The sequence below is a fragment of the Mycobacterium sp. E3305 genome (assembly GCF_001666785.1).
Taxonomy (GTDB): domain Bacteria; phylum Actinomycetota; class Actinomycetes; order Mycobacteriales; family Mycobacteriaceae; genus Mycobacterium.
This window is the reverse complement of record NZ_LZJA01000127.1, coordinates 1-111,303: the sequence shown is the minus strand read 5'-3', so window position 1 is coordinate 111,303 and position 111,303 is coordinate 1. Positions and strand designations below refer to the sequence as shown.

106 protein-coding genes and 1 pseudogene are annotated in these 111,303 nt (G+C 69.8%); 34 read left to right on the top strand and 73 right to left on the bottom strand.

The features are described from left to right. Positions 1–782: pseudogene (locus A5701_RS28150) on the bottom strand (Fe-S cluster assembly protein SufB); the annotation flags it as partial. Beyond that, the gene (locus tag A5701_RS11970) at positions 779–1,519 is read right to left on the bottom strand and encodes a metalloregulator ArsR/SmtB family transcription factor (protein WP_067753079.1); all 741 of its coding nucleotides are present in this window, start codon (positions 1,517–1,519) and stop codon (positions 779–781) included. The gene A5701_RS11970 and the pseudogene A5701_RS28150, both read right to left, overlap by 4 nt. A gap of 164 nt (positions 1,520–1,683) precedes the next feature. Between A5701_RS11970 and mptB the strand changes: the two genes are divergently transcribed. From mptB to A5701_RS11950, 4 genes are all read left to right on the top strand, one after another. Next, the gene (mptB, locus tag A5701_RS11965; protein ID WP_067753076.1) at positions 1,684–3,384 is read left to right on the top strand and encodes a polyprenol phosphomannose-dependent alpha 1,6 mannosyltransferase MptB; all 1,701 of its coding nucleotides are present in this window, start codon (positions 1,684–1,686) and stop codon (positions 3,382–3,384) included. Positions 3,385–3,442: 58 nt separating this feature from the next. Beyond that, entirely contained in the window at positions 3,443–4,378 is a 936-nt protein-coding gene (locus A5701_RS11960) for an ABC transporter ATP-binding protein (protein WP_156670053.1), read from the top strand. Between the two features lie 77 nt (positions 4,379–4,455). Beyond that, the gene (locus A5701_RS11955; protein ID WP_231968974.1) at positions 4,456–5,166 is read left to right on the top strand and encodes an ABC transporter permease; all 711 of its coding nucleotides are present in this window, start codon (positions 4,456–4,458) and stop codon (positions 5,164–5,166) included. Positions 5,167–5,337: 171 nt separating this feature from the next. Beyond that, complete coding sequence (locus A5701_RS11950; protein WP_197504967.1) at positions 5,338–6,273, top strand: heme A synthase; 936 nt, start codon at positions 5,338–5,340, stop codon at positions 6,271–6,273. Here the strand turns inward: A5701_RS11950 and A5701_RS11945 are convergent. Next, positions 6,223–6,864: a hypothetical protein gene (locus tag A5701_RS11945; RefSeq protein WP_067753067.1), complete on the bottom strand. Its 642-nt coding sequence runs from the start codon at positions 6,862–6,864 to the stop codon at positions 6,223–6,225. The genes A5701_RS11950 and A5701_RS11945 overlap by 51 nt on opposite strands. 19 nt (positions 6,865–6,883) lie before the next feature. On the opposite strand from A5701_RS11945, the gene A5701_RS11940 reads away from it, so the two are divergent. Continuing rightward, positions 6,884–7,858 carry a quinone oxidoreductase gene (locus A5701_RS11940; protein ID WP_067753057.1) on the top strand — a complete coding sequence of 325 codons (975 nt, stop codon included), beginning with the start codon at positions 6,884–6,886 and terminating at the stop codon, positions 7,856–7,858. 118 nt (positions 7,859–7,976) lie between these two features. On the opposite strand, the gene A5701_RS11935 is transcribed toward A5701_RS11940, so the two are convergent. Then, on the bottom strand, positions 7,977–8,903 hold the full coding sequence (locus A5701_RS11935; protein ID WP_067753054.1) for a heme o synthase: 927 nt from the start codon (positions 8,901–8,903) through the stop codon (positions 7,977–7,979). A 258-nt stretch (positions 8,904–9,161) separates the two neighbouring features. Between A5701_RS11935 and tkt the strand changes: the two genes are divergently transcribed. Genes tkt through A5701_RS11905 form a run of 6 tightly spaced genes read left to right on the top strand, consistent with a single transcriptional unit; the run spans position 9,162 to position 16,063 of the window. Further along, on the top strand, positions 9,162–11,252 hold the full coding sequence (gene tkt / locus A5701_RS11930) for a transketolase (protein ID WP_067753051.1): 2,091 nt from the start codon (positions 9,162–9,164) through the stop codon (positions 11,250–11,252). Positions 11,253–11,267: 15 nt separating this feature from the next. After that, positions 11,268–12,386: a transaldolase gene (gene tal, locus A5701_RS11925; RefSeq protein WP_067753048.1), complete on the top strand. Its 1,119-nt coding sequence runs from the start codon at positions 11,268–11,270 to the stop codon at positions 12,384–12,386. Continuing rightward, the gene (zwf, locus tag A5701_RS11920; protein WP_067753045.1) at positions 12,383–13,927 is read left to right on the top strand and encodes a glucose-6-phosphate dehydrogenase; all 1,545 of its coding nucleotides are present in this window, start codon (positions 12,383–12,385) and stop codon (positions 13,925–13,927) included. Before tal ends, zwf begins: the two co-directional genes overlap by 4 nt. Positions 13,928–13,972: 45 nt before the next feature. After that, positions 13,973–14,884, top strand: coding sequence for a glucose-6-phosphate dehydrogenase assembly protein OpcA (gene opcA, locus A5701_RS11915; protein WP_067753042.1), 912 nt, complete (start codon positions 13,973–13,975; stop codon positions 14,882–14,884). Next, positions 14,881–15,636: a 6-phosphogluconolactonase gene (pgl, locus tag A5701_RS11910; RefSeq protein ID WP_067753039.1), complete on the top strand. Its 756-nt coding sequence runs from the start codon at positions 14,881–14,883 to the stop codon at positions 15,634–15,636. Before opcA ends, pgl begins: the two co-directional genes overlap by 4 nt. Before the next feature lie 28 nt (positions 15,637–15,664). Then, positions 15,665–16,063, top strand: a complete 399-nt coding sequence (locus A5701_RS11905) for an ATPase (RefSeq protein ID WP_067275764.1) — start codon at positions 15,665–15,667, stop codon at positions 16,061–16,063. An 11-nt stretch (positions 16,064–16,074) separates the two neighbouring features. Here A5701_RS11905 and A5701_RS11900 read toward each other — a convergent pair whose 3' ends face one another. The 11 genes from A5701_RS11900 to A5701_RS11850 form a co-directional block, all read right to left on the bottom strand. Beyond that, complete coding sequence (locus A5701_RS11900; protein ID WP_067753036.1) at positions 16,075–16,887, bottom strand: DUF1206 domain-containing protein; 813 nt, start codon at positions 16,885–16,887, stop codon at positions 16,075–16,077. Between the two features lie 16 nt (positions 16,888–16,903). Continuing rightward, positions 16,904–19,711 (bottom strand): phosphoenolpyruvate carboxylase, encoded by a 2,808-nt coding sequence (gene ppc, locus A5701_RS11895; protein ID WP_067753034.1) that lies wholly within the window; start codon positions 19,709–19,711, stop codon positions 16,904–16,906. A gap of 45 nt (positions 19,712–19,756) precedes the next feature. Further along, positions 19,757–19,990: a preprotein translocase subunit SecG gene (secG, locus tag A5701_RS11890; RefSeq protein ID WP_040624202.1), complete on the bottom strand. Its 234-nt coding sequence runs from the start codon at positions 19,988–19,990 to the stop codon at positions 19,757–19,759. Between the two features lie 50 nt (positions 19,991–20,040). Continuing rightward, positions 20,041–21,489 carry an MFS transporter gene (locus A5701_RS11885; protein ID WP_067753031.1) on the bottom strand — a complete coding sequence of 483 codons (1,449 nt, stop codon included), beginning with the start codon at positions 21,487–21,489 and terminating at the stop codon, positions 20,041–20,043. Next, on the bottom strand, positions 21,486–22,052 hold the full coding sequence (locus A5701_RS11880) for a PadR family transcriptional regulator (protein WP_067753020.1): 567 nt from the start codon (positions 22,050–22,052) through the stop codon (positions 21,486–21,488). The genes A5701_RS11885 and A5701_RS11880 overlap by 4 nt, the downstream gene beginning before the upstream one ends. 103 nt (positions 22,053–22,155) lie before the next feature. Then, complete coding sequence (gene tpiA, locus A5701_RS11875) at positions 22,156–22,941, bottom strand: triose-phosphate isomerase (protein WP_067753018.1); 786 nt, start codon at positions 22,939–22,941, stop codon at positions 22,156–22,158. After that, on the bottom strand, positions 22,938–24,176 hold the full coding sequence (pgk, locus tag A5701_RS11870) for a phosphoglycerate kinase (RefSeq protein WP_067753015.1): 1,239 nt from the start codon (positions 24,174–24,176) through the stop codon (positions 22,938–22,940). The genes tpiA and pgk overlap by 4 nt, the downstream gene beginning before the upstream one ends. Positions 24,177–24,181: 5 nt before the next feature. Then, a complete protein-coding gene (gene gap, locus A5701_RS11865) occupies positions 24,182–25,201 on the bottom strand; it encodes a type I glyceraldehyde-3-phosphate dehydrogenase (protein WP_067753012.1) in 1,020 nt (339 codons plus the stop codon). A gap of 110 nt (positions 25,202–25,311) precedes the next feature. Continuing rightward, positions 25,312–26,739, bottom strand: coding sequence for an NAD(P)/FAD-dependent oxidoreductase (locus tag A5701_RS11860; RefSeq protein ID WP_067753009.1), 1,428 nt, complete (start codon positions 26,737–26,739; stop codon positions 25,312–25,314). Next, a complete protein-coding gene (locus tag A5701_RS11855) occupies positions 26,736–28,499 on the bottom strand; it encodes a DUF3556 domain-containing protein (protein WP_067753006.1) in 1,764 nt (587 codons plus the stop codon). Before A5701_RS11855 ends, A5701_RS11860 begins: the two co-directional genes overlap by 4 nt. Before the next feature lie 141 nt (positions 28,500–28,640). Continuing rightward, a complete protein-coding gene (locus A5701_RS11850; protein ID WP_231969371.1) occupies positions 28,641–28,967 on the bottom strand; it encodes a hypothetical protein in 327 nt (108 codons plus the stop codon). 380 nt (positions 28,968–29,347) lie between these two features. On the opposite strand from A5701_RS11850, the gene A5701_RS11845 reads away from it, so the two are divergent. From A5701_RS11845 to A5701_RS11830, 4 genes are all read left to right on the top strand, one after another. Further along, the gene (locus tag A5701_RS11845; protein ID WP_156670056.1) at positions 29,348–30,088 is read left to right on the top strand and encodes a lysophospholipid acyltransferase family protein; all 741 of its coding nucleotides are present in this window, start codon (positions 29,348–29,350) and stop codon (positions 30,086–30,088) included. 24 nt (positions 30,089–30,112) lie between these two features. Continuing rightward, complete coding sequence (fadD12, locus tag A5701_RS11840; protein WP_082954979.1) at positions 30,113–31,720, top strand: acyl-CoA ligase FadD12; 1,608 nt, start codon at positions 30,113–30,115, stop codon at positions 31,718–31,720. Beyond that, the gene (locus A5701_RS11835; RefSeq protein WP_067752996.1) at positions 31,720–32,982 is read left to right on the top strand and encodes an alpha/beta hydrolase; all 1,263 of its coding nucleotides are present in this window, start codon (positions 31,720–31,722) and stop codon (positions 32,980–32,982) included. The genes fadD12 and A5701_RS11835 overlap by 1 nt, the downstream gene beginning before the upstream one ends. Before the next feature lie 151 nt (positions 32,983–33,133). After that, positions 33,134–33,985 (top strand): hypothetical protein, encoded by an 852-nt coding sequence (locus A5701_RS11830; RefSeq protein WP_067752994.1) that lies wholly within the window; start codon positions 33,134–33,136, stop codon positions 33,983–33,985. A 64-nt stretch (positions 33,986–34,049) separates the two neighbouring features. Here A5701_RS11830 and A5701_RS11825 read toward each other — a convergent pair whose 3' ends face one another. From A5701_RS11825 to uvrC, 9 genes are all read right to left on the bottom strand, one after another. Continuing rightward, positions 34,050–35,438, bottom strand: coding sequence for a wax ester/triacylglycerol synthase family O-acyltransferase (locus A5701_RS11825; RefSeq protein WP_067752991.1), 1,389 nt, complete (start codon positions 35,436–35,438; stop codon positions 34,050–34,052). A 274-nt stretch (positions 35,439–35,712) separates the two neighbouring features. After that, positions 35,713–36,720 carry a PPE family protein gene (locus tag A5701_RS11820; protein WP_156670052.1) on the bottom strand — a complete coding sequence of 336 codons (1,008 nt, stop codon included), beginning with the start codon at positions 36,718–36,720 and terminating at the stop codon, positions 35,713–35,715. A gap of 88 nt (positions 36,721–36,808) precedes the next feature. Further along, positions 36,809–37,150 (bottom strand): DUF732 domain-containing protein, encoded by a 342-nt coding sequence (locus A5701_RS11815; protein ID WP_067752988.1) that lies wholly within the window; start codon positions 37,148–37,150, stop codon positions 36,809–36,811. 77 nt (positions 37,151–37,227) lie between these two features. Next, positions 37,228–38,616, bottom strand: a complete 1,389-nt coding sequence (locus A5701_RS11810; RefSeq protein WP_067752985.1) for a PPE family protein — start codon at positions 38,614–38,616, stop codon at positions 37,228–37,230. A 14-nt stretch (positions 38,617–38,630) separates the two neighbouring features. Then, positions 38,631–39,896 carry a PPE family protein gene (locus A5701_RS11805; protein ID WP_067753100.1) on the bottom strand — a complete coding sequence of 422 codons (1,266 nt, stop codon included), beginning with the start codon at positions 39,894–39,896 and terminating at the stop codon, positions 38,631–38,633. Positions 39,897–40,753: 857 nt separating this feature from the next. Next, positions 40,754–41,731 carry a DNA-binding protein WhiA gene (whiA, locus tag A5701_RS11800; protein ID WP_139272911.1) on the bottom strand — a complete coding sequence of 326 codons (978 nt, stop codon included), beginning with the start codon at positions 41,729–41,731 and terminating at the stop codon, positions 40,754–40,756. Then, the gene (gene yvcK / locus A5701_RS11795) at positions 41,728–42,804 is read right to left on the bottom strand and encodes a uridine diphosphate-N-acetylglucosamine-binding protein YvcK (protein WP_067752982.1); all 1,077 of its coding nucleotides are present in this window, start codon (positions 42,802–42,804) and stop codon (positions 41,728–41,730) included. The genes whiA and yvcK overlap by 4 nt, the downstream gene beginning before the upstream one ends. Continuing rightward, complete coding sequence (gene rapZ, locus A5701_RS11790) at positions 42,801–43,718, bottom strand: RNase adapter RapZ (RefSeq protein WP_067752979.1); 918 nt, start codon at positions 43,716–43,718, stop codon at positions 42,801–42,803. The genes yvcK and rapZ overlap by 4 nt, the downstream gene beginning before the upstream one ends. After that, positions 43,715–45,670 (bottom strand): excinuclease ABC subunit UvrC, encoded by a 1,956-nt coding sequence (gene uvrC / locus A5701_RS11785; RefSeq protein WP_067752976.1) that lies wholly within the window; start codon positions 45,668–45,670, stop codon positions 43,715–43,717. Before uvrC ends, rapZ begins: the two co-directional genes overlap by 4 nt. A 272-nt stretch (positions 45,671–45,942) precedes the next feature. Between uvrC and A5701_RS11780 the strand changes: the two genes are divergently transcribed. Then, entirely contained in the window at positions 45,943–46,281 is a 339-nt protein-coding gene (locus A5701_RS11780; RefSeq protein ID WP_067275840.1) for a hemophore-related protein, read from the top strand. A 47-nt stretch (positions 46,282–46,328) separates the two neighbouring features. On the opposite strand, the gene A5701_RS11775 is transcribed toward A5701_RS11780, so the two are convergent. The 3 genes from A5701_RS11775 to A5701_RS11765 are packed head-to-tail and all read right to left on the bottom strand — an operon-like array spanning position 46,329 to position 48,596. Further along, a complete protein-coding gene (locus A5701_RS11775; protein ID WP_067752973.1) occupies positions 46,329–46,790 on the bottom strand; it encodes a PH domain-containing protein in 462 nt (153 codons plus the stop codon). Then, complete coding sequence (gene ribH / locus A5701_RS11770) at positions 46,787–47,266, bottom strand: 6,7-dimethyl-8-ribityllumazine synthase (RefSeq protein ID WP_067275845.1); 480 nt, start codon at positions 47,264–47,266, stop codon at positions 46,787–46,789. Before ribH ends, A5701_RS11775 begins: the two co-directional genes overlap by 4 nt. A 52-nt stretch (positions 47,267–47,318) precedes the next feature. After that, on the bottom strand, positions 47,319–48,596 hold the full coding sequence (locus tag A5701_RS11765; RefSeq protein WP_067752970.1) for a bifunctional 3,4-dihydroxy-2-butanone-4-phosphate synthase/GTP cyclohydrolase II: 1,278 nt from the start codon (positions 48,594–48,596) through the stop codon (positions 47,319–47,321). Positions 48,597–48,888: 292 nt separating this feature from the next. Here A5701_RS11765 and A5701_RS11760 point away from each other — a divergent pair, with 292 nt between their 5' ends. Beyond that, on the top strand, positions 48,889–49,164 hold the full coding sequence (locus A5701_RS11760; RefSeq protein ID WP_067752967.1) for a hypothetical protein: 276 nt from the start codon (positions 48,889–48,891) through the stop codon (positions 49,162–49,164). Between the two features lie 15 nt (positions 49,165–49,179). Here the strand turns inward: A5701_RS11760 and A5701_RS11755 are convergent, their stop codons facing one another. Continuing rightward, the gene (locus A5701_RS11755; protein ID WP_067752964.1) at positions 49,180–49,773 is read right to left on the bottom strand and encodes a riboflavin synthase; all 594 of its coding nucleotides are present in this window, start codon (positions 49,771–49,773) and stop codon (positions 49,180–49,182) included. Between the two features lie 130 nt (positions 49,774–49,903). Between A5701_RS11755 and A5701_RS11750 the strand changes: the two genes are divergently transcribed. The 3 genes from A5701_RS11750 (at position 49,904) to A5701_RS11740 (ending at position 53,260) form a co-directional block, all read left to right on the top strand. After that, positions 49,904–50,611, top strand: a complete 708-nt coding sequence (locus A5701_RS11750; protein WP_067752961.1) for an LppX_LprAFG lipoprotein — start codon at positions 49,904–49,906, stop codon at positions 50,609–50,611. Continuing rightward, positions 50,608–52,164 carry an MFS transporter gene (locus tag A5701_RS11745; RefSeq protein WP_067752949.1) on the top strand — a complete coding sequence of 519 codons (1,557 nt, stop codon included), beginning with the start codon at positions 50,608–50,610 and terminating at the stop codon, positions 52,162–52,164. Before A5701_RS11750 ends, A5701_RS11745 begins: the two co-directional genes overlap by 4 nt. 268 nt (positions 52,165–52,432) lie before the next feature. Further along, positions 52,433–53,260, top strand: coding sequence for a GGDEF domain-containing protein (locus A5701_RS11740; RefSeq protein WP_231969201.1), 828 nt, complete (start codon positions 52,433–52,435; stop codon positions 53,258–53,260). Here the strand turns inward: A5701_RS11740 and ribD are convergent. From ribD to fmt, 4 genes are all read right to left on the bottom strand, one after another. Beyond that, complete coding sequence (gene ribD, locus A5701_RS11735) at positions 53,257–54,279, bottom strand: bifunctional diaminohydroxyphosphoribosylaminopyrimidine deaminase/5-amino-6-(5-phosphoribosylamino)uracil reductase RibD (protein WP_067752943.1); 1,023 nt, start codon at positions 54,277–54,279, stop codon at positions 53,257–53,259. The genes A5701_RS11740 and ribD overlap by 4 nt on opposite strands. Beyond that, positions 54,276–54,965 (bottom strand): ribulose-phosphate 3-epimerase, encoded by a 690-nt coding sequence (gene rpe / locus A5701_RS11730; protein WP_067753097.1) that lies wholly within the window; start codon positions 54,963–54,965, stop codon positions 54,276–54,278. Before rpe ends, ribD begins: the two co-directional genes overlap by 4 nt. A gap of 94 nt (positions 54,966–55,059) precedes the next feature. Then, a complete protein-coding gene (locus A5701_RS11725; RefSeq protein WP_067752940.1) occupies positions 55,060–56,448 on the bottom strand; it encodes an RsmB/NOP family class I SAM-dependent RNA methyltransferase in 1,389 nt (462 codons plus the stop codon). Next, positions 56,445–57,377 (bottom strand): methionyl-tRNA formyltransferase, encoded by a 933-nt coding sequence (fmt, locus tag A5701_RS11720; protein WP_067753094.1) that lies wholly within the window; start codon positions 57,375–57,377, stop codon positions 56,445–56,447. Before fmt ends, A5701_RS11725 begins: the two co-directional genes overlap by 4 nt. 170 nt (positions 57,378–57,547) lie before the next feature. On the opposite strand from fmt, the gene A5701_RS11715 reads away from it, so the two are divergent. Then, complete coding sequence (locus A5701_RS11715) at positions 57,548–58,360, top strand: class I SAM-dependent methyltransferase (RefSeq protein WP_067752937.1); 813 nt, start codon at positions 57,548–57,550, stop codon at positions 58,358–58,360. Between the two features lie 3 nt (positions 58,361–58,363). On the opposite strand, the gene A5701_RS11710 is transcribed toward A5701_RS11715, so the two are convergent. From A5701_RS11710 to A5701_RS11700, 3 genes are all read right to left on the bottom strand, one after another. Further along, complete coding sequence (locus A5701_RS11710; protein ID WP_067752933.1) at positions 58,364–58,852, bottom strand: MarR family winged helix-turn-helix transcriptional regulator; 489 nt, start codon at positions 58,850–58,852, stop codon at positions 58,364–58,366. Between the two features lie 129 nt (positions 58,853–58,981). Next, on the bottom strand, positions 58,982–60,994 hold the full coding sequence (locus A5701_RS11705; RefSeq protein ID WP_231972811.1) for a primosomal protein N': 2,013 nt from the start codon (positions 60,992–60,994) through the stop codon (positions 58,982–58,984). 45 nt (positions 60,995–61,039) lie between these two features. Beyond that, a complete protein-coding gene (locus A5701_RS11700) occupies positions 61,040–61,774 on the bottom strand; it encodes a lysoplasmalogenase (RefSeq protein ID WP_067753088.1) in 735 nt (244 codons plus the stop codon). Between A5701_RS11700 and A5701_RS11695 the strand changes: the two genes are divergently transcribed. From A5701_RS11695 to A5701_RS11680, 4 genes are read left to right on the top strand one after another with little or no spacing between them, the layout of a single operon-like run. Further along, positions 61,773–62,735, top strand: coding sequence for an alpha/beta hydrolase (locus tag A5701_RS11695; RefSeq protein ID WP_067752930.1), 963 nt, complete (start codon positions 61,773–61,775; stop codon positions 62,733–62,735). The two genes, A5701_RS11700 and A5701_RS11695, sit on opposite strands and share 2 nt — an antisense overlap. 22 nt (positions 62,736–62,757) lie before the next feature. Beyond that, positions 62,758–63,723 carry an alpha/beta hydrolase gene (locus tag A5701_RS11690; protein ID WP_067752927.1) on the top strand — a complete coding sequence of 322 codons (966 nt, stop codon included), beginning with the start codon at positions 62,758–62,760 and terminating at the stop codon, positions 63,721–63,723. 9 nt (positions 63,724–63,732) lie between these two features. Next, positions 63,733–65,226: an NAD(P)/FAD-dependent oxidoreductase gene (locus A5701_RS11685; RefSeq protein ID WP_067752923.1), complete on the top strand. Its 1,494-nt coding sequence runs from the start codon at positions 63,733–63,735 to the stop codon at positions 65,224–65,226. Between the two features lie 55 nt (positions 65,227–65,281). After that, positions 65,282–65,845 carry a pyridoxamine 5'-phosphate oxidase family protein gene (locus A5701_RS11680; RefSeq protein ID WP_067752920.1) on the top strand — a complete coding sequence of 188 codons (564 nt, stop codon included), beginning with the start codon at positions 65,282–65,284 and terminating at the stop codon, positions 65,843–65,845. Here the strand turns inward: A5701_RS11680 and metK are convergent. The 5 genes from metK to mihF all read right to left on the bottom strand — a co-directional run bounded on the left by metK (position 65,838) and on the right by mihF (position 69,840). Further along, the gene (gene metK, locus A5701_RS11675) at positions 65,838–67,049 is read right to left on the bottom strand and encodes a methionine adenosyltransferase (protein ID WP_067752917.1); all 1,212 of its coding nucleotides are present in this window, start codon (positions 67,047–67,049) and stop codon (positions 65,838–65,840) included. The genes A5701_RS11680 and metK overlap by 8 nt on opposite strands. Positions 67,050–67,145: 96 nt before the next feature. After that, positions 67,146–68,393 carry a bifunctional phosphopantothenoylcysteine decarboxylase/phosphopantothenate--cysteine ligase CoaBC gene (coaBC, locus tag A5701_RS11670; RefSeq protein WP_067752914.1) on the bottom strand — a complete coding sequence of 416 codons (1,248 nt, stop codon included), beginning with the start codon at positions 68,391–68,393 and terminating at the stop codon, positions 67,146–67,148. Positions 68,394–68,413: 20 nt separating this feature from the next. Continuing rightward, a complete protein-coding gene (gene rpoZ, locus A5701_RS11665) occupies positions 68,414–68,740 on the bottom strand; it encodes a DNA-directed RNA polymerase subunit omega (protein ID WP_067752911.1) in 327 nt (108 codons plus the stop codon). Between the two features lie 65 nt (positions 68,741–68,805). Beyond that, entirely contained in the window at positions 68,806–69,477 is a 672-nt protein-coding gene (gene gmk / locus A5701_RS11660; RefSeq protein WP_156670051.1) for a guanylate kinase, read from the bottom strand. 48 nt (positions 69,478–69,525) lie between these two features. After that, positions 69,526–69,840: an integration host factor, actinobacterial type gene (gene mihF / locus A5701_RS11655; RefSeq protein ID WP_007171927.1), complete on the bottom strand. Its 315-nt coding sequence runs from the start codon at positions 69,838–69,840 to the stop codon at positions 69,526–69,528. 464 nt (positions 69,841–70,304) lie between these two features. Here mihF and A5701_RS11650 point away from each other — a divergent pair, with 464 nt between their 5' ends. Then, on the top strand, positions 70,305–70,727 hold the full coding sequence (locus A5701_RS11650; RefSeq protein WP_067752906.1) for a molybdopterin-binding protein: 423 nt from the start codon (positions 70,305–70,307) through the stop codon (positions 70,725–70,727). Between the two features lie 14 nt (positions 70,728–70,741). Here A5701_RS11650 and pyrF read toward each other — a convergent pair whose 3' ends face one another. The 8 genes from pyrF to A5701_RS11610 form a co-directional block, all read right to left on the bottom strand. Continuing rightward, on the bottom strand, positions 70,742–71,569 hold the full coding sequence (gene pyrF / locus A5701_RS11645) for an orotidine-5'-phosphate decarboxylase (RefSeq protein ID WP_067752904.1): 828 nt from the start codon (positions 71,567–71,569) through the stop codon (positions 70,742–70,744). After that, positions 71,566–74,931 carry a carbamoyl-phosphate synthase large subunit gene (carB, locus tag A5701_RS11640; protein WP_067753085.1) on the bottom strand — a complete coding sequence of 1,122 codons (3,366 nt, stop codon included), beginning with the start codon at positions 74,929–74,931 and terminating at the stop codon, positions 71,566–71,568. Before carB ends, pyrF begins: the two co-directional genes overlap by 4 nt. Positions 74,932–75,022: 91 nt before the next feature. Further along, positions 75,023–76,153, bottom strand: coding sequence for a glutamine-hydrolyzing carbamoyl-phosphate synthase small subunit (carA, locus tag A5701_RS11635; protein ID WP_067752901.1), 1,131 nt, complete (start codon positions 76,151–76,153; stop codon positions 75,023–75,025). Next, positions 76,150–76,659 carry a transporter gene (locus A5701_RS11630; RefSeq protein WP_067753082.1) on the bottom strand — a complete coding sequence of 170 codons (510 nt, stop codon included), beginning with the start codon at positions 76,657–76,659 and terminating at the stop codon, positions 76,150–76,152. Before A5701_RS11630 ends, carA begins: the two co-directional genes overlap by 4 nt. Then, positions 76,656–77,948 (bottom strand): dihydroorotase, encoded by a 1,293-nt coding sequence (locus A5701_RS11625; RefSeq protein ID WP_067752898.1) that lies wholly within the window; start codon positions 77,946–77,948, stop codon positions 76,656–76,658. Before A5701_RS11625 ends, A5701_RS11630 begins: the two co-directional genes overlap by 4 nt. Continuing rightward, a complete protein-coding gene (locus tag A5701_RS11620; protein WP_067752895.1) occupies positions 77,945–78,901 on the bottom strand; it encodes an aspartate carbamoyltransferase catalytic subunit in 957 nt (318 codons plus the stop codon). The genes A5701_RS11625 and A5701_RS11620 overlap by 4 nt, the downstream gene beginning before the upstream one ends. Further along, positions 78,898–79,470 (bottom strand): bifunctional pyr operon transcriptional regulator/uracil phosphoribosyltransferase PyrR, encoded by a 573-nt coding sequence (gene pyrR, locus A5701_RS11615; RefSeq protein ID WP_067752892.1) that lies wholly within the window; start codon positions 79,468–79,470, stop codon positions 78,898–78,900. Before pyrR ends, A5701_RS11620 begins: the two co-directional genes overlap by 4 nt. A 297-nt stretch (positions 79,471–79,767) precedes the next feature. After that, positions 79,768–80,199 (bottom strand): cellulose-binding domain-containing protein, encoded by a 432-nt coding sequence (locus tag A5701_RS11610; RefSeq protein ID WP_067752889.1) that lies wholly within the window; start codon positions 80,197–80,199, stop codon positions 79,768–79,770. 203 nt (positions 80,200–80,402) lie between these two features. Between A5701_RS11610 and A5701_RS11605 the strand changes: the two genes are divergently transcribed. The 4 genes from A5701_RS11605 to A5701_RS11590 all read left to right on the top strand — a co-directional run bounded on the left by A5701_RS11605 (position 80,403) and on the right by A5701_RS11590 (position 83,231). Continuing rightward, entirely contained in the window at positions 80,403–81,035 is a 633-nt protein-coding gene (locus A5701_RS11605) for a class I SAM-dependent methyltransferase (RefSeq protein WP_082969727.1), read from the top strand. Positions 81,036–81,114: 79 nt separating this feature from the next. After that, positions 81,115–81,480 carry an STAS domain-containing protein gene (locus tag A5701_RS11600; protein WP_067752883.1) on the top strand — a complete coding sequence of 122 codons (366 nt, stop codon included), beginning with the start codon at positions 81,115–81,117 and terminating at the stop codon, positions 81,478–81,480. A 4-nt stretch (positions 81,481–81,484) separates the two neighbouring features. Then, the gene (locus A5701_RS11595) at positions 81,485–82,690 is read left to right on the top strand and encodes a serine hydrolase (protein WP_067752880.1); all 1,206 of its coding nucleotides are present in this window, start codon (positions 81,485–81,487) and stop codon (positions 82,688–82,690) included. 1 nt (position 82,691) lies between these two features. After that, positions 82,692–83,231 (top strand): GNAT family N-acetyltransferase, encoded by a 540-nt coding sequence (locus A5701_RS11590; protein ID WP_067752877.1) that lies wholly within the window; start codon positions 82,692–82,694, stop codon positions 83,229–83,231. A gap of 64 nt (positions 83,232–83,295) precedes the next feature. On the opposite strand, the gene A5701_RS11585 is transcribed toward A5701_RS11590, so the two are convergent. The 7 genes from A5701_RS11585 to A5701_RS11555 form a co-directional block, all read right to left on the bottom strand. Then, positions 83,296–85,995: a fumarate reductase/succinate dehydrogenase flavoprotein subunit gene (locus tag A5701_RS11585; RefSeq protein WP_067752874.1), complete on the bottom strand. Its 2,700-nt coding sequence runs from the start codon at positions 85,993–85,995 to the stop codon at positions 83,296–83,298. Continuing rightward, complete coding sequence (locus A5701_RS11580) at positions 85,992–86,744, bottom strand: ABC transporter ATP-binding protein (RefSeq protein WP_067752871.1); 753 nt, start codon at positions 86,742–86,744, stop codon at positions 85,992–85,994. The genes A5701_RS11585 and A5701_RS11580 overlap by 4 nt, the downstream gene beginning before the upstream one ends. Next, positions 86,741–87,598 carry an ABC transporter permease gene (locus tag A5701_RS11575; protein WP_067752868.1) on the bottom strand — a complete coding sequence of 286 codons (858 nt, stop codon included), beginning with the start codon at positions 87,596–87,598 and terminating at the stop codon, positions 86,741–86,743. Before A5701_RS11575 ends, A5701_RS11580 begins: the two co-directional genes overlap by 4 nt. After that, entirely contained in the window at positions 87,595–88,983 is a 1,389-nt protein-coding gene (locus tag A5701_RS11570) for an ABC transporter substrate-binding protein (RefSeq protein ID WP_067752865.1), read from the bottom strand. The genes A5701_RS11575 and A5701_RS11570 overlap by 4 nt, the downstream gene beginning before the upstream one ends. Before the next feature lie 14 nt (positions 88,984–88,997). After that, on the bottom strand, positions 88,998–89,228 hold the full coding sequence (locus A5701_RS11565) for a ferredoxin family protein (RefSeq protein ID WP_067752861.1): 231 nt from the start codon (positions 89,226–89,228) through the stop codon (positions 88,998–89,000). Further along, on the bottom strand, positions 89,225–89,959 hold the full coding sequence (locus tag A5701_RS11560; RefSeq protein WP_067752858.1) for a GntR family transcriptional regulator: 735 nt from the start codon (positions 89,957–89,959) through the stop codon (positions 89,225–89,227). The genes A5701_RS11565 and A5701_RS11560 overlap by 4 nt, the downstream gene beginning before the upstream one ends. A gap of 191 nt (positions 89,960–90,150) precedes the next feature. Beyond that, complete coding sequence (locus A5701_RS11555; RefSeq protein WP_068263982.1) at positions 90,151–91,407, bottom strand: MFS transporter; 1,257 nt, start codon at positions 91,405–91,407, stop codon at positions 90,151–90,153. A 296-nt stretch (positions 91,408–91,703) separates the two neighbouring features. On the opposite strand from A5701_RS11555, the gene A5701_RS11550 reads away from it, so the two are divergent. Both A5701_RS11550 and A5701_RS11545 read left to right on the top strand, forming a co-directional pair. Beyond that, on the top strand, positions 91,704–92,480 hold the full coding sequence (locus A5701_RS11550; protein ID WP_067752855.1) for a hypothetical protein: 777 nt from the start codon (positions 91,704–91,706) through the stop codon (positions 92,478–92,480). 46 nt (positions 92,481–92,526) lie between these two features. Next, positions 92,527–92,796 carry a hypothetical protein gene (locus A5701_RS11545; protein ID WP_067752845.1) on the top strand — a complete coding sequence of 90 codons (270 nt, stop codon included), beginning with the start codon at positions 92,527–92,529 and terminating at the stop codon, positions 92,794–92,796. A gap of 1 nt (position 92,797) precedes the next feature. On the opposite strand, the gene A5701_RS11540 is transcribed toward A5701_RS11545, so the two are convergent. The 6 genes from A5701_RS11540 to A5701_RS11515 all read right to left on the bottom strand — a co-directional run bounded on the left by A5701_RS11540 (position 92,798) and on the right by A5701_RS11515 (position 98,707). Beyond that, on the bottom strand, positions 92,798–95,650 hold the full coding sequence (locus tag A5701_RS11540) for an aminotransferase class I/II-fold pyridoxal phosphate-dependent enzyme (RefSeq protein WP_067752842.1): 2,853 nt from the start codon (positions 95,648–95,650) through the stop codon (positions 92,798–92,800). Between the two features lie 68 nt (positions 95,651–95,718). Further along, on the bottom strand, positions 95,719–96,123 hold the full coding sequence (locus A5701_RS11535) for an antitermination protein NusB (protein WP_067752838.1): 405 nt from the start codon (positions 96,121–96,123) through the stop codon (positions 95,719–95,721). Then, positions 96,120–96,617, bottom strand: a complete 498-nt coding sequence (gene nusB, locus A5701_RS11530; protein ID WP_067752834.1) for a transcription antitermination factor NusB — start codon at positions 96,615–96,617, stop codon at positions 96,120–96,122. Before nusB ends, A5701_RS11535 begins: the two co-directional genes overlap by 4 nt. Further along, positions 96,614–97,177, bottom strand: a complete 564-nt coding sequence (gene efp / locus A5701_RS11525) for an elongation factor P (RefSeq protein ID WP_067282552.1) — start codon at positions 97,175–97,177, stop codon at positions 96,614–96,616. Before efp ends, nusB begins: the two co-directional genes overlap by 4 nt. 139 nt (positions 97,178–97,316) lie before the next feature. Beyond that, complete coding sequence (locus A5701_RS11520; RefSeq protein WP_067752831.1) at positions 97,317–97,538, bottom strand: hypothetical protein; 222 nt, start codon at positions 97,536–97,538, stop codon at positions 97,317–97,319. Between the two features lie 50 nt (positions 97,539–97,588). Next, positions 97,589–98,707: a Xaa-Pro peptidase family protein gene (locus A5701_RS11515; protein ID WP_067752828.1), complete on the bottom strand. Its 1,119-nt coding sequence runs from the start codon at positions 98,705–98,707 to the stop codon at positions 97,589–97,591. A 33-nt stretch (positions 98,708–98,740) separates the two neighbouring features. On the opposite strand from A5701_RS11515, the gene A5701_RS11510 reads away from it, so the two are divergent. Then, positions 98,741–99,424 (top strand): B-4DMT family transporter, encoded by a 684-nt coding sequence (locus A5701_RS11510; RefSeq protein ID WP_067752825.1) that lies wholly within the window; start codon positions 98,741–98,743, stop codon positions 99,422–99,424. Here the strand turns inward: A5701_RS11510 and aroQ are convergent. The 10 genes from aroQ to A5701_RS11460 form a co-directional block, all read right to left on the bottom strand. Next, positions 99,421–99,861, bottom strand: a complete 441-nt coding sequence (aroQ, locus tag A5701_RS11505) for a type II 3-dehydroquinate dehydratase (RefSeq protein ID WP_067752822.1) — start codon at positions 99,859–99,861, stop codon at positions 99,421–99,423. The genes A5701_RS11510 and aroQ overlap by 4 nt on opposite strands. After that, positions 99,858–100,949, bottom strand: coding sequence for a 3-dehydroquinate synthase (gene aroB, locus A5701_RS11500; protein ID WP_067752819.1), 1,092 nt, complete (start codon positions 100,947–100,949; stop codon positions 99,858–99,860). The genes aroQ and aroB overlap by 4 nt, the downstream gene beginning before the upstream one ends. Beyond that, entirely contained in the window at positions 100,946–101,482 is a 537-nt protein-coding gene (locus A5701_RS11495; protein ID WP_067752809.1) for a shikimate kinase, read from the bottom strand. Before A5701_RS11495 ends, aroB begins: the two co-directional genes overlap by 4 nt. Then, positions 101,482–102,687: a chorismate synthase gene (aroC, locus tag A5701_RS11490; RefSeq protein ID WP_067752806.1), complete on the bottom strand. Its 1,206-nt coding sequence runs from the start codon at positions 102,685–102,687 to the stop codon at positions 101,482–101,484. Before aroC ends, A5701_RS11495 begins: the two co-directional genes overlap by 1 nt. Before the next feature lie 32 nt (positions 102,688–102,719). Next, a complete protein-coding gene (locus A5701_RS11485; RefSeq protein ID WP_067752803.1) occupies positions 102,720–103,139 on the bottom strand; it encodes an A24 family peptidase in 420 nt (139 codons plus the stop codon). A gap of 110 nt (positions 103,140–103,249) precedes the next feature. Then, positions 103,250–104,059 (bottom strand): shikimate dehydrogenase, encoded by an 810-nt coding sequence (locus A5701_RS11480; RefSeq protein WP_369807410.1) that lies wholly within the window; start codon positions 104,057–104,059, stop codon positions 103,250–103,252. Next, a complete protein-coding gene (gene mltG, locus A5701_RS11475) occupies positions 104,046–105,287 on the bottom strand; it encodes an endolytic transglycosylase MltG (protein ID WP_067752790.1) in 1,242 nt (413 codons plus the stop codon). Before mltG ends, A5701_RS11480 begins: the two co-directional genes overlap by 14 nt. Beyond that, positions 105,280–105,789 carry a Holliday junction resolvase RuvX gene (gene ruvX, locus A5701_RS11470; protein WP_067752787.1) on the bottom strand — a complete coding sequence of 170 codons (510 nt, stop codon included), beginning with the start codon at positions 105,787–105,789 and terminating at the stop codon, positions 105,280–105,282. The genes mltG and ruvX overlap by 8 nt, the downstream gene beginning before the upstream one ends. Continuing rightward, positions 105,790–108,483, bottom strand: coding sequence for an alanine--tRNA ligase (gene alaS / locus A5701_RS11465; protein WP_067752784.1), 2,694 nt, complete (start codon positions 108,481–108,483; stop codon positions 105,790–105,792). Between the two features lie 96 nt (positions 108,484–108,579). Further along, positions 108,580–108,969 (bottom strand): secondary thiamine-phosphate synthase enzyme YjbQ, encoded by a 390-nt coding sequence (locus A5701_RS11460; RefSeq protein WP_197499176.1) that lies wholly within the window; start codon positions 108,967–108,969, stop codon positions 108,580–108,582. Positions 108,970–109,139: 170 nt separating this feature from the next. Here A5701_RS11460 and A5701_RS11455 point away from each other — a divergent pair, with 170 nt between their 5' ends. After that, positions 109,140–109,763, top strand: coding sequence for a hypothetical protein (locus A5701_RS11455; protein WP_067752779.1), 624 nt, complete (start codon positions 109,140–109,142; stop codon positions 109,761–109,763). A gap of 82 nt (positions 109,764–109,845) precedes the next feature. Here A5701_RS11455 and A5701_RS11450 read toward each other — a convergent pair whose 3' ends face one another. Both A5701_RS11450 and A5701_RS11445 read right to left on the bottom strand, forming a co-directional pair. Then, positions 109,846–110,181, bottom strand: a complete 336-nt coding sequence (locus A5701_RS11450) for a hypothetical protein (RefSeq protein ID WP_067752775.1) — start codon at positions 110,179–110,181, stop codon at positions 109,846–109,848. Next, a partial coding sequence (locus tag A5701_RS11445) for a replication-associated recombination protein A (protein WP_067752772.1) occupies positions 110,178–111,303 on the bottom strand: 1,126 nt, incomplete at its 5' end. The genes A5701_RS11445 and A5701_RS11450, both read right to left, overlap by 4 nt.

The following is a 111,303-nucleotide window of genomic DNA, read 5'->3' as shown; positions in this document are numbered from 1 at the left end:
ACAAGTTCTCCGCGTTGAACACCGCGGTGTGGAGCGGTGGGTCCTTCATCTACGTTCCGCCGGGCGTGCACGTCGACATCCCGCTGCAGGCCTACTTCCGGATCAATACGGAGAACATGGGCCAGTTCGAGCGGACCCTGATCATCGTCGACGTGCACGCCCGGCGGAACGTAGATGAAGGACCCACCGCTCCACACCGCGGTGTTCAACGCGGAGAACTTGTTGTCCCCGGCCGGGATCACGGTGCCGAAGTACTGCTGGAAGAGCTCGGGGTGTTCCCGCAGGCCGGTGTCGGTGTCGAGGAAGATGACGCCCTGGGACTCCAGGTCCTCGCGGATCTGGTGGTACACCACCTCGGACTCGTACTGGGCGGCCACCCCGGCGACCAGCCGCTGCTTCTCGGCCTCGGGAATTCCCAAGCGGTCGTACGTATTCCGGATGTCCTCCGGCAAGTCATCCCATGAGGCCGCCTGCTTCTCGGTCGACCGCACGAAGTACTTGATGTTGTCGAAGTCGATGCCGCTCAGGTCCGAGCCCCAGTTGGGCATCGGCTTGCGGTCGAAGATGCGCAGCGCCTTCAGCCGGGTCTGCAGCATCCATTCCGGCTCGTTCTTCTTCGCCGAGATGTCGCGAACCACCGCCTCGGACAGCCCACGCTGGGCGCTCGCTCCGGCGACGTCGGAGTCCGCCCAGCCATAACCGTAGCGGCCCAGCGAGGCGATCGCCTGCTCCTGGGTCAGCGGCTCTGTTATGGCCTTCTGGGCCTCTGGCGTGAGGGTCATAACGACGCTCCTTCGATGCTCGTGGTGTCGCGACGCGGGCTGGGCGCCGGGGTAAGAGGTACGTGGGTGGTGCAGGCGCAGTTGCCGTTGACGATGGTCGCCAACCGCTGCACGTGGGTTCCGAGCACCTCGGCCATGGCCTGCTGCTCGGCTTCACACAGTTCCGGGAACTCCTCGGCGACGTGCGACACCGGGCAGTGGTGCTGGCAGATCTGCACGCCGTGGATCGGGCCGCCGACCCGCGTCGTGGTGGCGACGTAACCGGCCTTGGTCAGCGCGCCGGCCACCCGCTCCGCGGCCGCCTCGACTTCGGCGTCGTCGTCGCCCTCGGCCGACGGTACGCCGGCCAGGATCGAATCGATCCGTTGCCGGGCGAACGTGCGGACGGCGTCCTCACCGCCGATTTCCCGCAACTGCCGCATGGCGGCCGCCGCCAGGTCGTCGTAGGCGTGCTCGAGCTTGGCGCGGCCCCCCGCGGTGAGCCGGAACCGCTTGGCGGGACGCCCGCGACCGACCTGCTGCCAGGACGCGGCGGGCACCGACTCGGCGTCCCCCGCTTCGATCAGGGCGTCGAGGTGGCGTCGCACTCCGGCGGCCGCCAGCCCGAGCCGGTCACCGATCTCGCCGGCGGTGATCGATCCGGACTCCACCAGCAGGCGCACGATCGCGCGGCGGGTGTGGCCATCCGGCATCGCCGCGCCGACGGCGGCGTCATCGAGGCCGGTTCGGATTTTCACAACACCAGTGTGACGCAATTCCGGGGATCGGTCTACCAAGGGTCCCCTGCGCGGGCGTTGCACTGGTCACATTCGGTACAACGCGGCGACCCGTTGCAACCGCGCTCGCGATCGCCGCCGGGTTGGCAGGCGAGCCCGGTGACCCCGACGGTTACGCTGCTCTGATGGCAGCCCGCCACTACGTGCTGAGCTCGTCGATCGCCAGCCTGCATGGCGACGAGCAGGCGGTGGGCACGCCGCTGAACGATACCGAGCTCACCGCGCTGCAGCGCACCCGCCTCTTCGGTGCGACCGGCACCATCCTGATGGCCATCGGCGCGCTGGGCGCAGGCGCCCGGCCCGTGGTCCAGGACCCGACCTTCGGGGTGCGGTTGCTCAACCTGCCGTCCCGGATCCAGACCGTGTCCCTGACGATGACGACCACCGGCGCGGTCATGATGGCGCTGGCCTGGCTGATGCTCGGACGGTTCGCCCTGGGCAGCAGGCGGATGTCCCGCGGCGACCTGGACCGCACCCTGCTGCTGTGGACGCTGCCGCTGCTGATCGCCCCGCCGATGTACAGCAAAGACGTCTACTCCTACCTGGCCCAGAGCCAGATCTCCCTCGAGGGGCTCGACCCGTATCGGGTGGGGCCGGCGTCCGGGCTCGGCCTGTCCCACGTCTTCACGCTGTCGGTCCCGACACTGTGGCGGGAGACACCGGCGCCCTACGGCCCGCTCTTCTTGTGGATCGGGCGCGGCATCTCGGCCATCACCGGGGAGAACATCGTCGCCGCCGTGCTGTGCCACCGGCTGGTCGAGCTGGTCGGCGTGGGCCTGATCGTGTGGGCGACCCCGCGGCTGGCGCGGCGCTGCGGCGTCGCGGAGGTCAGCGCGCTGTGGCTGGGCGCGGCCAATCCGCTGCTCATCATGCATCTGGTCGCCGGCGTTCACAACGAGGCACTGATGCTCGGGCTGATGCTGGCCGGCGCCGAGTTCGCGCTGCGCGGCATCGACTCGCCGCGGCTGTTCCCGGCCTCCTGGCGGCCCGGTCCCGACTGGGAACCGCTCGGCATGCTGCTGGCCGGGGCGGTCCTGATCGTGCTGTCGTCACAGGTCAAGCTGCCGTCGCTGCTGGCGCTCGGCTTCGTCACGATGGCGCTGGCGTACCGATGCGGGGGCAACCTGCGGGCGCTGCTGCTGGCGGGCGGCGCGATGAGCGCGCTGTCGCTGGCGGTGATGGCGCTCGTCGGCTGGGCCAGCGGCCTCGGTTTCGGCTGGATCTACACGCTGGGCACCGCCAACGTCGTGCGCAGCTGGATGTCGCCGCCGACCCTGCTCGCCCTGGGCACCGGGCAGGTGGGCATCCTGCTGGGGCTGGGCGACCACACCACCGCGGTGCTGGGGCTCACGCGCGCCATCGGCGTGCTGATCATCACGGTGATGGTCGGCTGGTTGTTGGTGGCCGTCTTCCGCGGCCGGTTGCATCCGATCGGCGGCCTGGGCGTGGCGCTCGGCGTCACGGTGCTGCTGTTCCCCGTCGTGCAGCCCTGGTATCTGCTCTGGGCGATCATCCCGCTCGCCGCCTGGGCCACCCGCAGCGGTTTCCGCATCGCGGTCATCGTCATCACCCTGGTCGTCGGCATCTTCGGCCCGACCGCCAACGGCGACCGCTTCGCGCTGTTCCAGATCGTGGACGCGACCCTGGCCAGCACCGTGATCGTGGCGGTCCTCATCGCGGTGACCTACACCCGGCTGCCGTGGCGGCGACTCCCGGGCGACAGCGCCGAACCGCAAGGGACGACGGCCGAAACGGCGCCGGCGCCCACGACCGCTGAGACCCCGCGCCCGGCCGCGGTGCCTGACGCCTACGCTGATTCCACGTGAGCCGCGCCGACGACGATGCAGTGGGGACCCCACCCGCTTGCGGGGGAGAGCGGCGCTCGTGAGCTCGGACGTTCCTGAAACGGTCGTGCGGCTGCGCGGGGTGAGCAAGCGCTACGGATCCACCACGGCGGTCGCCGATCTCGACCTCGAGGTGCATGCCGCCGAAGTGCTGGCCCTGCTGGGTCCCAACGGCGCGGGAAAGACCACGACAGTCGAGATGTGCGAGGGCTTCGTGCGCCCGGACGCCGGCACCATCGAGGTGCTCGGCCTGGACCCGATCGCCGACAACGCCCGCCTGCGCACCCGCATCGGCGTGATGCTGCAGGGCGGCGGCGGGTACCCGTCCGCGCGGGCCAGCGAAATGCTGAACCTGGTCGCCTCGTACGCCGCCGACCCGCTGGACCCGGCGTGGCTGCTGGACACCCTGGGCCTCACCGACGCCGCCCGTACCACCTACCGGCGGCTCTCCGGCGGCCAGCAGCAGCGGCTCGCGCTGGCCTGCGCTCTGGTCGGCCGGCCCGAGCTGGTCTTCCTCGACGAACCGACGGCGGGCATGGACGCACACGCCCGGCTGCTGGTCTGGGAGCTGATCGACGCGCTGCGCCGCGACGGCGTGACGGTGCTGCTGACGACACACCAGCTCAAGGAGGCCGAGGAACTCGCCGATCGGCTGGTCATCATCGACCACGGCGCGACCGTCGCCGCCGGCACGCCGACCGAGCTGATGCGCGCGGGCGCCAAGGACGAGCTCCGGTTCACCGCGCCGCCACGGCTCGACCTGTCGCTGCTGACCGCCGCGCTGCCGGAGGACTACAAGGCCTCGGAGGTGACGCCCGGCGAGTACCTGGTCGAGGGTCCGGTCGATCCGCAGGTGCTGGCCACCGTCACCGCGTGGTGCGCGCGGATCGACGTGCTGGCCACCGACATGCGCGTCGAGCAGCGCAGCCTCGAGGACGTGTTCCTCGACCTCACCGGCAGGAAGTTGCGGCCTTGAAACTGGACAAGACCCAATCGAACGTCTTCCCGGCTGGAACCTTCACCCCCGACCCCAGGCCGAACGCCGTCCCGCGGATGCTGGCCGCGCAATTCGGGCTGGAGCTCAAGCTGCTGTTGCGCAACGGCGAGCAGCTGCTGCTGACCATGTTCATCCCGATCACGCTGCTGGTCGGGTTGACGCTCTTGCCGTTCGGCTCCTTCGGCCACAACCGCGCCGCCACCTTCGTCCCGGCCATCATGGCCCTCGCGGTGATCTCGACCGCGTTCACCGGACAGGCCATCGCGGTCGCCTTCGACCGCCGCTACGGCGCGCTCAAGCGGTTGGGCGCGACCCCGCTGCCGGTCTGGGGCATCATCGCCGGCAAGTCGCTGGCCGTGGTCACTGTCGTGTTCCTGCAGGCAATCCTGTTGGGCGCCATCGGGTTTGCGCTGGGCTGGCGTCCAGCGTTGGCCGCGTTGGCGTTGGGCGCGGCGGTCATCGCGCTGGGCACGGCCGGGTTCGCCGCGCTCGGGCTGTTGCTCGGCGGCACGCTGCGGGCCGAAATCGTGCTGGCGGTGGCCAACCTGTTGTGGTTCGTTTTCGCCGGGCTCGGGGCACTGACCGTCGAGAGCGGGATGATCCCGACCGGGGTCAAGTGGGCGGCCCGGCTCACCCCCTCGGGTGCGCTCACCGAGGCCCTGTCGCGGGCGATGGTCCTGTCGGTGGACTGGTTCGGCATCGCCGTCCTGGCGGCGTGGGGCGCGGTCGCGGCGCTGGCGGCGCTGCGCTGGTTCCGCTTCACCTGACGCAATCACCTGACGCGGGTGAGATCGCCGCGGGGCGCTCGCGACACGTAAACCACGCACACGACACGCCGCGCCGGGTGTGCGTCGTTTACGTCTCGCGACGCCAGGGCTTACTACAGGACGTAGTTTTGCTTGGCCTACCATCGGGCCATGCCCGTGGGACGAACGCTGATGCGGCTGGTGGACCTGCTCCCCAATCCCAGCGTGCGCGTCCAGCGCCTCCTCGCCGCGGCCGTCATCCTCACCCAGGGCGGTATCGCCGTCACCGGGGCGATCGTCCGCGTCACGGCGTCGGGCCTGGGCTGCCCCACCTGGCCGCAGTGCTTCCCGGGCAGCTTCACCCCTGTCGCCCATGCCGAGGTGCCGCGCATCCACCAGGCGGTCGAATTCGGCAATCGCATGATCACCTTCGCGGTGGTCGTCGCCGCGGCGCTGGCGGTGCTGGCCGTGATCCGGGCCCGGCGCCGGACCGAGGTCCTCGTCTACGCGTGGCTGATGCCGGTGTCGACGGTGGTGCAGGCGGTCATCGGCGGCATCACCGTTCGCACCGGCCTGCTGTGGTGGACGGTCGCGATCCACCTGCTCACCTCGATGACGATGGTGTGGCTGTCGGTGCTGCTCTACGTCAAGATCAGCGAGCCCGACGACGGCGTGCTGCGCCGGCGGGTCCCCCGGCCGCTGCGCGCCCTGACGGCACTGATCGGGTTGGACCTGGCCGCGGTGCTCGTCACGGGCACGTTGGTGACGGCCGCCGGGCCGCACGCGGGTGACCGCAGCCCCACCCGGACCGTCCCCCGGCTGAAGGTCGCGGTCGACACCCTGGTCCATGCCCACTCCTCGCTGCTGGTCGCCTACCTCGCGCTGCTGGTCGGGCTGGGGTTCGGGCTGCTGGCGGTGCGCGCCGCCCGGCCGATCCTGCGGCGGCTGATCGTGCTGCTCGCCCTGGTGTGCGCGCAGGCCGCCGTCGGCACCGCGCAGTACTTCACCGGCGTACCCGCCGCGCTGGTCGCCCTGCACGTGGCCGGGGCCGCCGCCTGCACGGCCGCCACCGCCGCGCTATGGGCGTCGATGCGAGAGCGGGCCGAGGCCGAGCCGCTCGCAGGCTGACTCCACGGCCACCGCGAAGTCGCGCTGGGCGCGCTCGCGGTCGTCGGCGCCCAGCTGCCGCCAGCCCAGCGACGGCGCGACGAGGTCGAGTCCCACCAGCCGCCCCTCGGCGACGTCGGCGCGCGCGTACAGGAGGTCGCGGACGGCGGTTCCGGTGCGCTCGGCGGCGGCCGCCAGCGCGGCGTACCCGAGGTCCCACGGCTCGTCGTCCGGCTCGACCGGCCAGGCGTGTGATTGCTTGCCGCCGAGAAAGATCAACGCCGCCCGCGCCGTTCCGCCCGCGAGCGTCGGCACCCCGCCGGCCTCCAGGTCGCGCAGATACCGCTCATCGAGGTTCCAAGCGACCGCGTCCGGCGGGTTGAGCAGGTGGCGCACCCGCCGCGTCCAGCCGAGGAACTCGTCACGCCGGTCCGCGGGGGCGCGCAAAATCACCAGGTCGGCGTCGAGGGTCTCGGGATCGTCCCAGGACAGCCAGCGGGCGTGCAGCCCGCGGGTGCGCAGCGCGGGCACCAAGCCGGCGTCGTCGGGATGGCGCGGACCGCCCGCAAGCACGATGCGGGGATGGAAGATGTCCGGACGGGCGAGTTTCATGCCCGGGCATGATAAGCACATGCACGCAATCGAAGTCAGCGAAACCGGCGGCCCCGAGGTGCTGCGCTACGTCGACGCACTCCAGCCCACGCCCGGGCCCGGCGAGGTGCTCATCAAGGCCGAGGCGATCGGCGTCAACTACATCGACACCTACTTCCGCTCGGGGCAGTACCCGCGCGAGCTGCCGTTCATCCTCGGTTCCGAATTGTGCGGCACCGTCGAGGCGACCGGTGACGGCGTCGACGGCTTCCGCGCCGGCGAGCGGGTGGTCAGCGCATCGGCGGCCGGCGGCTACGCCGAGTACGCCACGGCCCCAGCGTTTTTGACGGCGCACGTGCCGGACGGCGTCACCTCGGACGTGGCCGCGTCGGTGCTGCTGAAGGGCCTGACCGCGCACTACCTGTTGAAGTCGGTGTATCCGGTACAGGCGGGCGACACCGTGCTGGTGCATGCCGGAGCGGGCGGGGTCGGGCTGATCCTGACGCAATGGGCGCATCTGCTCGGCGCGCGGGTCATCACCACGGTCTCCACGCCGGAGAAGGCCCGGCTGTCCCGGCAGGCCGGCGCCGACGAGGTGCTGTCCTATCCCGACGACGCGGACGACTTCGGCCGGCAGATCCGCGGGCTCACCGACGGCGCCGGCGTCGAGGCCGTGTACGACGGCGTCGGCGCCACCACCTTCGACGCCAGCCTGGCCAGCCTGGCGGTGCGGGGCACGCTGGCGCTGTTCGGCGCGGCCAGCGGGCCCGTTCCGCCGTTCGATCCGCAGCGCCTCAACGCCGCGGGCTCGGTGTTCCTGACCCGGCCGTCGCTGGCCCACTTCATTCGCACCGGCCAGGAATTCAGCTGGCGCGCAGAGGAATTGTTCGACGCGATCGCCGGCGGGGGGATCACCATCGAAGTCGGCGGCCGCTACCCGCTGGCCGAAGCCACCCGCGCCCACCAGGATCTGCAGGGCCGCAAGACGACCGGCTCGATCGTGCTGCTGCCCTGATCGCTGTCACAGCGGCCACAGCCGCCCCGCCGCCGTAGGCATGCGGCACTGTGCCACTCGAAGGCCACTCTTCGGGGGCGACGGGTGGGGCTGGTGTGGTGTGGCGGGATCGCGAGCGTCAGAACAGGTGCGGCAGCGCGATCACCGAGTCGACCGCCAACGCGCAGAACACCACCGCCAGATAGTTGTTCGATTGCAGGAACAACCGCAGCGGCTTGACCGGCTCGCCGGCGCGCACCCCGGCGTGCAGCTGGTGGGCCATCGCCAGGAACCACACCCCGGCGACCAAGGCGACGGCCGCGTACAGCCAGCCGGTGGCCAGCGCCAGCGCCAGCGTCGCCGCCACCGTCAGCCAGGTATAGATCAGGATCTGCTTGGTGACCTGGCGCTCGGTGGCCACGGCGGGCAGCATCGGCACACCGGCCGCCTTGTAGTCCTCCTTGTAGCGCATGGCCAGCGCCCAGGTGTGCGGCGGCGTCCAGAAGAAGATGATCGCGAACATCACCAGTGCCGGCCAGCCGATGGTGCCGGTTACCGCCGACCAGCCGATCATCACGGGCATGCAGCCGGCCGCGCCGCCCCACACGACGTTCTGCGACGTGCGGCGCTTGAGCAGCAGCGTGTAGACCAGCACGTAGAAGGCGATGGTGGCGCTGGCCAGGTGCGCCGACAACATGTTCGTCGTCCACCACAGCCAGAAGAATGACCCCACCGACAGCGCCAACCCGAACACCAGCGCATGGCTGCGCGGGACCGCGGCCCGGGCCAACGGCCGGCGTGCCGTGCGCTTCATCACCTTGTCGATGTCGGCGTCGGCCACGCAGTTGAGTGTGTTGGCGCCCGCGGCGGCCAGCATCCCGCCGACCAGCGTGTTGAGGATCAGCAGCGGGTTCACGGTGCCGCGGTCGGCGAGCAACATGGCCGGAATGGTGGTGACGAGCAGCAGCTCGATGACCCTCGGCTTGGTCAGCGCCAAGTACGCCAGTACCGTGCCCTGCACTCGGCTCGGCATCTGGCTCGGGGCGACGCGCCCGCGAACGCTCACGCAATAACTCCTTGGGGTCGCAGCTGCGCGCAGCATCTACTACGCACGATGGTAGACCGCGGGCCGGTGACGGTCTGCCCGCAGGGTCCAATCACGGGAGACTCCTCCCAGATTTCCGAACTGAATGTTACGGGTCGACGCCCACCGCGTAATTTTCACATCAGCCGGCGGCGGGTACCCGAAATCCAGCACTGCAAGAGCCGGCCCTCCCGCACTAGGGTGGGATTGATCAGCTCGATGACCCCAAGGACTGAGTCTGTGACCACACTCGAAGAGATCTCTACGCTGACCCAACCGCACCTCCCCGACGACTGGTCCGAGATCGACTCGGCCGCCGTCGACACGATTCGGGTGCTGGCCGCAGACGCGGTGCAAAAGGTCGGCAACGGACATCCCGGAACGGCGATGAGCCTGGCTCCGCTGGCGTACACGCTCTTCCAGCGAACGATGCGCCACGATCCGAGCGACACCTACTGGCTGGGGCGCGACCGCTTCGTGCTGTCCTGCGGACACAGCAGCCTGACGCTGTACATCCAGCTCTACCTCGGTGGGTTCGGCCTGGAGCTGTCCGACATCGAGTCGCTGCGCACGTGGGGATCCAAGACGCCCGGACACCCGGAGTTCCGGCACACCAAGGGCGTTGAGATCACCACGGGTCCGCTCGGCCAGGGTCTGGCCTCGGCGGTGGGCATGGCGATGGCCTCGCGCTACGAACGCGGGCTGTTCGACCCGGACGCCGCCCCGGGCACCAGCCCGTTCGACCACTTCATCTACGTGATCGCCTCCGACGGCGACATCGAGGAGGGTGTCACCTCGGAAGCCTCGTCGCTGGCCGCCGTCCAGCAGCTGGGCAACCTGATCGTCTTCTACGACCACAACCAGATCTCGATCGAGGACGACACCAACATCGCGCTGTGCGAGGACACCGCCGCGCGCTACGAGGCCTATGGCTGGCACGTGCAGAGGGTCGAGGGCGGCGAGAATGTGGTCGGCATCGAGGAGGCCATCGCCAACGCCAAGGCCGTCACCGACCGGCCGTCGTTCATCGAGCTGCGCACCATCATCGGCTTCCCGGCGCCGAAGTTGATGAACACGGGCAAGGCGCACGGAGCGGCGCTGGGCGACGAGGAGGTCGCTGCCGTCAAGGAGATCCTGGGCTTCGACCCGGGCAAGAACTTCGAGGTGCGCGACGAAGTCATCGCCCACACCCGGAAGCTGGTGGACCGGGGCAAGGAAGCGCACGAGAAGTGGCAGGCGGACTTCGACGCCTGGGCGCAGCGCGAACCCGACCGCAAGGCGCTGCTGGACCGGTTGACCGCCGAGGAATTGCCCGACGGCTGGGACGCCGACATTCCGCGCTGGGAACCGGGCGACAAGGCGTTGGCCACCCGGGCCGCGTCCGGTGAGGTGCTGTCCGCGCTGGGCCCGAAACTGCCGGAGTTGTGGGGCGGCTCGGCCGACCTCGCGGGCAGCAACAACACCACCATGAAGGGCGTGGATTCGTTTGGCCCGCCGTCGATTTCGACGAAGGACTACACCGCGCACTGGTACGGCCGAACGCTGCACTTCGGCGTGCGCGAGCACGCGATGGCCGCCATCCTATCCGGCATCGTGCTGCACGGACCGACCCGCGCCTACGGCGGCACGTTCCTGCAGTTCTCCGACTACATGCGTCCGGCGGTGCGACTGGCCGCGCTGATGGACATCGACACCATCTACGTGTGGACGCACGATTCGATCGGCCTCGGCGAGGACGGCCCGACCCACCAGCCAATCGAACACCTCGCGGCGCTGCGAGCCATCCCCAAGCTGTCGGTGGTGCGGCCCGCCGACGCCAACGAGACCGCGTACGCCTGGCGCACCATCCTGGCCCGCGGCAACGGCAGCGGTCCCGTCGGGCTGATCCTGACCCGCCAGGGCGTGCCGATCCTCGAGGGCACCAACATCGAGGGCGTGGCCCGGGGTGGCTACATCCTGGGCGACGAGGGGGCCGAGGATCCCGACGTCGTGCTGATCGCCACCGGCTCTGAGGTCCAGCTCGCAGTGGACGCCCAGAAGTTGTTGGCCGACAAGGACATTGTCGCGCGGGTGGTGTCGATGCCGTGCGTGGAATGGTTCGAGTCGCAGCCCGAGGACTACCGCGACAGCGTGCTCCCCCCGTCGGTGTCGGCCCGGGTGGCCGTCGAGGCGGGCGTCGCGCAGTCCTGGCACAAGCTCGTCGGCGACACCGGCCGCATCGTCTCGATCGAGCACTATGGCGAATCCGCCGACTACAAGACTTTGTTCCGTGAATTCGGTTTCACCGCAGAAGCCGTCGCGGCCGCCGCGGAACAGGTAGTGGACAACTGAGAAAGGGTGATTCACATGACTCAGAACCCTAACCTCGCGGCGCTGTCCGCCGCGGGCGTATCCGTGTGGCTGGACGACCTGTCGCGCGAGAGGTTGCAGTCGGGCAACCTGAAGGAGCTCATCGACACCAAAAGCGTTGTGGGCGTGACGACCAACCCGTCGATCTTCCAGAAGGCGCTCGCCGACAGCGACACCTACAACGACCAGATCTCCGAATTGGCGGAGCGCGGCGCCGACGTGGACGCCACGATCCGCACGGTCACGACCGACGATGTCCGCAACGCCTGCGATGTGCTGCGGCCGCAGTGGGAAGCCTCCGACGGCGTCGACGGCCGGGTCTCCATCGAGGTCGATCCGCGCCTGGCCGCCGAGACCGACAAGACCACCGCACAGGCCGTCGAGCTGTGGAAGATCGTCGACCGCCCCAACCTGTTCATCAAGATCCCGGCGACCAAGGCCGGAATTCCGGCGATCACCGCCGTTCTCGCCGAAGGGATCTCGGTCAACGTCACCCTCATCTTCTCCGTCGAGCGGCACCGCCAGGTGATGGACGCCTACCTGGCCGGCCTGGAGAAGGCGCGCGAGGCGGGACACGACCTGTCCAAGATCCATTCCGTCGCATCGTTTTTCGTGTCGCGCGTGGACACCGAGGTGGACAAGCGCTTGGAGAAGATCGGCTCGGAGGAGGCGCTCGCTCTGCGCGGGCAGGCCGGGGTGGCCAACGCCCGGCTGGCCTACGCGGCCTACCAGGAAATCTTCGAGGGCGGCGACCGCTACGAGGCGCTCAAGGGCAGCGGGGCCCGCGTGCAGCGTCCGCTGTGGGCGTCGACCGGGGTCAAGAACCCCGACTACTCCGACACCCTGTACGTCACCGAGCTGGTCGCGCCGAACACGGTGAACACCATGCCGGAGAAGACGATTGACGCCGTGGCCGACCACGGCGAGATCAAGGGTGACACCGTCACCGGCACCGCTTCCTCGGCCCAGGAACTGTTCGACAAGCTGGCCGGAGTCGGGGTCGACCTGACCGACGTGTTCGTCGTGCTGGAGAACGAGGGCGTGGAGAAGTTCGTGGAGTCGTGGACCGAGCTGCTGGAGGAGACACAGAAGCAGCTGGGTTCCGCCTCGAAATGAGTCCGGCTCGCACCGCTGAACAATGGCATAACCCGTTACGGGACAAGCGCGACAAACGGCTGCCGAGGATCGCCGGCCCCTGCGGCATGGTGATCTTCGGCGTCACCGGGGATCTCGCCCGCAAGAAGGTGATGCCGGCCATCTACGACCTGGCCAACCGCGGGCTGCTGCCGCCGAGCTTCTCGCTGGTGGGATTCGCGCGCCGGGACTGGGAAACCCAGGACTTCCGCAAGGTCGTCTACCAGGCCGTCAAGGACCACTGCCGCACCCCCTTCCGGGAGGAGAACTGGGAACGGCTGGCCGAGGGATTCCGCTTCGTCCCAGGATCTTTCGACGACGATGCGTCGTTCGGCCGGCTGGCCGAAACCCTGGACAAGCTGGACGCCGAGCGGGGCACCGGCGGCAACCACGCGTTCTACCTGGCGATCCCGCCGAAGTCCTTCCCGGTGGTGTGCGATCAGCTGCACAAGTCCGGGTTGGCGCGCCCGCAGGGCGACCGCTGGAGCCGGGTGGTCATCGAGAAACCCTTCGGACACGACCTGCAGAGCGCACAGGCCCTCAACCACGCGGTCAACGCCGTCTTCCCGGAGGAGGCGGTGTTCCGCATCGACCACTACCTCGGCAAGGAGACCGTGCGCAACATCCTGGCGTTGCGCTTCGCCAACCAGTTGTTCGACCCGATCTGGAACGCGCACTATGTGGACCACGTGCAGATCACGATGGCCGAGGACATCGGATTGGGCGGGCGCGCGGGATATTACGACGGCATCGGGGCCGCCCGCGACGTCATCCAGAACCACCTGATGCAGCTGCTGGCGCTCACCGCCATGGAAGAGCCGGTCAGCTTCAACCCGTCGGCGTTGCAGACCGAGAAGATCAAGGTGCTCTCGGCGACCCAACTGGCCCAGCCGCTGGACGAGACCACCAGCCGCGGCCAGTACACCGGTGGCTGGCAGGGCGGCGAGAAGGTCGTCGGGCTGCTCGACGAGGAGGGGTTCGCCAAGGACTCCACCACCGAGACGTTCGCGGCCATCACGCTGGAGGTGGACACCCGCCGCTGGGCCGGCGTCCCGTTCTATCTGCGGACCGGAAAACGGCTGGGCCGCAGGGTCACCGAGATCGCCCTGGTCTTCAAGCGTGCCCCGCACCTGCCGTTCGATGCCACCATGACCGACGAGCTGGGCGCCAACGCGATGGTCATCCGGGTGCAGCCAGACGAGGGCATCACGCTGCGGTTCGGTTCCAAGGTGCCGGGAACCGCGATGGAGGTCCGCGACGTCAACATGGACTTCTCCTACGGCTCGGCGTTCGCCGAGGAGTCACCGGAGGCCTACGAACAGCTGATCCTCGACGTACTGCTGGGCGAGCCCTCCCTGTTCCCGGTCAACGAAGAGGTCGAATTGGCTTGGGAGATATTGGATCCCGTGCTGGATAACTGGGCTTCCGACGGCAAACCCGAGCCGTACGAGGCCGGCACCTGGGGCCCGGAGTCGGCGTTCGAGATGCTGCGACGGACCGGGCGCGAATGGCGGCGGCCCTAAATGATCCGCGCCGACGACGATGCAGAACGCTGAGGAGGGGCGCCCTTGATCATCGACATGCCGGACACCACCACCACCGCGGTCAACAAGAAGCTCGACGAACTGCGGGAAAAGGTCGGCGCCGTGACGATGGGCCGGGTGCTGACGCTGATCATCGCGCCGGACAGCGATGCCATCCTCGAAGAGTCGCTCGAGGCGGCCAACAATGCCAGCCACGAGCATCCCAGCCGGGTGATCGTGACGATGCGGGGCGATCCGTACGCCGATGAGCCGCGCCTGGACGCGCAGTTGCGGGCGGGCGGCGACACCGGCGCCACCGAGGTCGTGATCCTCAACCTGTCCGGGGCGCTGGCCGGCCACGCCGCCAGTGTGGTGACCCCGTTTCTGCTTCCCGACATCCCGGTGGTGGCGTGGTGGCCGGACGTGGCGCCGGCCATCCCCGCCCAGGATCCGTTGGGCAAGTTGGCGATTCGGCGCATCACCGACGCGACCAACGGAACCGATCCGCTGGCGGCGATCAAGGGCCGGCTGCCCGGCTATACCGCCGGCGACACCGACCTGGCCTGGGCCCGCATCACCTACTGGCGGGCGCTGCTCACCTCCGCGGTCGACCTGCCGCCCCACGAGCCGATCGAGTCGGCCCTGGTGTCCGGTTTGAAAACCGAACCGGCGCTTGACATCCTCGCCGGCTGGCTGGCCAGCCGCATCGACGGCCCGGTGCGCCGGGCGGTTGGCGAGCTCAAGGTGGAACTCACGCGCAAGAGCGAGACCATCGTCTTGAGCCGGCCTCAGGAGGGCAGGACGGCAACACTGAGCCGCACCGCCAAGCCCGATGCCCTGCTTCCCTTGGCGCGCAGGGAAACCGGCGAGTGCCTCGCCGAAGACCTGCGGCGGCTCGATCCCGATGAGATTTACCAGACAGCGTTAGAAGGCATTGAGAAAGTGCAGTACGTGTGAGCACCATCGTCGAAGTTTTCCCGCAGAGCAAGGCGCTGGTCGAGGCCGCGGCCAACCGATTGGCGGAGAGCATCCGCAACGCCGTGGCGGCCCGGGACCGGGCACTGGTGGTGCTGACCGGCGGCGGCAACGGCATCGGGTTGCTCGAGTCGCTGGCGGGCCTCGAGATCGCCTGGCCCAAGGTGCACCTGTTCTGGGGCGACGAACGCTACGTCCCCGAGGACGACGACGAGCGCAACGACAAGCAGGCGCGGGCGGCGCTGCTGGACCGGATCGACATCCCGTCCAGCCACGTGCACGCGATGCCGGCCAGCGACGGCGAATTCGGCACCGATCTCGCCGCCGCGGCGCTGGCCTACGAACAGCTGTTGGCGGCCAACGCCGAACCCGGCCAACCGGTGCCGAACTTCGACGTGCACCTGCTGGGCATGGGCCCCGAGGGTCACATCAACTCGCTGTTCCCGGACACCCCCGCCGTGCTGGAAACCAGCCGCATGGTGGTACCGGTCGAGGACTCCCCCAAGCCGCCTCCCCAGCGAATCACCCTGACATTGCCCGCGGTTCAACGTTCGCGTGAGGTCTGGCTGATGGTGTCCGGGGCTTCGAAGGCGGATGCCGTGGCGGCGGCCATCGGTGGTGCCGCGCCGGTCTCGGTGCCGGCCGCGGGCGCGATCGGCCGGGAAACCACGCTGTGGCTGCTCGACGAGGAGGCCGCCTCCAAACTCCCCGCACGCCCGGGTCAGTCAAGCTAGTCCCGCACCCGGTGGGATCCGGGTCATAATGACGGGCATGGCAGACAGAACCGTGCGCGGTGGGCAAGAGCGAAGCCGGATCAAGACCCTCACCCAGGCTGCGTTGAACGCCGACAAGACGGTGGAGCAGGTCGAAGACGTACTCGACGGCCTGAGCACGACGATGAAAGAGCTGAACACGTCCCTGTCCGCCCTGAACGCCACGGTCGAGCGCATGGAGAGCGGCCTGGACCACCTGGACGGCACCCTGTCGCGGCTGGACGATCTGGCGCGGCGCCTGATCGTCCTGGTCGAGCCTGTCGAGGCGATCGTCGGGCGGATCGACGACATGGTCAAAGTCGGCGAGGTGATGATGACGCCGCTGTCCATGACCGAGCACGCGGTGCGCGGCGTGGTGGACCGGCTGCGCAACCGCGCGGTGGAATAGCGGCGGACGCGTCACATCTTGGTCGACCGGGCCATCACGAAGCTGTACAGCCCGTAGATGATGAGCCCCACCCCGGCGGCGATCAACAGTGCCGCCCCGAAGTGCTGAGCCCCGAGCGTCTTCAGCGCGCCGTCGAGTCCGGTGGCCTTCTTCGGCTCCGAGCGGCACGCGGCGACGATCACCAGCGCGCCTGTCAGGGTGATCACGATTCCCTTGCCGATATACCCCGCCACGCCGAGGCGGCGCACCAAGTCGCCGGACTCGCCCCGCAGGTCGTCGACGAAGTTGCGGCTGGCGCCCTTGTAGATGTGGTAGCCGCCGACCGCGACGATGATCGCGCCGCAGCCGATCAGCGCGACGGTGCCGCCGGTCGTCGCCATCAGCCGCGCGCTGATGCCCGAATTCTGTTGGTCCGCCTGCCTGCCCGCGCCGCGGGCGAACCCGAACGCGGAATAGGCGAAGGCCAGGTAGACCGCCGCCAGACCCAACGCCTTGAGCCGTGTCGACGCATCCGACGACGGCCCCTCCGACTCACGGTCGCACGATCGTCCGAGGGCGGTTTCGACGAGCCGCCACAGGCCCATCGCCAGCAGGGCGGCGGTGGCGATCCAGAGCGCGAACGGGCCGCCCGGCTTGGCCGCCAGCGTCGCCAGGGCACCGGTTTGGTCGGCGGTGCCGCCTTCTCCGCACGCGACCCGGATCGCGAGGTAGCCGACGATCAGGTGCAGTATCCCGTTGACCACGTACCCGACCCGGGCGAGACGTTCGAAGACGCCGTTCTGGGCCACTTCAGCCGCGCTGACGGGCGACGCGATGTCCGACATGGCTTACGAATGCCCGTCACCCGCTGTTCCGTAACGCGCTGGCCAATCCGTTCATCGTCAGCAGGATGCCGCGCTGCACCAGTTCGTCGTCGTCGCCGGAGCGGTAGCGGCGCAGCAACTCGACCTGCAGGTGGTTCAGCGGCTCCAGATAGGGGAACCGGTTGAACACCGAACGCGCCAGCGCGGGATTGTCGGCGAGCAGGTCGTCCTGACCGGTGATCAGCTTGTGCATCGCGATGGTTCGCCGGTGCTCGTCCACGATCTTGTCGAACACCCGGTGCCGCAGCTCCTCGTCGTCGACCAGCTCCGCGTACCGCGCCGCCAGGCCGAGGTCGCTCTTGGCCAGCACCTGGGCCATGTTGGACAGCACGCCGCGGAAGAAGGGCCAGCGCTCGTAGAGCTCGTGCAGGATCGCCACCCGTTCGTCTTCGCTTTCCGGGCCCGCCGCGATCCACTGCTCGAACGCCGACCCGGTGCCGTACCAACCGGGGAGCATGACCCGCGACTGGGCCCACGCGAGCACCCAGGGGATGGCGCGCAGATCCGAGATCGACGAGGTGGGTTTGCGTGACGTCGGCCGGCTGCCGATGTTCAGCGAACCGATCTCGCTGACCGGCGTGGAGGCCATGAAGTACTCGACGAAACCCGGTGTGTCGTGCACCAATTCGGCGTAGGCGCGTTGCGCGAGGGTGGCCACTTCGTCGAGCACCGCGTAGGCCGGCTCCGCGGCATCACCCAGACCCTCGACGTCGAGCAGCGTCGACTCCAGCGTGGCGGCCACCAGGCTCTCCAGGTTGCGCCGCGCCGCCTGCGGTTCGGCGTACTTGGCGGCGATCACCTCCCCCTGCTCGGTGAGCCGCAGCGAGCCGTTCACCGCGCCGGGGGGCTGCGCCAGGATGGCCTGATAGCTCGGGCCGCCGCCGCGGCCGACGGTGCCGCCGCGACCGTGGAAGAGCCGCAATCGGATTCCCGCCTTGCGGGCCACCTCGACCAAGGCCAGCTCGGCGCGGTAGACCGCCCAGCTGGAGGCCAGGTAACCGCCGTCCTTGTTCGAGTCGGAATAGCCGAGCATCACCTCTTGGCAACCGCCCTGGGCGTCGACGACCGCGCGGTACAGCGGCAGGTCCAGCATCGCGTGCAGGATGTCCGCGCCGTTGTGCAGATCCTCGATCGTCTCGAAGAGCGGCGAGATGGACACCGGACAGTACGGTTCCGGCCCGGAAGCGTCCAGCAGCCCAGCCTCTTTCAGCAGGATCGCCACTTCCAAGACGTCGGACACCGAGCGGCACATCGAGATCACGTAGTTCGGGACGGCGGCCGGCCCGTAGCGCCCGACGGCGTGCGTCGCGGCGCCGATGACCTCGAGCTCCTTGCGGGCCAGGTCGGACAGTTGCGTGCGGTCACCGACCAGTGGACGGCGCGTGCCCAGTTCGCCCGCCAGCAGCGCGACCCGCTCGTCCTCGGGCAGCGAAACGTAGTCCGGGTGCACCCCGGCCCACCCCAGCAGCTCGGCCACCACCTCTTCGTGGACGTCGGAGTTCTGCCGCAGATCGAGGCCGCTCAAGTGAAACCCGAAGACGCTCACGCCTTCTCGCAGCAGCGCCAGGCGGTCCTCGGCGAGCAACGCGCTGCCGTGCGTGCGCAGCGACTCGTCGATGGTGTCGAGGTCCGCTTGAAGTTCGGCCGGCGCGGAATACGGCGCCAGGCCGAGATCCAGTTCGTGCTGAGGTTGACGGTCCAGGATCTGGGCGCCCGTCGCGGTGAGCCGGGCCCGGATCACCCGCACCGCCCGCCGGTACGGCTCGTCGGCGCGGGCCTGCTCGGCGCAGCTCTCGGCCAGTTCGGCCAGCCCGGGCGTGACGGGGACGAGTCGCGCCGACATCGACAGGTCCTGCTCGAGGGCGATGAGCTCTTCGAGGTAATGCGACAGCGCGGTGAACGCGGCGCTGCCCGTGGCCTGGCGGACCACGTCGCCCGTCACGTTCGGGTTGCCGTCGCGGTCGCCGCCGATCCAGGAGCCGGGGCGCAGGATCGGAGCCGCGAGCAGATCGGTGTCGGGCCAGCGCTTCCGCAAAGCGTCCCGGACCTCCGCGTTGACCTGGGGAATGACCTGGAAGAACGCGGCGGCGTAATACCGCAACCCGACCTCGATCTCGTCGGTGATCTGCAGCCGGGACAGCCGGATCAGTGCGGTCTGCCACAGGGTCAGCACCTGACGGCGCAACTCGCGCTCGATATTGCTGCCGTCGTCGGTTTCGGTGTGCCCCTCCGCGTGCAACCGCATCAACTGGGTGATCCGGTGCTGGGTGACGAAGACGGTGCGCCGCCGGGTTTCGGTGGGGTGGGCGGTGATCACCGGGGATATCAGGGCGCCGCGCAGCGCGTCGGCGACCGTGGCCGAATCGAGTTCGGCGCCATCGAGTTTCGCGTAGGTGGCGGCTAGGCTGCTGTCCTGCGGCGGCTCGCCGGCGGCGACGTGGATCGCGCGGCGTCGCTCCCGGTGGATGTCCTCGGCCACGTTGGCCAGCAGCGCGAAGTGACTGAACGCGCGGATGACCGGGATCGCCTGGTGAATGTCGATGCCGTCGAACATCCGGGCCAGCTCGGCCCGGTCGATCTCGGAGCGGCGCACCCGAAACGACTCGACCCGGGCGCGTTCCACGAGGTCGAAAACCTCGTCCCCGTTCTGCTCGCGCACGGTGTCGCCGAGGATGGCGCCCAGCAGCCTGATGTCGGCGCGCATCGGCTCGGTCGCCTCGCGACCGACCAGCGTCCTTTGCACGGCGCCGATCGGTTCGAGCGCGATGTCGGAAACGTCAACCATGTGTCCCAGTATCGGTGCGGATCACGTGGTCCGCCCGCCGACGGGTCACCGGTATTTGATCAGCAGGGCGACCCCGATGATGGACACCAGCCAGATGCCGGTGATGAACAGCGTCAACCGGTCCAGGTTCTTCTCCACCACCGTCGAGCCGGAAAGGCTGGACTGCACGCCGCCGCCGAACAGTGTCGACAGGCCGCCACCCTTGGCGCGGTGCAGCAGCACCAGCAACACCACCAGCACGCTGGTGACCACCAGGGTGATCTGCAGGGCCAACTCCATGACGCAAAAGCCTACCGGTTGGCGCGCCGTCGGCCGTAACCGACGCCCGGCTACCCGTCCCAGGCGCGCCGCGGCAGCGCGAACACCAGCGCGAAGGCCGTGACGCTGAGGGCCGCGCTGGCGGCCATGGCCAGCGTCGCGCTGTGCCCGAACGCCGCCGCCAGGGCCTCGGGTCCGCCCCGGCCGACGTGCAGCGTGCCGAACAGGACGGTGCCGATGATCGCGATCCCGATCGCGCTGCCGACCCGCTGCGCGGTGCCGATCACGCCACTGGCCGCCCCGGCGTCTGCCGCGTCGACGGTGGCGACGATGAAGTCGACGTTCGGGGCGATGAACAATCCACTGCCCAGGCCGGCGATCAAGAGCGGGGCGGCGAGTTGCCAGCCGCCGTACGCGGTGCCCGGCGTCAGGGCGAGCACCAGCCAGATCGCGGTGATACCGACGGCCACCATCCCCAGCCCGACCACCAGCACGGTCCGGCCGAAGCGCGCCGCAAGGGTGTCGCTCTGGGAGGCGCCGCCGACCAGCCCGATCGCAAACGGTGTCACCACCAGGCCGGATTGCAGCGCGGTGTGTCCCAGCCCCGCCTGCCACAACAGCGCGATGGTGAAGAAGATGCTCGTGAACGCCGCGAAGTACACCAGGGCGAGCAGCACGCCGCCGGTGAAGGACGCATGCGAGAACAGCCGCGGCGGCACCAGCGGGTTGCCCCCGTTCGTCTCGACGTGGCGCTCCCACTGGGCGAAGACCACCAGCAGCGCGACGGCGCCGGCCATCGAGGCGTACGTCCACAGTGGCCAGCCGTCTTGCTGACCCTGGATCAACGGGACCAGCAACGCGACCAGCGCCGCGGACAGCAGGATCAGGCCGGCCCAGTCGGCCGACGCCGCCGCACGTTCGGTTCCCGCCGGAAGCAGGATGGCCGCGGCGACGACGGCGAGCACGCCCAACGGCACGTTGACGTCGAACACCAACCGCCACCCGGGGTCCGCGCCGAACGCCTGAATGATCAGCCCGCCGATCAGCGGCCCGAGCGCAACGGAGAAGCCGATGGTCGATCCCATGATCGCCAGGGCCCGCGCCCGCTTGCGCCGGGCGAACATCAGCTGGATCAACGCGGTGATCGGGGTGAAGAAGATGCCACCGCCGAGCCCCTGCACCGCGCGGGCGCAGACGAGCCCGCTCTCGCCCTGCGCGAGCCCGCACGCCAGGCTCGCCATGGTGAACAAGGACAGGCCCGCGATGAAGACCCATTTGTGCCCGAACCGGTCCCCCACGCGGCCGGCGGGTATGAGGGCCAAACCGAATGCCAGGGCATAGCCCGAGACGATCCACGACAGTGTGGCGTTCGAGGCCGAAAGGCTGGTGCGGATGGCAGGCAGGGCAACGTTGACGATCGTGCTGTCCAGCAATGCCATGAAAGCCCCGACCAGCAGCACCGCCAGGGCAAACCAGTTACGGCGTTCGGTGCCAATGGTTTTCGGTATCGACGCCGTCACGCTTCGTCACCTCCCGCGCGCCGGCCGGCGACGATGGCGGGGAGCGCCGCGGAAAGCTCCTCATGCCAACCGATTTCGGCGCGCAGCCGGTCGGCCCTGTGCTTCATGACCAGCTTCTCGGCGAGGGTGAGGTAGCGGTCGATGGCGGCGGCATGGGCTTCCCACTCGGCGAGCATGGCACTCAGCGATGTGATCCGGGCCGCGATGGTCACCGGCAGGTCACCGAGATGGTCGGGCTGCAACCGGGTGATCGCCAGGTCGAATGGGTCGGGTTTGATGACGATCTCGCGGAGCGCGCGCAGCCGCAGACCGCCCAGCGCCTCGCGACCGGCATCGGTGATGGCCCAGATCTGCCGTTGCGGATACGCACCGGACCGCTCGACGCGCACCTCCTCGATGAGGTCCTCGGCGGCCAGTCGTTTGATCGCCCCGTACAGGGCGCCGACGGTGATGTCCGTCCACAGGGCCACGTGCTCTTCCTCGGCGAGCAGCCGGAGCTGGTGTCCATGCATCGGGCCACGCTCCTCGAGCCCCGCCAGGATGAAGATCCGTATCGACGACACGCAACTACTCTCGCACGAGTACTCGCCCACGTCTAGAGGGCAATGCTCCTCGAGTAACTCAGCCCCGGTTCGGGTCCCCCGTGCCGGTTCGCGCCGGCCGGGGCTACGGCAGCGGCCCGCCGGCGGCGATGGCCGCCAGCGTGGCGAACTGCTCGCCGTCCAGCGAGGCGCCCCCGACCAGGCCGCCGTCGACGTCCTCCTGAGCGACGAGATCGCCGACGTTCTTGGCGTTCATCGAACCGCCGTAGAGCACCCGGACGCTTTCGGCGATCTTTGGCGAGGCGAGGGACGCCAACCCTTTGCGGATCGCCGCACACACCTCCTGGGCGTCGGCGGAGCTGGCCACCCGGCCGGTGCCGATCGCCCAGACCGGCTCGTAGGCGATCACCACATTGGCGATCTGCTCGGCCGATAGCCCGGCCAGCGAGCCGCGCAGCTGGTTTTCGCAGTAACTGACGTGCTCGCCCGCCTCCCGAGTCTCGAGGTGCTCGCCGATGCACACGATCGGGGTCAGCTCGTGCTTGAGCGCCGCGGCGGCCTTCGCGGCCACCAGCGCGTCGTCCTCGTTGTGATAGGTGCGCCGCTCGGAGTGGCCGACCACGACGAAGCTGCAACCGAGCTTGGCCAGGAAGGCCCCGCTGATGTCACCGGTGTAGGCGCCCGAGTCGTGCGGGGACAGGTCCTGGCCGCCATAGGTCAGCCGCAACTTGTCGCCGTCGACCAGGGTCTGCACGCTGCGCAGGTCGGTGAACGGCGGCAAGACGGTGACGTCGACCTTGTCGTAGTACTTGTCGGGCAGCGCGAACGCGATCTTCTGCACCAGCGCGATCGCCTCGAAGTGATTGAGATTCATCTTCCAGTTGCCGGCGATCAGCGGCTTGCGGCTCACGCGTCTCCTCCACTTGGTTGCGGCTCCCCGAGCACCTCGATGCCCGGCAGCGTCTTGCCCTCAAGGTATTCCAGCGACGCGCCTCCGCCGGTGGAGATGTGCGAGAAGTCGGCCTCGGGGATGCCCAGGGCACGCACCGCGGCGGCGGAGTCACCGCCGCCCACCACACTGAACGCACCCTTGCCGGTGGCCGCGGCGATGGCCTCGGCGACGCCCCTGGTGCCCGTGGCGAACGCCGGGAACTCGAACACGCCCATGGGGCCGTTCCAGAAGACGGTGCGGGCGTTGGACAGCAGGGCCGCGAACCGCTTCACCGATTCGGGCCCGATGTCCAGCCCGATCACGTCGTCTCCGATGGCGTCGGCGGCCACCGTCTGCGGCGGCGAGTCGGCGGCGAATTGCTCGGCCACCACGACGTCCCTCGGCAGCCGCAGCACGTCGACGTAGGTGTCCAGCAGCCGGCGGCAGGTGTCCACCATCTCTTCTTCGAGCAGCGACTTACCCACCGAAAAGCCTTGTGCGGCAAGGAATGTGAAGCACATACCGCCGCCGATCACGATGCTGTCGGCCTTGGTCGCCAGCGATTCGATGACGCCGAGCTTGTCGGACACCTTCGACCCGCCGAGCACGACGGCGTAGGGCCGCTCGGTGGAGCTGGTCAGCTGCTCCAGGACCGCGATCTCCTCGGCCACCAGCTTGCCCGCGTAATGCGGCAGCAGCGTGGCCACGTCGTACACCGAGGCCTGCTTGCGGTGCACCACGCCGAAACCGTCGGAGACGAAAGCGCCTCCGGGCGAGACCAATTCGGCGAGTTCGCGGGCGAGCGCGAGTCGCTCCCCGTCGTCCTTGCTGGTTTCGCGCGGATCGAAGCGGATGTTCTCCAGCAGCAGGACGTCACCGTCCGTGAGCCCCTCGGCCCGGGCCAGCGCGTCACCGCCGACGACATCGCCGGCGAGCTGCACGTGCCGGCCGAGCTGCTCGCCGAGCGCCGCGGCGACCGGCGCCAGCGACAACTTCGGGTCCGGCCCGTTCTTCGGCCGACCGAGGTGCGCGGCGATCACCACCTTGGCCCCGGCGTCGACGAGCGCCTGCAACGTCGGCACCGATGCGGTGATCCGGCCGGGGTCGGTGATCGCGCCCTCTTCGTCGAGCGGGACGTTCAGGTCGGAGCGCACCAGCACGCCTCGACCCGAAACCCCTTCGGCCAGGAGGTCTTCGAGTGTAGGAACGGCCACGACGACTACAGCGACTTGCCGACCAGCGCGACGAGGTCGATGAGGCGGTTGGAGTAGCCCCACTCGTTGTCGTACCAGGACACCACCTTGGCCTGGTTGTCGATCACCTTGGTCAGCCCGGAGTCGAAGATCGAGCTGTGCGGGTCGGTGACGATGTCACTGGAGACAATCGGGGCGTCGTAGTACTTCAGGATGCCCTTCAGCCGGCCCTCGGCGGCGGCCTTGAAGACCGCGTTGATCTCGTCGGCTCCAGCCGGCTTGGCCAGCTCGACGGTCAGGTCGGTCACCGAGCCGGTGGGGATCGGCACCCGCAGCGCGTAGCCGTCCAACTTGCCCTTCAGCTCGGGCATCACCAGGCCGATGGCCTTGGCCGCACCGGTCGAGGTCGGCACGATGTTCAGCGCCGCGGCGCGCGCCCGGCGCAGGTCTTTGTGCGGACCGTCCTGCAGGTTCTGGTCCTGCGTGTAGGCGTGGATGGTGGTCATCAGGCCCTTGACGATGCCGAACTCGTCCTGCAGCACCTTGGTGACCGGCGCCAGACAGTTGGTGGTGCACGAGGCGTTGGAGATGATGTTCTGGCTGCCGTCGTACTTGTCGTCGTTGACGCCCAGGACGATCGTGATGTCCTCGTCGGTGGCGGGCGCCGAGATGATCACCTTCTTGGCGCCGGCGTCCAGGTGGCCCTTGGCCTTGGCCGCGTTGGTGAAGATGCCGGTGGACTCCACCACTACGTCGACGCCCAGGTCGCCCCAGGGCAGCGCCGCCGGGCCTTCCTTGACCTCCAACGCCTTGATCTTGGCGCTGCCAACGACGATCGTGTCCTCACCTTCGAGGCTGACGTCGTAGGGCAGCCGGCCCAGGATGGAGTCGAACTTGAGCAGATGCGCCAGGCTGGCGTTGTCGGTGAGGTCGTTGACCGCCACCACCTCGATGTCGGCGCCGCCCTGCTCCTGTTGAGCCAGCAGGGCCCGGTAGAAGTTGCGTCCGATTCGACCGAAGCCGTTGATACCTACTCGGACCGTCACTGATCTCTCCCTGTCTTCTGATGTCTCTAGAGCCGCTGAATACGCGCTCGTGGTCAGCCTAGATGAGCAACACGCGCGGTCGCCCCCCGGTTCCCGCGGACTCTGTGACGTCAGTCGCGGCGCGTCTTGCGCAGCCACCTCAGGGCCGACTCGGCGGCGTGATAGCCGCAGAGGCCGTGGACGCCGGCGCCCGGCGGAGCGGACTGCGAACACAGGTAGACGCCGGGCACCCCGATCGCGTAGGGGTCGACGGCGATGCGCGGGCGGAAGATGACCTGCAGCCCGTCGTTGGCGCCGCCGATGATGTCGCCGCCGATGAAGTTGGCGTTGTAGGCCTGCAGTTCGGCGGGCCCCTTACTGACCGTCGCCAGGACGCGGTCGCGAAAGCCGGGGGCGAACCGCTCGATCTGGGCGACCACGCCGGCGGTGGCGTCGCCGTCATAGCCGAACGGCACGTGCGCGTACGCCCAGATGGGGTTGACGTTGCCGGCCGAGCGCGACGGGTCGGCCCGGTATTGCTGCCCGAGCAGCACGAAGGGGCGGTCCACCATCTTGCCCTGTGCGCGTTGGCGTTCGGTGTCCGCCGTCTCGGCGAACGTGCCGCCGAGGTGCACCGTGCCGGCGCGGGCGCAGTCCGGGTTCGTCCACGGGATGTCGCCCTCGATGGCGAAGTCGACCTTGAACGCCGACGAGCCCTCGCGGTAGCGCCGGTACGACCGCCGGATCCGGCCCGGCATGGCATCGCCGTAGAGCGCGAGGGCCGCCGCCGGGCTGAGGTCGAGCATCACGATGTCGGCGTCCGGGATGTCCTTGCGGCTCGCGACGGTCACGCCGGTGGCCACCGCGCCGCCGTGCTCCTCCAGCGCGGCCGAGAGCGCTCGGCTGATCGACCCGGACCCGCCTTCGGCGACGGGCCAGCCGTAGCGGTGGCCGCTGGCCAGGATCATCAGCCCGAGCGACGCGGTCAGCGGGCGGTCCAGCCGGGTGTAGACATGGGCGGCGGCGCCGCCGAACAGCGCGCGCACCTGCTCGGTGCGAAACCAGCGGGCCATGGTGGTGGCCGGTAGCAGCGCCCGCGGCCCGAAGCCGGCCAGGCGAAGCGGGTGACGCGGGATCCCCAGCACCGGGCCCATGAGATCCTCGGCCAGCTCGTCGAATCCCGCCGCCAGGTCGCCGATCGCCCGCCTCCAGCGGGTGCCGTCGGGTCCCATGCGGGCCACCGTCTCGTCGATCGAGTGGTGCAGCACGCCGGCGCTGCCGTCGTCGAGTGGGTGCGCGCAGTCGATCTCCGGCCACTTCCACCGCAGCCCGTAGCGCTGCAGGTCGATCTCCTTCCACAGCGGCGAACCGACGCCCAGCGGGTGAAACGCCGAGCAGTGGTCGTGGATCACGCCGGGTCTCGTCAGTTCGCCCGAGCGGGCTCCCCCGCCGACGGTGTCGCGCGCCTCGAGCACCTGGACGTCGATGCCGTGCCGAGCGAGGTGGATCGCCGCGGCCAGGCCGTTGGGGCCGGCTCCGACCACCACCGCTCTGGTCATCGAGCGCTGCGCCGCGAGCGGTCGCCGCGGCCGATCACATGCACGGGCAACTCGTCACCGGGCTCGGGCCACGGCTGGCGGGTGAGCATGTCCTCGACGTTGACATAGCCTTCCTCGATCAGTCCAGCCTTGGCGTCGAAGATGCGGTACCACTGCTTCTGGATGTGGATGGGCTGACCCTCGAGGACGATCACCCGGACGTCGCCCTCGGAGAAGTGGCAACGGCGCTGCACGGCTTCGAGCAGCTGCTCGTTGTGCAGGTGGCCCTCTCCGAAGTTCCAGCCGACGAGCGGCCCGGCGACGATTTCGCCCTCGCGGATCTTGTAATCGGCTTCGTCGTCGATCGCGCGAGGCACCAGGGCGTTGAGCGCGCGGCCGTGCAGGTGCATGGCCCGGAAGGCGGCGGTCTTGTCCGCCATGATCTCCGCGGTCTCCGGGTCGTAAAGCCGGGCCAGCTGGTTGACGACGAGGGCGGAGCTCTTGACGATCTCGGCGTCGATCTTTTCCTCCGCGCCGGTGCGGAAGCACCACACGCTGGACGCCCAGTTGCCGGCGTAGTACCTCATCGCGGGCAGGAACGAAATCTTTTTGGGGAACATGTTTCCCGCGATCACGAATGCCAGCGCGGCGATGACGAGGGCCCACAGCAGCGGCGAACGCAAATCGGTGGCCCGGATCGAGGCGTAGTGCCCGAACAGATAGAAGAGCGAGAAGATGAAGAAGACGTTCCACTCCAACGGAACTCCCATCGGGAGGTTGGAAATGATGTTGAGGTGAAAGATCACCATGAATCCGATCAGGAACCACCGCCACGGGTGATCGCCGGCGAAGAAGACCAGCACCGTCGGAACCACGAATTCGGCTGTGGTGCCGCCGACGTGGGCCATCATCTTCGGCAACCAGGTGGGACGCAGATCGTTGATGTGGTCGCGGTACAGCATGTGCTTGACCGGGTTGAACAATGTGGGCCGCAGCAGCGCGTTGTTGCTCGTCATCACCGACACCACGTACGGGAAGTGGTGGTTGAGCTTGGATGTTGCGGCGCCCCACCACAACAGCAGCATGATGAGCTTGTATGCCGCGATCTGATCGGTGAACGGAAAGAAGAACACGAACAGCTTGAGCCAGTAGTGCTCGCCACGCGCGGCCAGGAAGATGGTCTTGTCGCGCAGGCCCAGTACCGCCAGCGCGACGATCGTCGGGATGACGCGGACGGGGTCGATCAGGCCGACGTCCCCGGCCGCGGTGACCGGCCCGCCGTGGCCGGGCGACAGCAGCGCCCACACTCCGCCGGCCAAAACGATTGCGTACAGCGCAACGTCGACGGCGGTGCGGCTGTCACCGGCGGTGAACGGCACCTTTCCGGGCCACGCCGGCAGCCGAATCGTGTTGGGCCGCAACCAGTACAAGATTCCGCCGATGGGCGGCATGAACCGTCCGGTCAGCGGACCGGACCCACAACCCAGGCCCATCACCTCGAACAGCAGCGTGAAGACGATGACCTTCTGGTAGACGATCGGCTGCGTCCACCAGTCGGCGATGCGGCCGAGCCCGCCGAGGCCCGGGGTCAGCGAGATGACCGCGGCGGGGACGGCGATGTACAGGGCGATCTTGAGCAGGTAAAGCAGATACACGGCATACGGTGTCCCGAAGCCGTGTTCCGCCCAGTGCCGCGTCACCACCTGCAGCCGGGTGGCCCGGGGCAGTGTGGGCCAGGTCTTGCGATCGACGTCGGGAAGGTCAGGGGTCATGAATCCCATGGCGGCCTCGTTCGGTGTCGGAGGAAACCAGTTGGCCCGTCAAATGTATCGGCACCGCGGTGCGGGCGTGGCCGATTCGGCCGGCCTCAGCCCGCCCACGCTCGCTTGAGGGACGTAAAACGCTGCGCGGTAAGCGAATTGCTAGCGGACAGCGGATCGCGGGCGAGGGGATTGAACGGGCGGGTCGGCTGGGGCCCGGCGGGCGAAGCGGCTTCGCAATCGCTCGAGCATGCCGTCGAGATTGTCCCGATCCTGTTCCTCGATGCGCGCCATGCGCCGGAGGTTGCAGACGGCATCCACGTCGCCGCCGGCTTGCGCGGTCGCGATCGCCTTCTGGTAGTCGTCGAGCCGCTGTTCGATGAGCCTGCGATTCTGGGAGAGCAACCGCACGAAGTAGTCGGCCTGGCGCTGGTCGGCCGCGTCGGGGGCGTCTGCGGCAGCCCGGTCGGCGCTCGGCGCCGACGGCACGGATCCCCTCGATTCGGGACGGGCCAGCCCGGCGTGCGCACGACGTACCCGATGCTCACGGGAGCCGACCCTGCGGCTGCCCCGGGCGCTGCGCTCTGCGGACAAACCGGCAACGTCCATCGGGTTCCGTTTCTCGAAATTTCACTGAGGGCGTCGTAACAATAACGCCCGCACCCCGCCGGCACCATATCCCCGGAAAGGGAAAGAGATAAACACCATGACGGCCGGCCCGCACCGGTCGCTACCATCGAGGAACTCGACGCGGCTCGTTCAGATCCGAGGCAGCCTCGCGGGAGCGTCAAGGGAGGAACGTGACCGACGACGATCACCCCGATGTCGGCGACATCGGCAAATTCGACCCCGTGTTGACCCAGCGCCTGATGGGCGTGATGCGCCCGGCCATGAAGACCTACTTCCGGTCGGAGGTGCACGGGCTCGGCGCCTTCCCGCCCGGCGGTGCGCTGGTCGTCGGGAACCATTCCGGCGGCATGTTCCCGATGGACGTCCCGATCTTCACCGTCCACTTCTACGAGAAGTTCGGGTACGACCGGCCGGTCTACACGCTGAGCCACGACATCCTGATGACCGGCCCCACCGGGGAGTTCTTCCGGCGCACCGGATACATCCGGGCCAACCGGGAGAACGCGGCCCAAGCCCTGCGGTCAGGCGGGGTCGTGATCGTCTTCCCGGGCGGAGACTACGACGCATACCGGCCCACGCTCGCGGAGAACGTCATCGACTTCAACGGCCGCAAGGGATACGTCAGGACGGCGATCGACGCCGGCGTCCCCATCGTCCCCGCGGTGTCCATCGGAGGACAGGAGACCCAGCTCTACCTGTCGCGCGGCACCTGGCTGGCCGAGCGGCTCGGCATCAAGCGCCTCCTGCGCAGCGCCATCCTGCCGCTGTCGTTCGGCTTCCCGTTCGGCTTCAGCGCGGTGATCCCGCCGAACCTGCCCCTGCCCACCAAAATCGTCACGCAGGTGCTCGAGCCGATCGACATCGCCGCGCAATTCGGTGAGGACCCGGACGTCGACGAGGTCGACGAGCACGTGCGGTCGGTCATGCAGCAGGCCCTCAAGGACCTGGCCGCCAAGCGACGCTTCCCGATCCTGGGCTGACCTGTGGCTTCTCCGTTGAGTCCTATCAGCGACGCCCTCGGCGTCATCTCCACGCTGCGCCGCGCCGGCATGATCGCGCCGATGCGGCCCGACCGCTACCTGAAGATCGCCTCGGCCATGCGCCGCGAGGGGCTGGGGATGACCGTCGGCTTCGCCAGCGCGGCGCAACGCTGCCCGGACCGGCCGGGCCTGATCGACGAACTCGGCACGCTGACCTGGCGCCAGCTCGACGAGCGCATCAATGCCCTCGCCGCGGCGCTGCAGCAGCTGCCCACGGGCCAACCCAAGGTCGTCGGGATCATGTGCCGCAACCACCGCGGCTTCGTCGAGTCGGTGGTGGCCGTCAACCGGCTCGGCTCCGACGTGGTGCTGCTGAACACGTCCTTCGCCGGCCCCGCGCTCGCCGAGGTGGTCAACCGCGAGGGCGTCGACGCCGTCATCTACGACGAGGAGTTCACCGAGACGGTGGACCGGGCGCTGGCCGACAAGCCGGACGCCACCCGCATCGTGGCCTGGACCGACGGCGACCACGACCTGACCGTCGAGAAGCTCATCACCGATCACGCAGGCCAGCGGCCGGAACGCTCCGGCCGCAAGGGCAGGATGATCTTGCTGACCTCCGGCACGACCGGAACGCCCAAGGGGGCCAACCAAACCGGTGGCAATGCCGGCATCGGCACCCTCAAGGCCATTCTGGACCGCACGCCGTGGCGGGCCGAGGAGACGATCGTGGTCGTGGCGCCGATGTTCCACGCCTGGGGTTTTTCGCAGTTGATCTTCGCGGCGTCGATGGCGTGCACGGTGGTGACCCGGCGCAAGTTCGACCCGGAGGCGACGCTGGACCTGATCGACCGGCACCACGCGACCGGCCTGGCGGTGGTTCCGGTGATGTTCGACCGCATCATGGAGCTGCCGCCCGAGGTTCGAAAGCGCTACAGCTGCAAGTCATTGCGCTTCGCCGCGGCGTCCGGCTCACGGATGCGTCCGGACGTCGTCACCGCGTTCATGGACGAGTTCGGTGACGTGATCTACAACAATTACAACGCCACCGAGGCCGGCATGATCGCCACCGCCACCCCGGCGGACCTGCGCGCGGCGCCCGACACCGCGGGGCGGGCCGCCGGCGGGACCGAAATCCGCATCCTGGACAGCGAATTCAACGAGCTGCCCACCGGCGAGGTCGGCACGATCTACGTCCGCAACGACACCCAGTTCGAGGGCTACACCTCGGGGGCCACCAAGGATTTTCACGCCGGGTTCATGTCGTCGGGCGACGTCGGCTATCTGGACGAGGCCGGCCGCTTGTTCGTGGTCGGCCGCGACGACGAGATGATCGTCTCCGGCGGTGAGAACGTCTACCCGATCGAGGTGGAGAAGATCCTGGCGGCGCACGACGACGTGGCCGAGGCCGCGGTGATCGGCGTCGACGACGAGCAGTACGGGCAGCGCCTGGCGGCATTCGTCGTGCTGGGCGACGGCGCCCAGGCGACGCCCGAGACCCTCAAGCAACACGTCCGGGACAACCTGGCCAACTACAAGGTCCCCCGCGAAATCGCCGTCGTCGACGAACTGCCGCGCAGCAGCACCGGCAAGATTTTGCGCAACGAACTGCAGTCGCGGGTCAACGGCTGATGCGCCGATTGGTACGCCCCCGGCCGCTGGCCCGCGCCGCGCTGGAATTGGCCAACGCCGCCAACGGATTACGGCCGCTCGCCCGCAAGGGGTACAGCACCGTGCTGGTCTTCTGGTTCGGCTGGCCGACCTCGGAGGTGCCGGGCGTCTACTTCACCATCTCGCTGGTGGATGCGCTGCGGCGCGCGCGGCGCGGCCATTTCGAGGGGCGGCGCGGCAAGGCGGCGCTGGCCATGACCGCCGCGTCGTGGGCCATCCTCGGGGTGATCCGCTACCGCGCCGTCACCACCCCGGGCCGGGTGCTCGAGGCGGGCCTACGCGAGCAGCTGGGTCACGACTACGAGGAGGCGCTGGGCAAGCTGCCACACGCCAAGCCCACGCGCAGCGGGCGGCGCAGCCTGCCGCTGGGCAACACCGTGGCGCGCCGGCGGTACGTCGAGAAGACGAACGTGGTGTCCTACGGCCCCAACGGCCGCGCCAACCTCGCCGACATCTGGCGCCGCCGCGACCTGCCGCGCGACGCGAAGGCGCCTGTGCTGCTGCAAGTTCCGGGCGGCGCCTGGATGATCGGGATGCGCCGGCCGCAGGCCTACCCGCTGATGAGCCACCTCGCCGCGCGCGGCTGGGTGTGCGTGTCCATCGGCTACCGCGTCTCCCCCCGCCACACCTGGCCCGACCACATCGTCGACGTCAAACGGGCGCTGGCCTGGGTCAAGGAGAACATCGCGGACTACGGCGGTGATCCCGACTTCGTCGCGGTCACCGGCGGCTCGGCGGGCGGGCACCTGTGCGCGCTGGCGGCGCTGACCCCCAACGACCCGCAATTCCAGCCGGGCTTCGAGGACGCCGACACGTCGGTGGCGGCCGCCGTCCCGATCTACGGCCGCTACGACTGGTTCTCCACCGAGGGCGAGGGCCGACCCGAATTCGTCTCGCTGCTCGAAAAGTTCGTGGTGAAGCGGGAATACGACGCGCACCGCGACGTCTACGTCGACGCCTCGCCGATCCGGCGGCTGCGGGCCGACGCGCCACCGTTCTTCGTCCTGCACGGCTGCGACGATTCGCTGATTCCCGTCGGGGAGGCCCAGGAGTTCATCGAGGAGCTGCGGGCGGTGTCGAAGTCGCCGGTCGCCTACGCCGAATTGCCCAACGCGCAACACGCTTTCGACATTTTCAGTTCCCCGCGGGCGCATCGGTCCGCGGAGGCTGTCGCCCGGTTCCTGTCCTGGGTGTACGCGACGAACCCGCCCGAGCGCGACTAGGCCGGGGCTGGCGCCCCCAGCGTCACGCCCCCTCCGCCCAGCGTCACGCCAGCGTGGCTCAGGGGCGCGAGGGTCACGCTGGCGTGGCCGATTGTGGATAGCCGGGCCCTACTGACCTGACGTTCGTTGCGGTTTGTGCGACGCTGCCGCGATGGCGGAGCCTTTCATCGGCAGTGAGGCAGTCTCGAATGGAGATGTCGTCAAGAGCGCTTTGCGCACTCACTACCGGAAGTTGTTTCGCGACGTCTATGTCGACCCTCGCGCCGAACTCACCCCTCTGATCCGAGCCCGCGCGGCATGGCTGTGGTCGCGTCGGCGGGGCGTTGTCGCGGGCCTGTCGGCTGCCGCCGTTCATGGTGCCCAGTGGGTCGACGCCACGGCACCGATTGAGATCCTCCATAGCAACAGAAACCCATTGCCCGGACTACGGGTTCACGGTGGTCCCCTAGAAGACGACGAAATCACGCTGTTCGACGGTGTTCCCGTGACCACGCCGGCCCGTACCGCCGTCGATCTGGGATGCTGGCATCCGACGAACGACGCTGTGGCCGCGATCGACGACCTGCTTCGCGCAACGAACTGCAAGGAGGCTGAGATCGAGTTGCTCGCTGAGCGATACGCGGGGCGACCCGGCATTCGGTCGGCGCGCAATGCGATCAGTCTCGCTGACGCCGGCGCGCAGTCCCCGAAGGAAACGTGGGTGCGACTGTTGCTGATCCAAGCGGGGCTGCCCCGACCGCAAACCCAGATCCCGGTCAGTGACGAGTTCGGCGACCTAACGTACTACCTCGATATGGGGTGGGAGGATTTCAAAGTCGCAGCCGAGTACGACGGTGAGCAACATCGTCGGGATCGCTGGCAATACACGTGGGACATCAGGCGGCGCGAAACGCTCGAGCGCCTGGGCTGGATCGTCGTTCGAGTGGTGGTCGGTGATCGTCCCACGGACATCGTCGGGCGGGTACGAGCCGCGTTGGCCAGGCGCGCGGTCACGCTAGCGTGATAGTCGCTTGCGGCGGACACGCTAGCGTGACGCTCGGCGAAAGGCACGTTCGATGGTTTCCGGCTCACTCCCGGGTGGCGGCCTTCTCCAGTTCGGTGAGCGCCGGCTCGATGCGGTCGGCCATGTCGTCGATGTCGTTGGCGACCTCGGGCGTCGTCACGAAGCCGAAGTCCAGGTAGTCGGTGTAGGAGAAGCAGGTGATGTTCAGGGCGACGTCCATGACGGGCGGCCCCAGCGGCACCAGCGAATCCAGTTTGGCGCCGGCCATGTACAGCGGGAACGGTGGGCCCGGCACGTTGGACACAACCAGGTTGATGGGGGCCAGGTTTCGCGACAGCCCGCTAGCCGTGTAGGCGCGGGCGGCCAACTGCAGCAGCCCCGGCGGGGTGGTCTCGGTCAGCCCCATGATCTGGTGCGCCGACAACGCCTTGGCCATCAGCTTGGCGTTCTGGGTGCTCTCGTGGATGGCCCGGAGCCGCTCGGCGGGGTCCTCGACGTCGGTGGCCAGCGACACGGTCATCGAGCTCACCTGGTTGCCGACGTCGTCCTTGTTCTCGTCGGTCCGGGTGGAGACGGGGATCTGGGCGATCAGCGGTTTGGCGGGCAGCTCGCCCCGCTTCTGCAGGTACTCGCGGGCGGCACCGGCCACCAGCGCCAGCACGACGTCGTTGAGCTTGACGCCATAGGCATCCTTGACGGCCTTGGCCCGGGCCAGCTCCACGCGGCAGCCGGTGATCCGGCGGTGCGGCGACACGGGCGCGTTGAACCGGGTCTTGGGCGCTTCGAAATAGCGCGGGGGCCTGCCGCTCACACCGAGCGCGGCGATCTGCTGGCGCACCGTCTGCTCCACCAGTCGGGCGATGCGGAAGGGCGTCTTGACGCCGACGTTGATGAGCGCGCCCACCGCCCGCCGCTCTATGCCCGGAATCCGGTTGCCGACCAGGGATCCCACCGTTTCCTGTTGCGGTGGTCGAGGTTCCGGGGTGATGTCCAAGAGAATTTCGCCCAGCCCGGCTCCCGAGACGCCATCGACGATGGCGTGGTGCATCTTGGTCAGCGAAGCGATCCGGCCACCCTCGACCCCCTCGATCACCCACATCTCCCACAGCGGCCGCGCACGATCCAGCTTGTAGGACATCAACCGGCCGACCAGCTCCTCGAGCTCGCGCCGGCCGCCGGGCGCTGGGACGGCGATGCGGCGGATGTGGAAGTCGGGGTCCAGGTCCTCGTCCTCGACGAACCACGGCCGGTCCAGCCCGAGCGGCGCCCCGGTGACCCGCCACCGCAGCTGCGGCAGCTCCGGCAGCCGTTCGATGATCAGTTCGCGCAGCCGCTGGAAGTTGTACTCCGGTGCGTCCTTCGGGTCGCAGATCGCGAGCGCGCCCACATGCATGTGCCAGCCCGCAGTCTCGGCTGACCAGAACGCCGCATCAACACTCGAGAGCCGTTTCATCCCCCGACCGTAGCCCCCCGACCCCCGTCGCGACCAGCAATGGCAAACAAACTACCCGCAGGCTGAGCCGGGCGCGCATCCGCCCGGTCGCCAGGTCGTTGCGACCGCCTGCGCCGTTCGGGACCGGTCCCGAGGAGCCCGCCGCGCAAAGGTGCCGACGGACGCCGGCGGGCACCGCCGGCACGCGAGGTCCGCGGTTGACGTCATGCGTCGCGCGCACAGCGGCGGCGAATGACGGGAACCCTTGCGCCGCAACTCGTCGGCCGCGGATGGCTCACTGGCTTCGATCGACGGGACTCGCTTGCGGACTCGGCCATGGGGGGCTTGGCATCGACCGAGTCCACGCCCTGGGGACCGACAAGGCCCCCACCGCTGCGCGGTTACCGACGCTCACACGCGTCGCGGCGTCGTCCGCGCCGGACGCGGTAACCCACCGGGACCGCACGGCCGAGGCCCTATCCAGCGCGGCGGCCTTGTTGAGGGAACTCAGGTGGTTGAGCGCGACGTCCAGCGGCGCCGACAGTGAACTCAACCTGGACAGGGCCGCCGTTTTCGGCAGCAGGGCCACGTCGAAGGAGGCCAGCGGCGAGGAGGCCAGCGCATCGAGCGCTTCGGAGATGGTCGAGATCACCTGCGCCCCAGTCGATATGACCTCCGGCGCCACCGTCAGGCGCCATCGACGGGACGGCTCGGTGACCGCCGCAGCGTGGCGCGTCGTCTCGCTCAGACGAGCGCAAGGCGAACTGAATGGTGTAAGCGTGATGGCCGCCGAGGCGCGGGCGTAGGCAACCAGAGCGGCGGTGTCTTGGGCCCACATCCGGTCGTAGTCGGCGTCGGCGTCGGCGATGGCCGGACTCAGCTGGCCTAGGCAGTTCGCCGCGGCCAGCCAGATCCGCCGCAGCCGGTTGGCGATGATCGCACCAGGCGCCGCTGCCGCCGCACGGGTCAGACCGTAAGCGCTTGCGGCCGCCCCGGCCTGGGTGGCCGTCTGCCGGGCCTGGGCAGCGGTGGCGTCGAGCCACGCCGCGTGGGCGGCGAGGGCTTGAGTTATCGCCCTCACCGAAGCGTTCTGTTCCGCCACACCCAGCTCGGAGATCACCGCCCGGTATTTCTCTGCCATCTCACCGAGTTGAGCAGCGAGCACTTCCCACGCCCTGGCGGCTTCCATCATCGATTCGGCGCCGGGCCCCGAATGCATTCGACCGGAAATGGCTTCCGGCGGCAGGGCACCGGAATCCAGCACCGGCTCCAGCTGAATGGCTGGCGACTTGTGTTGCGACATCGGGTTTTTCTCTGCGACGGGGGAACGTGAGTGCTTATCGACCGCGACTCATACCGCGGCGTTGGCTACTTGGCGTTTCAGGCACCGCCTAGCTCTTCGCGGAAGCGTCGAGTTGTCGCGGGCAGAACGACTTCGCTGATATCGTCGCGAACTGGGCGGCACCGTTGGTCGTCAGCGCGGGATTGTTGTCCCGCAGGTCATTGAGCAGCTGAAGGCCGGACACGCCACGAGAGATCAGGCCGCACACCGCCTTTCCGGCGGCGACGGCTTGATCGGGGTCCGCGAAACTGATCCCCACCCTGTGCAGGTCGGCGATGAAGACCTCGTTGTTCTCGTCGGTCGCCGCTTCGTCCTCCCCGGGGATGGCGTGCGCGGGCGCCGCGGCAACGATGCCCAGCGACACACCGAGAAGCGCTAACAACAGTCTCATCAGTCCTCCTTCGTGCGGATTGCCCGCTATGGCCCGGCCCGGCCCGCGATCACGACGCGAAACCCGTTGCGCCCCAACTATCCCGACTTGGCTTCGGCGCCGCCGACCGCGACCTCCGCGCCGTCCGTCACGTGCACGGCGTGCACGCCCGGCGTCGTTCTGAGTTTGGCGACCAGGTCATCGAGCCCGGCCTCGTCGACGTTCCAGTGCTGCACCTGGTCGGGCATCTCCTGGAGCTGGGCGATGATGCGGTCGAGCTTGACCGGTGGGGTGCGCCGCTCGCCGGTGCCGACGCGGGGCTGCTGGATGCCGGTTGAACTGACCACGCGCGCCGCCGGGCCGCCCAGCGCGCCACCGGCCAGGCTGCCCAGCGTCGCCTCGTTGACCAGGCCGGGGACATCCGCCGCCGCGGCCGCGGCGGGGACATCCGCCGCCGCGGCCGCGGCCACGCTGGTGCCGGGCAGAGCCGCCAGCCGGACCGCCGGGGCGGCGGTCGCCCAGCCGGGCGGCACCGAAAGCTTCCCCACCGTCGGCGCGTTGCCCAGCACCGCCGACACCGGTTTGGCCGCGACCCCGGCGGCGACGTGGCCCGGCGACGCCAGACCGGCGCCCAGCGAGGTTTTCGACATCGCGGCGCTCCACGGCGCGTAGATGAAGAAGTTCTTCCACTGCGACACGCCCAGGCCGATGCTGGCGTTGGTGACGTTGGTCCACGTTGCCTGGGTGCCGATCTGGGAAATGCTGGAATACAACGTTTCCCACAGGGGTGCGACGTCCGGGCTCCCCGTGACTCCCCCGATCAGCTGCTGCCAGAACTTGGTGTATTGGCCGGTGAGCGAGGTGAGGTAGTCCTCTATCTGCTTCAGCCAGGACGACAACGACGTGGGCTCTGACGCGGCCGTGGCGGCCGCCTGGGCCGCCGGCCCGCCGTCGTTGGTGGTGGCCGGCGCCCCCTCGAAAGCGGTCAGCTCACCGGCCGATTCCGACGCGCCGGCGTAGCTGAACATGGCGGCGACATCCTGGGCCCACATCTGGCCGTACTCGTCTTCGATCGCCGCGATCGCCGCGTCGTTCTGCCCCAGTAGGTTCGTCTGCAACAGTTCGGCCAACGCGATGCGGTTCGCCGCGACGAGCTGCGGCGGCACGGTCGCGGCCAAGGCGGCTTCGTAGGCGGCGGCCGCGGCGCGGGCCTGGGCGCCGGTCTGCTCGGCTTGGCCCGCGGTGGTCGAGATCCACGCGAGATACGGTGCTACCGCCGCGGCCATCGACTCCGACGACGGACCCTGCCAGGCCTCGCCGACGAGGTCCGAGATCACCGTGCCGTAAGAGGCGGCGGTGGAGTGCAACTCGGCGGCCAGCGTGTCCCAGGCCGCGGCGGCGGCCAGCAGCGGCCCGGCGCCCGGGCCCGCATAGATCTGGGTGGAGATCACCTCCGGTGGCAGCGTTGCGAAATCGCTGAAGACCATTGCCGCACCCTTTCTTATTTGGCGTTCGGCGGGATCACGATGACGGTGGACGTGGTCGCGATGTCGTCGACGGCGACGGCACCCGGCACGCGAACGGTCGACCCGGCGACCGCGCGAGTCGCGGTGTCCCCCATGGCACGTCCGGCCAGACTTGACAGGGCAGCCGGGCCGAACATCCCTTGTTGGCCGTTCACGGCCATCGCGGGAGCAGCTTCCACGATCGTCTCCGGCAGCTCGGCCGCCACCGCGCGGATCGCGGGAACGGCAGACGCCCAATTAGCCGGCACCGACAACGACCCGACCAGCCCGGCCTGACCCGTCGCGGCCGAAACCGGACTCGCACTCGACAACGCGGCCGCGCCGGTCAGCAGGTCGCTGCGCAGCAGCGGCGCAAGGACCCCGGTGAGCGCTTTGGGGTGCAATAGCGGCCCGATACCTTGGATGCCCGTCCCCACGCTCGGGATGCTGAGGGCGATCTGGTACCAGTTCTTCGCGAGGTTGGCCACCCCGAGCGGGGTGTACGGGCCGGAGATCGTGCCCATGATGCTGTTGAAGGTCTTCAGGATCCCGGTGATGTCCGCCAGGCCCAACGGCAGGGCGGCCGCCGGCGTCGTCACCGCGTCCGCGCTCACCGCGAGGCTTTGCAGCCCGGCCGGCGCCTGCGAAACCGCCTCCGAGAGCGCAGATTCCACCCTCGAGGCGCTCGACGACCCGAGCGCGGAGGCCACCGCGGCCGACTGGTCGGCCTCCGCGCTGCCGTCGGTGGTCGGCGCCGGCGCCGCGAACGGTGTCAGTTGCGCCGCCGCCGCCGACGAGGCGGCATAGGCATACATGGCGCCCGCGTCCTGCGCCCACATCTCGGCGTACTGCGCCTCGGTGGCCGCGATCGCCGGGGTGTTTTGACCCAGGATGTTGGTCGCGATCAGCGAGGCCAGCAAGGCCCGGTTGGCCGCGACCACCGGGGCCGGGACGGTGGCCGCGAAGACGGCTTCGTAGGCGGCCGCGGCCGCCTTGGCCTGCACGGCGGTCTGCTCGGCCTGCACGGCGGTACCGTCTAGCCACGCGATGTAGGTCGTCGCCGCGGTCGCCATCGTCGTCGACGCGGGCCCGCGCCAGAGGGCTCTCAGCTCCGAGATCGTGGAACCGTAAGACCCTGCTGCCGAACGTAATTCGGCCGCCAAACCGTCCCAGGAAGCCGCCGCCGCCAGCAGCGGCGCCGGCCCCGGCCCTGAATAGACCCTGCCGGAGTTGATCTCCGGCGGTAACGCCCCGAAATCCATGCCATCCTCCGCCTCCGGCAGTGTCGCCACCGCCGGCCCTGTGCTTGCGTCCGCCGACCAGCCGAACGCCGCCAATCGAGCCCTTCGTGCCGCCGCCGAAACGGGATAAGAGAATTTGCTGGCGAGCGGGCGATTCCTTGCAGACAGGACACTAGCCAGCCGCGGCCGAAATGCCTTCCGCCCGACTCGCCCGGTTCGGCACCGTCGCAGCGCCCGGGGTGGACGACCGCTTCTGAGTGGGCCCGGCACGCAAAACGGCGATAAACCTCCCTACCTCGCGCGAATCGGACAAGGCGACCGCATGAATACTTGGTGAAAATGCGAGTGGGAAGCCCGGGAAGCGCCGGCGGATGAATAAAAATCTCACGAGCATAAATTGCGATCACGGCGAAATGAGACCGCTGCCGGACGCCTCCACGGGACGGGGCGACGGAGCAGTACCTGGCCATGAGTTGCGTCTGGCCCCAACGGATTCGCCGTGGCACGGGTTACCTGCGCCCGCGTGACTCACCGAAGACCGACACGTCCGAAACTCATATGATCTTCAGAGAAGATATGTGCGTTGTATGAATTCGCCAGTCACCGGCTTGCGTAACAGCGGAGCGGGCGTGCCGCAGTCAGCCGCCTAAGCGCCCGAAATGGGATTGCATGTCACCAAAGAGCGAATTTATGAATTACATGATCTATGTGAATTGAATGTGGAATGTAGATCAGCGCTGCCAGTCCCGGATTGTTTGGCACCAATCACGCGGGGCAAGCATTGCCGGCGTGATCACTCATGCGCTCGAACGGGATTTGCCAGGGACAGGGCGGCGGTTAGCTCAGCGTCGCGCCCCCGCTACAAGCCGCTGTCCGGGTCAAGCGTCTTCCAGCAGATCGGGCGTGACCGCCGATTCGGTGTCCGGGATGCCCTCGATCTTCGCCTTGCGGTCGGCCATCGACAGCAATCGCCGAATTCGGCCCGCCACAGCGTCTTTCGTCATCGGCGGATCGGCGAGCCGGCCGAGCTCCTCCAGCGACGCCTGCCGGTGCTCGACCCGCAGCTTGCCGGCCGAGGCCAGGTGGTCGGGGACCGTGTCGCCGAGGATCTCGAGTGCGCGTTCCACCCGGGCGGCCGCCGCGACCGCGGCCCGGGCCGAGCGGCGCAGGTTGGCGTCGTCGAAGTTGGCGAGGCGGTTGGCCGTCGCACGCACCTCGCGGCGCATCCGGCGCTCCTCCCAGATGAGCCGGGTGTCCTGGGCGCCCATCCGGGTCAGCAACGCGCCGATCGCCTCGCCGTCACGCACCACCACCCGGTCGGCGCCGCGGACCTCGCGGGCCTTCGCGCTGACCCCGAGCCGGCGCGCCGCGCCCACCAGCGCCAGGGCGGCCTCCGGGCCGGGGCAGCTGACCTCCAGGGCCGACGACCGTCCCGGCTCGGTCAGCGAACCGTGCGCCAGGAAGGCCCCGCGCCAGGCGGCTTCGGCGTCGGCGACGCTGCCGCCCACGACTTGGGCGGGCAGACCGCGCACCGGCCGGCCGCGGTTGTCGAGCAGTCCGGTCTGGCGGGCCAGCGCCTCACCGTCGTTGGCCACCCGCAGCACGTAGCGGGTGGTCTTGCGAATCCCGCTGGCCGACAACACATGCACGACGGCGTTGTAGCCGTAGAGCTCGAAGATGTCCTTGCGTAGCCGGCGCGCGACGTTGCCGAGGTCCACCTCGGCCTCCACCACCACGCGACCGCCGACGATGTGCAACCCGCCGGCGAACCTGAGCAGCGACGTGACCTCCGCCCGGCGCGCGCTGACCGACTTCACGACCAGGCGGCTGAGCTCGTCCTTGACTTCGGTCGTCATCGCCACGCGTCGTCACCCCTTGGTCCGCTGCCAGCCGGTCCACTCCCACCGGTCTGTGGACTTGCACTGTCGACCCGAATATCCGCGGTGGCCGTGACCGGAGGCGCTCCCGGAGCCTTGTGGGCCGTCCGGACCCCGTCCAGGGCCGCCGCGAGTTTGCCCGGATCATGTAAAGGTGTACCAGGTCTGGCCACATCGGCGAAGTGGACCTCGGCTTGAAGCAGCATCGCGGTGCGGCGCAGGTGCTCCCGCTCCCGCTCGCCGGGCACCCGTTCGGCGTCGATGATGATGTCGTGCACGGTGAACCCCGGTGCGTGCTGGGCCAACACGTGCAGATGACGTTCGACGGAGAAGCCCGCCGTCTCCCCCGGCTCGGCCACCAGATTGAGCACCAGCGCCCGACGGGCCGTGGTCGCCCGCAGCGCCGCAGCCAGGCCCGGCACCAGGACATGCGGGATCACGCTGGTGAACCACGAGCCGGGACCCAGCACCACCAGGTCGGCGGCCATGATGGCGTCGACGGCCTGCCGGGTCGCCGGCGGGTCGGACGGGAGCAGCCGCACCCGGCGCACCTTGCCCGGGGTGGTGGCGATCGCCACCTGGCCGCGAATGAGCCGGAACATCCGCGGATCGGTCTCCAGGCCGGAGACGTCGGCCTCGATCTGCAACGCGATCGGGCACATCGGCAGGACGCGGCCCTTGACGCCCAGGATGCGGCCGAGCTCGTCGAGGGCGGCCACCGGATCGGCCAGCACCTCGGACAGCCCGGCGAGCAGCAGGTTGCCGATCGGGTGCCCGGCCAACGCCCCGTTGCCGCCGAATCGGTGTTGCAGGATGGTCGCCCACAGCCGCCCGTGGGGGCTGTCAGATGCCAGGGCCGCCAACGCCATTCGCAGGTCGCCCGGTGGCACCACATCCAATTCGCTACGCAGCCGCCCCGACGAACCGCCGTCGTCCGCGACGGTCACCACGGCGGTCACGTGTGGGGTGAGCCGGCGGGCCGCGGACAGCGTCGCGTACAGGCCGTGGCCGCCGCCCAGGGCGACGATGCCGTGATTCGTCGGCCCGCTCATTCGCGGCCCAGATCCCGGTGCAGCACCCGCACCGACAGTTGAGGATTGGCCTTCAGCAGCCCCATCAGCGCCTCGGCGATCGCGACACTGCGATGCTTGCCGCCGGTGCAGCCGATCGCCACCGTCATGTAGCGCTTGCCCTCCCGGCGGTAGCCGTCAACGACCAGGGACAGCAACCGGTGGTAGGCGTCGAGGAAGTCCGCGGCCCCGGGCTGACTCAAAACGTACTCGCTCACCGCGGGGTCCTGCCCGGTGAGCGGGCGCAGCTCGTCGACCCAGTGCGGGTTGGGCAGGAAACGTACGTCCATCACCATGTCGGCGTCCATCGGCAGGCCGTACTTGAAGCCAAACGATTCGACGGTGACGCTGATCGACGTGCCGGCGTCGCCGCCGAACGCGCGCTCGATGCTCTCCCGCAACCCGCGCACGGACAGGGTCGACGTGTCGATGATCAGATCGGCCGTGGCGCGCACCTGGGCCAGCATCCGGCGCTCGGCGGCGATGCCCTCCGCCAGGGTCGCCTCGCCCTGCAACGGGTGGCTGCGGCGGTTCTGCTCGTAGCGGCGCACCAGCATGTCGTCGGAGGCCTCCATGAACACCACGCGCGGGGTGATGTTGCGGGTGGCCAACTCGTTGCGCACCTCGTCGAGGTCGCCGGTGAAGCCGCGCGACCGCACGTCCATCACCACCGCCAACCGGGTGATCCGAGATCCTGCGTCCATGCCGAAGTCCACCATCCGCGTGATCAGCTGGGGCGGCAGGTTGTCGGCCACGTACCAGCCCAGGTCCTCGAGCACCTTGGCCGCGGTACCCCGCCCGGCGCCCGACAATCCGGTCACCAGAACGACGTCGATGCCGGCCCCGCCTTCGGGGCGGGCCTCCACCGGGTGGCCCTCGGCCACTTCACCCGTCATTCGGCTTCTCCGGGCTGCTCCGGTCGCAGCGCCTCCAGAACGGCGGTGGCGGTGGCCACACCGATTCCGGGAACGGCCGTGATCTGGTCGACGGTGGCCTCCTTGAGGCGGGCTATGGATCCGAAATGGGTTACCAGCGCCTTGCGGCGATGTTCCCCCAATCCTGGCACCGAATCCAGCGCTGAGGCGGTCATTCGCTTAGATCGCTTGCTGCGATGGTAGGTGATGGCGAACCGATGCGCCTCGTCGCGAATTCGTTGCAGCAGATAAAGCCCTTCGCTGTTGCGCGGCATGATGACGGGGTCCGGCTCGGAGGGCACCCATATCTCTTCCAGGCGCTTGGCCAGGCCGATCACCGCGACATCGGTGATGCCGAGGTCTTCGAGCACGGCGCTGGCCGCGTTGACCTGCGGCGCGCCACCGTCGACGACGTAGAGGTTGGGCGGATAGGCGAATCGGCGCGACTTCCCTTCGGGGGAAAGCATATTCGGGTCGTTCTGTTCGCTGAGGTGTCGCGCGAACCGGCGGCGGGTCACCTCGGCGATCGAGGCGACGTCGTCGGAGCGTCCCTGCCCGGCGGCCTCCCGGATCCCGAAGTGGCGGTAGTCCGACTTGCGTGGCAGGCCGTCCTCGAACACCACCAACGAGCCCACCACGTCGGTGCCCTGCACGTGGCTGATGTCGACGCATTCGATGCGCAGCGGCGCGTCGGCCAGCCCCAGCGCCTCCTGAATGTTCTGCAGCGCAGCAGATCTGGCGTTGAAGTCGCCAGCGCGCCTCAGCTTGTGTTGTTGCAGAGCCTCTTTGGCGTTGCGTTGCACCGTCTCGGCCAGCGCCCGTTTGTCACCACGGCGCGGCACCCGCAGCACGACCCGGGAGCCACGCAGGCCGGAGAGCCAGCTGGCCAGTTCATCGGAGTTGGACGGCAGGCAGGGCACCAGCACCTCGCGCGGCACCGGGTTGGCGGCTTCGTCGGCCCCTTGGTTGTCGTGGCCACCCAGTTCGGCCTGCTCCCCGTAGAACTGCGTCAGGAACTGCTCCACCAACTGCTCCTCGCCGGAATCACCGGCCTCCGCGGACTTTTCGACGATCCAGCCGCGCTGGCCGCGCACCCGGCCGCCGCGGACGTGAAACACCTGAACCGCGGCCTCCAACTCGTCGTCGGCGAAGGCGACGACGTCGGCGTCGGTGCCGTCACCGAGCACCACCGCCTGCTTCTCCATCGCGCGCTTGAGCGCCCCCAGGTCGTCCCGCAGCCGCGCGGCGCGCTCGAAGTCGAGTTCGTCGGATGCGGCCTGCATCCGCTGTTCCAGCTCGCGGGCGAAGCGGTCGGTCTTGCCGGACAGGAAGTCGCAGAAGTCGTCCACGATCTGGCGGTGCTGCTCGGCGCTGACCCGCCCGATACAGGGCGCCGAGCATTTGTCGATGTAGCCGAGCAGGCACGGACGGTCGATCTGCTTGTGCCGCTTGAACACACCGGCCGAGCATGTGCGGGCCGGGAAAACGCGGGTGAGCAGGTCCAGCGTCTCCCGGATCGCCCAGGCGTGGGAGTAGGGCCCGAAATAGCGGACCCCCTTGCGGCGCGGACCGCGATAGACCATCAGCCGCGGAAATTCCTCGTTGAGGGTGACGGCCAGCACCGGGTACGACTTGTCGTCGCGGTAGCGGACGTTGAAGCGGGGGTCGAACTCTTTGATCCAGTTGTATTCGAGCTGCAACGCCTCGACTTCGGTGTTGACCACGGTCCACTCGACCTTGGCGGCGGTGGTCACCATCTGCCGGGTGCGCGGATGCAGGCTTGCGATGTCGGCGAAATAGGACGTCAGCCTGCTGCGCAGGCTCTTGGCCTTCCCGACGTAGATGACTCGCCCGTGCGCGTCCCGGAATCGGTAGACGCCCGGCTCGACCGGGATCGACCCGGGCGGGGGACGGTACGTGGCGGGATCTGGCACTCATCCAGGCTAGTAGCCGCCCGGGACACGCCGGCGCCGCGGGAGCACGGCTCGACGCGGCGAAAACGCCGCCCCCGGTTCGGGCACATCCTGTAACGCATTCGAGCGCTTGTTCGATAGACAAGTAGCCCACCGACCGATCCGCCAATTCCCGAAAAGGCCCAATGACCTCGGATTATGACGACCGGTCGGCGGTGTGGACGGTTTGTTCTGGTTACCAAGGGGGTAGCTGGACGTTACAGTGGGTGGCAATCAATGGAGGGAGTCCACAGATGTTCAAGCGCTCGTTGACCAGGATCGCGATGGGGGTCGGCGGCCTGGCATTGGCGTCGACCGCCGCAGCTGGGGTCGCATCCGCGGCCCCCGACTACGGCCCGATGATCAACACGACCTGCAGCTACGACCAGGCGATGCGGGCGGTGCACGCGGAAAACCCGATGGCCGCTCAGTACCTCGACCAGTCGCCGCCGAACCAGCAGTTCTTGCAGCAGTACCTGGCGTCGTCGCCGGATCAGCGCGTGAACCTGCTGCACGCCATCGAGCACAACCAGGGCGCGCAGCAGGCTTTGCCGATCTTCCAGCAGATGATGACCGACTGTAAGAACTTCTGACCCGCTCACCTGAAGGGAGCTATCCGTGCCGGCACGGATAGCTCCCTTCAGTGCGTAGGAAGGTCCGGCCGGTACTGCGCCAGCAGCGACCGCACGGTGTCCATGGCGTTGACCGCGCGTTCCTTGTCGACGGCCTGGATGGCCATCACGGGAATGTATTCGTCGTCGGGTAGATCGACGCGCGCCCACCGGTTGCCCACCGGGAACGAGACGCCGGCGACGTCCGGCCACTCGATGAGCTTGTCGCCCAACAGGTTACGCACCGAGATTCCCGCCGGCCCGATCCGCAGCCGCGGCCGGGCGAACAGCAGCACCAGCCCGGCGAGCACCAGGCCGAGCAGGGCCATCGCCACCTGGTCGGTGGTCTGGAACACCACCCCGGTGGATCCGACCTTGAGCAGGAAGCCGATCGCGATGTGCACCGCGGCGATGGTGAACGCGGCGACGTAGACGAATATCGGTGTGCGGTGGGGACGCAACTCGACGTCCCAGCCCTCGCTCGTGGTCACGACCGAGCGCGCAACTCACGCAGCGTCAGCGCCGCGGTCAATGCCGCCCCGGCCGCCTGGGCGCCCTTGTCTTCGACCGATTCCGGAAGCCCGGCGCGATCAAGCGCCTGCTGCTCGGTGTTGGTCGTCAGCACCCCGTTGGCGACCGGCGTCGAGGCGTCCAGCGCCACCCGGGTCAAGCCCTGGGTCACGGCGTCGCAGACGTACTCGAAGTGCGGTGTTCCCCCGCGGATCACGACACCCAGGGCGATGACCGCGTCGTGGTTGCGAGCGAGCTCCTGCGCCACCACCGGGAGCTCGATGGCGCCCAGCACGCGGACCACCGTCGGGTTGTCGATGCCCGACTCGGCGGCCACCCGGCGGGCGCCGTCCAGCAGCGCTTCGCAGATCTTGCTGTGCCAGGTGCTGGCCACGATGCCGACGCGCAGGCCGGACGCGTCGAGCGCCGGGATGTCCGGCTCCCCGCTACCGCTCACCTGCGCCGTCCCCCACCAGCGGGAGGCGCCCCCACTGCGTCGTCGCCGGCGGTCACAGAGCGCCGCCGAATTCGCCCGGCAGGTGAACCGATTCGTGGAAGTCGTCGAGACCGGCCAGGTCGTGGCCCATCTTGTCGCGCTTGGTCATCAGGTAGCGGATGTTCTCGGCGTTGGCGCGGACGGGCAGCGGCACCCGCTCGATGATGTGCAGGCCGTAGCCGTCCAGCCCGACGCGCTTGGCCGGATTGTTGGTCAGCAGCCGCATCGAGCGCACCCCGAGGTCGACCAGGATCTGCGCCCCGATTCCGTAATCCCTTGCGTCAGCCGGCAATCCGAGTTTGAGATTGGCGTCGACGGTGTCCTCGCCGGCGTCCTGCAGCTGGTAGGCCTGCAGCTTGTGCATCAGGCCGATGCCGCGGCCCTCGTGGCCGCGCATGTACAGCACGATGCCTCGCCCCTCCCGCGCGACCATCGCCATCGCGGCGTCCAGTTGGGGCCCACAATCGCAGCGCCGGGAGCCGAACACGTCACCCGTCAGGCACTCGGAGTGCACGCGCACCAAGACGTCGTCGCCGTCGGCGTTCGGCCCGGCGATCTCGCCGCGCACCAGCGCGACGTGTTCGACGTCCTCGTAGATGCTGGCGTAGCCGATGGCACGAAACTCGCCGTGCCGGGTCGGTATGCGGGCCTCGGCGATCCGCTCGATGTGCTTCTCGTGCTTGCGTCGCCACTCGATGAGGTCGGCGATGGTGATCAGTGCGAGGTCGTGCTCGTCGGCGAAGACCCGCAGCTCATCGGTCTGCGCCATCGAGCCTTCGTCCTTTTGGCTGACGATCTCGCAGATCGCGCCGGCCGGCTGCAACCCGGCCATCCGGGCCAGGTCGACGGCGGCCTCGGTGTGCCCGGGCCGGCGCAGCACGCCGCCGTCCTTGGCGCGCAACGGAACCACGTGCCCCGGGCGGGTGAAATCGTTGGCGATGCTGGCGGGGTCGGCCAGCAGCCGCATGGTGGTGGCCCGATCGGAGGCCGAGATTCCGGTGCCCACACCGTTTTTCGCGTCGACGGTGACGGTGTAGGCGGTCCCGTGCTTGTCCTGGTTCACCGCGTACATGGGCAGCAGACCCAGCCGGTCGCAGATCGCGCCGTCCAGCGGCACGCAGAGGTAGCCCGAGGTGTAGCGGACCATGAACGCCACCATCTCCGGCGTCGCCTTCTCGGCGGCGAAGATCAGATCGCCTTCGTTCTCACGATCCTCGTCATCGATGACGACCACGGCCTTACCGGCCGCAATGTCGGCAACCGCCCTCTCGACGGAGTCCAACCTCGTCATCGTCGCTACCTTGCTGTCTCAGGGGTCCGCAGGAAGAGCCCAAGTCTTGCATTCAGTATGAACCACCGGGCGAGGCCGGTTATTGCGATGCTGTTCACAGGGACGCGCGGGCGCGGGCGACCCCGGGAGGTTGTGCCCCTATACATTCGTCGCGGCTCGCACTGCATCATCGGCCTGAACCGCGGGCAAAAGCGCCCACGCCCGCGATCGCCGGCCCCGGGTGGGCTCCAGCAATACGCCGACTGCGGCGAAACGGCTCCCTATTCGCGGCCAGCAATCTACTCTGACCGGCATGAGCATCACAGTGAGACTGGCGGTACCGGTCGTGACCTCGATATTCGCGGCCGGACTTGGAGTGGGCATCGCCTGCCCGCAACGGGCCACGGCCGACGCGTGCGCCGACGTCGGCGGTCGGCACGTAAGCGTCGGTGGCTGCACCGACCCGGGGCGCTGGGGTAACTGGGTGCTGCCCGCCGGTGCGATGACGGTCCCGCCGCCCGACGCACCACCGCCGTGCTACACCCCGTCCGGCGAGCCGTACTGGACGCCGCCGGGCGAGCCCTGCTGACCCGAGGCGGCAGGCTTATCGCGCGGTGAGCAACCGCTCTACGTACTTCGCGATCACATCGACTTCCAGATTCACCTGCGTCCCGACCGGGGCGCGACCCAACGTGGTCAGCTCCCGGGTGGTGGGGATCAACGAAACCTCGAACCAGTCGCGGCCGAGCCCCGAGACCGTCAGGGAGATGCCGTCGACGGTGATCGATCCCTTCTCGACGACGTAGCGCGCCACCGCCGCGGGGACCTCGATCCGCACCACTTCCCAGTGCTCGGACGGCGACCGGCTGACCACCTGACCCGTCCCGTCCACGTGCCCCTGCACGATGTGCCCACCGAGCCGGCTGTTCACCGCCGCGGCGCGCTCCAGGTTGACCGGGCTGCCGACCTCCAGGGCGCCCAGGTTCGACCGGGTGAGGGTTTCGGCCATCACGTCGGCGGTGAACTGGCCGTCGGGCAGCAGCTCCGCGACGGTCAGGCAGACGCCGTTGACGGCGATCGAGTCGCCGTGCCCGGCGTCCGAGGTGACGACGGGTCCGCGGATGGTGAGCCGCGCGGCGTCGGCCAGCACGTCGCGGCCCGTCACCTCTCCGAGTTCCTCGACAATTCCGGTGAACATGCCATCAGGTTAATCGGATGCCCAAACGCGGCGGTCGCGCTGGTGAGCAGCCCCAAACCGGCGTCGCCGGGCGGGCGCCGGGCCCCCGCGTCTCCAAAGCCGGCCGGCGGCACCCTCTACGATGCAAGGTATGCAGACCCGCCGCCGTCTATCGGCCGTCATCGCATCCCTGACCCTCGCCACCGCCTTGATCGCCGGCTGTTCATCGGGTTCAAAGCAGAGCGGCGCCCCGCTGCCCGACGCCACGACCCTGGTCAAGCAGTCGGCCGACGCCACCAAGGCCGTCAAGAGCGTGCACCTGGTCCTGTCGATCCAAGGCAAGATCCAGGGGCTGCCCATCAAGACGCTCACCGGTGACCTCACCACGGCGCCGGCCACCGCCGCCAAGGGCAACGCCACCATCACCCTGGGTGGATCCGACATCGACGCCAACTTCGTGGTCGTCGACGGCACCCTGTACGCCACCCTGACGCCGAACAAGTGGAGCGACTTCGGCAAGGCTTCCGACATCTACGACGTGTCGGTGCTGCTGAACCCGGACACCGGGCTGGGCAACGCGCTGGCCAACTTCAGCAACGCCAAGGCCGAGGGCCGCGAGACCATCAACGGGCAGAGCACCATTCGGGTCAGCGGCAACGTGTCGGCGGACGCGGTGAACAAGATCATGCCGCAGTTCAACGCGACGCAGCCGGTGCCCAGCACGGTGTGGATCCAGGAGAGCGGCGACCACCAGCTGGTGCAGGCGAACATGCAGAAGAGTTCGGGCAATTCCGTTCAGGTCACCCTGTCGAACTGGGGTGAGCAGGTCCAGGTCACCAAGCCCCCGGTGAGTTCATGAGTTCGCAGACCGGACGCCGCGTCGCGATCAGCGCCGGCAGTCTGGCGGTGCTGCTGGGCGCGCTGGACGCCTATGTCGTCGTGACGATCATGCGCGACATCATGAGCGACGTTCACATCCCCATCAACCAGCTGCAGCGCATCACCTGGATCATCACGATGTACCTGCTGGGCTACATCGCCGCCATGCCGCTGCTGGGCCGGGCCTCGGACCGGTTCGGCCGCAAGCTGGTGCTGCAGGTCAGCCTGGCCCTGTTCATGGTGGGCTCGGTGGTGACCGCCCTCGCCGGGCACTGGGGCGATTTCCACCTGCTGATCGCCGGCCGCACCATCCAGGGTGTGGCCAGCGGCGCGCTGCTTCCGGTCACCCTCGCCCTGGGCGCCGACCTGTGGGCGCAGCGCAACCGCGCCGGCGTGCTGGGCGGCATCGGCGCCGCGCAGGAGCTCGGCAGCGTGCTGGGCCCGCTGTACGGGATCTTCATCGTGTACCTGTTCCACGACTGGCGCTACGTGTTCTGGATCAACGTGCCGCTCACCCTGATCGCGATGGCGATGATCCAATTCAGCCTCCCGTCGCACGAGAAGGTCGAGAACCCCGAGCGGGTCGACCTGGTCGGCGGAGTGCTGCTCGCGGTCGCCCTCGGCCTGGCCGTCATCGGCCTGTACAACCCGCAACCCGACGGCAAGCAGATCCTGCCGAGCTACGGGCTCCCGCTGGTCATCGGGGCGGTCGTCGTCGCGGTGCTGTTTTTGCTCTGGGAACGGTTCTCGCGCACCCGGCTGATCGAGCCGGCGGGGGTGCACTTCCGCCCCTTCCTGGCCGCGCTGGGCGCATCGTTGGCCGCAGGTGCGGCGCTGATGGTGACGCTGGTCGACGTGGAGCTGTTCGGCCAGGGCGTGCTGCAGATGGACCAGACGCAGGCCGCCGGCTTGTTGTTGTGGTTCTTGATCGCGCTGCCGATCGGGGCCGTGCTGGGCGGCTGGATCGCCACCCGCGTGGGCGACCGGGTGATGACGTTCATCGGGCTGCTGATCGCGGCCTATGGTTACTGGCTGATCCACTACTGGCGCCAGGACGTATTGAGCCAGAAGCACGACATCTTCGGGGTGTTCAGCGTTCCCGTGTTGCACGCCGACCTTCTGGTCGCCGGCATCGGCCTGGGCCTGGTGATCGGGCCCCTGACGTCCGCGGCGCTGCGGGTCGTGCCGTCGGCACAGCACGGCATCGCCTCGGCGGCCGTGGTGGTGGCCCGGATGACCGGCATGCTGATCGGGGTCGCGGCGCTCAGCGCGTGGGGCCTCTACCGGTTCAACCAGATCGTCGCGGGGCTGACCGCTGCGATACCGCCCAACGCCTCCCTGCTGGAGCGGATCGCCGCGCAGGGGACGATGTACCTCAAGGCGTTCGCGATGATGTACGGCGACATCTTCAGCGCCACCGTGGTCATCTGCATCGTGGGAGCGCTGCTCGGCCTGTTGATCGGCGGTCGCAAAGAACACGCCGAGGAGCCGGAAGCCGTTGAGCCGCAAGCGGTTTCGTTGGGCGAGCGCTAGCGCTACGCGCTTCCGATCGTCACCGGCGGACCGGTAGCACACCCGACAGGGTGGCCGGCACCGGCGCTTGGGTCCCGCACGGTGGCCCCGGGTCTCCTATTCTGGCTGCGTGCCGTGGCGCATTGATCCTCAACCGTCAGCCGAACGGTTGCACGCGATCGGCTGCACGGCGTTCCTTGCGATGCTCGGCTTATACGCCGCGGCCGGAGCGCACGCCGGAACCACCGGCCGCGACACCACCCTGAATTGGGCGCTCGGCGCGGCCGCGTTGCTGGCGGCGTTCGTCGCGCTGACGGGCCGGCTCCGCGGTTGGCAAGGCCGGCGCGGATTGCTGGTGGGATGGCCGGTGGCGTCGCTTGTCGTCACCCTCCTCGCCGGAGCCATCGAACCGGCCGCCACGCGCGACTTCCCCGGCACGATCACGATCACCTTCGCCTACCTCGGCCTCACCGGTCGGCGGTGGCGCTCACTGGCCCTGCTCCCGCTCGGCGCCGCGGCGTTCGTGGTGGCCTGCGTGAAACCGCTTCCCGCCTCGACGCTGACCGTGGTGCTGGCCGCGACCATGTGGGTCCTCGTCGCGGAGGTGCCGGCCTGGCTCATCGACCGGCTCGTGCAGCAGAGCCTGTTACTGCGCGACATCGCGCAGACCGACGCGTTGACCCGATTGCTGAACCGGACCACCCTGGCACACCGGCTGTCGCAACACGCCGGCCGGTGCGCCGTGGTGCTCGCCGATCTCGACAACTTCAAGCGCTACAACGACCGTCACGGCCACGAGGCCGGCGATGAAGTTCTGGTCGCCTTCGCCGACGCGCTGCGCCGGTCGGCCCGCAAGAATGACGTCGCCTTCCGCATCGGCGGCGACGAATTCCTCCTCCTGCTGATCGATGCCGATACTCCAGAGGCCGGGCGGATCCTCGATCGGCTCCGCCGCCGGTGGGCCGAGGTCGGCGCGCCGGTCGACTTCAGCGCAGGCATTGCCGCCGGCGAGCGCGACGTCATGCGTCTTGCCGACGCAGACATGTATGCCGACAAGCGTGCGCGCGGCCTAACCGGCAAGGACCCGATGCAAGGCGATTCGGCCGGTCACCGCTAATCGACGCGTGGAACCAGGCTGAGCACGAGATCCGGCCCGAGCCGGTCCACTCCGTCGAAATGCCAGCGCAACGCCCGCGCGATGGTGGGCACCCCGACGTCGTCGACGACGGAGATCGGGCCGCCCAGCAGCGTCGGCGCGACGTACGCCAGGATGCGGTTGACCGCCCCCGCCCGCAGGAACGCGCCCGCGAGGGTGGGACCGCCCTCCAGCAGGACGTCGGTGCGGTCCGACAGCGCCTTGATCACCTCCATGGGGTCGTGCGTGCGAATCACCATGGTCCGCGAGTCGTCGTTGAGAACCTTTGCCTCCGAGGGTATTTCGCGCATTCCCACCACCACGCGCAGCGGTTGCCGGTCGGCCAGCGAGCCGTCGGGCAACCGGGCGGTCAGCGCCGGATCGTCGGCCAGCACGGTGCCCGTGCCGACCACGATCGCGTCGGCCGCCGCGCGGCGGCGATGCAGGTCCAGCCGCGAGGCCTCGCTGGAAATCCATTGGCTGGTGCCATCGGCGGCCGCGCTGCGGCCGTCGACGCTGCCGGCGTACTTCCAGGTGACGTGCGGCAGCCCGGTCCGCTGCTTGTGCAGCCATTCCCGCAAGGGCCCGCCGGCCACCTCGTCGCCCAGCACCCCGGCCGTCACCCGCACGCCGGCCTCGGTCAGCCGGGCCGCGCCACCGGCGGCGTCCGGGTTCGGGTCGGCGACGGCGTAAACCACCGCCGCGAGCTCGGCCGCCAGGAGGGCGTTCACGCACGGCGGGGTCTTGCCGTAGTGGTTGCAAGGCTCGAGGGTGACCACCGCGGTTCCGCCGGCCGCCAGGTCGCCGGCCCGCCGCAACGCCAACACCTCGGCGTGGTCGCCGCCGGCGGGTTCGGTGCCACCGACGCCGACGACCACGCCCGCGGAGTCCAGGATGACCGCACCCACGGGCGGGTTCGGATAGGTGCTGCCCTTGACGTGGTTAGACTGCTCGATCGCCAGGCGCATGGCCGCGTCGAGGCCGCCCGCGGGCTGGTTCATCGGCGCAGGTGCGGTGAGGCGGCGGCGGCCTGCCTCCGCAGCGCCTCGATGGCGGCCTCCGGGTCCTCCGCGCCGTAAACGGCCGACCCGGCGACGAAGCAGTCGACGCCGGCCTCGGCGGCCTGCTCGATGGTGTCGTCGTTGATGCCGCCGTCGATCTCGACCAGGATCGTCAGCTCCCCGGCGTCGATCAGCTTGCGCGCGGTGCGCACCTTGCTCAGCACGTCGGGGATGAAGCTTTGGCCGCCGAAGCCGGGTTCGACCGACATGATCAGCAGCGTGTCGAACTGCGGCAGGATCTCCAGGTACGGCTCGAGCGGGGTGCCCGGCTTGACGCTGATGCCGGCCTTGGCGCCCGCGGCGCGGATATCGCGCGCCACGCCGACCGGGTTGTCGGTGGCCTCGGCGTGGAACGTCACGTTGTAGGCGCCGGCCTCGGCGTAGCCGGGCGCCCACCGGTCGGGGTCCTCGATCATCAGATGGCAGTCCATCGGGATGTTCGTGGTGGCCAGCAGGCTTTCGACCACCGGCAGGCCGATGGTCAGGTTCGGCACGAAGTGGTTGTCCATCACGTCGACGTGCAGCCAGTCGGCGCCCACGACGGCGGCGGCCTCGTCGGCTAGCCGCGCGAAATCGGCGGACAGGATGGACGGCGCGATCAGCGGCCTACCGGTGTTGCCAGACATGTGCGCCAGACTACTGAGCGCCGCCGGCGGCTTCACGCCGGCAAGCCGCGCCGTTCCCCGCCCGCGCCCGATTGCCCGGGCGCTCGCCGCGGCCCTACCCCGCTTCTCGGCGCAGCGCGGCCGCGAACATCGCATCGGTGCCGTGTCGATGCGGCCAGAGCTGGACGTGCGGCCCATCCCCCAGCCCGGTGACCGGCTCGAAGAGCGGCCGAGTGTCCAACGCGGACACCGGATGCCGGCGCAGCGCGTCGGCCACCACGCCGACGGTCTCGGCGAGATGCGGCGAGCAGGTCGCGTAGAGCACCACACCGCCCGGCCGGGTCAGCTCGATCGCGGCGCCCAGCAGCTCGCGCTGCAATTTGGTGAGCGCGGGCACGTCGCCCGGCTGGCGTCGCCACCGGGCCTCGGGCCGGCGCCGCAGCGCGCCCAGCCCGGTGCACGGCGCGTCGACGAGAACCCGGTCGAACGTCGGCTCGAGTCCGCTTCGCCGCCCGTCCACCCGCAGCACGTCGACCGGGAGGCCGCGGGTGTTCTGCACCACCAGGTCGGCGCGGCGGTTCGCGGGCTCCACGGCCGTGACGCGGGCCCCGGACTCCGCGCCCAGCGCGGCCAGCAGCGCGGTCTTGCCGCCCGGTCCGGCACACAGGTCCAGCCACCGCCCCGCATCGTCCTCGACCGGCGCCAAGGTCAGCGCCCGCGCGACCAGCTGGCTGCCCTCGTCCTGGACCAGCGCGGCGCCGTCGCGTACCTGGGCCAGCCGACCCGGGTCGCCGCCCGGCAGGTACACCGCGTAGGGCGAATACCGGCCGACCGTGCCGCCGACGGCGTCGGCCAGCTCGGCGGCGCTCAGCACACCGGGACGGGCGGCCAGGTGCACCTGCGGGCGGTCGTCGTCGCTGGCCAGCACCGCGTCGAGCTCGGCCGCGGCCGGCCCCAGCGCATCGGCGAAGGCCTGCGCGATCCAGCGCGGGTGCGCGTGCACGAAGGCGGCATGACCGACCGGATCGCGCGCCGAATCGGGCGCCAGCTCCTCGACCCAGGACTTCTCGTCCCGGGCGGCGACGGCGCGCAGCACGCCGTTGACGAAGCCCGCTCGCGCCGAATCGAATTCGATCCCCGCCTGTTCCACCGTCGTCGAGACCGCGGCGTAGGTGTCGACCCTGGTGCGCAGCAACTGGTAGGTGCCCAACCGCAGCAGATCGAGCAGCACCGGGTCGATGGTGTCCGGCGACCGGTTGGCGGCGGCCCCGATGACCGCGTCGAGCAGGCCCCGGGTGCGGCAGGTGCCGTAGGTCAGTTCGGTGGCGAACGCGGCGTCGCGGCCGCTGATTCCGCGTTCGCGCAGCAGGGCGGGCAGGGCCAGGTTCGCGTAGGCGTCGCGCTCGCTGACCGCCCGCAGCACGTCGAACGCGGCGGCGCGTGCCGGGTCGAACGGCCGCCGCCGCCTGCCGCGCCCGCGGTCGGTGGGCCGCGGCGGGCTCATGTCGCCCGCGCCGCAGAGTCGAGACGCGCTCCCCGGGCCCAGTCGACCGCGTTCATGAGCTTCTTGCCGGGTGGTTGAATCTGGCCCAGCCGCACCGCCTGCGAGCCGGTGCCGATCCACACGTTCTTGCGGTCAACGTGAATAGCGCCGGGCGCCAACGGTTCTGGGGCATCGGCGTCGATACTCACCGGGCCGAGCTTGATGCGCAGGTCGCCGATCAGCGTCCAGGCGCCCGGATTGGGTGTGACCGAGCGGATCCGGCGCTCCACGACCGGCGCCGGCAGGTCCCAGCGCACGCGGGCCTGCTCGACGGTGATCTTCGGCGCGATGCTGACCCCGTCGGCGGGTTGCGGTCGCGGCGTCAACGTCCGGTCTTCGATGCCGTCCATGGTGGTCGACAGCAGCGCCGCGCCCGAAACGGCCAGTCGCCCAAGCAGTTCACCGGCGGTGTCGGTCGGCCGGATCGTCTCGGTGACGACGCCGTAGACGGGCCCGGAGTCCAGGCTGGGCTCGATCTGAAAGGTCGTCGCGCCGGTGACGGTGTCCCCGGCCGCGATCGCCGCCTGCACCGGCGCCGCCCCGCGCCAGGCTGGTAGCAGCGAGAAGTGCAGGTTGATCCATCCGTGCGGGGGCACGCCGAGCAGGCCGTCGCGCAGCAAGGCGCCGTAGGCCACGACGGCGCAGCAGTCGGGCGCCAGCTCTCGCAGTTCGGCGACGAATTCGTCCGAGTTCGGCCGCGCCGGCCGCAGCAACGGGATGCCCCGGTCGAGCGCTTCGCGGGCCACCGGCGACGGCTGCGGCCGACCGTGTCGGCCGACGGCCGCGTCGGGCCGGGTCAGCACGGCGATCACCTCGTGACGGGGCGAGTCGATGAGGCGGCGCAGCGCGGGCAGCGCGGGTTCGGGGGTGCCGGCGAAGACGAGACGCACCGGCACAGTCTAGAAAGCGGCGCCCGCCACCCACCAAAAACTTGCGCGAGTCGATTATTTCTCATGCATACTGTTTCTAGCGGTTACCATCTGCCGATGTGACCGCACTGCCGTGCTGGTGACAACGGGGTCGAGTGGGCAGCCCTTTTCCTTACCACGAAGGAGGTCTGATGACCCTCGACACGACGATCAGCGACAGCGCCGTGCATCGCACCGTATGGGCGCTGGGAGACTACGCCCTGATGGCCGAGGAAGTGATGGCGCCGTTGGGCCCGGTCCTGGTCAGGGCCACCGGCATCGGCCCCGGCGTCCGCGTGCTCGACGTCGCCGCCGGCTCCGGAAACATCTCGCTGCCCGCGGCCGCCACGGGTGCCACGGTGGTGTCCAGCGACCTCACCCCCGAGCTGCTGCAGCGGTCGCGGGCCCGCGCCGCGGCGCAGGGCCTGACGCTCGACTACCGGGAAGCCAACGCGCACGCGCTGCCCTTCGGCGACGGCGAGTTCGACGTCGTGATGTCCGCGATCGGCGTCCAGTTCGCCCCCGATCAGCAGCGGGCCGCCGACGAGCTGGTCCGGGGCTGCCGGCCGGGCGGGACGATCGGCGTGATCAGTTGGACGCCGGAGGGATTCTTCGGCCGGATGCTCGCCACCATCCGGCCGTACCGCCCCAGCCTGTCGCAGGCCGTGCCGCCCGCCGCGCTGTGGGGGCGCGAGGGCTACGTCACCGGACTGCTGGGCCACCGTGTCGGGCGGGTGACCGCGGTGCGCGGACTGCTCAAAGTGAACCGGTTCGACAGCGCCGAGGCGGTGCACGCCTACTTCAAGAACCACTACGGCCCGACGATCGAGGCCTACACGAACATCGGCCACAACCGCGTGCTGGCCGCCGAGCTGGACGCGCAACTCGTCGAGCTTGCGGAGCAATATCTCGCCTACGGCAGCATGGACTGGGAGTACCTGCTGGTCACCGCCGAGAAGCGGTGACGGCTAAAGGTCGATCTCGGCGTCGAGGTGAACGTCCGGCTCGCCGCCGGCGGCGGTGAAGGCGGTCAGGGCCCGCACCAGCCCGTGGCGCTCCGCCGGCGGCATCTTTTCCACGATGGCCGCGATCTCGGCGCGCCGGTAGGAGGTGACCTGGCGAACGACCTCGCGCCCCCGCTTCGTCAGCGCGGCCAGCAGCTCGCGCCGGGAGGTCGGGTGCGGGAGGCGGTCGATCAGCCCGGCCGCGACCAGCCGGTCGACCATCCGCCCGGTGGCCGACGGCTGCACCCCGAGCAGGCCGGCCAGCGTGGCGAGGTTCACCGGGCCCCGATTGGACAGGATCACCAGCGTCCGGAACTGCGGAATCGTGATGGTCTCGTCCACCTGCCCGATGGACCGCGCCGAAATGGCGACCAGCAAGCGGGAAGCCGTCAGCAAAGCGTCGGTGATTACGTCCAGCGAATCGTCCGCCGTGGTCACGTTCTCCGCTGCCATCTCGCCCCTTCTTCGGGATCGTCTCCGGCCTATCGGCGGCAGAAGACCAGGAAGTGTAACAACCTTCCAATGTCGTAGTCAGGCATTATTTCCGACGCATACTATCGCCTCGGGCAGGATTTGGCGAGGTCATCCGATGTGCAGCGGATCGATCTGCACCCGGACCGGCTCGTGGGTCTGGCGCGCGGACAACACGCTCACGCCGCGGCGCAGCGCCGCGGCCAGCGCCAGCCCCTGCTCCCGGCGGGCGCGCACCAGCATCCTGGTCACCGGCACGCCGGCCGGGGTCCCCGCCGGCCGGCGGACACCCGCCGGCAAATCCACCGGCCCCAACACGTCGGCGCCCTCCGGTAACCCGGCCTCCTCGAGCAGCGCCGCCACCGCGTCGGCGGCGCCGTCCAGGGCCGCCATGTGCACGCTCGGTGGCAGGCCCACCTCCGTCCGGGCCGCCAGGTCGGCCTCGGCATGACCCACCGGATCCCAGCGGATCAGCGATTGCACCGTGGGAATCGACGATTCGGCCACCGCCAGCACCACCCCGCCGTCGCCGCGGGCACGCACCAGCGCCGCGGCGGACATCCAGCGCCACAGCGCTTCCTCCGCGGCGCGCAGGTCCTGGCGACCCAGCAGCGCCCAGGTGTCCAGCAGCAGCGCCGCCCCGTAACCGCCCGCCGCGGCGGGCTCCGCCCCCGGCGTGGCCACCACCAGCGCCGGGCCCGCGGCCACCTGCGGGACGACGCCCTCGCCCGACGAGGTGACCACCGCGGTGCCGGGAAACGCGCGCCCGAGTTCCTCGGCGGTGCGGCGCGCCCCGACGACCACGGCGCGCACCGCGTCCGACCCGCAGCGCGCGCAGCGCCGCGTCGGCTCAGTCCGCCCGCACCAACGGCAGACCAGCGCCGGGCCGCCCTCCCGCAACGACTCGGCCAGGGAGAGCGGACCCGTGCAGTGCCGGCACCGGGCGATGGTGCGGCAGCGCGCGCAGGCCAGCGACGGGACGTATCCGCGCCGCGGCACCTGCACCAGCACCGGCGCCCCGGCCTCCAGCGACGAGCGGGCGGCGCGCAGCGCGATCGACGGGATGCGCGCGGTCCGCGCGGCCGGGTCGCGTTCGTCGGCGTAGCCGGTGTCGTCGAGGGCGACCACCCGCGGCGTGCGGGCGCGCACCACCGCCCGGGCCGCGACGATGTCGTGCGCCCACCCGCTGCGCACCAACGCCTGCGCCTCGGCGGTGCGCGCGTAGCCCCCGATCAGCGCCGCGCACCGCGCCTGGTGGGCGCGCAGCATCGCCACCTCGCGGGCGTGCGGGTACGGCGCCCGGGGCTCGGCCAGGCTGTCGTCGGCGTCCGCCCACACCATCACCAGACCCAGATCGCTCAGCGGCGCGAAAGCCGCGCTGCGGGTGCCGATCACCAGCCTGGCCTGACCGCGCAACGCTGCCAGCCATCGCCGGTAGCGGGCCGCCGGCCCCAGCCCGGCCGACAGCGCCACCACGCCGCTCTCGTCGATCCGCGCGGCCGCGGCCCGCACCAGCGAGTCCAGGTCGCGCTGGTCGGGCACGATCGCCAGCACCGCCCGACCGGCGCGGACCGTCTGCGCGGCGGCCTCGGCGAACCGGTCCGCCCACGACTCCCCCGGCAGGGCCTGCCAGACGGCCCGCGCAGCGCGGGACTCGGCCAGGGCGTCCAGGAACTGGGCGCCCCGCCCGTAGACCGCCCACGCCGACGGGTCGACCGGCGCGGGTGGCGGCGGCCGCACCGCCGCCGTCGGTTCCCGCTCCACCCGCGCGTGCCGGGGCGGCACCGCCAGGCGCAGGACGTCCGGCCGGGTGCCGGCGTAGCGCGCCGCCACCGCGTCGACCAGCCGGCGGATCTCGGCTGTCAGCACCGGTTCGGCCGAGACGACGCGGTCCAGGTAACCGAGCTTGCCTTGATGGTCGGTGTCGTTGCGGCGCTCCAGCACGAACGCGTCGACCAGCCGGCCGTGAAACCGCACCCGCACCCGCACCCCCGGCTGGGCGTCGTCGGACTGCTCGGCCGACACCAGGTAATCGAACTCGCGGTCCAGGTGCGGCACCGAGAGCATCGGCAGCACCCGGGCAATGGGCTCGACCTGAACGGGTGTGCGCGCGCTGCCGCTCAAGGCGCTCTCATGGCCCGGCTGGTGCTCAACCCCGTACCGTCCGGGTCAGCTTTCGGCCGGTTCCGGGGTGCCGGCGTCGGCCGGCGCCTCACGACCGAAGAAGAACCCCGCGGTCATCAGGATCAGCGCCGCAGCGTACGACCACCAGATCGGCACTGCCAGCGCCTCGTTGCCCAGGATGAAGCGGCCGATGGCGATCAGCGAATCCGACGCCGCGAAACACACCGCCCCCACCGCCGTCCAGATCGTCGGCAGCTTCGCCACCAGAGCGGCGCACACCATCGCGGTCAGCACCAGAATGTAGGCCGCCACCGGGAGCGTCAGCTTGCCCAGGTGCGGCCAGAACCAGGCCAGCAGCGCGGCGGTGGCCACACACATCGCGACCACGGCGGCGATGCGCAACCGCGACGGGCGTCTGGCGGCCAGGGGCAGCAGCGCTCCCAGGAAACACAAGTGCGCCAACAGGAATGCGCCAAGGCCCACGACGAACGACTGGGCCCACCACGGGATCGCCAGCGACCAGTCACCGACGGCCGACAGCAGCAGCGCCGGCATCAGCCACCGCCGCTCACGCACGACGGCGTGGCCCGCCGCGGCGGCGGTCAGCAACAGCGCCATCGAGGCCTTGAACAGCGGCTGCGCCACCCAGTGCCCGGTCAGCTCGGCCCCCGGCTCCGAACCCAGCGCCAACACCGTCAGGTACACGCCGTAACCGAGGGCCGCCCAGCCTGCCAGCACCCAGCCGCCGAACACCAGCCGAGGTGCGTACGGTACGTCCATGCCCAGCTTGGACAACACAGCCGACGAAAAGCCCGCTATCGACCCCATCCTGCAGAAGGTACTGGATGCGGTTCCGTTCCGGCTATCCACCGAGGACGGCGTCGACGCGGCGCGGCAACGGTTCCGCGACCTGCCCCGGCGGCCGCTGCACCCCGAGCTGCGCGTCGAAGACCGCGCCATTCCCGGTCCAGGAGGGTCGGTCGGCGTCCGGATCTATTGGCCGCCAATCGAATCCGAGAGCGCCACCCCGCCCGTCGTGCTGTATTTCCACGGCGGCGGATTCGTGGTGGGCGACCTCGACAGCTACGACGGCACGGCCCGCCAGCACGCCGTCGGCGCCGACGCCATCGTGGTCTCCGTCGACTACCGGCTGGCGCCGGAGCACCCCTACCCCGCCGCGATCGAAGACGCCTGGGCCGCAACGCTTTGGGTCGCCGAGAACGCCGCCGGGCTGGGCGGTGACCCGAACCGGATGGGCGTGGCCGGGGATTCGGCCGGTGGCACGATCAGCGCGGTGATGGCCCATCGGGCGCGGGACCACGGCGCACCGGCCATCGCGTTTCAGCTGCTGTGGTACCCGTCGACGATGTGGGACGCGTCGCTGCCGTCCTTCACCGAAAACGCCGGCGCGCCGATCCTCGACGTCAAGGCCGTCGCCGAGTTCTCGCGTTGGTACGCGGGCGAAGTCGACCTGTCCGCCCCGCCGCCGGGCATGGCGCCCGGGCGGGCCGGCGACGTGTCCAACCTGCCGCCCGCCTACATCGCCGTCGCGGGTCACGACCCGCTGCGCGACGACGGCATCCGGTACGGCGAACGCCTTGCCGCCGCCGGCGTGACCGTCGAGGTGCACAACGCCGAGACGCTGGTGCACGGTTACCTCGGCTACGGCGGCGTGGTGCCCGCGGCCACCGCCGCGATGGAACGCGGGCTGACGGCCCTGCGAACGGGGCTACGCCGCTGAAGCCGGAGCGTACGGTGAATCCATGACGGAGCCCACCTTCGCCCGACCGGGCATCGACCCGACGTTCAAGGCGTTGCTCGACGCCTTCCCGATGACCTTCACCGCAGCCGACGGCGTGGAGACCGCGCGCTCGCGGCTGCGAATGCTCAAAGTGCCACCCGAGATGCTGCCCGACCTGCGCGTCGAGGAGCGCACGATCGGACATGGCGACGTCAGCGACGTCGGAGTGCGGATCTACTGGCCGCCCCTGGAACCCGAAGAGCCGCTGCCCGTCGTCGTCTTCTATCACGGCGGCGGCTTCTGCCTCGGTGACCTCGACACCCACGACCCCCTGGCCCGCGCGCACGCCGTCGGCGCCGAGGCCATCGTGGTGTCCGTGGACTACCGGCTCGCCCCCGAGCACCCGTTCCCGGCCGGCGTGCACGACTCCTGGGCGGCGCTGCAGTGGGTCGCCGAGAACGCCGCGGAGCTGGGCGGTGACCCCGGCCGGATCGCCGTCGCCGGCGACTCGGCCGGCGGCAACCTGGCCGCCGTGATGGCGCACCTGGCCACCGCGAACGCCGGGCCGGAGCTGAGCTTCCAGCTGCTCTGGTACCCGGTCGTCACCGCCGACCTGTCGCTGCCGTCCTACACCGACAACGCCAACGCGCCCATCCTGGACCGCGACGTGATCGACGCCTTCCTGGCGTGGTATCTGCCCGACATCGACATCAGCGACCCGACGGTGCTGCCCACCACCCTGGCCCCGGCGAACGCGACGGACCTGTCCGGGTTGCCGCCCGCCTACATCGCGACCGCCGAACACGATCCGCTGCGCGACGACGGGGCCCGCTACGCCGAGCTGCTCGACGCCGCCGGCGTGCCCGCGGAATTGAGCAACGAGCCCAACCTGGTGCACGGCTACGCGAGCTTCGCCCTGGTGATCCCCGCGGCCTCCGCTGCCACCGACCGCGGGCTGGCCGCGCTGAAGAAGGCGCTACACCCCTAGGCGGTCACGATGAGCAGCACTCCCGACTACCACACGCTGATCGTCGGCGCCGGCTTCTCCGGGATCGGCGCCGCCATCAAGCTCGACAACGCCGGGCTGTCCGACTACCTCGTCGTCGAGGCGGGCGACGGGGTCGGCGGGACGTGGCACTGGAACACGTATCCCGGTATCGCCGTGGACATCCCGTCGTTCTCGTACCAGTTCTCCTTCGAGCAGAGCCCGGACTGGTCGCGGACCTACGCGCGGGGCCGCGAACTCAAGGCCTACGCCGAACACTGCGTCGACAAGTACGGCATCCGATCGCGAATCCGGTTGAACACCAAGGTGCAATCCGCCGAGTTCGACGACGAGCGGTCCCTGTGGCGGGTGCAGACCGACCCCGGCGGAACCGTCACCGCCCGCTTCCTGATCAGCGCGTGCGGCGTGCTCACCGTGCCCAACCTGCCCGACATCGACGGCGTCGACAGCTTCGGCGGTGTCACGATGCACACCGCGCGCTGGGATCACGACCAGGATCTGAGCGGCAAGCGCGTCGCGATCATCGGCACCGGCGCCTCGGCCGTCCAGGTCATTCCCGAAATCGCGCCGATTGTCAAGCAGCTCACCGTTTTCCAGCGCACCCCGATCTGGTGCTTCCCCAAGCTGGACGTCGCGCTGCCGGCCCCGGCCCGCTGGGCGATGCGGATCCCGGGCGGCAAGATCGTGCAGCGGCTGCTCAGCCAGGCCTTCGTCGAAGTCACCTTCCCGATCTCCGCGCACTACTTCACGGTGGTGCCGCTGGCCAAGAGGATGGAGTCGGCGGGGCTGGCCTACCTACGCAAACAGGTGCACGACCCCACGGTGCGCGACCAACTCACCCCGCGCTACGCGGTCGGCTGCAAGCGCCCCGGCTTCCACAACGAGTACCTGGCCACGTTCAACCGCGACAACGTGCGACTGGTCACCGAGCCGATCGACAAGATCACGCCCACGGCGGTGGCCAGCACCGACGGCGAAGCCCATGAGATAGACGTGCTGATCCTGGCCACCGGTTTCAAGGTGATGGATCCCGACGACGTCCCGACGTTCGCGGTGACCGGCAGCGGCGGCAAGTCGTTGAGCCGGTTCTGGGACGAGCACCGGCTGCAGGCCTACGAGGGCGTGAGCGTGCCCGATTTCCCCAACCTGTTCACGGTTTTCGGCCCGTACGGCTACGTGGGCTCGTCGTATTTCGCGCTGATCGAGACGCAGACCCACCACATCGTGCGGTGCCTGAAACGGGCGCAGCGCGACGGCGCGACGCGCGTGGAGGTCACCGGCGAGGCCAACGACCGGTACTTCGCCGAGATGCTGCGCCGACGGCACCGGCAGATCTTCTGGCAGGACAGCTGCCGACTGGCGAACAGCTACTACTTCGACAAGAACGGCGACGTCCCGCTGCGGCCCACCACCACCGTCGAGGCCTACTGGCGCAGCCGGCGCTTCGACCTCGACGACTACCGATTCACCGGCAGTTCCGCCTAGCGAACGCACCTAAAACCCGGTGCTGGTTGTCACCACCCGGCGCTAGGCTGCACGCGTGGCCAAGGAGTTTCCGCGTCTCGACGAGTCGCTCACCGAGTTCATCAACGATCAGGCCATGTTCTTCGTCGCCACCGCGCCGTCCGAGGGAGGCCGAATCAACCTCTCCCCCAAAGGGTATCGGGACACCTTCGCGGTCATCGACGATCACACCGTGGCCTATCTGGACCTGTTCGGCAGCGGGGTGGAAACGATTGCGCACTTGCGTGACAACGGCCGGATCACCATCATGTTCTGCTCGTTCACCCGCAACTCGCGCATCCTGCGGCTGTTCGGCACCGGACGGGTGGTCCGCCCCGACGACGCCGAGTTCGGCGAATTCGTCGGCAAGTTTGGGAACCCGCACGCGGGCGTGCGCGCCGTCATCGTCGTCGATCTCGAGCGAATCGCCGACGCGTGCGGGTTCGCGGTGCCGTACTACGAGCTCGTCGACGAACGCCCGGTGCTCGACGACTACCACAGCAAGGCGCCCGGCGAGGCCTACGTTCGCCTGGTGGGGCGCAACCGGCGAAGCATCGATGGATTGCCGGCGCTGGACGCCGACCACCCGCTGCCTAGATAGCGCGCTTGAGGTCGTCGACCTTGTCGAGCTGCTCCCACGGCAGTTCGACGTCGGTGCGGCCGAAGTGGCCGTAGGCGGCGGTCTGCGCGTAGATCGGGCGCAGCAGGTCCAGGTCACGGATGATCGCGCCGGGCCGCAGGTCGAACACCTCGGGCACGATCTTCTCGATCTTGACCGGGTCTACCGTCGCGGTGCCGAACGTCTCGATGAACAGGCCGACCGGGGCCGCCTTGCCGATGGCGTAGGCCACCTGCACCTCGACGCGCTCCGCGAGCCCGGCGGCGACGATGTTCTTCGCCACCCAGCGCATCGCGTACGCCGCGGACCGGTCCACCTTGGACGGATCCTTACCGGAGAAGGCGCCGCCGCCGTGGCGGGCCCAGCCGCCGTAGGTGTCGACGATGATCTTGCGGCCGGTGAGGCCGGCGTCGCCCATCGGCCCGCCGAGGACGAACTTGCCGGTCGGGTTGACCAGCACCCGGGTCGACGACGAATCCAGGGTGTCGTGCGCCAGCTCGCTCAGCACGCTCTTGAGCACGTGCTCCCGGATGTCGGGGTCGAGCGTCTTCTCCAGGTCGATGCCGTCGGCGTGCTGCGTCGAGACGACCACGGTGTCGAGGCGTACGGGGACGTCGTCCTCGTAGGCGATGGTGACCTGGGTCTTGCCGTCCGGACGCAGGTATCCCAGCGTGCCGTTCTTGCGCACCTCGGTCAGCTTCCGTGACAGCCGGTGGGCCAGCGCGATGGGCAGGGGCATCAACTCGGGGGTGTCGGCGATCGCGTAGCCGAACATCAGGCCCTGGTCGCCGGCGCCCTGGGAGTCCAGCGGGTCCGCGGCGCCCTCGACGCGCGCCTCGTGGGCGGTGTCGACGCCCTGGGCGATGTCGGGCGACTGGGCGCCGATGCCGATGTTCACCCCGCACGACGCCCCGTCGAAGCCCTTGTCCGACGAGTCGTAGCCGATGTCCAAAATGCGCGCACGGACCGTGTTGGTGATGTCGGCGAACGCCTCCTTCGCCGTCGTCGTCACCTCGCCGACGACGTGCACCTGACCGGTGGTGACCAGCGTCTCCACCGCGACGCGTGAGCGGGGGTCCTGCGCCAGCAGGGCGTCGAGGACCGAGTCGCTGATCGCGTCACAGATCTTGTCGGGATGTCCCTCAGTCACCGACTCACTGGTAAACAGGCGACCCTTTTCGCTCACAATCGAATCCTTCCGAATAGTTAGTTAACCGAATTATATCGGCTGGCATCGGGCCGGCCGGCGCCTGGCCCCGCGCCACAGCAAAATCGAACCGTATTACCCGCCGCCGTGCAGGAACGTGGCGATCGCATCCACGATACGACTGGCCATCAGCGTCTTGGAGCCGTGTTGCAGCGCCGACTCGGTGCCGTCGGAGGCCAGCAGCCAGCCGTCGTTGCTGTCCACCTCGAACGCCCTGCCGTCGCCCACCGCGTTGACCACCAACAGGTCGCAACCCTTGCGGCGCAGCTTGGCCCTGGCGTGAAACAGCACATCGCCGTTGGCGTCGCCCGTTTCGGCGGCGAACCCGACGATGGCCCGCATGTTGGGCAGCTCGCCGCCGGCGCGCGCCCGCACCGCACCGGCCAGCACGTCGTCGTTGCGGACCAGCTCGATCGTCGGTGGCTGTTCCCGGTCGTTCGAGCCCTTTTTGATCTTCGCGGCGGAAACCTGCGCGGGGCGGAAGTCGGCGACGGCCGCGGCCATCACCAGCACGTCGGCCGCGGGCGCGTGCTTGGCCACCGCGTCGCCGAGTTGCTCGGCCGAGCTGACGTGGACCACCTCGACGCCGGCCGGGTCGATCAGGCCCGCGGTGTGCCCGGCGATCAGCGTGACCTCGGCGCCGCGCTGGGCGGCGACGCGCGCCACCGCGTAGCCCTGCTTACCGGAGCTGCGGTTGCCGATGAAGCGCACGGGGTCGATCGGTTCGCGGGTGCCGCCCGCGGTGACCAGGAGCTTGCAGCCGGCGAGGTCGTACGGGAGCGCGTCGTGGCGTTCCAGCAGCAGTTGGGCGAGCGTGGTGATCTCCTCGGCCTCGGGCAGCCGGCCGGAGCCGCTGTCGGACCCGGTGAGCCGCCCGAACGCCGGTTCCAGCACCACCGCCCCGCGGCGGCGCAGGGCGGCCACGTTGTCGACGGTGGCCGGGTGCAACCACATCTCGGTGTGCATGGCCGGCGCGAACAGCACCGGGCATCGCGCGGTGAGCAGGGTGGCGGTCAGCAGGTCGTCGGCGCGGCCGTGCACCGCGCGGGCGAGCAGGTCCGCGGTGGCCGGCGCTACCACCACCAAATCGGCCTGCTGGCCGAGCTGGACGTGCGGCACCTCCGGGACGTTCTCGAAGATGCCGGTGTGCACCGGCTGGCCGGACAGCGCCTCGAACGTGGCGGCCCCGACGAACCGCAGCGCGGACTCGGTGGGCACGACCCGGACCAGATGGCCGGCCTCGGAGAGCTGACGAACTACCGTGCACGCCTTGTAGGCGGCGATGCCACCGGAGACGCCGACGACAATCCGTTTGCGGTCCACAGTTGGCCGGCCCTGCCCTGTTACTCGCCCTCGGTGTGCTCGAGCAGGTCGGCGTGGATCTCGCGCAGCGCGATCGACAGCGGCTTCTCCTGAAGCCCCGGCTCGACCAGCGGCCCAACGTATTCGAGGATGCCCTCGCCGAGCTGGTTGTAGTAGTCGTTGATCTGACGGGCCCGCTTGGCGGCGTAGATCACCAGGGCGTACTTGCTCGACACGCGGTCGAGCAGCTCGTCGATGGGCGGGTTGGTGATGCCCAGCGGGGTGTCGTAGGCGCCCTGCCCCCCGGCCGATGGGTCGAACCGGTCGGGGACGGCGGCCAGCGCCGCGTCGGACTGCGGAATGCTCACTTAGGTCAAACTCCTTGGCGGTCAGAGCCCCGAAACGGATTGGCTACCGCTGATGATTCGAATGCTCAATCTCGATTGGATCTGGTCTGGCTCCTGGTCTGGCCAGGTGGGTCATGCGGACTCGGCGCAGTTCCTAGCAGCAAGGATACCAATTCGGCGCACGCGGACTCCAATTGACTGTTGACCACGACCTCGTCGAAGTCGTCCTGGGCCGCCATCTCGACGCGGGCGGTCTCCAGGCGGCGCTGCATGGCCTCCGGCGTTTCGGTGCCGCGGCCGACGAGTCTGGCCTCCAGGTCCTCCCAACTGGGCGGCGCCAGGAACACCGTGATGGCCTCGGGCATCGCCCTCTTGACGGCTCTGGCGCCGGCCAGGTCGACCTCGATGAGCACCGGGATCCCGGCCGCGGTGGCGGTCCGCACCGGCTCGGCCAGGGTGCCCGACCGGTGCAGTCCGCCGTGGATCTCGGCCCATTCCAGCAGCGCGCCGTCGTCGATGAGCTGCTGAAAGCGGTCCGGGCTGACGAAGTGGTAATCGACGCCGTCGACCTCGCCCGGCCGCGGCGCCCGCGTCGTGGCCGAGACGGAAAAATGCAGCTCCGGAATTCGCTCGCGCAGGCAGCGGACGACTGTCGACTTGCCGACCGCGGAGGGACCGGACAGCACGACCACACGCCCCTTACCTGGTGGTGCGGGACGCGTGCCGTGCTCGACGTCCGGTCCCCCGCTAGCGCTCACTGGCGCTCCTGGGCTGGTGGCCCATAGCGCGGGTTGGCCGGGGCCGGGCTAGGAGCCGAACTTTTCCAGCAGGGCCTTGCGCTGGCGGTCGCCGAGGCCGCGCAGGCGGCGGGTGGGGGCGATCTCCAGCTCAGTCATGATTTCCTGCGCCTTGACCTTGCCCACCTTGGGCAACGCCTCGAGAAGCGCAGAAACCTTCATCTTGCCAAGGACTTCGTCGGTCTCGGCGTCCTTGAGCACCTGGGTGAGGTTGGTGCCGCCGCGCTTCAGCCGGTCCTTGAGCTCTGCTCGTGCTCGACGTGCGGCAGCAGCCTTCTCCAACGCGGCCGCGCGCTGCTCGTCGGTCAACTGGGGAAGGGCCACGATTCCTCCGTATCTGATCAATCAATTTCAATCGATCTCTTTTTGTCTCGCCGGTTCTTCTGCCAGCGGAGACGACCGTACTCAGGCCTCCTGACGAAATCTAACCCGGCCCCCTGGTTCAGGGGACAAACTCCCAGCATGAGCCCCGCCTGTGGCCGGAAAATGCCGTCCGGCGGACGCCTGCGATGACCGCCCGGCCGGGCCCCGCCTGCGCTTTGCGAGCGCCCGGCCCCGATCCGAAATATGGGCTCTGAGCTGCGGTTTTACCGAGTGGGCCCGGCGTCCGGCCGGCCGCCGGGGCGGCGGCCAAGGGCGGCCGCGGCGCGGCGAAACGCCTCGTGCCGGGGATCACGCATTTTTCGTTGCGTGTCGCGCGTGTCGCACCCGCGCGGCCCCCGCGTGGCGCGACGACGCCCTTCGCTGGTACGGCCGCCAGCTAATACCCCGCGAGTTACCATCTAGCGGTGTCGAACCTGCGGATCCGTCAGGCCGCTGAACTGCTCGGAGTCAGCGACGACACCGTCCGGCGCTGGATCAACCAGGGATCGCTGACGGTCAGCCACGACGCGGCGGGCCGCAAGGTCATCGCCAGCGAAGATCTGGCCCGGTTTTCCCGGAACAACGCCCCCGCCCCGCCGCCCGACCCGCTCAGCATCGGCAGCTCGGCCCGCAACCGCTTCGTCGGGCTGGTCACCAGGGTCACCAGCGACAAGGTGATGTCCCAGGTCGAGATGCAGTGCGGCCCGTTCACCGTCGTGTCGCTGATGAGCACCGAGGCCGCCGAGGAACTGCAGTTGCGGCCCGGCAGCGTCGCCGTGGCGGTCGTCAAGGCGACCACGGTGATCGTGGAGACCGCGCGGCCAAGTACGGCCCTAGCGTCCGACTGAGCGCCGGGGCGGCCCTACGGCGCGCCCAGATAGGCGACGGCGTCCAGCATCCGCTCGCCCGCCGCCCGCAGTTCGTCCACGCCCGGCCCGGCCCGCAGCACCTCGCGGGCCACCGCGGGCAGCAGCTGGCCGGGGGCCGCCCCGCCCAGCCCGGCGAGCGCGTCGGGCCGTCCGCCCTGCACACCGAGCCCGGGCACCAGCACCGGCCCGCCCAGCGCGCTGAGATCGGGCGCCTCGAGCACCGTCGCGCCCACCACCACGCCGACGTACCCGGGCCCCGACGGCGTCGCCGACTTGTTCACCACCGCCGCCTGGTCGACCACCAGCTGGGCCACCGTGCGGCCGTCGAACGCGGCGCGCTGCACGGTGGCGCCCTCCGGGTTGGAGGTCGCCGCCAGCACGAACACGCCCCGGTCGTGAGCGGCGGCGGCTTCCAGCAGCGGCCGCAACGACCCGAATCCCAGGTACGGCGAGGCCGTGACGGCGTCGGCCGCCAGTGGCGAGTCGCCGGCCCAGGCGGCGGCGTAGGCCGCCATCGTGGTGCCGATGTCCCCGCGCTTGGCGTCGGCCAGCACCAGCACCCCGACCGAACGCAGGGCCTCGATGGTGCGTTCGAGCACCGCGAACCCGGCGGCGCCGTAGGCCTCGAAGAACGCCACCTGGGGCTTGACCACGGCGAAGCCGGCGAACGCCTCGATGCAGATGTCACAGAAGGCGGCCAGTCCGTCGGCGGTGGTCGGCAAATCCCAGGCGCGGAGCAGCTCGGGATGCGGGTCGATGCCCACGCACAGCGGGCCGCGTTGCGCTTTCGCCTCGGCCAGGCGGACGCCGAACCCCGTCACCGGGCGCCTTCGCCGGGCGCGGCGCCCAGGCCGATCACGCTGTGCAGTTCTTGCAGGGACCGCACGCCGATGTCGCCGCGGATGCCCGCCTCGATGCCCTGGATGGCGGCGGAGGCGCCCTGCACCGTGGTGACGCAGGGGATGTTGACCGACACCGCGGCCGAACGGATCTCGTAGCCATCGATGCGTGGCCCGGAGTTCCCGTACGGCGTGTTGATCACCATGTCCACCTCGCCGGCCTTGATCGCGTCGACGGCCGACGCGGCCGGGCGGCCCGCCTGCGGGGGCTCGAAGTGCTTGCGGACCTCGTCACACGGAATTCCGTTGCGCCGCAACATCTCCGCGGTGCCCTCGGTGGCCAGGACGCGGAAGCCCAGGTCGGCCAGCCGCTTGACCGGGAACACCAGGGAGCGCTTGTCCCGGTTGGCAACCGAGACGAACACGGTGCCCTCGGCCGGCAGCGAGCCGTAGGCGGCCGTCTGACTCTTGGCGAAGGCGGTGCCGAAGTCGCGGTCGATCCCCATCACCTCGCCGGTGGACTTCATCTCCGGGCCCAGCAGCGAATCGATGGCCGCCCCGTCGATCCGGCGGAACCTGTGGAACGGCAGGACCGCCTCCTTGACGGCGATCGGGGCGTCGAAGGCCGCGTGGGCACCGTCCCCGGACGCCGCCAGCATGCCTTCGTCACGCAGCTGGGCAATGGTGGCGCCCAACATGATCCGGGCGCACGCCTTGGCGAGCGGCACGGCAGTGGCCTTCGACACGAACGGAACGGTGCGGCTCGCCCTCGGGTTGGCCTCCAGGACGTAGAGCACGTCGTCCTTGAGGGCGTACTGCACGTTGAGCAGCCCGATCACCCCGATGCCGTGGGCGATGGCCTCGGTCGCTCGGCGCACCTTCTCGATGTCGCTGCGGCCCAGCGTGACCGGGGGCAGCGCGCACGCCGAGTCGCCGGAGTGGATGCCGGCCTCCTCGATGTGCTCCATGATGCCGCCGATGTAGACCTCCGCGCCGTCGCACAGCGCGTCGACGTCGATTTCCACCGCGTCCTCGAGGAACCGGTCGACCAGCACCGGGTGCTCGGGCGAGAGCTCGGTGGCGCGGGTGATGTAGCCCTCCAGCGTCTCCTCGTCGTAGACGATCTCCATCCCGCGGCCGCCCAGCACGTATGACGGCCGCACCAGCACGGGATAACCGATGCCCTCGGCGATCCGGCGGGCCTGCGCGAAAGTCGTTGCCATGCCGTATTTCGGTGCGGGCAGGCCGGCGCCGGCCAGCACGTCGCCGAACGCGCCGCGGTCCTCGGCCAGGTCGATCGCCTCCGGCGGGGTGCCCACGATGGGGACCCCGGCGTCGGCCAGGCGCTGCGCCAGCCCGAGCGGGGTCTGGCCGCCCAGTTGCACGATGACGCCGACCACGCCGGGGCCCGCGCCGGCCGACTGCTGCTCGGCGCGGTACACCTCGAGGACGTCCTCGAACGTCAGCGGCTCGAAGTACAGCCGGTCGGCGGTGTCGTAGTCGGTCGACACCGTCTCGGGATTGCAGTTGACCATCACGGTCTCGAAGCCGGCCTGGCTCAACGTGGTTGCGGCGTGCACGCAGCTGTAGTCGAATTCGATGCCCTGGCCGATGCGGTTGGGTCCCGACCCGAGGATCAGCACCTTGGGCCGCTCGGCCTGCGGCGCGACTTCCGTCTCGGCGGCCGGGTCGAGTTCGTAGCTGCTGTAGTGATACGGCGTCTTGGCCTCGAACTCGGCCGCGCAGGTGTCGACGGTCTTGTACACCGGGTGGATGCCGAGCCGCTCGCGCAGCGAACGCACTCCGTTCTCCCCCGCCAGTTCCGGCCGCAGCGAGGCGATCTGGCGGTCCGACAGCCCGCTGTGCTTGGCCCGCCGCAGCAGGTCGGTGTCGAGCACCGGGGCGTCGACCAGCTCGGCGCGCAGCTTGCCCAGCTCGCCGATCTGGGCCACGAACCACGGGTCGACGCCGCTGGCCTCGGCGACCTGCTCGATCGACGCGCCCAGCCGCAGCGCCAGCTCGATGTCGTAGAGCCGGCCCTCGGTCGGGGTGCGCAGCCGGTCCAGCACCTCGGCGACATCCCCGTCCGGGTCGGGCTTGGTCCAGAAACCCGCGCGGGTGGTCTCCAGCGACCGCATCACCTTGCCGAGCGCCTCGATGAAGTTGCGGCCCAACGACATCGCCTCGCCGACCGACTTCATCGTGGTGGTCAGGGTGGGGTCCGCGCCGGGGAACTTCTCGAACGCGAACCGCGGCGCCTTGACGACGACGTAGTCGAGAGTCGGTTCGAAGCAGGCCGGCGTTTCCTTGGTGATGTCGTTGACGATCTCGTCGAGGGTGTACCCGATGGCCAGCTTCGCGGCGATCTTGGCGATCGGGAAACCGGTGGCCTTGGAGGCCAGCGCGCTGGACCGCGACACCCGTGGGTTCATCTCGATGACGATCAGCCGCCCGTCGACCGGGTTGATCGCGAACTGGATGTTGCAGCCGCCGGTGTCCACCCCGACCTCGCGCAGGATCGCGATGCCCAGGTCGCGCATCCGCTGGTATTCCCGGTCGGTCAGCGTCATCGCCGGCGCGACGGTGACCGAGTCTCCGGTGTGCACGCCCATCGGGTCGAAGTTCTCGATCGAGCAGACCACGACCACGTTGTCGTTGCCGTCGCGCATCAGCTCGAGCTCGAATTCCTTCCAGCCGTAGATCGATTCCTCGATCAGCACGTTGGCGCTGGGGCTTTCGGCCAGGCCGGCGCCGGCCATCCGGTCGACCTCCTCGACGGACCGCGCCATGCCCGACCCCAGCCCGCCCATCGTGAAGCTGGGCCGCACCACGACCGGCAGCCCGAGCTCCTCGACCGTCTCGCGGACCTCTTCCATGGTGAAACACACTCGGCTGCGGGCGGATTCACCACCGACCTTGGCGACGATGTCCTTGAACATCTGCCGGTCCTCGCCGCGCTGGATGGCGTCGATGTCCGCCCCGATCAGCTCGACGCCGTGGCGCTCCAGCGCGCCGTTCTCGAACAGCGCGACGGCGGTGTTCAGCGCGGTCTGCCCGCCCAGCGTGGCCAGCAGCGCGTCGATCTTGTTGCCGCGCTCGGCCTGCTGGGCGATCACCCGCTCCACGAAGGCCGGGGTGATCGGCTCGACGTAGGTGTGGTCGGCGTACTCCGGGTCGGTCATGATGGTGGCCGGGTTGGAGTTGATCAGGCTGACCTGCAGCCCCTCCGCCCGCAGCACCCGGCAGGCCTGGGTGCCGGAGTAGTCGAATTCGGCCGCCTGGCCGATGACGATCGGCCCCGAGCCGATCACCAGCACGTGGTTGAGGTCACTGCGCCGCGGCATCAGTTGCTCCCTTCCATTGCGCGAGGGTGCGTGTTGCCACGGCGACACGCCGAGCACCGCGTACAACTGCGCACGCTCGCGGCGAGGTACATCAGCGCCCCTCTGCCATCAGGTCGATGAATTGGTCGAACAGGTATTCCGCGTCGTGGGGTCCGGCGGCGGCCTCCGGGTGGTACTGCACCGAGAACGCCCGCCCGTCGGCGAGTTTGACGCCCTCGACGACCCCGTCGTTGGCGCAGGTGTGGCTGACGACCGCGGGGCCGAACGGGGTGTCGAAGGACTGGCCGGCCTCGCCTTCCAGCGCGAAGCCGTGGTTCTGCGCGGTCACCGCCACCCGCCCGGTCGCGTGGTCCATCACCGGGATGTTGATGCCGCGGTGGCCGAACACCATCTTGTAGGTGGACAGCCCCAGCGCGCGGCCCAGGATCTGGTTGCCGAAACAGATGCCGAACAACGGGATTCCGGCGCCCAGCACCTCGCGGGTGAGCGCGACGACGTGGTCGGCGGTGGCGGGATCGCCCGGGCCGTTGGACAAGAACACCCCGTCGGGTGAGATGTCGGCGATCTGGGCGAACGTGGTCGACGACGGCAACACGTGGCTGCGTACCCCGCGGCGGGCGAAGTTGCGCGGCGTGTTGGTCTTGATCCCCAGATCGAGCGCGACCACCGTGAACCTCGAAGATCCCGGTGGCCCTTCGGGTTCCACGATGTAGCGCTCCGGCGTGCTGACCTCCCCGGCGAGATCGGCGCCGAGCATCGACTGCTGTCCGCGCACCCGCTCGACCAGCTCGGCGGGGTCGGCAAGCGCCTCACCGGAGAACACCCCCGCCTTCATCGACCCACGGGTGCGCAGATGGCGCACCACCGCGCGGGTGTCGATGCCGGCGATCCCGACGATGTGCTGGCGCACCAGCTCGTCCTCCAGGGTGCCGGTGGCGCGCCAGTTGGACGCCCGCGGCGACGGGTCGCGCACCGCGTAGCCGGCGACCCAGATCTTGTCGCCACGGCTCTCGGCGTCCTCGGTGTTCCAGCCGGTGTTGCCGATCTGCGGAGCGGTGGCCACCACGATCTGCCGGTGATAGCTGGGATCGGTCAGCGTCTCCTGGTAGCCGGACATGCCGGTGGAAAAGACCGCCTCGCCGAGCGTTTGGCCGACCTTGCCGAACGACGTGCCCGTGAACACGCGGCCGTCTTCGAGCACGAGCAGTGCTTTGTTGTTCACGCGGCTCCCTCCTGCTGGGACTCCAGCCACTCGGTGTATTCCTCGCGGTGATTCGCCCGAAAGCCGGTGTCGATCTCGGCTCCCGACGGCAGCCGCCACCGAATCGCCAGGATCCCGATCCGGGCCGTGGCCCTGCCACCCATGCTGCGCTCCATGCGGATACCGGTGATCGCGTCTTTCGGTATCCAAATCGGTTGGGCGCGCAAACGTTCCACCATGATCCCGCCGGCATAGCGGGTCAGTACCGCCTTGCTGCGGAAACCCATGTCGCCGGCCGCGATCCGCTCGTGCCAACCCGGCGCCATCATGGAACCGCAATAGTGGCCCCGGGTGGTGATGAGCGCCGCGCCCACCTGGTCGGGCACGTCGGGCAGGTCGCCGATCAGCTCCTCCTGCCGCTCCGAGCGACGCCGCCAGCTGCGCATCATCAGCTGGATCACCACCGCGATCACCACCACCAGCACCGCCGCGAAGATCAGCGACCCCACCAGCGTGCCTGAATTCATGCCGGGCACTTCCCGTCTCGAGCGGTGACCTTGCCCCGCAGCAGTGTCGCCGTCACGGTGGCCGGCAGGGCCATCGACTCGAACGGCGTGTTGGCCGACCGGCTGGCCAGATCGGACCCGGCGACGGTCCAGGCGGCCTCCGGGTCCACCACCGTCAGGTTGGCCGGCTCCCCCACCTCCAGCGGGCGGCCGTGATCGGGCAGCCCGACGATGCGCGCGGGGTTTTCGCTCATCACCCGCGCGACGTCGCGCCAGGTCAGCAGCCCGGGCGTCACCATGGTGTGCACCACGACCGACAGCGCGGTCTGCAGGCCCAACATGCCCGGGCGGGCCGCGGCGAATTCCACGCACTTCTCGTGTTCGGCGTGCGGGGCATGGTCGGTGGCCACGCAGTCGATGACGCCGTCGGCCAGGGCCTGACGCAACGCCACCGCGTCGGCGGCCTCCCGCAGCGGGGGGTTGACGCGGTTGCGCCCGTCGTAGGTGGCCAGCCTGCTGTCGTCGAGCAGCAGGTGATGCGGGGTGACCTCGGCGGTGATCGAAATGCCTTGATCCTTGGCCCATTTCAGCAGCTCGACGGTGCCCGCGGTGGACGCGTGGCAGATGTGCACCCGGGCGCCCGCGTCGCGCGCCAGCAGCGCGTCGCGGGCGACGATCGATTCCTCGGCGGCCCGCGGCCAGCCCGAGAGCCCGAGCCGGGCGGCGGCGGGCCCCTCGTGGGCGACGGCGCCGACGGTGAGCCGGGGTTCCTCGGCGTGCTGGGCGATCAGCACGCCCAGGCCGGTGGCGTACTCGAGCGCGCGGCGCATCACCAGCGGGTCGTGCACGCAGACGCCGTCGTCGGAGAACATCCGCACCTGCGCGGCCCCGGCCGCCATCATGCCCATCTCGGTGAGCTCGGCGCCGGCCAGTCCGACGGTGACGGCGCCGACGGGGTGGACGTCGACCAGTCCGACCTGCTGGCCGCGGTGCCAGACGTGGTCGGTGACCACCGGGCTGTCGGCGACGGGATTGGTGTTGGCCATCGCGAACACCGCCGTGTATCCGCCCAGAGCCGCTGCGGCCGAGCCGGTTTCGATGTCCTCGGCGTATTCGCGGCCCGGCTCGCGCAGGTGGGTGTGCAGGTCGACGAACCCGGGCAGCAACACCTGCCCGGTCGCGTCGATGACGTCGGCCGTGTCGGGGACCGCGAGCTCCGCGCCGATTTCGGCGATCTGGCCGTCATCGACGAGCACGTCGACCCGGTCGCCCTCGCCGTACAACCGGACCCCACGGATCAGCACGCTCACGCCGCACCCTCACTTCCGGCCGACTCGGCGCCGACCAGCACATGGAACAGCACCGCCATGCGCACGTGCACACCGTTGGACACCTGTTGCAGTACGGCCGATTGCGACGAGTCGGCCACCGAGGACGCGATCTCCATGCCACGCAGCATCGGACCCGGGTGCAGCACCACGGCGTGGCCGGGCAGCATCGCCTGGCGGCGATCGGAAAGCCCGAAGCGCGAGGAGTATTCGCGCACCGACGGGAAGAAGCCGCCGTTCATGCGCTCGGCCTGCACCCGCAGCATCAGCACCGCGTCGGCGGCGGGCAGCTCGGCGTCGAAGTCGTTCGCGACGGTGACCGGCCAGCCGTCGACGCCGACCGGCAACAGCGTCGGCGGCGCCACCAGGACCACCTCGGCGCCCAGGGTGTTGAGCAGCATGACGTTGGAACGGGCGACCCGGCTGTGCAGGATGTCGCCGACGATCACGATGCGCCGGCCCTCGATGCCGCCGAGGCGCTGGCGGATGGTCAGCGCGTCCAGCAGCGCCTGGGTGGGGTGCTCGTGCGTGCCGTCGCCCGCATTGATCACCGACGGGCCGTCGTTCGCGCTGCCGGTCCATTCGGCCAGCAGGTGCGCGGCACCGGAGGCCGGGTGCCGGATGATCAGCGCGTCGGCGCCGGCCGCGCGCAGCGTCAACGCCGTGTCGCGCAGCGACTCACCCTTGCCCACCGACGATCCCGCCGCGCTGACGTTGATCACGTCGGCGCTCATCCACTTGCCGGCCACCTCGAACGAAACCCGGGTGCGGGTGGAGTTCTCGTAGAACATCGTGATGACGGTGCGCCCGCGCAGCGTGGGCAGCTTCTTGATTTCGCGGCCGACCAGCGCCTGGGAGAAGCGGTCGGCGTCGTCGAGGATGGCGGTGGCCTCGTCGCGGCTCAGGTCGCCGGCGGCCAGCAGGTGCCGGGTCATCGGGAGATCACCACCCCGTCGCGCCCGTCCTGCTCGCTGAGCAGCACGTGCACGCTCTCGCTGCGCGACGTCGGAACGTTCTTGCCGACGTAGTCGGCGCGCAGCGGGAGCTCGCGGTGGCCCCGGTCGACCAGCACCGCGAGCTGCACCACCCGGGGGCGGCCGACGTCGCGCAGTGCGTCCAGCGCGGAACGCACCGAGCGCCCGGAGTACAGCACGTCGTCGATGAGAATCACCAGCGCGTCGTCGATGCCGCCCGCCGGGATCGAGGTGGCCTCCAGCGGCCGCGGCGGCTTCTGCATCAAATCGTCGCGATACAACGTGATGTCGAGGCCCCCGTGGCCCACCTCCACGCCGCTGAATTCGGCGATGTGGGTGGCCAGCCGCTCGGCCAGGATCACGCCGCGGGTCGGGATGCCCAACAGCACCACCCGCGGCGCGTCGGGTCCGTCCAGCGCGGTCTTTTCGATGATCTGATGTGCGATACGGGAAATGGTGCGGCCCACGTCGGCCGCCGACATCAGTTCCCGGGACCCGCGGCTTGAGCCGCTCTCGTCCACAGCACCCATGCGAGACTTGACCTCCTTCTCCGCCTCGCGGGACGGATCGTTAAAGGATGTCGACTGCCCGGCAGCGTAACACCTCTCTGGCGGAGCGCCGGCGCGGGGCACGAGTGCGCAATCCCGGATCGCCCGCCGTGCCCCACCCGTCCCAGGCGTCTCGCCGGGAGTCGGCGCCCGCTGTGCCCGCCTCGTAGCGACAACTCGTTGCGCTTCACGGCGGGGGCATGGTGGGCTCAGCCGTCGCCCGGGAGGGGCGAACGGACTCCGACGCGCTCTACCGCGGCGAGGGCCGCGAGACCGCCCCTAGGTGCAGGGAACTTGCCCGTTGAGCACGCAATTCGACGGGGGTGTGAAGGAACCGGTCAGCGCGCCCCTCATGCCGCCCGTCGCCGAACCGCCGGGTGCGATGCTGCGATTCCAGTTCGCGGGGGTAAGGGTGAAGTGGGTGCCCGATTGGGTGATGTTGCTGTTCCAGGTGTGCAGGACGGATTGTCCGGCCGGCATGTCGAAGTCAATCCGCCAATCGGTGAGCGGCACCAGGCTCAAGTTGGTGACGGTGAAGTTGGCGATGAAACCGGTCTGCCACGCATGTTCCACCGACAGCGTCGCCGAGGCGGGCGCGGCCGCATGAGCCGCCGGGGTGACGGCGAGTCCGAAGGTGGCGACCAGCAATGCCGACACGGATACGTGAAGGGCTGTGCGCCAGCGCTTCACGTATTTGTTCAGTTCGGCCATGCGGCCCACATTAAAGGCAAGCGGGCGTTATCGGCCGGCGCATCGCGGCACGCTGCAGTACCTTTGCCCAACCGAAACCGTCATGAAATTTTGGCCTCGATACGACGCCGCGTTGCCACGCGGCCGGGGCGGTTCGTGCCCGCCTCGCGGCGACGCCGTGTCGCGCTACCCTGGCGAAAATGACGGGCTCTGGATTCTCCCGAATGCAGCGAATGGACTTCGACGCGCTCTACCGCGGCGAAAGCCCCGGCGAAGGCATCCCACCGATGGCCACACCCCCCTGGGATACCAAAGCGCCCAAAGACAGCGTCGTCGCCTGGCACGACGGCGGCTGGGTCCACGGCGAGGTCCTCGACATCGGTTGCGGGCTCGGCGACAACGCCATCTATCTGGCTCGCAACGGCTTCGGAGTCACCGGGCTGGACATCTCGCCCGCCGCGCTGGTGACCGCCCAGCGCCGTGCAAATGACGCCGGAGTCGACGTCACGTTCGCGGTGGCCGACTCCACCAAGCTGGAGGGCTATTCCGACGCCTTCGACACCGTGATCGACAGCGGCATGTTCCACTGCCTCGACGACGACGGCAAACGCAGCTACGCCGCCGCGGTACACCGGGCGACCAGACCGGGCGCCACGTTGTTGATGAGCTGCTTCTCGGACGCGAACGCCCCCGACGAGCGCTGGCCCCGGCCGGCGGTCTCGGAGCAGACGCTGCGGGACGTGCTCGGCGGCGCGGGGTGGGACATCGAGTCGCTTCAGCCCGCGACGATGCGCCGGGAAGTGGACGGCGCCGAAGTCGAGATGGCGTTCTGGTACGTCCGGGCGCGACGGCGCTGACCGAACCGGCCGCTCGTCGCGACCGCGGGTTTTCGGCCCGGGTGGTCGGCCGCCGCCGAGAAGAAAGTACGTTCGGAGCGTGAGCGAGGAGTTCTGGGTAACCCGCCGCGAAGCCGGGGATGCGGTGGTGTTGCAGGTCAGCGGCGTGGTGGACATCATCACCGCACCGTCGCTGGCCACCCACATCGACGTTGCCCTGGCCGGCACGCCCGCGGTGCTGGTCATCGACCTCACCGAGGTCGACTTCCTGTCCTCCGCGGGCATCACCGTGCTGGTCGAGGTACATCGGCTGACCGAGAACAGCCCGACCTCGCTGCGCGTCGCGGCCGACGGTTCGGCCACCAGCCGGCCGCTGCGCATCGTCGGGCTCGACGAGTTCATCGACCTCTACCCCACCGTGGACGAGGCCTTGGCCGGGGCTCCCCGCGGCCCGGAGCTAACCTGACCGGGTGAATCTCGACGTCAATGCGGCCTCCATTCGCGAAGTGGTCGACGCGGGGCTGCTCGCCGGCGCGCTGACGCTGATCTGGCAGCGCGGAGAAATCCTGCAGGTCAACGAAATCGGTTACCGCGACGTGGACGCCGGCCTGCCGATGCAGCGCGACACGCTGTTCCGGATCGCGTCGATGACCAAGCCGGTCACCGTCGCAGCGGTGATGAGCCTGGTCGACGAGGGCAAGCTGACGCTGAAGGACCCGGTCGTGCGCTGGGCGCCGGAGCTGGCCGGCGTGCGGGTGCTCGACGACCCGCACGGCCCGCTCGACCGCACGCACCCGCTCGGGCGCGCCATCCTGATCGAGGACCTGCTCACCCACACCAGCGGCCTGGCCTACGGCTTCTCGGTGTCCGGGCCGATCGCGAAGGCCTACGTGCGGCTGCCGTTCAACCAGGGCCCGGACGCCTGGCTCGCCGAGCTGGCCAAGCTGCCGCTGGTGCATCAGCCCGGTGACCGGCTCACCTACAGCCACTCCATCGACCTGCTCGGCGTGATCGCGTCGCGCATCGAGGACGAACCGTTCAACGAGGTGCTCGACGAACGGGTCCTGGGTCCGGTCGGCATGCCCGACACCGGATTCTTCGTGTCCCCCGACGCGCGCCGCCGCGCGGCGACCATGTACCGGCTCGACGGGCAGGGCCGGCTGCACCATGACGCGATGGGCCCGCCACACATCAAGCCGCCGTCCTTCTGCAACGCCGGCGGCGGGCTGTGGTCGACCGCCGATGACTACCTGCGGTTCGTGCGGATGCTGCTGGGCGACGGGACGATCGACGGCGTACGGGTGCTCTCCCCCGAGTCGGCCCGGCTGATGCGGACCGACCGGCTCACCGACGAACAGAAGCGCCACGACTTCCTCGGGGCGCCCTATTGGGTCGGCCGCGGCTTCGGACTGAACCTGTCGGTGGTTACCGACCCCGCCCGCAGCGCGCCGCTGTTCGGGCCGGGCGGGCTCGGGACGTTCAGCTGGCCGGGCGCCTACGGGACGTGGTGGCAGGCCGACCCGACCGCCGACCTGGTTCTGCTGTACCTGGTGCAGAACCTGCCCGACATGTCCGCGGACGTGGCGGCGGCGATCGCCGGCAACACGTCGCTGGCGAAACTGCAATCGGCGCAACCGAAATTCGTCCGGCGGACCTATCAAGCGCTCGGCCTCTGACGTGGTCGATTATCCGCCCGACCGCATCACCGGACCCCGCCTCGTGCTGCGCAGGCCCGTGCTCGAGGACGCCGGCGCGCTGTTCCAGCGGGTCGCCCGCGATCCCGAGGTCACCAGGTACCTGATGTGGGCGCCGCATCCCGACGTGGCGGCGACGCGGCGGGTGATCACCGAAAAGCTCAACGCCACCCCTGACGAGCGGACGTGGGCGATCGAATTGCGGCACAGCGGTGAAGTGGTCGGGCTGACCAGTTGCCGGCGCCCGGTGCCGCACTCGGTGGAGATCGGTTACTGCCTCGGCCGCCGATGGTGGGGCAAGGGCCTGATGGGCGAGGTGCTCGACATGCTGCTGACCGCGCTCGACAGCGACCGGGCCGTGTATCGGGTGTGGGCCACGTGCAACGTCGACAACGAGCGCTCGGCCCGGTTGCTGGAGCGCGCCGGGTTCGTGCTGGAGGGGCGCCTGGCCCGCCACGCGGTCTACCCCAACCTGGGGCTCGAACCGCAGGACAGCCTGCTCTACGCGAGGATCCTGCGCTGAACGGGTGTGCGGCCAAGGCGGGGCTTACCGGCGTGTCGCCGCCCTGAGCGCACACTGAAAGCCCTCAGCGCACAGTCGATCGCGCGTGGTCGAGCGCGCGGCGCGCGTAGGCCCGCACGTCGGCGTCGCCGTCCTTGAGGGCGATGCTCAGCGCATCGCGCGCGGCGGGTTCGCCGGCCCAGCGGGTCAGGCTCAGCACGGCCGCCTTGCGCACGTCGAGATGGGCGTCGGCGAGCGCCTCGGCCAGCGCCGGCACCGCGACGTCGGCCGGCGCGCCCGCCAGCGCGCGCGCCGCCCCCTCCCGCACCTGCCACGCCGGGGCCCGCAACGCCGCTTTCACGGCGGCGAGATCCGCTGGGCGGCAACCAAGCTCACCGAGCGCGGCCAGCGCGGCCGCGCGCACCAACGGGTCCGGGTCCGTGCTCAGCGCGCTGACCGCCTCGCCGCCGCCGCGCAGCGTGGCCAGCCCGGCGGCCGCGACGATCCGCACCTCGCGGCTCTCGTCACCGGTGGCGGCGACCACCCCGGCCACGTCGTCGACGGACACCAGCGCCCGCACGGCCTCGATGCGCACCCGGTGGTCGGGATCGGTGAGCGCGCGGCGGTAGTCCTCGGGGTCGCCGACCCGGCGCGCGGCCAGCACGTAGAGCGAGGCCGCCCGCACCACCACGTCGCCCGAGCTGAGCCGCGGCTGGACGGCGTCGGGCTCGGGTAGCACCTCGACGAGCTCGCGGATCCCCTCGGCGCCGGTGCGGCGTACGGCGGCGTCGGCGTCGTCCAGCGCGGCGACCAACGCGGGCGCATAGCCCTCGGGGATGTGTTCGGTGAGGGTGGCCACCGCCGTCCGGCGCACGCCGGGGTCGGGGTCGCTCAGGTACGGCCGCAGCCCGGCGATCGTCGGCTCCTCGAGGGCCAGGACTTCGGCGATGCGCGGCGAGGGCGGCTCGAATGACGTTGCGGCCGAAGCGATCCGGGACGCAGTGGTGGCCGGGGCCTGGCCGCCGACGAGCGGCGGCTCCTCGACCGCCCGCACGGTCTGGTCTGCGGGCGGCAGGCCGTCCAGTTCCGGCACCGGCACGAAGTACGGGGCGACCGGCCGCTTCAGGAACACCATCTCGCCGTCGGCGCCCTTGCGCAGGTTGAGGTGGTAGCCCCACTCGCTGTCGTCGCGGCCGGGCAGGTCGGCGCGGTCGTGGTAGAGGCCCCAGCGCGATTCGGTGCGGGTGAGCGACGATCGGGCGGCCATCTCGGCGCAGTCCCGGATGAACGACACCTCGACGGCTCGCATCAGCTCGTGCGGATTGCGAGCCCCCATCTCGGCGATCTCGGCCCGCATGCGGTCGAAGGTGCGCACGGCGATCGACAGCTTGGCCGCCGTCTTGGGCGGTGCCACGTAGTCGTTGACGAACCGGCGCAACTTGTATTCGACCTGCGGCTGCGGCGGGCCGTCCGGATGCCGCAGCGGCCGGTAGATCAGGTCGTGCGCCTCGCGCAGTTGGTCGCCCGGAAGTTGTTGCGGCGCAGTGATTTCCGCGCAGGCCGCGGCCGCGTCGGTGCCGGCGAGATCGCCGAAGACGAACGCCCCGATCATGTAGTTGTGCGGGACGCAGGCCAGGTCGCCGGCGGCGTACAGCCCGGGCACCGTGGTGCGGGCGTGTTCGTCGACCCAGACCCCGGAAGCCGAATGCCCACTGCACAAACCAATTTCGGAGATGTGCATCTCGATGTCGTGGGTGCGGTAGTCGTGGCCGCGGTTGGCGTGGAAGGTGCCCCGCGTCGGCCGTTCGGTGGTGTGCAGGATGTTCTCCAGCGCGGTCAGCGTCTCGTCGGGCAGGTGGGAGACCTTGAGGTAGATGGGCCCGCGGGCGGAATCGATCTCGCTCTTCACCTCCGACATCATCTGACCCGACCAGTAGTCGGAGTCCACGAACCGCTCACCGTGTGCGTTGACCTGGTAGCCGCCGAACGGGTTCGCGACGTACGCACAGGCCGGCCCGTTGTAATCCTTGATCAACGGGTTGACTTGGAAGCACTCGATTCCCGACAGCTCCGCACCCGCGTGGAAGGCCATCGCGTACCCGTCGCCGGCATTCGTCGGGTTCTCGTACGTGCCGTACAGATAGCCCGACGCGGGCAGCCCCAGCCGCCCGCACGCTCCGGTGGCCAGGATCACCGCCTTCGCCCCGACCGCGACGAATTCACCGGTGCGGGTGTGCAGCGCCGCCGCGCCGACGGCGCGGCCATCGGACGTCAGCACCCGCACCGGCATCAGCCGGTTCTCGATGCGGATCTTCTCGCGCATCGACCGTTGCCGCAGCACCCGGTACAGCGCCTTCTTGACGTCCTTGCCCTCCGGCATGGGCAGCACGTAGGAGCCGGAGCGGTGCACCCGGCGCACCGCGTACTCGCCGTGTTCGTCCTTCTCGAACTTCACCCCGTAGCGTTCCAGCCGCTGCACCATCGCGAATCCTCGGCTGGCGGTCTGATAGATGGTGCGCTGGTTGACGATTCCGTCGTTGGCGCGGGTGATCTCGGCAACGTAATCCTCGGGTTCGGCCTTGCCCGGGATGACGGCGTTGTTCACGCCATCCATGCCCATCGCCAGCGCGCCGGAGTGCCGGACGTGGGCCTTCTCCAACAGCAGCACCTGGGCGCCGTGCTCGGCGGCCGACAGCGCCGCCATGGTGCCGGCGGTCCCACCGCCGATGACCAGCACGTCGCAGTCGAGGCGGAGGGGGGTCGCCGGGTCCGGGATCTCCATCATGCCGCCACCAAGTTGCCCAGGGCGGCAATGATTTCGGCGCGCAACCCGTCCCTCGGCAGCTCTCCGCGCGGATCGGGCACGTCGATGGATGCGCGGGGCGGCTCCCCGGCCCGGCCCAGCACGACGATCCGGTCCCCCAGCGCGAGCGCCTCGTCGACGTCGTGGGTGACGAAGACGATCGTCGTGGGATGGGTGCGCCAGGTGTCGATCAACAGCCGCTGCATGGCCGCCCGGGTTTGAGTATCCAGCGCGCCGAACGGCTCGTCCATCATCACCGCGCGGGGCGCACCCGCCAGGCCGCGGGCGAGCTGGACCCGTTGGCGCATCCCGCCGGAGAGGCTTTTGGGCAGGAAGTGGCCGAAACCGGCGAGCCCGAGTTCGTCGATCCAGCGCTCGGCCTGCGCGCGACGGGTGGCCCGGGGCTCGCCGCGCAGCCGCAGCGCCAGCTCGATGTTGGACCGCACGGTTCGCCACGGCAGCAGCGCGTTGTCCTGGAACACCATGCCGCGGTCACCCGAGGTGGTGGTGACCTCCGCGCCGTCGGCCAGCACCCGGCCCGCGTCGGGCCGCAGCAGCCCCGCCAGGGCGCGCAGCAGCGTCGACTTGCCGCAGCCCGACGGCCCGGTCAGCACCAGGATCTCCCCGGGGCGCACCGTCAGGCTCAGCCCGTCGATGACCGGAGTCCCGGTGTAGGACAACCGAACCGCTTCGAGCTCAAGACTGGTTCCGGTTTGTGCCGCAGTGGTCATCGCAAGCCTTCCTGTGCTCGGGGCAACCAGCGCGTCACCCGCCGGCCGACCAACTCGACGGCCGCCGACGTGGCGAACCCGAGGACGCCGATGGTGATGATGCCGACGAACACCTGCGGGTAGGCCAGCACGGTGTAGTCCTGCCAGGTGCGGTAGCCGACGCCGAGGCGGCCCGAGATCATCTCGGCGGAGATGACGCAGATCCAGGCCACGCCCATGCCGACCGACAGGCCGCCGAACACGCCCGGCAAGATGCCCGGCAGCACCACCTGGGTCAGCACCGCCCACCGGCCACCGCCCAGCGTGCGCACCGAGTCCTCCCACAGGGTCGGCAGCGCCCGCACGGCGTGCCGGGTGCTGACCATGATCGGGAAGTAGGCGGCGAGGAACGTGATGAACACGATGCCCGCCTCGTCGGTCGGGAACAGCAGGATCGCCACGGGCACGATCGCGATCGCGGGGACGGGGCGCGCCAACTCGGCCAGGGGACCGAACAGGTCGGCGAACAGGCGCGAACGGCCCAGCAGGACACCGGTCGCCACGCCGATCACGGCCGCCAGCCCGAAGCCGGTGAGGATGCGGATCAACGACTGCGCCAGGTCGAGCCAGTACTCGCCGGCACCGAGCCGCCGCTGCAGCGCGTGCACGATCTGCGTGACGGTGGGCAAGGTGTCGAACCGCAGCAGCAGCCGCACCTTGCCCGCGGTGAGCAACTGCCACAACCCGATTGCGGCCAGCACCGACGCCAGCCGCAGCAGCCGCGACCCCCAGGCGGAGGTGCGCCGCCGCGGATGCGCGAGCGCGGGCGTCGGGATCACGCCGGGCGCCCGGTCGGCCACTGCTTCGACGGTCATACCGAACCTCCCAGTGCCTGCTGGTAATTCATCACGACGCCGCCCGGGTGGGCCCCCAAGTACCGGTGCGCCCCGGCCTGCGTGCCGAACGGCAGATAGTTTCGGCCGTCTTTCACCCACACCGCCTTGTCGGCGAACCACCGGGTGCCGAGCTCGGCGTCGGGAACGTAGGCCGCGCGGATTTTCCCGCCGCGGGCGGTGGCCTCGGCGATCGCCCGCAGCAAGCCGGTGGGGGTCGCGACCGTCTTCGTCGTGTCGGCGCCGTCCAACCACAGCTCGCTGGTCAGCGCGGGGTCGCCGGAGAGCAGGGACGGGTTGGTGGCCCGCGCCCGGGTGGCGGCGTAGTCCAGCCCGCGGGCGGCGAACACCGCGCGCAGCGGATCGTCCACCGCGAACTTCCCCACGTCGAGGTCGGCGAAGTCACCGATCGATTTCAGGTAGGGCACATCGCTTTTCAGCGCGTCGATCAGCGACGGCTTGAGCGTGGTGTCGAACGACGTCCCGCCGGGGCCGTTGTAGAGGTACACCACCTCCTGCGGCAGACCGCTGGCCTGGGCGACGATGCGCGCCGCCTCGAGCGGCTTGTCGTTGAGGAAGTCGGTGGCGTCCAGTTGCGCCTGCAGGAACGCCGCCAGCACCTCCGGGTGCGAGGACGCATATGCGCGTCGCACCACCACGCCGTGCAGCGTCGGCAGGTTCAGCTCGGCCCCGTCGTACAGCAGCTTGGCCTTGCCCTGGTACACCAGCAGCCCGGGCCACGCGACGAACTGCGAAAGCCCGTTCACCTGACCCGATTCCAGCGCGGACGCGCCAACCTGGGGCTGCTGGTTGAGTACCTCGACGCCGGTGATGCCGGCCCTGCCCAGCGCACGCACCAACGTGCCGTGGCCCGCGGAGCCCACACTGGCCGACACCTTGGCGCCGGCCAGGTCGGCGAGCGCGGTCGCCGGCGAATCGGGCGCCACCACAACCATGTTCAGCGCGCCCTTGGGGTTGTAGCCGGTGACCGACACCATTTCCGTGCGGGCCAGCGGGTTGGCCTGGGTCTTGGACCCGTTGATCAGCATCGGGTAGTCGCCCATCGATCCGATGTCGATCTTCTCGGCAAGCATCTGGGCGGTGATCGGGGCGCCGGTGTCGTAATCCTGCCAGCGCACGGCGTATCTGGTGCCGGTGCGGGTGGTGATGTCGGCGAGCCGCCGCTCGAGGTAGCCCTGCGCACGCAGCAGCGTGCCGGCGGTCACCGTGTTGATGGTCTTCGACTGGTATCCCACCACGACGTTGACCACGCCGGAGGATTGCGAGAACGATTCCAGCGAGCACCCGTTGGCGAACACGGCCAGCGCGCTCGCCACCGAAAGCAGCCGGAGGGCATGCTTTTTCATGATGGCATCGGGTTTCAGCGGAGGAGATAGGGCATGTTCACGGTGACGGCGCCGGTCGGACACCGAGCCGCGCAGGGGCCGCAGTACCAGCACTCGTCGACGTGCATGAATGCCTTGCCGGTGTCGGGGTTGATCGCCAGCGCGTCCAGCGGACAGACCTCGACGCACAGGGTGCAGCCGTCGATGCACAACGACTCGTCGATCGTCACCGGCACGTCGGCCCGGGTGTTGTTGACCAGCGTCATGTATCGCTCCTTGTCAGGCTGCCGCGCATGGTGATTCGATCGCCACGCATCCGGATGTACTCCAAGTCAACGGGTGTGCCGTCGGCGAGACTGGTGAGCCGCTCCAGCATGAGCAGTGCGGCCCCGTCGGGCACCTGCAGGGTGGCCGCCGAATGCGCGTCGGCGGGGATGGCCTCCAGCGCGAGCGACGCCGAGCCCAGCCGCTGCCCGCTGACCTCTTCGATGAGCGCGAACACATCGTTGGTCTCCAGCGGATGGCGCAGCACCTGCTCCCCGATACCCGGGGCCAGGTAGGTCAGATCGAGGCTGAGCGGCAGGTCGCCGAGGTAGCGCAGGCGTTCGATGAAGACCGCCTGTTCGCCGGGCGCCAGCCCCAACCGGCGGGCCACCGACGGCGGCGCGGCGACGGGCATTGCGGCGCGCACCTCGTTGCGCACCTCACCCAGGTTCTTGAAAGTCTCCTTCAGCCCCAGCAACGCGTCCAGCCCGTGCGAGTACTTGCGCTGGGCGACGTGCGTGCCGACCTTGGGCCCGCGGTCGATCAGCCCCTCGTGCTTCAGCAGCGCAAGCGCCTCGCGAACGGTGTTGCGCGACACCAGGAATTCGGCCGCCAGGTCGTGTTCGGCCGGCAACCCGGCGGGATAGGCGTCGGCGTGGATCTGTTGGCGCAACACGTCGGCGACCCGGCGGGCGCGGTCGGCCCTGGGCTCGCTGCTGATCGGTTGCGCCACGCGGCCACGCTAACGCGGCTCACGCGCGCTTTTCGGCCGAGCGACGAGGGCCCCCGCCGGCGCCTCGGGGCATTGCGCCGGGGCGCTTTCATCGGCGACCAGCCAAAACCGGGAGCCGGCGGGCCATTGCGCCACCCCGGCGCCGCCGTCGTGGTTCCGATCGCGGTGAGCGGAACCGTTTGGGGCACGGGCTATCGCGAAGCGCCGACCATCTCGGGATCGCGGCCGGGCCCCGGCGGTACACCTTGCGATCCGGCAGGGCGCGACCGCGCGGGCACCAATGGCACGGCCGCCAACGGAAACAACGCGCACAGCGCCCAGGCCGGCGGGTATCCGGCGGCCATGATCAGCGCACCGAAAAGCGGGGGCCCGGCGGCGGCCGTCAGCCGTTGGGTGGTGTTCTGCAGACCCAACGCGCGCCCGCTCCAGAACGGTCCGGCGAACTCGGTGATGGCGGTGGCCTCGAGCCCGTTGTCGAGCACCGCGAGCACCGAGATGACGACCATGAGCAACACGTCGTAACCCGAACCGGTGCCGTCGGTCAGGGCGAGCAGCAACAGGGTCAGCGCGGCGCCGACCGCGATGGTGCGGACCGGCCGCATCCGCGAGCCGACGCGGTCCGACCAGCGCCCGACGGCGATTCGGCCCGCCGCGCCCAGCAATTGACACACGGTGACCAGGCCGCCGGCGGCGGCGACCGACCACCCGTGGTGGTGTATCAGCCACACGAGCATGAAGGTCACGGTCACCGTCTGCGGCACCATCAGCAGGGCGCCCACCGCGTGAATTCGCCAGAGCACGGAAGATCCGCGATACGGGCTGGCCAGCTCGGCCTCGGTGGCTATCTTGCGGGATTTTCGCGGCGGATCGACGATCCCGAGCGCGCTGGCCATCGCGGCCACCGTGCACATCAGCGCGAGGAACATCAGCCCGGAACGGGGACCGCGCTCGGCCAGCTCCGGTATCACGAGCGCACCCAGGGCGATCCCCAACGGTTGCGCGGTCTGGCGGATGCCCATCGCCAGGCCCCGTTGATGCGCCGGGAACCAGGCGGACACCAGCCGGCCGCCGGCGGTGTTGCAGCTGGCGGCGGCCATCCCCCCGAGAAACAGGAAGACCCCGACGGCCACCATCGAGTGGGCCGACGCCGCCGCGTACGCCGCCACCGCCGTGAGCGCAGAACCGGCGGTCAGCACGACCCGCTCACCGACGCGGTCCAGCACCCAGCCCCAGAGCACGAGCGTGACGACCATGCCCCAACTCGGCATCGATGACAACAGGCCCGCTTCGGTCAACGAAATGCCCCTGCGCCCCTGCAGCGAAGGGATCAGGAACGCAACGCCGTTGATGAACAGGAACGAGGTCGCCGTAACCCCCAGGGAGACGGCCATGACCGACCAGCGCGCGCCCGCGCCGAGTTGGTGTGCGCCGCCGGCCTCGGTAAGCATGCAATCCATGGTGGCACGGGCTTCATCGTTCGCCGGGCACCTCGGCGCCGCGGCGACACCGTAACTTATTGAACGCTAAGGTATTTGATAACAAGAGCTCAGCATTCACGTCCGGTCCAAGGGGACAGAATTTGCGAATTGCGTTGTGTGCGTGATCATTTGGCCACGCGGTGCAACCACCTCGTCACCAGGGCGATTCACAGCGTGAACATAGCCTTTTCTTATGCGTCAATACGGCGTTTTCTCAGCGCGGCTACCCTCGAAGCGCATGACCACCGACACGAACTGGACTGTGGATGAGTGACGTTTCGCGGCAGGCGTTGACCAAGGTTCCGGCGGTAACCCTGGGGTTCTGGATCATCAAGATCTTGGCCACCACCTTGGGTGAGACCGGCGGCGATACCGTCACGATGACGCTGAACTGGGGCTATGCCGCCGGGGTCGCGCTCTTCGGTGTCGCGCTGGTGGTGCTGGTTGCCGCACAGATCCTGGCCAAGCGCTTCCATGCGTCGCTGTACTGGGCGACGATCGTGGCGTCGACGACGTTCGGCACGACGTTGGCCGACTTCGCCGACCGGTCGCTGGGCATCGGGTACACCGGAGGGTCGCTGCTGCTGTTGGGTTGCCTGATGGCCACCCTGGGCCTCTGGCGCTGGACGGAGGGGACCGTATCGGTCACCACCGTGTCGACGCCGAAGGTCGAGGCCTTCTATTGGGCGACTATCACCTTCTCGCAGACCCTGGGCACCGCGCTCGGCGATTGGCTGGCCGACACCCGCGGATTCGGTTACGAGCATGGCGCATTGGTGTTCGCGGCCGGCCTGGCCGTGGTGATCGCCCTCTACTACTGGACCGGCATCTCGCGCGTCGCGTTGTTCTGGGTCGCGTTCATCCTGACCCGGCCGCTGGGCGCGACGGTCGGCGACTTCATCGACAAGCCGGTGGCCGACGGCGGCCTGGCCCTGAGCCGCCCGCTGGCCTCGGCGGTGCTCGCCGCGGTCATCGTGGCCCTGCTCGTCGTGCTGCCGCAGCGGCCGGGACGCCACCCCAGTGCGCCCCGGGAAGACGCCTGACCGCTCTCAGCGGCTTCCCAGCTCCGCGACCTACGCTTAAGTTGTCATGTCTGATACCGCACGCCCCGCGCGTCGTCAGAACGGCGCGCTCACCCAACTGCTGATTTTCGCCGCCACGGTCCTCGGCTCCGCCCTACTGGCGGCCGCGCCGGCCAACGCCGATCCCAGCCCGTTCAACACCCTCAATTGCACCTGCCCCACGAGCGCTCCGGCCGGCAGCCCGGCCCGGCACGACGCGATCGCGCGCGGGCTCCTGCGAGGGGAGCTCGGCTGGCCCGCGCAGCCCACGTCGGATCCGGGTCGGCAGGCCGGCTAACTCAGGCGTCTTCGCTCACGGCGGCGCGATCACCGTTGCGGGCCCCGTTCATGCCGGTGGCGTCCGACGGCAACTCGAAAGACGGATAGGCGGTACCGACCGCGGCCAGCGCCGCGTTGCGCTGCGCCTCCATCCGCGCCAGCGCGGACTCGGTGAAGACCGACAGCCCGAGGTCTGGGTTGTACCCGTGGATCTCCTTGACGTCGAGCTGGGCCAGGAAGTAGATGATCTCCTTGGAGACCACCTGCCCGGGCACCAGCACCGGGAATCCCGGCGGGTAGGGCACGACGAACGTGGTGGACACCAGCGTCTTGCCCTCGGCCAGCCGCCGCCCCGCCATGCCGATCAGGACGTGCTCGCGATCGGACTCCTCGTAGCCGGCGTAGAAGGCCGACCGCATGTCACCGAAGACGCACGCGTCGACGGGCCGGAAGGCGACGTCGAACTCGCTGAAGTCGGGCAGGTGCGGCAGGTCCTGGGTGATCTCCTCGACGTGACGCTCCTGCAACGCCCGGTCGGCGACGCTGGCCGCGTTCTCGGCGCGGTCGAAATCGGTTGCGACCCTGCGTAATACGTCCAGGAGGTAGTGCACGCTGGACCACGTGACGCCGATGGTGAAGATCAACAGCACGCTGTTGATCGACGTCTTGTTGATCTGGATGCCGAATCGCTCCATCAGGATCTTCTCGCGGAAGTCATACCCGTTCATCCCGGTCTTGCCGACGAACAGGGTCACCCGCGTCGCATCCAGCACGAACTGATCGGAGCGCCACGCCTCGTTCCATTCGGCCAGCGCGCCCTGCCTGACCTCGCGGTACGAGCTCACCGACGACGCCCGGAATTCCTCGGGCACCAGGTCGGACTCGTCGAGGATGCGGAACCACTTGCTGATCAACCGGTCTCGGCGCACCCGATGCCGGAATACCAGCGCCATGTCGTAGGTCTGCCGGACCAGCTGGAAACCCTCGATGTCGACCTGGCGGCGCGCCAGGTCCAGCGACGCCAGCAACTGCTGGTTCGGCGACGTCGAGGTGTGGGTCAGGAACGCCTCACCGAAGGCATCCCGGTTCAGGGCATTGAAGTCCTGGTCGCGGACGTGGATCATCGACGCCTGCCGCAGCGCCGAGAGCGACTTGTGCGTCGAGTGCGTCGCGTAGACCCGCACCCGCGCCTTGGCGGGGTCGGGCAGCAGCGGGCGATCCACCCAGTCGGACCGGTCCCCCCCGTTTTGCACCCGTTCCATTTCGGCCGCCCATTTCCGGTATTCGGCGGCGTATTCCGGGGAGGCCAGCATCTGCTCGAGGCGCTCGGCCGACACCATGGCGGTGCGCTGCCGTGCCCACGGCACCGCGGTGGCGAAGGCGTACCACGCCTCGTCCCACAGGAAGCAGATGTCGGGCTTGATCGCCAGCACCTCCTGCATGACCTGCAACGGGTTGTAGACCACCCCGTCGAAGGTGCAGTTGGTCAGCAGCAGCATGCGCACGCGGTGCAGTTGGCCGGCCGCCTCGAGGTCGAGCAGCGTCTGCTTGATGGTGCGCAGCGACACCGCCCCGTAAATGGCGAACTGCGGCAACGGGTATGCGTCCAGGTACAGCGGGTACGCCCCGGCCAGCACCAGCCCGTAGTGGTGCGACTTGTGGCAGTTGCGGTCGATCAGCACGATGTCGCCCGGCCGGGTCAGCGACTGCACGACGATCTTGTTGGCCGTCGAGGTGCCGTTGGTGACGAAATACGTGTGGTTGGAATTCCACGTGTGCGCGGCCTTGTCCATCGCCTTCTTGATGTTGCCGTGCGGGTCGAGCAGCGAGTCGAGGCCGCCGGAGGTGGTCGAGGTCTCGGCCATGAAGATGTTGCGGCCGTAGAATTCGCCCATGTCCTGCAAGGACTTCGAGTTGAAGATGCTGGCACCGCGCGCGACCGGCAGCGCGTGGAACTGCCCCACCGGCGCCGCCGCGTACGCGCGCAGCGCGTCGAAAAACGGTGTGGAGAAACGGTTCCGCAGCCCCGCGAGCACGGTGCTGTAGAGGTCGGTCACGTCGTTGAGCCGGTAGAACGTCCGGTCGTATACGTCGGGCTCGGTGTCGTCGCCGGCCGCGATCGACTCGTCGGTGAGCAGGTACAGATCGATGTGGGGCCGCAGCTCGCGGATCCATTCGCCGCACTCCACCCAGTCGTTGGCGCGGTCGGGGATGTCCACGTCCTCGTTGGCCCCGAGCAGGGTGTTCATCAGCGGCAGCCGGTCTCGGGAGCGCAGCGGCAGGTCGTCGCGGATGATCGCGGCCTGGATCTCGCCGTTCAGGGCGACGGCTGCGATGGCGTCCTCGACGCTGGGCGCCACCAGGATTTCGAACTGCACGTCGTCGGAGGGGTTGCGCAGCGCCCGCAGGCATTCGGCCAGGCAGTCGGGGGCCGTCGCGGGGGCGTCGTCGGCGAGCAGCACGGTGTAAAAGTGCTGTTTTTTGGCCTGGGCCACCAGCTCCTGGTCGGCCAGCGGCGCTGAGGTGTCGAAAAGCCCTGCGCGGTCGCCGTATTCGCTCAACAGCCGCACGGCCATGGAAACCTCTTCGGTGAGCCGCACCGTGGACAGGCTCTCCAGGTGCGCGCGGAAGGTCGCCAGGTTCGCCGCGCCGGGGTACAGCCAGTACCGCTCGTAGGCGGCGATGCGGTCCATCAACCGTTTCACCCGGGCCACGTCGTGCGTCTTGTCGTGCCCGGCCAGGTCGACCTCGGCGAGGTGGCGGCACGCGTCGTCGAGCAGGTTCCAGGTGTCGATGCGGGCGTAGGACGGGTTGGCCACCGCCGCGAGCGCGGAGACGCGGAGTCGTCGCGGCTGGGTGGTGTATCGAGTCATGATCTCACCTGTTCTTCTGAGCGACTTGTATTCTCACCCCGCCGCGCCGCCCACGTGATCGTTTCGCCTCAGGTCGATTCGGTGATCCCGTCGTCACCGTCGTCGGCGTCCACCACGCGCCGGTTGGCGCGCGTGCCGTCCACCCAGCGCAGCACCGGGAGATCCCAGCGACGGGCCGGCAGCTCGGTGACGTCGGACAGCGATCGCACCACGGCCTGCGTCAGGCCCATGATCGCCGCCATCACCGGCAGCAGGGGCTGCAGCGGCTTTGCCGCGCTGCGAACCGTGCTGATGCGGCGGGCCACGATCAGCCGTTCGACGCAGTGGTACAGCCAGGCGCCCACCGCGAGCCCGTAGATCGACAGGGCCGAGGCGACGATGGTCCACCCGAAGGCCGCGCAGACGACGGCGCCCAGCACCACGGTCGCGGCCAGCAAGCCCGCGATGACGGCGCGCAGCTCCAGCCGGGTCACCCCTGCGGTTCCTCGTTCTCCGGCGCGCGCGCCGCGCTGGACCGGACCGCCGCGGCGGCCGCCCGGATCTGCGGCGTCACCAGCATGACCTGGCCCAGCACGCCGTTGACGAAGGCCGGCGAATCGTCGGTGGACAGTTCCTTGGCCAGCTGCACGGCCTCGTCCACGGCGACCGGCTCCGGGACGTCGTCGGCGTAGAGCAGCTCCCATACCGCCACCCGCAGGATGGCGCGGTCCACGGCGGGCAGCCGGTCCAGCGTCCAGCCCTGCAGGTGCGAGCTGATCAGGTCGTCGATGTGGGCGGCGTGCTCGCCGACCCCGCGGGCCGCCGCGACCGTGTAGGGCTGCGGCTGCGCCACGTCGGGGTTTGTCTCGGCCAGCGCGGTTCGCACGTCGACGAGCTCGGCCGGGCCCAGCCCGCGGGCCTCGGCTTCGAACAGCAGGTCAACGGCGCGCTTGCGGGCCTGATGGCGTCCCCTGACGGGCCTGCTCACGCGTTGACGCGCCCCAAGTAGCTGCCGTCGCGCGTGTCCACCTTGAGCTTGTCCCCGGTGTTGATGAACAGCGGCACCTGAATCTCGGCCCCGGTCTCCACGGTGGCGGGCTTGGTGCCGGCGCTCGACCGGTCGCCCTGCAGGCCCGGCTCGGTGTGGGTGACCTCCATCTCGACCGCCACCGGCAGCTCGATGTACAGCGGCGCCCCGTTGTGGAACGCCACCTGGACCGGCAGGCCCTCGAGCAGGAACCGGGCGGCGTCGCCGACCAGCGATTCCGGCAGGGGGTGCTGCTCGTAATCCTGGCTGTCCATGAACACGAAGTCCGAGCCGTCGCGGTACAGGTAGGTGGTGTCGCGCCGGTCGACCGTGGCGGTCTCCACCTTCACGCCGGCGTTGTACGTCTTGTCGACGACCTTGCCGGAAAGCACGTTCTTGAGCTTGGTGCGCACGAAGGCGGGTCCCTTGCCGGGTTTGACGTGCTGGAACTCGACGATCTGCCAGAGCTGGCCATCGATCACCAGCACCAGTCCGTTCTTGAAATCGGCGGTGCTTGCCACGGTTCGGTGTATCTCCTAAGGGATGGACAGTCGTTCGCCGACTGTCTGCAACTTGTTCGTCAGTCTAGAGCGGCAGTCGGCCGGTGCCCCCGCGTCGGGTGGCCCATGACCGGCGGGAAGCTTGCCTTCCGCTCTCGCGTTACGGGCCGGTCTCGGCCGGCCCGGTGGGCGAAGGGGGTACCCGCTTGATCATCGTCAAGAAGGGAACGCTGAGCTTCCTCCCGCCGGAAAACGGCACCGGGACGGTGAAATACACGATGTCGACCTCGAGCCGCAGCTCCCGCAGCGGCTGGGCGTTCAGGTCCCACCGGAAGTCCCGCAGGCGCGCCAGGCCACGTTCGATTGGCTCCACCCCGTTCACGCCACCCGACTTTACCCCGGGGCGCCCGCCGGCCACAGGGCGCACGTGACCTAGCTGAGGACCGCCAACTCCTTGGGGAACCGGGTCAGCAGTTCCGGCGCGTGCCCGCGGGCCGCCGCCTCCTCGTGGGGCACGACCAGGGTGTCCTCGATGCGCACGCCGCCGCGGCCCGGCAGGTAGACGCCGGGCTCGACGGTCACCACCGAACCCGCCAACAGGGTGCCGGTGGACGTGGCGCCGATTCCCGGTGCCTCGTGGATCTGCAGCCCCACGCCGTGACCCAGGCCGTGGCCGAACTGCTCGCCGTAGCCCGCGTCGACGATCAGCTGACGCGCCGCGCCGTCGACGTCGCGCAGACTCGCGCCCGGCCGCAGCGCCTCGCGGCCGGCCCGCTGGGCATCGGCGACCAGCTGGTAGATCTCCAGCTGCCAGTCGGCGGCCTTGCCGAGCACGAACGTGCGGGTCATATCGGAGTGATAGCCGGCCACCAGCGCGCCGAAATCGATCTTGACGAAGTCACCGGTGGCCAGCACCGCATCGGTGGGGCGGTGATGCGGGATCGCCGAATTCGGCCCGGCGGCCACAATGGTCTCGAACGAGATCGCGTCGGCGCCGTGGTCGAGCATCAGCGCCTCCAGGTCCCGGCTCACCTCGCGTTCGGTTCGGCCCGGCCGCAGGCCGCCGCGCTCGATCAGATCGGCGAGCGCGGCGTCGGCCGCCTCACAGGCCAGCCGCAGCAGCGCCACCTCGCCGTCGTCCTTGATCTCCCGCAGCGCCTCGACGGTCCCGGCGGCGCGCATCAGCTCGGTGGCCGCGCTGCGCTCGCCGAGTTCGCTGGTCAGGGCGTCGAAGGCGTCGACGGTCACCACGTTGCTCTCGAAGCCCAGCTTCGAAACCCCGTCCGCGGCGGCGCGGCCGACCAGATAGCGCCCGAGGGCACGTTCGATGGCGATCTCGAGCCCCCGCGCCTGTTCGGCGGCCTGGGTGCGGTACCGGCCGTCGGTGGCCAGCACGGGGCCGCGATCGTCGGCGAAAACCAGCAACGCGCCGTTCGATCCGGTGAACCCCGACAGGTAGCGCACGTTGTTCAGGTCGCTGACCAGCATCGCGTCCAGTCCACTGGCACCCAGTTGCGCTTTCAGGTTGTCCCGACGCTGAGAATGTGTCACGACCCTTGACGGTACTCGCTACGCTGATTGCCCATGAGGTCCTGGATGCTGCGCGGATTGGTCTACGCCGCGGCGATGGTTGTCGTTCGCTTGGTTCAAGGCGCGTTGATCAACGCGTGGCAGACCCAGGCCGGGCTGTTCAGCGTGGTGCTGCTCCTGCTGTTCGTCATCGGCGTGGCCGTATGGGGGGTGGTCGACGGCCGGGCCGACGCCATCGCGAACCCCGACCCGGACCGGCGGCGCGACCTGGCGATGACGTGGCTGCTGGCCGGCCTGGTGGCCGGCATCCTCAGCGGGGCCGTGTCCTGGCTCATCTCGCTGGTGTACAACGGCCTCTACACGGGTGGGCTGATCAACGAGGTGACGACGTTCGCGGCGTTCACCGCCCTTTGCGTGTTCCTGCCGGGGATCATCGGCGTGACCATCGGCCGTTGGCGGGTGGACCGCAATCCCCCGCCCCGGCAGAAGGGAGCGGACGAGGAGCGCGCCGACACCGACGTGTTCTCCGCGGTGCGCGGTGACGACGCGCCGACCGGTGAGATTCCCACCGCGGGCGCCCAGCACGAGGAGCGGACCGCTTCGGTCGCCACGGCCGAGCGTGACGAGCCGACCGAGACGATCCGCACCGCGGCCGACCACGAGCCGAAGACCGAGGTGATCCGCACCGACGGCGGTGACGACGCCACGAAGCCGGGCAAGGAACCCAAGAAGAACTAGGCCTTGGCGGCGTCCGCCAGGTAGCGCAGGGCGAGCAGGTAGCCCTGAATTCCCAGCCCGACGATCACCCCGGTCGCGACGGGGCTGAGGTACGAGTGGCGCCGAAACTCCTCGCGGGCATGCACATTGGAGATGTGCACCTCGATCAGGGGCGCTCGCAGCTCCGCGCACGCGTCGCGCAGCGCCACCGATGTGTGGGTGAGGCCGCCGGCGTTGAGGATCACCGGTTCGCCGGCATCGGCGGCCGCATGGATCCAGTCCAGCAGCTGCCCTTCGCTATCACTTTGGCGCACAACGGCTTTCAACCCGAGAGCGGTGGCCTCCCGCTCGATGAGCGCGGTCAGTTCGTCGTGCGTGGTGTCGCCGTAGACGTCGGGCTCGCGGCGGCCCAGCCGGCCCAGGTTCGGGCCGTTGATGACGTTGACGGTGGTGGTCATCGGGCCCCTTCTTCCTCCGACAGCCCCGCGTACGCGGCCGCCAGCAGCGACGGGTCGGGCCCGGCCAGCCGCCCCGGCTTCGCCAGCCCGTCGAGGACCACGAACCTGAGCACACCGGCCCGCGACTTCTTGTCCTGGGCCATGTATTCCAGCAGCTGCGGCAGCGCGTCGGCGTCATAGGCGACCGGCAGGCCCAGCGCCGAAAGGACGGTGCGGTGGCGCTGCGCGGTCGCGTCGTCGAGGCGCCCGGCGAGGCGGGCCAGCTCCGCGGCGAAGACCAGGCCCACGGACACCGCGGCGCCGTGGCGCCACTCGTAGCGTTCCCTGCGTTCGATCGCATGCGCCAAGGTGTGGCCGTAGTTGAGGATTTCGCGCAGCTCCGACTCTTTCTCGTCGGCGGCGACCACCTTCGCCTTGACGGCGATCGAGCGCCGGACCAGTTCCGGCAGCACGTCACCGGTCGGGTCCACGGCGGCTTGCGGGTCGGCCTCGATGAGGTCGAGGATCACCGGGTCGGCGATGAACCCGGCCTTGACGACCTCGGCCATCCCGGCGACGAGTTCGTTGTGCGGCAACGTTTCCAGGGTCGCCAGGTCGACCAGCACCGCCAGCGGCTGGTGAAACGCGCCCACCAGGTTCTTGCCCGCGTCGGTGTTGATGCCGGTCTTGCCGCCGACGGCCGCGTCGACCATGCCCAGCAGCGTGGTGGGAATGTGGACCACGTCGACGCCGCGCAGCCAGGTGGCCGCCGCGAACCCGGCGACGTCGGTGGCCGCCCCGCCGCCCAGGCTCACCACCGCGTCTTTGCGGTCAATCCCGATGCGGCCGAGCACTTCCCAGAGGAAGCCGACGACCGGTAGGTCCTTGCCGGCCTCGGCGTCCGGGATTTCGATGCGATGGGCGTCAACGCCCTTGTCCGCCAAGCGGCTTCGGATCGCTTCCGCGGTGTGCGCCAGCACCGGTTGGTGTACGACCGCCACCCGGTGCCGGTCGCAGAGCAGTTCGACGAGCCGGTCGCCCAGGTCAGTGCCGATGACCACCGGGTAGGGCGGTTCGACAGCCACCTCGACGGTGACGGGCGCGGTCATGTGGTGGCCTCCGCGTGAGCGTTCTCCGGCGTCTGCAGCCGGGACACGATGTAGCGCACCACCGCCCCGGGGTTGCGGCGGTTGGTGTCGACGCGGATCGTCGAGACGCGGCGGTACAGCGGGGCCCGTTTGGCCATCAGCGCTTTGAACTTCTCGGCGCGGTCGGGGCCGGCGAGCAGCGGGCGCACTGCGCCGCCGCCGGTGCGCCGCACGCCTTCGCCGGCGCTGATCTCCAGGTAGATGACCGTGTGGCCGGCGAGCGCCTCGCAGACCCCGGGGCTGGTGACCGCGCCGCCGCCGAGCGACACCACGCCGTCATGGTCGGCCAACGCGGCACGCACCGCGTCCTCCTCGATGCGGCGGAACTCCTGCTCGCCGTCCGTGGCGAAGATGTCGGCGATGCTGCGCCCGGTCCGCTGCTCGATCGCCGCGTCGGTGTCGAGGAACTCGACGCCGAGCGCCTTGGCCAGGCGCCGCCCGATGGTGGACTTGCCGGAGCCCGGCAGCCCGACGAGTACCGCCTTGGGCGCCATCAAGCGGTCCCCCGGGCGGCCGGCGCTTCCCGGTCGGCGACCGCGCGCTGATACGCCTCGATGTTGCGCCGGGTTTCGGTGAGCGAGTCGCCGCCGAACTTCTCCAGCGCCGCGCGGGCGAGCACCAGCGCCACCATGGCCTCGACCACCACCCCCGCGGCGGGCACCGCGCACACGTCCGAGCGCTGGTGGATGGCGACGGCCTCGTCGCCGGTCGCCATGTCGACGGTGGCCAGCGCGCGCGGCACGGTGGAGATCGGCTTCATCGCGGCCCGCACCCGCAGCGGCTGGCCGTTGGTCATGCCGCCCTCCAGCCCACCGGCGCGGTTCGTCGAGCGGACCACGCCGTCGGGGCCGGGATACATCTCGTCGTGCGCGCGGCTGCCGCGGCGGCGCGCCGTCTCGAAGCCGTCGCCGATCTCCACGCCCTTGATGGCCTGGATGCCCATCACCGCGGCGGCGAGCTGGCTGTCCAGCCGGTTGTCGCCGCTGGTGAACGAGCCCAGGCCCACCGGCAGGCCTGTCGCCACCACCTCGACCACGCCGCCGAGGGTGTCGCCGTCCTTCTTGGCCGCCTCGATCTCGGCGATCATGGACTTCTCAGCCTCCTCGTCATACGCGCGCACGGGGCTGTCGTCGATCGCGGGCAGGTCTTCGGGGCGGGGCGGGGGGCCGTCGTAGGGCGCCGACGGGCCGATCGCGATGACGTGGGAGAGCACGTCGACGCCGAGCGCCTGGCGCAGGAAGGACCGCGCGACCGTGCCCACCGCGACGCGGGCGGCGGTCTCCCGGGCGCTGGCGCGCTCCAGGACCGGGCGGGCGTCGTCGAAGCCGTACTTGAGCATGCCGGCGTAGTCGGCGTGCCCGGGCCGCGGGCGGGTGAGCGGTTCGTTGCGCGCGATGTTGGCCAGCTCCGCCGGGTCCACCGGGTCGGCGGCCATCACGGTCTCCCATTTGGGCCACTCGGTGTTGCCGATCTCGATGGCGATGGGGCCGCCCAGCGTGATGCCGTGGCGGACCCCGGACAGCACGGTCACCGCGTCGCGCTCGAACTTCATCCGCGCGCCGCGCCCGTACCCGAGCCGGCGGCGGGCCAATTGGTCGGCGATATCGGTGGAGGTGACCTCCACGCCGGCGACCATGCCCTCGAGCATGGCCACCAACGCACGGCCATGCGACTCCCCGGCGGTGATCCAACGCAACACCCGGCCATTCTCCCATGGGGTCCGGCGCGGGCTTAAATCCCGAGAAACAGGCCGATCGCGGTGGCGGTGGCCAGGCACATCGACGGGCCATGGGGCACCGCCCGCGCGCCGCACAGCGCCGCGAACACCGTCGTCAGCAGCGGCGCGGCCAGCGCGGCCAGGAACCACGTCCCGACCCCGAAACAGCCCGCCAGCGCCCCGAGGCCGATCGCCAGCTTGACGTCCCCGGCGCCCATCCCGGCCGGGGCGAGCGAGTGCACCAGCAGATAGATCGCGGTCAGCGCCGTCGCGCCGGCCAGCGCGGCCCAGCCGCGCCCGGCCACCGCTGCCGTCAGCAGGATCACCCCGGCCCCGGGCAGCGTGAGCACGTTCGGCAACCGGCGCTCGCGGACGTCGCAGCCGCTCAGCAGCAACAGCCACGCGAGCACCGCCACAACCGCTCCAAGCCGCATGGGTTCTCCTGTGTGCGCCGCGAGTGTGGGGCTAGGTACGAAAACGGTGGCGATGTCGTCCCTAGGCCCCACGCTCGGTTGTTGACCTGGGGCATCCGACGTGCGGGACGTTAGCCCAGAGCGGCGGCCATGGCCTCTCGCGGCGCCGGTTGCCCTGTGAATAGCTCGACCTGGGTGAACGCCTGGTGCAACAACATCTGCAGGCCGCTGATCACGCGGCCGCCGGCGGCGGCCACCGCGGCGGCCAGCGGCGTGGGCCACGGGTCGTAGACGGCGTCCAGCAGGACCGGGATCGCGGCGAGGGTGCCCGCGTACCGCGCCGCGACGTCGGCGGGGATCGTGCTGACCAGCACCTCGGCGGCGGCCACCGCGGTCCCTAGGCCGTCGTCGTCGATGTTCACGAACCGCGTCCGGACCCCGATTCCGGTGCCCAACTCCACCAGCCGGGCGGCCTTGTCGGGGTTGCGCGCGACGACGGTGATGGCGGGGACGCCCAGCTGCGCCAGGCCCAGGACGGCCGCCGGCGCGGTGCCGCCCGACCCGCACACCAGCGCGGGCCCGGTGGCCGACGAAAGCGCCCCCGCGACGCCGTCGATGTCGGTGTTGTCGGCCCGCCAGCCGGCGGGCGTGCGGACCAGGGTGTTGGCCGACCCCACCCGTTCGGCCCGCTCGGTGCGCTCGTCGGCGAAGCGCAGCGCCGCGAACTTGCCCGGCATGGTGACCGACACCCCGACCCACTCGGGCCCGAAGCCGCCGACGACGGCCGGCAGCCGCTCGCCGTCACATTCGATGCGGTCGTAGGTCCAGTCCAGCAGGCCCAGCGCCCGGTAGGCGGCCAGGTGCAGCTGCGGGGACTTCGAGTGGGCGATCGGCTTGCCGAGCACCGCCGCTTTCCGGGGTCCGCCCTCAGCGCGCGCTATCGAGGACACCGTTGCGCTTAGCCAGCTCGATGTTGGCCAGATGCTGCTGATAATCCTTGGTGAACAGCGTCGTCCCCTGGGCGTCGATGGTGACGAAGTACAGCCAGTCGCCGGGCTCGGGATGCTCGGCGGCGCGCAGCGCGTCGACGCCCGGCGAACAGATCGCCGTCGCGGGCAGCCCCTGCGACACGTAGGTGTTCCACGGCGTCTTCTGGGCGCGGTCGGCGTCGGTGGTGGCCACCTCCCGGCGATCCAGCGGGTAGTTGACCGTCGAGTCGAATTCCAGCGTGTGGTGGGCGTGCAGGCGGTTGTAGATCACCTGCGCGACCTTCGCGAAGTCCTGCGACTTGGATTCCTGCTCCACCAGCGAGGCCACCACCAGGATGTCGTACGGCGACAGGCCCATGGACTGGGCGGTGTCCACCAACCCGGACTTCATGTACTCGACGCCCCCGGCGCTGATCAGGCTCGACAGGATGGTCTCGGCAGAGGCGGACGGGTCCACGTTGAAGGTTCCCGGCGCGATCAGCCCCTCGATCCGGCGATGGTCCTTGCCGAGCTCGGTGAAGGGTTCGACGGCCCACGGCGGCACCGCGAGCGCGGCGGGCGCGCTGTTGGTCGCCGCCGCCCGCAGCTCCTCCACCGCGACGCAGTGCTGGTTGCCGTCGAGGGTCACGCACGTGGCGCGGGAGATCAGCGTCAGGATCCCCGGGGTCACCACGTTGGTCTTCATGTCGGTGGTGTCGTCGAGCTGACGGCCCTCCGGGATGACCAGCCGGCCCACCCGGCTGTTCGGATCGGCCAGCCGCGCGACGGCGTCGGCCGCCGGGATCTCGGTGCGCATTCGGTAGAAGCCGGGCTGGATCGAGGAGATCTTGCTGTTGCCGTGCGCGGCGTTGACGAATGCCCGGACGGTCTTGACCACCTGCTCGTGCTGCAGCGTCTCCCCGACGTTGGTGGTCGAGTCACCGTCCTTGATCTGAATCACGATGTCCTGCTTGCCATTTCCGGCGTAGTCGTCGCCGGCTCCGAACACCGTGTGCCACAGCTTGGCGCCGACGAACACGGCCACCAGCACGACGACGGCGACGACCGCGAGCACGATCTTGCCGGCGAACCGCCGCTGGCGTCGGCCCCGTTCGGCCCGGTTCCGGGCGACGCGGCTGCGCTTCCGCGACGTGCCGACCGCCTCGGGCTCGGCGCGTTGCCGTCGTGCGCTGTCAACCATCGGCGGGCTCCCCCGCCGTCAGGGCGGCGCGGCGCTGGTCGAGCCAGCTCTGCAGGATGGCCACCGCGGCCGCCTGGTCGATCACGGCCCGCTGTTCGCGGGCGCGGACGCCGGCCGCGCGCAGCGAGCGCTGCGCGCTCACGGTGGTCAGGCGCTCGTCGGCCAGGCGCACGGGCGTGGGGGCGATCCGCTGGGCCAGCGTGTCGGCCAGCTCCATCGCGTCGATCGCCGACGGACCGGTGCGGTCGGCCAGCGTGCGTGGCAGCCCGACGACCACCTCGACCGCGCCGAGTTCGGCGGCCAGCTCGGCCAGTCGGCGCACGTGCTTGCCGGAGCGGTCACGGCGCACGGTTTCCACCGGGGTGGCCAGGATGCCGTCGGGGTCGCTGCTGGCGACGCCGATGCGCACGCTGCCGACGTCGATGCCGAGCCGCCGCCCCCGGCCGGGATCCTGGTCAGGGTCGCCGGGCCGGTCGGGCACGCGATGCTGTGCGGGGACCACTCAGCCGACCCGCGCTATCTCGGAGCGGACCGCCTCCAGCGCCGCGTCGATGCGGCTGGGGTCCTTTCCGGAACCCTGCGCCAGGTCCGGCTTGCCTCCGCCGCGGCCGTCGACCGTCGCGGCGAGCTGCTTGATCAGGTCGTTGGCGCGGAGCCCGAGGTCCTGGGCGGCGGGGTTGGCGGCGACCGCGTACGGCACACTGCCCCCCTCTCCCTCGGAGATCAGCGCCACCACGGCGGGGTCGCTGCCCAGCTTGCCGCGGATGTCGCCCACCAGGGAGCGCAGGTCGCCGGCCGTCATCCCCGCCGACATGCGTTGCGCCACCACACGGACGTTACCGATACGCTCCGCGCCGGCCGCCGCGTTGGTCGCGGCGGCGCGCGCGCTCGCCAGCCGTGCGCGTTCGAGTTCCTTCTCGGCCGCCTTGAGCCGCTCCACCAGTCCGGCCACCCGGGCGGGCACCTCGTCGGACGGCACCTTCAGCGACGAGGCCAGCCCCGCCATCAGCGCGCGCTCCTTGGCCAGGTGGCGGAAGGAGTCCAGCCCGACGTAGGCCTCCACCCGGCGCACGCCGGAGCCGACCGACGATTCGCCCAGGATGGTCACCGGCCCGATCTGAGCGGAGTTGTGCACGTGGGTCCCGCCGCAGAGCTCGAGCGAGAACGGCCCGCCGATCTCGACCACCCGCACCTCGTCCGGGTAGGCCTCGCCGAACATTGCCATTGCGCCCATCGCCTTGGCCTTCTCCAGCTGCTCGGTGAACGTGTGCACCTCGAAGTCGGCCTGGACGGCCTGGTTGGTGACCTCTTCGACCTGGGTGCGCTGCTCGTCGGACAGCGGACCCTGCCAGTTGAAGTCGAACCGCAGGTAGCCGGGGCGGTTCAGCGATCCCGCCTGAACGGCGTTGGGGCCCAGCACCTGTCGCAGCGCGGCATGCACCATGTGGGTGCCCGAGTGGCCCTGGGTGGCGCCCCGGCGCCATTCCGGATCGACCGCGGCGACCACGGTGTCGCCCTCCACGAACTCCCCGGATTCGACGTTGACCCGATGCACCCACAGGGTTTTCGCGATCTTCTGCACGTCGGTGACCGCCGCGCGGGCGCTCGCGCCTGCGCCGGTCCCGCTGATGGTGCCCTCGTCGGCGATCTGACCGCCGGACTCGGCGTAGAGCGGCGTGCGGTCCAGCACCAGTTCGACTTGCTGCGCGCCCTCGGCGCCGTGCGTGACGACCGGGACCCGCTTGCCGTCCACGAAGATGCCCAGAATCTTTGCCTCGGAGGACAATTCGTCGAAGCCGGTGAATTCCGTCGGGCCGGCGTCGACCAGCTCCCGATATGCGCTCAGGTCGGCGTGGGCGTGCTTGCGAGCGGCGGCGTCCGCCTTCGCGCGCCGGCGCTGCTCGGCCATCAGTTCCCGGAAGCCGATCTCATCGACCTGCAGGCCCGCCTCGGCGGCCATCTCCAGGGTCAGCTCAATCGGGAAGCCGTAGGTGTCGTGCAGCGTGAAAGCGTCCGAGCCCGAGATCGCTTTGGCCCCAGCCTCTTTGGTGATGCCGGCGACCTCGTCGAACAGCTTGGAACCGGCCGCCAGCGTGCGGTTGAACGCGGTCTCCTCGGCGACGGCGATGCGCCTGATCCGGTCGAAGTCGGCGACCAGTTCGGGATACGACGGCCCCATCGCGTCGCGCACGGTGGTCATCAACTCGCCGACGATGGGCCCGTCGATGTCGAGCAGCTTGGCCGAACGGATCACCCGGCGCAGCAGCCGGCGCAGCACGTAGCCGCGGCCGTCGTTGCCGGGCGTGACGCCGTCGCCGATCAGGATCGCCGCGGTGCGGCTGTGGTCGGCGATCACCCGGTAGCGCACATCGTCGGAGTGGTTGCCCACGTCATATCCGCGCGGCGCGCGGGCGGCCACCGCGTCGATGACGGGCCGCAGCAGGTCGGTCTCGTACACGTTGTGCACGCCCTGCAGGATGAACGCGACCCGCTCGACGCCCATGCCGGTGTCAATGTTCTTGCGGGGCAACGGGCCGAGGATTTCGAAGTCGGTCTTGGAAGTGCCCTCGCCGCGTTCGTTCTGCATGAACACGAGGTTCCAGATCTCGATGTAGCGGTCTTCGTTGGCCACCGGGCCGCCACCGACCCCGAACTCTTCGCCGCGGTCGTAGTAGATCTCCGACGACGGGCCACACGGGCCGGGGATGCCCATGGACCAGTAGTTGTCTTCCATGCCGCGGCGCTGGATCCGCTCGGCCGGCAGCCCGGCCATCTCCTGCCACAGCTGCACGGCCTCGTCGTCGTCGAAATAGACCGTCGTCCAGATCCTTTCGGGATCCAGGCCGTAGCCGCCCTCGGACAACCCGTTGGTCAGCAGAGTCCACGCCAGCTCGATGGCGCGGCGCTTGAAGTAATCGCCGAACGAGAAGTTGCCGGCCATCTGAAAGAAGGTGTTGTGCCGGGTGGTGATGCCCACCTCGTCGATGTCGGGCGTGCGGATGCACTTTTGGATGCTGGTGGCCGTCGAGTACGGCGGCGTGCGCGCTCCCAGGAAGTACGGCACGAACTGGACCATGCCCGCGTTGACGAACAGCAGGTTGGGGTCGTCGAGGATCACCGATGCGCTCGGCACCTCGGTGTGGCCCGCCTTCACGAAATGATCAAGAAACCGCTTCCTGATCTCGTGTGTCTGCACTTGGAGTCCGCTTCTTCCTTTTGCTTTGTCGCGTGTTGCTTTGTCGCGTGAACGTCTATTCCAGCGTATTCGCTGGAGTAGCTGGCTACCGGGCCGCTAACCCTCCAGAAAGCTCAGCCGCACCGAGCGTTGTGGGTTGTCCCGGTTCAAATCGACCAGCACGATGCTTTGCCAGGTGCCCAGCATCGGCTCGCCCCCGGAGACCGGCACGGTCACCGACGGCGCGACCAGCGCCGGCATCACGTGATCCGCGCCGTGGCCCGGCGAGCCGTGCGAGTGCCGATACCGGTCGTCGCGCGGCAGCAGCCGTTCCAGCGTGTCGAGCAGGTCTTCGTCGGAGCCGGCCCCCGTTTCGATGATGGCGACGCCCGCGGTGGCGTGCGGGACGAACACGTTGCACAACCCGTCGCCCCTCGACCAGCAGAAGCCCCGCACCGCCTCGGTCAGATCGACGATGCGGCGTCGTGTTGTGTCCACGTCCAGCACGTCGGTATGCATCCGAACCAGCCTACGGCGCGCACGTTGCGGGCAGCCAATCGATTGTGAGCGCGACCACATTTGGGCATTGCGGGGCGCATTGGGCAGGAGGAAGGTAACTGGTGGGGCCGGTGGCGCCACGGGCTCCTTGGATATAAGCCCTACAGAGGAGGTCGGCCGTGTACGCACGATCCACCACCATCCAGGCGCAACCCTTGTCGGTCGACATCGGGATCGCGCACGTTCGCGATGTCGTCATGCCCGCCCTCACCGAGATCGAGGGGTGTGTCGGGCTGTCGCTGTTGGTCGACCGGCAGTCCGGGACCTGCATCGCCACCAGCTCGTGGGACAGCATCGACGCGATGCGCGCCAGCGCCGAACGGGTCGCCCCGATTCGCGATCAGGCCGCGCTGATGTTCGACGGCAGCGCGCGGGTCGAGGAGTGGGACATCGCTTTGCTGCACCGCGACCATCCGTCGCGGCAGGGTGCCTGCGTGCGGGCCACCTGGCTCAAGGTGGTGCCGGACCAGCTCACCCGGTCCCTGGACTTCTACCGCTCGTCGGTGCTGCCGGAGCTCGAGGAGCTCGACGGGTTCTGCAGCGCCAGCCTGCTGGTCGACCATCCGGCGTGCCGACGGGCGGTGTCGTGCTCGACGTTCGACTCGATGGACGCGATGGCCCGCAACAGCGACCGGGCGAACGAATTGCGCAGCAGGCGCGTCCGGGAGCTGGGCGCCGAGGTGATCGACGTCGCCGAATTCGAGCTGGCGATCGCCCACCTGCGGGTGCCCGAGCTGGTCTAGCGCTAGAACGCTTCTTTCGCCGAGTGTCACGCCAGCGTGGCGGCTGCCGTCCAGTGTCACGCCAGCGTGACGCTCGATGCGTTCAGGGCAGCGCGTCGCCCGGGAATCCCCGGCAGGGATGCACCTCGAAGGTGAAGACGCCCGCGGCCACACCCGGGTCGTCGGCCATGATCGCGGCGGTGTCGTCGACCGAGGCCGCGAACACCGCGATCCCGCAGACCTCGGAGCCGTCGGTGACCGGCAACACGATGGGCATGACGCCGTCGTCGCGCAGCCCGAAGTTGCGCCGCCCGTGCTCCCAGACGGTCCCCGGTGTCGTCTCGTCGCCGAACCGCGGCCCCTGCTTGAGGATGACGACGCTGTAGGGCTGGGTGGTGGCCAGCAGCCGGCCCATCTCGTCGTCGGTGAAGGTTTTCATGACCGCCCCCGCTTTCCCCGGATGATCGCCCGCAACCGCTCCAGCCGCCCGGCCATCTCCCGCTCACCGCCGCGGCCGGTCGGCCGGTAGTAGTCCACGTCCACCAGCTCGTCCGGCGGATATTGCTGGGCCAGGACACCGTCGGGATCGTTGTGCGAATACCGATACCCCTGCGCGTGTCCCAGCGCCGCCGCGCCGGAATAGTGCCCGTCGCGCAGGTGGGGCGGCACCAGGCCCGCCTTGCCCGCCTTGATGTCGTCCATCGCCGCGGCGAGCGCGGTGGTCACGGAGTTCGACTTGGGCGCGGTGGCCAGGTGGATGGTGGCGTGGGCCAGCGTCAGCTGCGCCTCGGGCATGCCGATCAGCTGCACGGTCTGCGCGGCCGCCACCGCGATCTGCAGCGCGCTGGGGTCGGCCATGCCGATGTCCTCGCTGGCCAGGATCATCAGCCGCCGCGCGAGGAACCGCGGGTCCTCCCCCGCGACGAGCATGCGGGCCAGGTAGTGCAGCGCAGCGTCGACGTCCGAGCCCCGCACCGACTTGATGAAGGCGCTGATGACGTCGTAGTGCTGGTCACCGTCCCGGTCGTAGCGCACCGCGGCCTTATCCAGCGACTGCTCGACGGTCTCGACGCTCACCGACTCGGTGGCTTCGGCCGCGACCTCCAGCGCGGTCAGCGCCCGCCGGGCGTCGCCGGCGGCCAGCCGCACCAGCAGGTCGACGGCCTCGGGCGTCACCGCGACCCGGCCGTCCAGTCCGCGCGGATCGTCGATCGCCCGCTGCACCACCGCGCGGATGTCCTCGGCGCTGAGCGGGCGCAACTGCAGGATCAGCGAGCGGGACAGCAGCGGCGCCACCACCGAGAACGACGGGTTCTCCGTGGTCGCGGCCACCAGCAGCACCACCCGGTTCTCCACGGCGGACAGCAGGGCGTCCTGCTGGGTCTTGGAGAAGCGGTGCACCTCGTCGATGAACAGCACCGTCTGCTCGCCGCGCAACAACGCCTGCCGCGCCTGGTCGATGACGGCGCGCACGTCTTTGACCCCGGCCGACAGCGCCGACAGCGCCTCGAACCGGCGACCGGTCGCCTGGGAGATCAGCGCGGCCAGCGTCGTCTTGCCG

Coding starts and splice junctions, on each gene's coding strand:
- mptB (WP_067753076.1), top strand. CDS start 1,684: ATGGCAGCCCGCCACTACGTGCTGAGCTCGTCGATCGCCAGCCTGCAT.
- A5701_RS11955 (WP_231968974.1), top strand. CDS start 4,456: ATGCTGGCCGCGCAATTCGGGCTGGAGCTCAAGCTGCTGTTGCGCAAC.
- A5701_RS11950 (WP_197504967.1), top strand. CDS start 5,338: ATGCGGCTGGTGGACCTGCTCCCCAATCCCAGCGTGCGCGTCCAGCGC.
- A5701_RS11945 (WP_067753067.1), bottom strand. CDS start 6,864: ATGAAACTCGCCCGTCCGGACATCTTCCATCCCCGCATCGTGCTTGCG.
- A5701_RS11940 (WP_067753057.1), top strand. CDS start 6,884: ATGCACGCAATCGAAGTCAGCGAAACCGGCGGCCCCGAGGTGCTGCGC.
- tal (WP_067753048.1), top strand. CDS start 11,268: ATGACTCAGAACCCTAACCTCGCGGCGCTGTCCGCCGCGGGCGTATCC.
- zwf (WP_067753045.1), top strand. CDS start 12,383: ATGAGTCCGGCTCGCACCGCTGAACAATGGCATAACCCGTTACGGGAC.
- A5701_RS11905 (WP_067275764.1), top strand. CDS start 15,665: ATGACGGGCATGGCAGACAGAACCGTGCGCGGTGGGCAAGAGCGAAGC.
- A5701_RS11900 (WP_067753036.1), bottom strand. CDS start 16,887: ATGTCGGACATCGCGTCGCCCGTCAGCGCGGCTGAAGTGGCCCAGAAC.
- ppc (WP_067753034.1), bottom strand. CDS start 19,711: ATGGTTGACGTTTCCGACATCGCGCTCGAACCGATCGGCGCCGTGCAA.
- secG (WP_040624202.1), bottom strand. CDS start 19,990: ATGGAGTTGGCCCTGCAGATCACCCTGGTGGTCACCAGCGTGCTGGTG.
- A5701_RS11860 (WP_067753009.1), bottom strand. CDS start 26,739: ATGACCAGAGCGGTGGTGGTCGGAGCCGGCCCCAACGGCCTGGCCGCG.
- A5701_RS11855 (WP_067753006.1), bottom strand. CDS start 28,499: ATGGGATTCATGACCCCTGACCTTCCCGACGTCGATCGCAAGACCTGG.
- A5701_RS11845 (WP_156670056.1), top strand. CDS start 29,348: ATGGGCGTGATGCGCCCGGCCATGAAGACCTACTTCCGGTCGGAGGTG.
- A5701_RS11835 (WP_067752996.1), top strand. CDS start 31,720: ATGCGCCGATTGGTACGCCCCCGGCCGCTGGCCCGCGCCGCGCTGGAA.
- A5701_RS11830 (WP_067752994.1), top strand. CDS start 33,134: ATGGCGGAGCCTTTCATCGGCAGTGAGGCAGTCTCGAATGGAGATGTC.
- A5701_RS11825 (WP_067752991.1), bottom strand. CDS start 35,438: ATGAAACGGCTCTCGAGTGTTGATGCGGCGTTCTGGTCAGCCGAGACT.
- A5701_RS11820 (WP_156670052.1), bottom strand. CDS start 36,720: ATGTCGCAACACAAGTCGCCAGCCATTCAGCTGGAGCCGGTGCTGGAT.
- A5701_RS11815 (WP_067752988.1), bottom strand. CDS start 37,150: ATGAGACTGTTGTTAGCGCTTCTCGGTGTGTCGCTGGGCATCGTTGCC.
- A5701_RS11810 (WP_067752985.1), bottom strand. CDS start 38,616: ATGGTCTTCAGCGATTTCGCAACGCTGCCACCGGAGGTGATCTCCACC.
- A5701_RS11805 (WP_067753100.1), bottom strand. CDS start 39,896: ATGGATTTCGGGGCGTTACCGCCGGAGATCAACTCCGGCAGGGTCTAT.
- whiA (WP_139272911.1), bottom strand. CDS start 41,731: ATGACGACCGAAGTCAAGGACGAGCTCAGCCGCCTGGTCGTGAAGTCG.
- yvcK (WP_067752982.1), bottom strand. CDS start 42,804: ATGAGCGGGCCGACGAATCACGGCATCGTCGCCCTGGGCGGCGGCCAC.
- rapZ (WP_067752979.1), bottom strand. CDS start 43,718: ATGACGGGTGAAGTGGCCGAGGGCCACCCGGTGGAGGCCCGCCCCGAA.
- A5701_RS11780 (WP_067275840.1), top strand. CDS start 45,943: ATGTTCAAGCGCTCGTTGACCAGGATCGCGATGGGGGTCGGCGGCCTG.
- A5701_RS11765 (WP_067752970.1), bottom strand. CDS start 48,596: ATGACGAGGTTGGACTCCGTCGAGAGGGCGGTTGCCGACATTGCGGCC.
- A5701_RS11760 (WP_067752967.1), top strand. CDS start 48,889: ATGAGCATCACAGTGAGACTGGCGGTACCGGTCGTGACCTCGATATTC.
- A5701_RS11755 (WP_067752964.1), bottom strand. CDS start 49,773: ATGTTCACCGGAATTGTCGAGGAACTCGGAGAGGTGACGGGCCGCGAC.
- A5701_RS11750 (WP_067752961.1), top strand. CDS start 49,904: ATGCAGACCCGCCGCCGTCTATCGGCCGTCATCGCATCCCTGACCCTC.
- A5701_RS11745 (WP_067752949.1), top strand. CDS start 50,608: ATGAGTTCGCAGACCGGACGCCGCGTCGCGATCAGCGCCGGCAGTCTG.
- ribD (WP_067752943.1), bottom strand. CDS start 54,279: ATGAACCAGCCCGCGGGCGGCCTCGACGCGGCCATGCGCCTGGCGATC.
- rpe (WP_067753097.1), bottom strand. CDS start 54,965: ATGTCTGGCAACACCGGTAGGCCGCTGATCGCGCCGTCCATCCTGTCC.
- A5701_RS11725 (WP_067752940.1), bottom strand. CDS start 56,448: ATGAGCCCGCCGCGGCCCACCGACCGCGGGCGCGGCAGGCGGCGGCGG.
- A5701_RS11715 (WP_067752937.1), top strand. CDS start 57,548: ATGACCCTCGACACGACGATCAGCGACAGCGCCGTGCATCGCACCGTA.
- A5701_RS11710 (WP_067752933.1), bottom strand. CDS start 58,852: ATGGCAGCGGAGAACGTGACCACGGCGGACGATTCGCTGGACGTAATC.
- A5701_RS11695 (WP_067752930.1), top strand. CDS start 61,773: ATGCCCAGCTTGGACAACACAGCCGACGAAAAGCCCGCTATCGACCCC.
- A5701_RS11700 (WP_067753088.1), bottom strand. CDS start 61,774: ATGGACGTACCGTACGCACCTCGGCTGGTGTTCGGCGGCTGGGTGCTG.
- A5701_RS11690 (WP_067752927.1), top strand. CDS start 62,758: ATGACGGAGCCCACCTTCGCCCGACCGGGCATCGACCCGACGTTCAAG.
- A5701_RS11685 (WP_067752923.1), top strand. CDS start 63,733: ATGAGCAGCACTCCCGACTACCACACGCTGATCGTCGGCGCCGGCTTC.
- carB (WP_067753085.1), bottom strand. CDS start 74,931: ATGCCGCGGCGCAGTGACCTCAACCACGTGCTGGTGATCGGCTCGGGG.
- A5701_RS11630 (WP_067753082.1), bottom strand. CDS start 76,659: ATGAATTCAGGCACGCTGGTGGGGTCGCTGATCTTCGCGGCGGTGCTG.
- A5701_RS11620 (WP_067752895.1), bottom strand. CDS start 78,901: ATGACCCGGCACCTGCTGGCCGCCGGCGACCTGAGCCGCGACGAGGCC.
- pyrR (WP_067752892.1), bottom strand. CDS start 79,470: ATGGGTGCTGTGGACGAGAGCGGCTCAAGCCGCGGGTCCCGGGAACTG.
- A5701_RS11610 (WP_067752889.1), bottom strand. CDS start 80,199: ATGGCCGAACTGAACAAATACGTGAAGCGCTGGCGCACAGCCCTTCAC.
- A5701_RS11605 (WP_082969727.1), top strand. CDS start 80,403: ATGCAGCGAATGGACTTCGACGCGCTCTACCGCGGCGAAAGCCCCGGC.
- A5701_RS11585 (WP_067752874.1), bottom strand. CDS start 85,995: ATGATGGAGATCCCGGACCCGGCGACCCCCCTCCGCCTCGACTGCGAC.
- A5701_RS11580 (WP_067752871.1), bottom strand. CDS start 86,744: ATGACCACTGCGGCACAAACCGGAACCAGTCTTGAGCTCGAAGCGGTT.
- A5701_RS11575 (WP_067752868.1), bottom strand. CDS start 87,598: ATGACCGTCGAAGCAGTGGCCGACCGGGCGCCCGGCGTGATCCCGACG.
- A5701_RS11570 (WP_067752865.1), bottom strand. CDS start 88,983: ATGAAAAAGCATGCCCTCCGGCTGCTTTCGGTGGCGAGCGCGCTGGCC.
- A5701_RS11565 (WP_067752861.1), bottom strand. CDS start 89,228: ATGACGCTGGTCAACAACACCCGGGCCGACGTGCCGGTGACGATCGAC.
- A5701_RS11555 (WP_068263982.1), bottom strand. CDS start 91,407: ATGCTTACCGAGGCCGGCGGCGCACACCAACTCGGCGCGGGCGCGCGC.
- A5701_RS11550 (WP_067752855.1), top strand. CDS start 91,704: ATGAGTGACGTTTCGCGGCAGGCGTTGACCAAGGTTCCGGCGGTAACC.
- A5701_RS11545 (WP_067752845.1), top strand. CDS start 92,527: ATGTCTGATACCGCACGCCCCGCGCGTCGTCAGAACGGCGCGCTCACC.
- A5701_RS11540 (WP_067752842.1), bottom strand. CDS start 95,650: ATGACTCGATACACCACCCAGCCGCGACGACTCCGCGTCTCCGCGCTC.
- A5701_RS11510 (WP_067752825.1), top strand. CDS start 98,741: ATGAGGTCCTGGATGCTGCGCGGATTGGTCTACGCCGCGGCGATGGTT.
- aroQ (WP_067752822.1), bottom strand. CDS start 99,861: ATGACCACCACCGTCAACGTCATCAACGGCCCGAACCTGGGCCGGCTG.
- aroB (WP_067752819.1), bottom strand. CDS start 100,949: ATGACCGCGCCCGTCACCGTCGAGGTGGCTGTCGAACCGCCCTACCCG.
- A5701_RS11495 (WP_067752809.1), bottom strand. CDS start 101,482: ATGGCGCCCAAGGCGGTACTCGTCGGGCTGCCGGGCTCCGGCAAGTCC.
- A5701_RS11485 (WP_067752803.1), bottom strand. CDS start 103,139: ATGCGGCTTGGAGCGGTTGTGGCGGTGCTCGCGTGGCTGTTGCTGCTG.
- mltG (WP_067752790.1), bottom strand. CDS start 105,287: ATGGTTGACAGCGCACGACGGCAACGCGCCGAGCCCGAGGCGGTCGGC.
- A5701_RS11450 (WP_067752775.1), bottom strand. CDS start 110,181: ATGAAAACCTTCACCGACGACGAGATGGGCCGGCTGCTGGCCACCACC.